The organism is Yersinia aldovae 670-83, assembly GCF_000834395.1.
Classification (GTDB): domain Bacteria; phylum Pseudomonadota; class Gammaproteobacteria; order Enterobacterales; family Enterobacteriaceae; genus Yersinia; species Yersinia aldovae.
Genome location: NZ_CP009781.1, coordinates 919,377 through 1,034,719 on the forward strand (window position 1 = coordinate 919,377; position 115,343 = coordinate 1,034,719).

Sequence of the window (115,343 nt, forward strand, 5' to 3'; positions counted from 1 at the left end):
GATTTTAGCCGTTAGGCAGGCAATGGATATCGTCTGATTTATCAGTAACCGGGGCCGTTATAGCGGGATTTTATGCGTGAGGTGCAATTAGATTAAAAAAAGACCCGAAGAACGGGCCTTTTCAATAGCAGGACGCCAACAGCAATGATTATACCTTGCGGAATACCAAAGAACCGTTAGTGCCGCCGAAACCGAAGGAGTTACACAAAGTGTATTCCATGCCTTTCGTCTGACGGGCTTCATGCGGAACAAAATCCAAATCACAACCTGCATCTGGGTTATCCAGATTAATGGTTGGTGGGATGGCTTGATCACGCAGAGCCAGCACAGTGAAGATCGACTCAACTGCACCTGCTGCACCTAACAAGTGCCCAGTCATGGATTTGGTGGAACTAACCATCACTTTGGTGTTTTCACCAAATACAGACTTAACGGCCTGCGTTTCAGCTTTATCGCCAGCAGGCGTTGACGTGCCGTGGGCATTGATATAACCGATTTGAGAGGTGCTCACACCCGCATCACGTAATGCATTCACCATTGCCAAAGCTGCGCCTGCACCATCTTCTGGTGGAGAGGTCATATGATAAGCATCGCTGCTCATACCAAAACCCACAACTTCTGCGTAGATTTTTGCACCACGTTTCTTCGCGTGTTCGTACTCTTCCAGTACCATCATGCCTGCACCATCACCCAGCACGAAACCATCACGGTCTTTATCCCACGGGCGACTTGCAGCCTCTGGCTTATCGTTGCGAGTAGATAATGCACGAGCGGCACCAAAACCACCGACACCCAATGGGGTACTGGCTTTTTCAGCGCCACCAGCCAGCATGACGTCAGCATCATTGTAAGCAATGATACGTGCTGCCTGACCGATGTTATGCACACCAGAAGTACAAGCCGTCGCGATAGAGATGCTTGGCCCACGCATACCGAACATAATGGTCAGATGGCCGGCAATCATGTTAACAATGGTTGAAGGCACAAAGAATGGGCTAATTTTACGCGGCCCACCATTCATCAGTGCGCTGTGGTTCTCTTCAATCAGACCCAACCCACCAATACCAGAACCAATCGCGGCACCGATACGAGGAGCATTGGCTTCAGTTATTTCAAGCCCTGAATCGTGCATGGCTTGTATGCCAGCAACAATACCGTACTGTATGAAAGCGTCCATCTTGCGTGCATCTTTACGCGAAATGTAATCTTCACAATTAAAATCTTTTACTACGCCAGCAAATCGCGTTGCATAGGCACTAGTATCAAAATGGTTGATCAGGCTGATGCCACTCTGCCCGGCAAGAACAGCTTTCCATGTGGATTCGACTGTATTACCGACAGGAGACAACATGCCCAGTCCCGTCACAACAACTCGACGCTTAGACACGGTTGTCCTCCAGGGAAGGAAAAATAACACTAGGACAAAAAAAACTTAGGCGGTCGAGTGACCGCCTAACTATCTAAACTTAAAGCATGTTCGCTTACTGCTGGTTAGCGTTGATAAAATCAATAGCTGCCTGAACAGTAGTGATTTTTTCTGCTTCTTCGTCTGGAATCTCAGTGTCAAACTCTTCTTCCAGAGCCATTACCAGCTCAACGGTGTCCAGAGAATCCGCGCCAAGATCTTCAACGAAAGAAGCGCTGTTCTTCACTTCGTCTTCTTTAACACCCAGTTGTTCAACGATGATTTTCTTAACGCGTTCTTCGATAGTGCTCATACTCTTAAATTTCCTATCAAAACTCGCTTTCGCGATGGTTTTCGTAGTGTATAAAATGTTGAAAAAGATGCAACTAAATCTCGGCTGGTCAAACCACGATTTTACGCTATTTTGCGGTTTTCACCTCAAATAATGCAAATACTTTCGTGATTTTTAAATCATATACATGCCGCCATTGACATGTAACGTTTCACCAGAAATATAGCTGGCCTCGTCAGAGGCTAAAAATGCAACAGCACTGGCGATTTCTTTAGCCTGCCCAAGCCGGTTAGCTGGTACTTGGGCTAAAATGCCTGCGCGATGTTCATCTGTCAACGCCGTCGTCATGTCCGTCTCAATAAAGCCAGGTGCCACAACGTTGACAGTAATGCCACGTGAAGCCACCTCACGCGCCAAAGACTTGCTAAAACCGATCAGACCCGCTTTAGCTGCCGCGTAGTTAACCTGCCCTGCATTGCCCATAGTCCCAACTACAGAACCGATGGTAATGATACGCCCAAACCGCTTTTTCATCATAGCGCGCATTACCGCTTTTGACAGACGGAATACGGAAGTCAGATCAGTGTCAATAATATCTTGCCACTCTTCGTCCTTCATACGCATCAGCAGGTTATCACGCGTAATACCTGCATTATTAACTAAAATGTCAACTTCGCCAAATTCCGCACGAATCGCTGTCAATACAGACGCGATTGACGCAGGGTCAACGACGTTCAACATATAGCCTTTGCCACTCTTACCCAGATAGGCACTAATGGCTTCTGCGCCCTTTTCACTGGTCGCGGTACCAATAACACGGGCACCACGTTCAGCCAATAATTCTGCAATCGCACGGCCAATACCGCGGCTCGCGCCGGTTACCAGCGCAATTTGTCCTTCGAAGCTCATGTTACCCTCTTTCTTCGTTTTCAAGCGCACTGGTCAGTGTAGCAACATCGTTTACCGGTGCTGCAACCAGAGTATCGACGATACGCTTGGTCAAACCCGTCAAGACCTTACCTGGCCCTACTTCTAGCAGCAGCTCAACACCTTCTGCTGCGATGAATTCAACACTTTCAGTCCAACGTACCGGGTTATAGAGCTGACGCACCAACGCGCTACGGATAGCCTCTGGTGAGACTTCAGCTTTCACATCCACATTGTTTACCACTGGGAAGACAGGTGCCTGGAATTCAATGTTTTCCAACGCTTCAGCCAGTCTATCCGCTGCAGGTTTCATCAACGCACAATGGGAGGGCACACTGACCGGCAATGGCAAGGCACGTTTGGCACCGGCGGCTTTACAAGCAGCACCTGCGCGTTCTACTGCCTCTTTGTTGCCCGCAATAACCACCTGACCTGGTGAGTTAAAGTTTACCGGCGAGACAACCTGACCTTGGGCTGATGCTTCACAGGCTTTAGCAATGGCATCGTTATCCAGACCAATAATCGCGTACATCGCACCAGTACCTTCAGGAACCGCTTCTTGCATCAGCTTGCCGCGCAATTCAACCAAGCTAACCGCCTGTTTGAAATCTAGCACACCAGCACACACCAGCGCTGAGTATTCACCCAAGCTATGGCCTGCCATCAGCGCAGGCGGTTTACCACCTTGGTGCTGCCAGACGCGCCAAATAGCCACGGAAGCCGTGAGCAGCGCCGGCTGCGTCTGCCAGGTTTTGTTCAGTTCTTCTGCCGGGCCTTGTTGGACCAACTGCCAAAGGTCATAACCCAGAACAGACGACGCTTCACTGAAGGTCGCTTCAACTATCGGAAATTGTGCGGCCAAATCAGCCAGCATACCCAGAGATTGAGATCCCTGACCTGGAAATACCATTGCAAATTTCGACATTTTGCTTTCCCGTTAAACAAAAAACTGCCTGTTAAATCAAAAACGAACCAGCGCGGAACCCCAGGTAAAGCCGCCGCCAAACGCTTCCAGCAGCACTAACTGCCCACGTTGTATGCGCCCATCTCGTACCGCTTCGTCCAGCGCCGCAGGGACAGATGCAGCAGAGGTGTTGCCATGACGATCGAGCGTGACCACCACTTTATCCATCCCCATGCCTAATTTTTTAGCCGTGGCGCTGATAATACGCAGGTTCGCCTGATGCGGTACTAACCAATCCAGCGCCGTGCGATCCAGATTATTGGCTTGTAATGTCTCATCCACAATGTGGGCAAGCTCAGTTACCGCAACTTTAAACACTTCATTACCCGCCATCGTGACATAAGCTGGCTGGTCTTGATGTTGGCGATCCTGATACGGCAGTGCGAGCAGCTCGCCGTACTTGCCATCGGCATGTAAGTGGGTCGAAAGAATGCCTGGCTGCTCTGATGCACCTAATACCACCGCACCGGCACCATCGCCAAATAATATGATAGTGCCACGATCCTCGGGGTTCAACGCCCGAGAGAGCATATCTGAACCAATCACCAGAGCGTGATTAACCGCACCGCTCTTGACGTACTGATCCGCAACACTCAGCGCATAGGTGAAACCGGCACATGCCGCCGCCAAATCAAACGAAGCGGCATCTTTGATGCCCAGCATCTGTTGAACCTGGCAGGCTGAACTTGGAAATGCATGGCTTGAAGACGTCGTTGCAATGATAATTAGCCCAATATCATTTTTATCAATACCGGCCATTTCCAGCGCGTTGTTTGCCGCCTGGAAAGCCATGCTTGCGACGGTTTCGTCCAGACCAGCGATACGCCGTTCACGAATACCGGTGCGGGTGACAATCCACTCGTCCGTCGTATCCACCATTTTTTCTAAATCAGCATTGCTGCGTACTTGTGCGGGCAGATAACTCCCCGTACCGAGAATCTTAGTATACATGGACGATCAGTCACTCTTGGGTAAAACCGCTTCAAGGCGCGCGGCAATTCTTTCAGGAACTTGCCGCTGCACCGCCTGTACCGCCTGTTCGATAGCAACTGCGAATGCACGTTGATTCGCCGCACCATGGCTCTTGATTACAATGCCCCGTAATCCTAACAGACATGCACCATTATACTGGTCGGGGTTCAAATGACCGAACCGCTTCGCCACGCGTTTTTGCAGCCAACGGCCGATGAGCTTAAGCCACCACGACTGTTTGCTGCCTTCGCCCGATGATTTGAGCAGTGACAAGAACACTCTTATCACACCTTCCATAGTCTTTAAGGTGACGTTACCCACGAAGCCGTCACAAACCATCACATCAGTCTTACCTGTGAGCAAATCATTGCCCTCCAGATAACCAATATAGTTGATAGCCGGTGTATTTTTTAATACTGCGGCGGCTTCGCGGATATTATCCAATCCCTTGGTTTCCTCTTCGCCAATATTCAGCAAAGCAACACGGGGATGCGCTATTCCAACAACTTCTTCTGCCATCACCGCCCCCATGACGGCGAATTGCACTAACATCGTGCTATCACACTCAACATTCGCGCCCAAATCCAGTACCACGGTTTTGCTACGTTGTTGATTGGGAATCACCGTCATTAACGCCGGGCGTTCTATCCCATCCAATGGCTTAATCAGCATCTTCGCCAACCCCATCAATGCTCCGGTATTCCCTGCACTCACACAAGCTGCCGCATCGCCGTTTTTGACAAGCTCCAATGCAATACGCATTGAGGTGCCACGACTGGCACGAATCGCTTGTGAGGGTTTAGCATCGCTGGCAATAACCTGCTCAGCGGGAATTATCTGTAACCTCTCCAGCAACAAAGGATCGGCATTAACAAGTAACGGAGTGAGGGTGTCGGGGTTCCCGACCAGCAGAAGTTTAAGCTGTGGATTAGAGGCCAGCGCCTGCAATGAAGCAGGCACTGTGACGTGGGGACCGAAATCCCCACCCATTGCATCTAACGCGAGGGTTAGACAAGTCAAGGTATCGCCTTGCTAAAGATTAGCAAGTACTACTCAGCCGATGACCTTGCGGCCGCGGTAGAAACCGTCGGCTGTGATGTGGTGACGCAGGTGAGTTTCACCGGAAGTTTTGTCCACAGACAGAGTGGCGGTGGTCAGTGCATCGTGTGAACGGCGCATGCCACGTTTGGAACGAGTGGGTTTGTTCTGTTGTACGGCCATTGACCTTACTCCTTAATTACTTTTCTTTAAACTGGCTAATACGGCAAATGGATTGGGTTTTTCCGCCTCTGGAGGCAGTTTACCAAATACCATGTCCGCCTCGGACACTTCACAGTGTTCAGAATCATGTACCGGAACGACAGGCAGTGAAAGAATAATTTCATCTTCAATCATTGCCAGCAGATCAACTTCGCCAAACTCGTCGACTTCGATCGGCTCGTACGCTTCCGGTAATGCCTCAGCCTGCTCATCGTTGACGACCGGGCTGAAACAATACGTTGTATGAACATGGTGTGCAAACGTGTTACCACAGCGCTGACACATCAATGTTACATCGACGTCCGCAAGACCTGTAATGACCGCCAGGCGCTGATTATCGATATTAAACGATAATGAGGCCACGACATCGCTGTCCACACTTACCACTGAGTCGGCTACTCGAGTAACCTGCTCAGGCGAATAGATACCTGCGTAGTCTAAACGTTTCTGAGCGGTACGAACCGCATCAATGGTCAGGGGTAATTTTACCTTTTGCATAGGGCGCGCATATTAACTTTGTAACGACATAGAGTCAAAGAAAAAGGCCTTTTTACCGCACCTTTCACCAATATTCGCTTCCGAAGCGGCAGACAGTTTAAAATGCCTGATAAAATTACGCTACGATTTATGGAAAATATTATGCCGCAATTAGTTTTAGCCTCAACATCATCATACCGCCGCGCATTGCTAGAAAAACTGCAATTACCTTTTATTACTGCCATACCGCAAACAGATGAAACTCCGATGCCAAACGAGGCTGCCGATATTCTGGTACAACGGCTCGCATGTTCAAAAGCCCGCTCATTGGCGGAGCGCTACCCGCAGCATCTTATTATCGGATCGGATCAGGTGTGTGTTATTGACGGAAAAATAACCGGCAAGCCGCACACCTATGAAAATGCAGTGAAACAATTGCAGCAAGCCAGTGGTCGGTGTGTCACTTTTTATACTGGTCTGGCGTTGCTGGATAGCACAAATAACCGTATTAATGGCATCTGCGAAACATTTGATGTTTATTTTCGTACCTTAACGGACGCAGAAATAGACGGTTATCTCACGCGTGAACAACCCTGGAACTGTGCCGGAAGTTTTAAAAGTGAGGGGTTAGGGATTACATTATTTGAACGACTGACCGGCCGAGATCCTAATACATTGGTTGGCTTGCCATTAATTGCCCTCACTCAGATGCTGATTGAACAAGGGGTAAACCCACTGCTGTAACAGATAAATAAAACAGGGTACGTTTAACGACACCCTGTTTTTTATCCGTTATTTCTACACTTTATTTTCTGCTGCTTTTTTGCGCAATATCAACAAGCAGTGACGCAATTGATTATCCAGTGGTGCTTCAATACGCATGGTTTCACCGCTATTAGGGTGTTCAAAACGTAATGCCGCGGCATGAAGAAATAGACGATGCAATCCCGTTCCCTGCAATTGTTGATCAAATTCGCGGTCACCATAACGATCATCAAAAGCAATCGGGTGACCTGCATGTAGCGCATGAACACGGATCTGGTGTGTACGGCCGGTTATCGGGCTGGCTTTGACCAACGTCGCGTGCTCAAAACGCTCTTCGACTTTAAAACGCGTTTCAGAAGGTTTGCCCTCGCTGCTGACCTTCACCACACGTTCACCACTTTGCATAATATTTTTCAACAACGGAGCCTGAACCGCTTTGCAGTGTGCCTGCCATTGGCCACGCACCAGTGCCAGATAATCTTTCTGCATGTTTTTCAAACGTAGCTGTTCGTGCAACGAACGCAGCGCAGAACGCTTCTTCGCCACCAACAACACACCTGAGGTATCTCGGTCAAGGCGGTGTACTAACTCAAGGAACCGGGCCTCAGGGCGCAGCGCACGCAACCCTTCAATGACACCAAAACTTAAACCACTGCCACCATGAACCGCCGTACCAGAAGGTTTATTCAGCACCAGCAGGTAATCATCTTCAAATAAAATGCAATCGGCCAACGCCGCGACTTTATCCAATTTAGGGGATAGCTGCACTTCTTCGCGTTCAGCAACACGAACGGGTGGCACTCGCACCACATCACCATCAACCAATTTATATTCTGGCTTAATGCGGCCTTTATTAACGCGGACCTCACCTTTGCGCACAATGCGATAAATCATACTCTTTGGCACACCTTTTAATTTAGTGAGCAAAAAGTTATCGATCCGCTGACCGGCTTCGTCGGCAGAAATGGTGATTAATTGTACTACTGGATTATTCGTTTTCATGGGGCGCGATTCTAAATACACCGAGGAATTAGCGCCACCCCTTTTTCTGTGCTTAACTGTCATTCTGACTATTAGAAGATATCGTTTGCGCGCTTTTATTGTTTAATAAGACAACGATAGCCGCCAACACTGTGAATACAGTAAAAGAATCTTTACGTAGACAGGTAAAGTCATCTTGCTATATCGGTGTCAGCAATGGAATAATGACCTTAATTCTGCGTTGATTCTCGTTAGGCCAAGAGACTTGTGGAATAATAAACTTTGTCTGATAACACAAAAACGCAGCAATGGCGTAAGACGTAATGTGAAATCAAACAATTAGCGGGCTGCGGGTTGCAGCTTGGCCGGCAAGTGGGATCAGATCTGTTGCCTTACATTCAGAAGCTGCCCTTTATATAAAAGCGCTGTTTTTCAGAAAGAAACACAGGCTTACCGAAATAATGCGCCCCTATGCAGGCGACAACCGTGAGGTTGACGGCTTTGCGAGAAGACTCGGGGTCATCGGTTTACCCGGCCATGAGGTTATTTTGCCCGCAGTTCTAACGCCAATGTAAAAATAACGAGTAAGTTAAAGATGAAAAGAATGTTGATTAACGCAACTCAGCAAGAAGAGTTGCGTGTTGCCCTTGTAGATGGACAGCGGCTGTATGACTTGGATATTGAAAGCCCAGGCCATGAACAGAAAAAAGCGAATATTTACAAAGGCAAAATCACCCGAATCGAACCCAGTCTGGAAGCCGCTTTTGTTGATTACGGTGCTGAACGACATGGTTTTCTCCCATTAAAAGAAATTTCTCGCGAATATTTCCCTAGTAACTATTCCTCTCATGGCCGCCCGAACATCAAAGATGTGCTGCGCGAAGGCCAGGAAGTTATTGTTCAGGTTGATAAAGAAGAACGTGGTAATAAAGGTGCCGCACTCACTACTTTCATCAGCCTGGCAGGCAGTTATTTGGTTCTGATGCCAAACAATCCTCGTGCCGGTGGTATTTCCCGCCGTATCGAAGGTGATGACCGTACAGAATTGAAAGAAGCCCTATCCTCCCTGCAATTGCCTGATGGCATGGGTTTGATTGTCCGTACTGCCGGGGTTGGCAAATCTGCCGACGCGCTGCAATGGGACTTATCATTCCGCCTAAAGCACTGGGATGCGATTAAAAAAGCCGCTGAAGGTCGCCCTGCGCCGTTCTTGATTCATCAGGAAAGTAACGTGATTGTCCGTGCTTTCCGTGATTATCTGCGTCCGGACATTGGCGAAATCCTGATTGATAACCCTAAAGTTCTTGATCTGGCTAAAGAGCACATTTCTGCTCTGGGCCGCCCGGATTTCAGCAGTAAAATCAAGCTTTACAGCGGTGAAATCCCACTGTTCAGCCACTACCAGATTGAGTCGCAAATTGAATCGGCTTTCCAGCGTGAAGTGCGCCTGCCTTCCGGCGGATCTATTGTTATCGACTCCACCGAAGCGCTAACCGCAATTGATATCAACTCCGCGCGTGCGACTCGTGGTGGTGATATCGAAGAAACCGCGTTCAATACCAACCTTGAAGCCGCCGATGAAATTGCTCGCCAGTTGCGTTTACGTGACCTCGGTGGCCTGATCGTCATCGACTTTATCGACATGACACCGGTGCGCCATCAGCGTGAAGTTGAAAACCGCCTGCGTGATGCCGTGCGTCAAGATCGCGCCCGTATCCAGATTGGCCGCATCTCGCGCTTCGGTTTGCTGGAAATGTCCCGTCAGCGTCTCAGCCCATCCCTGGGTGAGTCAAGCCATCATGTGTGCCCACGCTGTAGCGGTACTGGTACTGTCCGTGACAACGAATCACTGTCACTTTCTATTCTGCGTTTGATTGAAGAAGAAGCGCTGAAAGAAAATACCCATGAAGTTCACGCCATTGTGCCAGTACAGATTGCCTCGTATCTGCTGAACGAAAAGCGCGAATCCGTCAATGCTATCGAAAAACGTCAGGGTGGCGTGCGTGCGGTGATCGTGCCAAACGATCAGATGCAGACACCACACTATTCCGTCCTACGGGTGCGTAAAGGTGAGGAAGTTCCTTCCCTGAGCTACTTGTTGCCACAACTGCATGAAGCAGAAATGGCGCAGCCGCAGGAAGAAGCCGCCATTGAGCGCAAACGCCCAGAGCAACCAGCGCTGGCGACGTTCTCTCTGCCAACAGAAGTGCCACCAGAAGCTGCACCGGCTGTCGCCAGTGTTAACGCGACAGTTGCACCACAGCCTGCAACCACCGTCAACACAGACCAACCAGGCTTCTTTAGTCGCCTATTCAGTGGCCTGAAAGGTCTCTTCGCCACAGCGTCAACTGAAGCAGAAGTTAAACCAGTAGAAGTTGAGAAAACCGAAACCAGCGAAAATCGTCGTAACGATCGCCGCAATCCTCGCCGCCAAAACAATGGCCGCAAGGACAGGGGTGAGCGTACACCGCGTGAAGGCCGTGATAACAGCACTCGTGACAGTAACTCTCGTGACAGCAATAGCCGTGACAATAGTTCTCGCGATAGCAATTCTCGTGACAATAACAGCCGCGACACTGCGAACCGTGAGGGTCGTGAAGACCAGCGCCGCAATAAACGCCCTACTCAGCAGGCACCACAAGCGCAGAGTGATGTCGCAGAAGCGGATAACACTCCGCAAGAGCAACAACCGCAACGCCGTGGTGATCGTCAACGTCGCCGTCAAGATGATAAACGTCAGGCACCTGTCGAAGCGAAAGTTGAAGTCGCAGAGGTAAGTGTTGTTGAGGATGTACAACCTGAGCAAGAAGAGCGCCAGCAGGTTATGCAGCGCCGTCAACGTCGCCAATTGAATCAGAAAGTCCGAATTCAATCTGCGAATGACGAGTTGAATGTTCTGGAAAGTAAAGCGCCAGAAAGCAGCATCAGCGCACCGGTTGCTAATATCGCTTCACCTGTCGTACAAGAAGAGGTGAAATTACTGCCACAGGTCACTGCTCAGGCCGATGAAGAGAGTGCAAACGATCGTAATGCCAATAATGAGAATGGTATGCCGCGTCGTTCACGTCGTTCACCACGTCATCTGCGTGTTAGTGGTCAGCGCCGCCGCCGTTATCGTGACGAGCGTTATCCGACACAGTCGGCCATGCCGCTGGCCGGTGCTTTCGCCTCACCAGAAATGGCATCAGGCAAAGTGTGGGTGCGTTATCCGGTCGCTCAACCTATTGAACAACAAGTTTTCGTCGAAAACCCGGTTGAACAACCCGTTGAAGTGGCAGCAATAGAGGCTCCGGTCACTACCGTGGTTGTGGCAGAAGTGCCTGTCGTGGCCGCCGTTGTTGAGGCTGTAGCCCCGACACCGGCACCACAACACAAACCGGGTGGGTCATCATCTTCAGCGGCAGCCGTTCCAGGCCGTGCACCTGTTGCAGTAGTTGAACCGGTGGTTGAGGACGTGGTTGTTGTAGATACGATGGTTGCAGATACGATGGTTGCAGATACGATGGTTGAAGAAACGATTGTGGAAGAAACCGCCCCGGTTGCAGAAATCGCACCAGAAACGGTAGCTGCGGCTGAACCCGCGCCAATTATTGAAGAGCTGGCGGTTGAAGCTCCAGTCATGGCACAAACTATAGCGGAAAGCGTTGCAAAAACGGCGGTAGCAGCGACCATCGTTGAAGAGACTATCGCGTCAGAAGCCGTCGTTGAAGGCACGATTAGCGAAGAAACCATCACAGCAGAGCCTGTTGTGAGCATTGCTCCGGTTACTGTGGCGGTTCAGCACCCCGTGATGACTCAACCAGATGGTGCCGTATTCAAACACATTGCCTCGGCACCAATGACGAAAGCACCTGCACCTAACTACGCGCCACAAGCAACAACTCAAGGCAACTGGGAACGTCCAGCCTTTGATTTTGCTGGCAAAGGTTCTGCGGGTGGCCATGCTGCGGCAACGCAGGCAACGGCACCAGCAACAAAACCGCAGTCGGTCGAATAATAACGCCATAAATGGCTAAAACAAAACCCGCCATCAGGCGGGTTTTTTATTGTCACGAACTCACTGACAATCGTGTTCTATCAGGCTATCTGCTTTACTCTTTTGATCTCGAGACTTTCTAACTTGCCCTCAATCGCTTTCACAAACCGTTTAAAGTGTTCCGTATGATTATGTTTTTCCAATGCATCGTCAGACGCCCAACGCTCGAAAAAGACAAAAGAACCTTTCTGATCGCTTTCAGCGTGGAGATCATATTGCAGATTTCCTTTCTCCTCGCGGCTCGGCTCTATAACCTGATGAGCCGCTTGTTTCACATCATCAATACATTCGGATTTTGCCACTAAACTGGCGATGACACGGACTTCCATAGTTATTCTCCCATGCTATACATTTAATCTGCTTATACCCGCCGTCTTTCACGCTTTAGGTGTATTGGCGGCTCTCGTTACCTGGCCCATCATGAGATCTCAGCTCTTTGAGGCCACTGCAAATAGAGTCGTCACCCGACTCACTTACTGAGTCAGCGCCTCGGTTTATCCCCCCTGCGACCTTCCTGCATTTTGAAAGCTGTGGAGTATATGCAGCAAAACACTCGTCCACCCTATGGGGCAATCTTTCCTCTAACATCTCTATAAGATGCCTTTTTTGCATTGTTTTCAACTTAACGCCAACAATCAGATGCATCCAGGTCACTTTCCGCTTATCCTTTGACCCCGCCGAAACATTCCAGTTACAGTATAAAAACCCCCGATATCTCACCAAGACTGCGGAGCACGTTGAATGACTGCACAACCCCAAACCCTGAAAATTCGCCGCCCGGATGACTGGCACATTCATTTACGTGATGATGAGATGCTCAGTACCGTGCTGCCCTATACTTCTGAGGTTTTTGCCAGGGCGATTGTCATGCCTAACCTGGCCCCCCCAATAACCTCCGTGGCTGCGGCTATCGCTTATCGGGAACGTATTCTGGCAGCCGTGCCAGCCGGGCATAAATTCACTCCGCTGATGACGTGTTATCTGACCAATACCCTTGATACCAGAGAGCTAACCACAGGCTTTGAGCAAAGTGTATTTACTGCGGCAAAACTTTATCCCGCCAACGCGACCACCAATTCAAACCACGGTGTTTCCGATATCCCAGCAATTTATCCGCTGTTTGAACAAATGCAAAAAATAGGTATGCCACTGTTGATTCACGGTGAAGTCACAGACGCTGCCGTTGATATTTTCGACCGCGAAGCCCGTTTCATTGATCAAGTTTTGGAACCTCTGCGCCAAAAATTTCCGGAATTGAAAATTGTTTTTGAGCATATAACAACCAAAGATGCAGCAGACTATGTATTGGCAGGCAATCGTTTCCTTGGTGCAACCATCACTCCACAGCATTTGATGTTTAACCGCAATCATATGCTGGTTGGAGGTATTCGCCCTCACCTATTCTGTCTGCCTATACTGAAACGCAGTACTCATCAGGAAGCATTACGTCAGGCGGTTGCCAGTGGCTCTGACCGCTTTTTCCTCGGCACCGACTCTGCCCCTCATGTGAAGCTACGCAAAGAGTCATCTTGTGGCTGTGCTGGGGTCTTCAATGCCCCGGCAGCCCTGCCCGCGTATGCGACGGTGTTTGAAGAGTTAAATGCCTTACCGCATTTGGAAGCTTTCTGTTCCTTAAATGGCCCGCGTTTCTATGGTTTGCCGGTTAATGAAGACTTTGTTGAGTTGGTTCGAACACCTTTCCAACAGCCGGACGAGATCCTACTCGGCCATGAGTCCGTGATTCCATTCCTTGCCGGTCAGACCATTAACTGGTCAGTCAAAAGCTGATAGCCATAACCGGAGAGAATAATCATCTCTCCGGTTACTGATTTTCTATATCAGTCACTTGCAACCCGAACACTTACACTGTATAAATAACCAGTATAAACATTCGGAGGGGCAAATATGCGTGTTGAAGTCAGTATTGATAGAAAAAATCAGTTACCCGCAGGTGCAATTGAAGCGCTAACCGATGAATTGAGCAAACGACTAAATACCAAATTCCCCGACACCACCACTGCGGTACAAGTGCGTTATGCCGGGGCGAATAATCTTTCTGTTTTAGGCGGCGCTAAAACGGATAAAGATCTGATTTCTGAAATATTACAAGAAATATGGGAAAGCGCTGACGACTGGTTCGACGCGGAGTAACCCAATTAATGCTGTTTTTGCCGGGGAGTCGTTCCTCGGCTTTTTTATTCCAGCGCCAAATCTTTCCTCTTTTCCCCCGCATACTTTTTTATTAACCTCATTTCACTCCCCCGATGAATAAATCAACAGATAATAAATAATTTGTAAAGATTTCCTAATAATCTCCAAATTCATTGCGGGTTGCGTATACTAAAAAAGCTCACCTGCTCATGAGCCGCATTGATCCTCATTAGTCACTCCAGTCAGTAACTACTATAGAAGGGGTCTTTATGGACAGAAATGATGAAGTTATTCAGACTCACCCGCTTGTAGGCTGGGATATCAGCACGGTAGATGTATACGACGCGATGATGATACGTCTTCATTATCTGTCTTCTTTGGATCAGCCACCCGAGGATGCATTGGTCGATAGGACGCTTTGGCTGACGACCGATGTTGCACGCCAATTAATTAATATTTTAGAAGCAGGCATTGCTAAAATTGAGTCATCAGAATATCAAGACCTTGACCACCGTAAACATTAGTTCTTATTCACCAGTTAATATTTTCAATGTACCTATAAACAGGCACCAGTGAATTCTACTTGGTGCCTTTTTATTAACCGTTCCTCCAGTGAAAAGCGCAACATCTCTTTTTCTCTCCCCTTTCCCGTGCTATTACTGTCGTTTTAATTTTTATCGTTACTGCCACTCACTTTTATTTATAGCCACTGGCGATTGTTGCTACGATAAATACCGCAGCCAAGGCAGACGATACCCCGGAGTGTACAAATATGGATTATGATTTAATTGTTATCGGTAGCGGTTCAGTTGGCTCAGCTACGGGTTACTACGCCACACAAGCGGGTCTAAAAGTATTAATAATTGACAGTGCTATGCCACCACATCAGGCTGGCAGTCATCATGGCGACACACGAATCATTCGTCATGCGTATGGTGAAGGGGATAAATATGTTCCTTTAGTATTACGTGCTCAAATGTTGTGGGATCAGTTATCACTTCAGACAGGCGAAAAATTATTCCATGCCAGTGGAGTGGTTAATCTCGGTCCCGATGACTCAACATTTCTAAACAACGCCAGACAAAGTGCACAACAATATGATTTACCAGTAGAAATATTAACCGCCGCACAAATCCGCGAAAAGTGGCCGGTATTTACTGTGCCAGATAACTATATCGGCGTGTTTGAGCCTCAGGCTGGTTATCTGCGTTCAGAATTGGCGATCAAAACCCTGATCAATGCAGTCACTGAGGCGGGTTGTGGGATTCTATTCAATTGCCCGGTCACCGCTATCGAGCCATTCGATAAGGGTATTGATGTTGTGACCATCGATGGTACCTACAGTGCCCATAAAGTGGTTGTGACCGCCGGTACTTGGGTGAAAGAGTTAATTCCTGACTTGCCAATAACCCCGATCCGCAAGGTGTTTTCCTGGCATCAGGCTGATGGCCGCTACAGTGAAAATAACCATTTCCCGGCATTTACGATCGAAACACCAGATCATATCCACTACTACGGCTTCCCATCTCAGAATGATGAACTCAAACTCGGTAAACATAATGGTGGTCAGCCCATTGAATCCGCCGCACAACGTAAACCGTTTGGCAGTTATGCTGAGGACGGCACCGAAGTCTTTGGTTTCTTACGTAACTACTTACCGGGTGTCGGCGTTTGTTTGCACGGTGCTGCGTGCAGTTACGATATGAGCCCTGACGAAGATTTCATTATCGATACGCTGCCAGGCAATAACAATATTATGGTAGTAAGTGGTTTAAGTGGTCATGGATTTAAATTCGCGACTGCTCTGGGAGAAGTAGCATCACTATTCGCTCAGGATAAACCATCACCTATTGATATTTCGGCTTTTTCTCTAGCACGTTTTTCGAGTATAATCTATTAGGTTAGAGGTTTTTTGTGATAGGCTGTTGCCGATGACTGCAAATATTTATTCCTACGTCATCGGTTTATATTTTCTTCTTTTACCCATTTAATAAATAGCAGGATCTTACATTCGTTAAAGCCGTTACAATTCATCGTGATTCCCGAATTGACGTTCAAGGTAACAAGGGATTAACTTATCCTTGTTTGCGATCAGGTATGGTTGCTGTCAGACAAGGATGTAATTCCCATGAAAATATTAATTATTGATGAATGCTTTTATACCCGTGCAGGGGTAAATACATATTTAAATAGTTCGTCCAGCTTAACATTAATGGATGTGCCAACCGTTGAGCAGGCAACATTAGCGATTCAAAATTTTGTTCCTGACATAATAATTGTCAATCTAACAAATTATTGCCGATTTGGCGGGCATTGCCCAATATTAGCACAATTCATAAACAGTTGCGGTCAGGCTAGAGTTTATATTTATCTGGATGCATCATATCCTTTTAGCGAAATTCCTATTCCGTTAACAGGCTCAGTATCAATCTTAGCTAAAAGACACTTGCCTAAACTGTTACAGGGGTTACCCTGCGTATCCGATGAAACACAAAAATCGCATTCCTGCTGCCCGGCATCACTTTTCAGCCCACAAGAACATAAAGTGATGTGTTACTGGATGACAGAGATGCCTAATTACCGGATCGCTAGAAAGCTGAATATCAGCGATAGCACTGTTTATTCTCATAAACGACATATCACAGAAAAAATAAAAGTTAGAAACCGCTTGGAATTGTGTTTTATTTATAATGTTTTCAAGTATTTTTATTGAAATTAATATACCAAAATTAATTAAGATACCGTGAAATTTCTAACCGAAGATATTATCACCAAGTGATTTATATATTGGAACTGTGATCGAATTAATATAATAAATACAGATTTATTAAAAACTCGATTACATTCCTTACTTCAATTAATTAAATAATAAATTATAGTTTATTTAATTACACACCAAGTTTAGTATTTTTATCAAATTTATGAGCGCGTAAATTTAATCAGGCTGGCTCATTGTTTACAAAATTTAAATTACCTATAATGGGTGCTAATTTTAGCCACGAGCAGTAAGCATGTTAAATAAATTGTTCTCGATAGTTATTGATAATGTGCGTGAGCATCTGGTGTTCTATATCTGCTTACTGATGATTTTACTCGCGTTAGATGTTTATTTCTTTTTCTATCAAACGTTTTCTTAGTCATGTTCTACAGCTCCCCTTGCTAAACAGGGCCAGCAGGTAACTCGCCTGTGGCCAATAGCGAAGAAACCTCATATCAGTCGAGCGTTGCTTCATCGCTCTTTACGGGTTTCCCATCACTCAGTAAAACTGCAAATTTATGGCCCGCTGGCGTTAGCTCAAGAGCTATTTTAGCAATGATAGTCAAAGGCACTGAGAGTAGCATCCCGATTGGTCCCAATAGCCAGCCCCAGAAGATCAATGATAAGAATACGACTAGCGTCGAAAGCCCCAGCCCACGGCCCATCATGCGCGGATCAATAATATTGCCGCCAATCAGGTTGATTAGCACATAACCCCCGGTCACCGCAAAAGCATCGGCAAAACCATTAAATAGCAACGCTTGAATAATCGGCGGAACAGCCGCCAGCACGGAACCAATATTGGGAATATAATTCAGTACAAACGCTAATAACCCCCACAAAAAGGCAAATCTAACCCCCATTGCCGCCAGGAAAAGCCAGATAACAATCCCCGTCACAATACTGATCACAGTTTTGATCACCAGATAATGTGTTACGCCATTTAATGCGCGCTTGAGGATTGCATTCCCTTCTTCTGGATTATCAAACATCAATTGTACTTTATACGGCAGGCGCTCCACTTCAAATAACATAAAGACTACCGTCATCAGTAGCAAAAACGTATTAGCCATAGCGCCAGAAAGATGGCCAATTAATCGGGTAACAAAGTTCATCGCCATGCTGGGATCAACATGCTTCATAAGGTCATCTACCGAGAATTCGATATTAAAACGCATAGCAAACTCTTGTAGTTCGCGCATTTTTTCCAACATCATGCCACGATATTGCGGTACTGAACGGGCGAATTCATTGAGGGACGTACCTAAACGGCTAAATAATAGCGCCATCAGCAAAATAATGATGGTAACCAATAACACAATAGCCAATGTGCGGGGGATTTTGATCCGCTCTAGCAATTTTACTAATGGGTTCAGTACGATAGCCAGAAATATAGCCAGCAGGAACGGTACCACGATCGGCGAGGCGGCTTTTATCCCCGCCATGATAACCACCAGCATTGCCAGCATCGTGACTAACCGTAACCCTTGGCTACTTACCCCAGGTATTGTCATTATTAATCCTTGTATCGAAATCGCTACCGCACGGGCGGCATAAAAAAAGACGCTATCGAATAAAATAGCCGATAACGTCTTCTAAAGCCTAATTTAAATAACCATATGCCCTTATCACAGGGTGCCGTAGCTGTGTTAGCGGCTATCACTCACCCGAATCCTTAACGCGGCACCGACGGTCTTGGGTAATACCCCTCACTTGGCGCAGTTACTTCTTTTCTGGCACAGGAATATGCATGGTGGTTTGCAGCAGCCCTTTAGACTTATTAAAAATCTTAACTCCATTCTCACGCCCTGCCCGGCGGGAACGCTGCTCTTCCTGGGGCAATTTCAGCTCTTCCTGACAAATCTGGCTACAGCACCCTTCGAAGCTCGCTGCGCAAGACGGACACTGGATAAACAGCAAATGGCACCCATCATTTTTGCAATTGGTATGTGTATCACATGGCGTACCACACTGATGGCAGTGAGCAATCACATCATCCGAGATGCGCTCGCCCATCCGCTCATCAAAAACAAAGTTTTTACCGATAAACTTCAGTGGCAAACCCTGTTCTTTGGCTTTGCGGGCATACTCAATAATGCCGCCTTCAACGTGATAAACATTTTTAAAACCCTTGTGCAGCATGTATGCGCTGGCTTTTTCACAGCGAATACCACCGGTGCAATACATGACGATATTCTTCTCTTTGTCATGTTGCAGCATGTCCACCGCCATTGGTAGCTGCTCGCGGAAGGTATCAGAAGGGACTTCAATCGCGTTTTCAAAATGGCCCACTTCATATTCATAGTGGTTGCGCATATCAACAAATAATGTATCCGGGTCGTCAATCATCTGATTGACCTGATCCGCTTTGAGATAGTGCCCAACATTCGCGGGATCAAAGCTATCATCATCGATACCATCTGCGACAATGCGCTCACGCACCTTCATGCGCAGTACCCAAAATGACTTACCGTCGTCTTCGTGAGCCACATTCAAGCGTATCATTGCCAGCGCCGGATGCGCGGCAAACAGCGCGGTCTTGAACTCATCGTAACGATTGGCAGGCACGCTGATTTGCGCGTTGATACCCTCTTTTGCTACATAAACCCGGCCAAATACACCGAGTTTAACGAATTGACTATAGAGGCTATCGCGGAAGGTTTTGGCATCTTCCAGAGTGAAGTATTTATAAAAAGAAACTGTGGTGCGCGGTTCGGTTTCAGCCAACATGCGCGCTTTAAGTTCCTCATTAGAAATTCGGTTATGTAACACTGGCATGGTGTACTTTCCTGTCTTCGAAGAGGTTACTGATATAATATTTAATTATTGCTCAATGGGTTATGTAATTCCCCTGTGGAATAACCACCATAAATCATCGCGCAATAGAACTGATGTTTTGGCACGCAGACACCGCGCGGCGCACATAATACCTGAAACTGCCGCACGGCACATCTTTAGCGGTAATCCAGTTCAGTAAAAGCAGCAACGATAACCCCAGTCAATAAGACAACGCCAGCCGCAATCAGCCATGATCGGCTCTGCCAACCTGCACCCAAATAACCCATTATGCCACCGGCAGCCAATAACCCTGCGCTGAGTTTTGCAGCTCGCATCGCCCACACTCCGATAAGTATTGATGGTCTTAATCTATTAATTGCAAATATCATAACTCAGAAATAAAAAATCCCTCTTCAGCCGCCAGCGTTTTATGTAAGAAATTGATTGAGCGTTACCTAATCGTCTTCCGCCCGCGCCCGCGCGGTGGTTTCATTTATATAAGGCATTGATGCGATAAACAGTGGCAACTGGCATGGTTCTTTGAGTTTATGCGGGTGCAATCAGAACGGGAGAAAATGATCGCGCAACGGGCCAGGCAGGGATTTATCAATCGCGATATCGCTGATAAAGCCTGTACCTCAGTCAGAACCGTAGAAGTTCATCGGGCAAAAATGATGACAACGCTGTCGGTAAATAGTTTGGCTGAGCCAGGTTGTCTACTTAAATCCAATAAGACTATAAGAACAATACGGTATAATTAATATACAAACTTATGACTAATTTGCCTGAATTATAGGTATATAATCTTAAAAAAGGCTTTTTAGTGCGGTCCGTTTTTCCGTAAACCGTTAAAAATGCCACAATAGTCTACCTTAAAACGACAGATTAACCGGCTGATATCCATCTGATGACAACACAAATTAATGTGTTCACGGGTGAGCCATAACGTTGTCGCTCATAAAGCGAGCCATCCATAAGTAAATAGTTAACTGTCCTAATGAATTACAATGACGCTGAGAACAGATAATGCAAGTTCCTTCTTTTGATCGTTCACTACTGCACCCACGTTATTGGCTGACCTGGTTCGGCCTCGGTATCCTCTACCTGCTGGTGCTACTCCCTTACCCGGTTATCTATGTCATGGGCACTACCCTTGGCCGTTTTTCGATGCATTTTCTCAAACGACGCAAGCAGATCACTCAGCGGAATCTGGAATTATGTTTCCCTGATATGCCTAAGGCCGAGCGCGATGAACTGATCGTTAAGAATTTTGAGTCCGTTGGAATGGGGCTATTTGAAACCGGCATGGCGTGGTTCTGGCCGAATTGGCGTATTGAGCGCTGGTGCAGCGTCAGCGGGCTGGAACATATTCAACAGGCGCGTGACGAAGGCAAAGGAGTGTTGTTGATCGGTTTACACTTTCTTACGCTGGAGTTGGGCGCACGTATTTTTGGTATCTATAACCCAGGTATCGGCGTCTATCGCCCCCATGATAATAAGGCGATGGACTGGATGCAGACGTGGGGCCGGATGCGCTCCAATAAAGCTATGCTAGACCGTAAAGACCTGAAAGGAATGATCCGCAGCCTGAAACAGGGCGAAATCATCTGGTATGCGCCGGACCATGATTACGGCCCACGTAGCAGCGTATTTGTGCCGTTGTTCGCCGTCAACCAAGCCGCTACGACCACCGGGACTTATTTGCTGGTTCGTACCAGTAAACCGGCAATTATCCCATTTACCCCCCGCCGCTTGCCCGCAGGCAAAGGCTATCAATTGATTTTGCAGCCAGCCGTTGAAAACTTCCCACTGGATAATGAAGTGGAAGCGGCCGCCTTCATGAATAAAGTGATAGAAAAAGAGATAGCTCTCGCGACAGATCAATATATGTGGCTGCATCGGCGGTTTAAAACCCGACCAGAGGGTGCGCCTTCACTCTATGACTAATATGACTTATTCAGAAAAAGAATATCGCAAATGATAATGACGATTAGTTTCCATCAGTTTTATTGACACAGTACGTCAGATTTATCCGCTAGTTATGTAGGGTTTATCTGACAATACTGACAGTAATTAATCCTGGTTATTATCCGGTTACTTTTCTTTTTCTTGATAAGGACAGACACATGTTGGCAAGCCTAAATAACGGGTTCACGCGGTTAACTCATCATCCGGACAGCGGAAAATTATTATTACGCCTGACATTCGGTATTTTGATGTTGTTTCACGGTGTTGCAAAAATTCAGCACGGAACCCGTTGGATCGCTGAATCTTTGCAATCGCAAGGTATGCCAGGCTTTGTCGCTTATGGCGTCTATATTGGCGAAATTGTCACCCCTATCCTGATCATTTTGGGTTTATTCACCCGCCCTGCGGCTTTTATCTACGCAATTAATCTGCTGGTGGCCGTGCTAATGGTTGGTACTGCTAAATTCTTTACCCTGACCCAAGTCGGTGCCTGGAGTCTGGAGAATGAAGCCCTGTACATCCTCGGTGGTTTGGCCATTATGCTACTGGGCAGTGGCCGTTACTCCATTACCAAGAATGAAGCTTACCGTTAATCATTGATACCCAGTGAGCGATGTCATACTGAACCACTCCTTACTGAACGGGGTGGTTCTTTATCGAATTTTAATCGACCAATACTCTTTATAGCTGAAAAGAATAACTATATCCCTACAGTTCAAACCACCTTTCCACTTTAATAAAAACTAATATTCATATTGTTGATGTTAACCTGCCATAGGTTCATACTTACCACGCTAACTGTTTATACCCCTATGCTTTGCCGCCCTTTCAACGCCCCTATTGACGAATAAAGTGACGCAAAGCGGTCAACTTGCTTATTCGGTAATTTATGACGCCAAACCCAGCCCCCATTAACTGGAAAAGAAACCTATTTGTCGCCTGGCTTGGCTGTTTTCTAACCGGTGCCGCATTTAGTTTGATCATGCCTTTCCTGCCACTGTATGTCGAAGTGCTGGGGGTGAGCGGTCATCAGTCGCTCAATATGTGGTCCGGCTTGGTATTTAGTATTACCTTTCTGTTCTCTGCCATCGCTGCGCCCTTCTGGGGCAGTCTTGCTGACCGCAAAGGCAGAAAAATCATGCTGCTACGCTCTGCATTAGGGATGGGGATAGTCATGATATTGATGGGGTTGGCGCAAAATATCTGGCAATTTCTGGCGTTGCGCGCGCTGCTGGGGTTATTGGGTGGCTTTATCCCTAACGCCAATGCATTGATTGCTACCCAAGTACCACGCAATAAAAGTGGCTGGGCATTGGGTACGCTCTCTACCGGCGGGGTGAGTGGTGCGTTAATCGGGCCGCTGATTGGTGGCCTGTTAGCCGACAGTTATGGCTTACGACCGGTGTTCTTTATCACCGGCAGCGTGCTATTCGCTTGCTTTATCATGACCTGGTTTTATGTCAGAGAACAATTCGCTCCGGTGCTGAAGAAGGATATGCTCAATGGCCGACAGGTCTTTAACTCGCTGAAAAAACCTAAATTAATTCTCAGTCTGTTTGTTACTACCATGATTATCCAGATTGCGACTGGCTCCATTGCCCCTATCTTGACGTTATATGTGCGTGAACTGGCAGGTGATATTCAAAATCTGGCCTTTGTTAGCGGCATGATTGCCTCCGTGCCGGGGGTTGCTGCGTTGATGAGCGCGCCACGATTAGGCAAACTGGGTGACAGAATTGGCCCTGAACGAATTTTGATTGCTATGCTGGCCCTGTCTGTGCTGATTCTTATCCCAATGGCATTTGTCCAAACGCCATTGCAGCTCGGTATTCTGCGCTTCTTATTGGGCGCTACAGACGGCGCGCTGTTACCTGCGGTACAAACATTATTGATTTATAATTGCACCAATCAAGTTGCCGGCAGGATTTTTAGCTATAACCAGTCGTTTCGTGATATCGGTAACGTCAGTGGCCCACTATTAGGGGCGGCAGTTTCCGCCAGTTATGGCTTTCGCGCCGTATTTTGTGTCACTGCGGTAGTTGTACTCTTTAATGCACTATACTCATACAGGTGCTTACAACGTCAGCCGTTAAAAGCACGCTGTGATGCTGAACAGCAATAGAAGAGCGCTATAAAAAGCGGCTAAGTCACTTATATCACCCCAAAATGCTGTTTAGCGCATTTTTCGCATCCTACGTTTATCCCCTAAGCTAATTGATTCATTTAAATTATATAAAATAAACACAACATACTGATATATATGATTAAAAATAATCGATGAACGCGCCAACACATGATCGTTTTTTATGCTCTAAAGATTGCCAAGTTGGAAATATAAAGCTAAAAACTGCGATGTATGTCGACTTTTCATCTTAAAATACGATATAACCCCGATAGAAACGAAAAAATGACGTTATTATTGCGTTAAATTGTACTGTGCCGAGTATTAAACCTGATATACCTAAAATAGTGGGCGCTACATATGTTGACTGACACCCGCGATTTAGCCGGATGAAGGCTGCAAATAGCACGATGACTTCAGCACTTTAGGCTTACCACAGTGCTGGGCAGAACCCACACTCGACGATGATTTATTCGCCTGAATTTATGGCGATTCTATGGGAAGACTTTATGCAAACCTCTGTTAACACCCAAGGCGGCCGCACATTCTTTGGCCATCCTTATCCGCTTAGCGGCCTGTTTCTTTCCGAAATGTGGGAACGCTTTTCGTTCTACGGTATCCGCCCACTATTGATTCTGTTTATGGCGGCAACGGTCTTTGACGGCGGTATGGGGCTGCCACGCGAGCAAGCCTCAGCTATCGTGGGTATCTTTGCCGGGAGTATGTATCTGGCCGCGTTACCCGGCGGCTGGTTGGCGGATAACTGGCTTGGGCAACAACGAGCGGTCTGGTACGGCTCCATCCTGATTGCATTAGGCCATTTGTCGATTGCGCTATCCGCTTTCTTCGGTAATGACCTGTTCTTTATCGGTTTGGTATTTATCGTGCTCGGAACAGGTCTGTTCAAGACTTGCATCTCGGTCATGGTCGGTACGCTGTATAAGCCAGGCGATGCCCGCCGTGACGGTGGGTTCTCACTGTTCTATATGGGTATCAATATGGGTTCGTTTATTGCGCCACTGCTTTCTGGTTGGTTGCTACGTTCTCATGGCTGGCACTGGGGCTTTGGTATCGGTGGGATTGGTATGTTGGTCGCACTGCTTATCTTCCGTGGTTTTGCCATTCCAGCCATGAAACGCTACGACGCAGAAGTCGGGCTGGATTCAAGCTGGAATAAACCGACCAATCAGCGTCAGGGGGTTGGCAAGTGGGTTGCCGCGCTGATGGTGCTGGTAGCCGGTGTGATTACACTGATATCACAAGGCGTTATCCCAATTAACCCTGTGCTGATTGCCAGTTTGTTGGTCTATCTTATCGCGGCATCGGTCACACTCTATTTTGTCTATCTGTTCGCTTTCGCCAAAATGAGCCGTAAAGATCGCGCCCGCTTGTTAGTGTGCTTTATCCTGCTGGTTTCTGCCGCATTCTTCTGGTCAGCCTTTGAACAAAAACCAACCTCATTTAACCTGTTCGCTAACGACTATACCAACCGTATGTTTATGGGCTTTGAGATCCCAACCGTATGGTTCCAATCAATTAACGCCCTGTTTATCATCCTGTTGGCACCGGTATTTAGCTGGGCCTGGCCGGCATTGGCGAAGAAGAAAATTCAGCCAAGCAGCATCACTAAGTTCGTCATTGGTATTTTATGTGCTGCGGCAGGTTTTGCCGTGATGATGTACGCCGCACAACATGTCCTCAGCAGCGGTGGTGCGGGTGTTTCCCCCTTGTGGCTGGTGATGAGTATCCTGTTATTAACGCTGGGGGAACTGTGCCTTAGCCCTATCGGGCTGGCAACCATGACTTTACTGGCTCCAGATAGGATGCGTGGTCAGGTGATGGGGCTGTGGTTCTGCGCCAGTTCGCTGGGTAATTTGGCGGCGGGCCTGATTGGGGGGCATGTTAAAGCCGATCAACTTGATATGCTGCCAACGCTGTTCGCCCGTTGCTCTATTGCGCTGGTGATTTGTGCTGCCATCCTTATCTTGCTAATCGTGCCAATTCGTCGCTTAATGCAAAATACGCAAGGCACGCAAACCGCGTCATAAGTCGTTGCTCTATATTTATCTGTTATAAAGCCCGCTCCTGCGGCGGGCTTTATAATATAAAAAATGGATGGCAATTCATTTATAATCAATAAATTACAGAAAAATCGCGTTCAACTGGCGCACATCGCGACGACCCGAACAACGTGTCTCCCCTTGGTTCAGCTATTTATTGGTCTGAATCTTATAAATCCCATGATCGTTGCTGCAATACCACACGATAACCATCTGCATCTTCAAAGGTTTTACCACTCACATCCCAATAGGGATTATACGAAGCCACTAACTCGAAACCTGCCACCCGCATTTTCTGGCATTGACTCACCCAATGAGATTCATCAGGCAGATAAAATACCAATAAATTATCCAGTGTCGGTGCCCGCCCGACTTGAGTACCGCGATGATGGGTAAACTCCAGATGATAAGCATGGTGTGGATGCCCAATAATGGCACCATCGAATCCCTGATGATCAACAAAGTTACCTAACAGCGTAAATCCTAAGCCGTGGCAATACATATTGGTTATTAATGTAAGATTATCAGTGGGTCTCGCAATCCGCATCACCGAATGTTGTGGCGATACCGGCGTGATATCTGGCTCCGTAGACATAACAGTGGCTTCCTGAGCTTATTCATAAGGGCCGTGGCTGGCATCAATAGGCAGCATAAAGGTATCGACAATCATTGACAGAGGAACGTCAATTACGGTGATGTATTTCCATGCACCCTCGCGCATATCCCACTGAACGCCAGGATAATATTGATGTCCATGCCCCTGCCCTGGCACAGTGCGGCTGATAATGCTGCCACAACCTGACAACAGGATGATGACCGCAGTCAACAGGATGATACGAGCCAGGATACCAAGGGGGATAATCAATTTAAAAGTAAGGTTCACGCAATCAACTCTTATCGATCACAAACAGTCTAGGTTTATAAACAAAAAAACGGGCAATACACTATTGTATGCCCGTTTTTTACGCAGTATTACTGCTATTTTGCGCCAGGGAACGCCTTCATATTATGCGCCAATTGGCGGTAATATCCGTTCCAGACCCGATACTGCTCCGGCTGCTGCCAAACTTGCTGATGCAAGCGCGAGATCAACACCGGATCACTGAGGAGCGTTAGACGCTGCAATTTAGCCAGTTTTTCAGGCCCGGCGTCCAGAGCCTCAGCCACACGCTGTTCGCGAGCCTGTTCGATAATGGCACGGTTATGGTGACGGGCCGTTGCCATCGCGCTGACCAATGCATTATACGATGGATTCATCACCGCATGTAGGAAGCCATGACTCAGTGCTCGCTGATGGTTGAGCTGTAAATACTCTTCTGTGGCGAGTAATTCCCTTGGCGGATCATACTCTTCCGGGATCAGGAACAATTTAGCCCGTTTACTGGCCAACCCCAACGTGCGGCGGCTAGACAGAACTGACACCACCGGAGACAGGATAAGCGAGAAGACAATCGGTGATAACCACCACAGGAAGCGTAGATCCAGCCATGCGACCCCACCCGCCCACACCAGGCCGAGCAGCAGTTGCGGGCCGTGGCGTACCAACGCTTCACTCCACGGCGTTGCATCATCATCACGCTGTGGAGAATTCCACTGCACTGACCAACCGAGGAAAGCGCTGACCACAAATACTGTATGGAATAGCATCCGCACCGGTGCCAGCAACACTGAAAATAGCATTTCTGACAGCATAGACAGTAGCAATCGCAACGCCCCACCGTACTGTTTCGAACCTTTCGCCCAGATCAAAATGATACTGAGCAACTTAGGCAAGAACAGCAATACCAATGTGGTAGAGAACAGGCCAATCGCCAGCTCTGGCCGCCACTGTGGCCATACCGGGAACAGTTGTCGCGGTTGCAGGAAGTATTGCGGTTCCATCAGGGTATGAACCGCCTGTAATGCGGTACACAACACTAAAAACATAAACCACAACGGCGCAGACAAATAGGACATCACGCCAGTGAGGAACACCGCCCGATGAACCGGATGCATCCCTTTAACCAAAAACAGTCTGAAGTTCATCAGGTTGCCGTGACACCAGCGGCGATCGCGTTTTAACTCATCAAGTAAGTTAGGCGGCAACTCTTCATAACTGCCCGGCAGATCATAAGCAATCCACACCCCCCAACCGGCACGGCGCATCAATGCCGCTTCAACAAAGTCATGCGACAAAATAGCACCAGCGAACGAACCTTCCCCCGGCAAAGGTGCCAGCGCGCAGTGCTCGATAAAGGGCTTCACGCGGATAATGGCGTTATGCCCCCAATAATGGGACTCACCCAACTGCCAATAATGCAAACCAGCGGTAAATAACGGGCCATAGACTCGGGTGGCAAACTGCTGAATGCGGGCATACAGAGTATCCATGCCGGATGCTTTCGGTGCTGATTGGATTATCCCAGCATTCGGATTGGCCTCCATCAACCGCACCAAACCCGTCAGGCAGCCGCCACTCATCACGCTGTCGGCATCCAGAATTACCATATAGCTGTACTGGCTGCCCCAACGACGGCAAAAATCATCGATATTGCCACTTTTGCGTTTAACCCGACGGCGGCGGCGGCGATAGAAGATACGACCATGACCATCGACATCACGGCACAGCTCCAGCCAGGCTTTCTGCTCTGCCACGCAGATATCAGGGTCATAGCTGTCGCTCAATACATAGATGTCAAAGTGCTCAAGCTGACCGGTTGCAGCGACGGATTCATAAGTTGCGCGCAGACCGGCGAAGACCCGCTCTACATCTTCATTGCAGATCGGCATAATCAGTGCCGTCCGATGAGCCGGATTGAGTGCTTCGTCACCTTTAACCGTGGATGAAATGCTGTATTTATCTTTACCAATCAGTAATTGCAGGAACCCCATCAGCGCGGTCCAAAAACCGGCAGAAACCCAGCAAAACAGCACAGCAAACAGGATAAGGATGCCAGTTTGCAATAGATAAGGCAGCAGTTGTATTACCGATACCTGCCAGTTCTGCTGCCAAATCTCGAAAGGATCGATTAATGCCCAGCCCTGATAAGGCAGGATGGTTTTCATATAGCTGGTGGCAATTGTGGTTTGCAACACAATCAGTATCAGCAATATATAACGGCGCAATGAACCCACGCTGCGCCACTTTTTCTCGGCCAGCGCCTGCTCATGAGTCTGCGCCCGTGAGACAGGATTGCGACCCAGCATTGAATCCCAAAAACGCCCCACCGGATTGGTGCGCCAGGGTTGCGGTGCCATACAGGTGCGTTTAATCGGTGGCGTAGCATGAATAACCGCGCGCCCTTCATCATCCTGCGTGAGCAATTTGCCGCCCGCCAGTGCATCCGGCCAGGCCGCTTGCACGCGAGCCCTGACCGAAGACAGTGCGCTGTCTTTTTCAGTTGCCGTTGCCCCATCAGATACGCTTTGCGCCAATTGCTGATGCAAACGCGGCATAGCATCAGGTGTGCTATCGAGTAACACATCTTCAGGTAAGGCATCCTGTAACGCCCCTTGCTGCTGCACAGTCAGGGGCAAGTTCGCGATATAATCCAGAACAGGTGATTGAGTTGACTTATTCATTGGCAGGTAGCTGATAGCTCCAGGTTTCAGTCAGGGTTTTATCACCGTTAACCAGCGCAGCGCGCATCTCTATCGGTTTCTTCTCATCTTTGACTTTTAACCGCAGGGTTAAGCGCCAGCCTTTGGTCACCGGATTGTAACGCACACTGTTTTCGATCAACTCACCGTTGCCGTCAATACTGACCTGTGAAGCCAATGGTGCATTTTCATCAAGAGATTTCAGCACCGGCCCGACAAAATCAACCAGGAACGCGACACTGCCATCTGGCTGGCGAATCAGATTCGACTGTTTAACATCACCGGTTGAACGTAATGTCTGTTTAACGTAGGCCACATCGGCTGAATGTAATTTGTCCTCATCGCGAGTAAAATGCAGTCGGTAATTCAGATCGAGTGATTTTTTCGCATCAGGCAGTACATCCGGTGTCCAGAACGCCACGATATTATCGTTAGTTTCATCTGCGGTGGGGATCTCTACCAGCTCAACTTTGCCTTTCCCCCAATCACCGCGCGGTTCAACCCAAGCGCTTGGGCGCAGGTCATAGCGATCATCCAAATCCTCATATTGCGAGAACTCACGGCCCCGTTGCAGCAAACCAAAACCTTTCGGATTCTCGATGGTATAGGTGCTGACCGACAGGTGTTTTGGGTTATTCAGCGGTCGCCAGATCCACTCACCATTGCCAGCATGAATAGAAAGCCCATTGGAATCATGCAACGCCGGACGGTAGTTTAACACCTCAGACGGCTGGCTCGGGCCAAACAGGAACATACTGGTTAACGGTGCAATGCCCAGCTTCTCGACTTTGTCGCGCAGGAATACTTTGGCCTGCACATCAATTGTGGTATCACGCCCCGGATAGATAACGAACTTATAAGCGCCAGTGGCACGCGGGGAATCCAGCAATGCATAGATAACTAAATGTTTATCATTCGGTTTTGGCCGTTCAATCCAGAACTCACGAAAACGTGGGAACTCCTCGCCAGACGCCAAAGCAGTATCAATCGCCAACCCACGAGCAGAAAGGCCATAAACCTGGCCTTTACCAATCACGCGAAAATAGCTGGCACCGAGCATACTGACAATTTCGTCTTTTTTATCCGCTTTATTAATAGGGTAAAGCACTTTAAAACCAGCAAAACCCAAGTTTTTCACCGATTCCGCATCATGTTTAACCGAGCCAAAGTTGAAGTAGTCTGGGCTATAATTGATAGGCTTAACACTGGTGGCCGTGACTTCATTTATCTGCACCGGAGTGTCAAAGTACATGCCCTGATGATAAAACTCTAACTTGAATGGCGTATCCAGTTTAGTCCAATACGACTTGTCATGGTTAAACTGTATCTGTTGGTAATCGGCAAATTTCATATCGCGAAATTGCGAAGGAAGGTTACTTTTCGGTGCCTCAAAGCCTTTACCCGCCAATGCCTGCGCTTGTTTAGCCACATCATCCAACGAGAAAGCCAGTGCCTGAGAAGTAAACAATGATAGCAAGAGAGTAACACCCAGCCACCTGACGCTGTTAGCGCGTGACCCTGTTGACATTCTATTAACGTTTGACAAAATATTAACTCGCACATCTCCCCCTATTCGGGTGCTTAAATCATAACAGCCAAATTACTGGTTAAAGCCGTGGCTAAGTCACAAGCCTAGCTTGCCCGGCTAAAATACGCTATGGAAACTTATTAACCCTTATAGTAAGGTTTCTCGCCGTCATGATCCAATGAATAACGAATATCTTTAGCAAATAGCATTTACTATAAAAACAACTCCGTGGGTAGCACCGGGACATTATTCTAATAATGATAACAACTAGCGAATAAGTATGAAAAAAAACACTAACCAACGCGAGTACTTTTTAGACGCCATCCGTGCCTATTTGATGTTGCTCGGCATTCCTTTTCATCTTTCTCTTATATACTCCAGCAATCATTGGGCGGTAAACAGTAACCACCCTTCGCAGATATTTACTGTAGTAAATGATTTCATTCATGCCTTTCGGATGCAGGTCTTTTTTGTTATTTCCGGTTATTTTTCGTTCATGCTTTACCAGCGCTATGAGTGCCACCGCTGGCTTCAAGTCCGTTTGGAACGTGTGGTTATTCCATTACTGACCGCGATTCCACTTATTACTTTGCCGCAGTTTTTTCTTCTCAAGAGTTACACTAACAAATTGCAGGATTGGAATTCATTTACAATTTATCAAAAAATAAACATTGCTATTTGGGAAGGCGTTTCACACTTATGGTTTCTGTTAACACTCGCGTTACTGACCATAGCCTGTTTTCATCTGTTTAAAAAAATAAAGAATAACCAACATGTGATTCCAAGATTGGTAAAGGAAATGAATAATATAGGAAAAGTCTCACTGTTCTTATTTTTATTCGCGCTAGTTTATTCTGTTATTCGTCGAGTAATATATCTCCTTAACCCAGAAATACTCTTTAATAGTGTGTTCAATTTCTTTGTTATGGAAACGCTCTTTTATCTACCTTTCTTCCTACTTGGCGCTTATAGCTTTATCTATCCGCCGCTTAAGCAGGTATTTCTCACTTTTTCTCCTGGTGCATTGCTGGCCTCGTTAGCCCTATTTTGTGCCTATTACGTTAACCAACATACTAATACTACCGACTTCTTTGTTTTTGAGTTGGACCTTATCATTAAGGCTATGATGGGCGTTACCATGACTAACGTGGTCTATTCTCTGGGGCATCGGCTGCTAAATTATCCCTCCCCGCGCATCACATACCTGGTCAATGCATCACTGTTTATCTATTTAGTACACCATCCGCTAACGTTGATCTATGGTGCATTTATTACGCCACAAATTAATAACAACGGCCTTGGTTTCCTGCTCGGGATGCTGTTTGTTTGCCTGCTATCGTTTCTACTGTACGAAATTCATCGCCGCATTCCGCTGTTAAAATTCTTGTTTTCAGGGAAGCCACAATAGTAAACAACGCAATACAATTAAATATCAAACTAATAATATTATTGCCAATCGATGATAATCCCGGCGTACCGCTGGTGTGATAAAACGGCTACACTGTGAAACCATCATGTAGATGGCAGGATGGCTAATGCCTCACTGTGCACCCTACTTTCAGGGCAACTATCCTGTTGATTCATCATCAGGATTGGTTTCGCTTACAGTGATTACAAAGAGGAATTGTGATGAAAAAACAAGAAGCTACCGAGAAAACACCCACCACCGACACCGTACAAAATACAGAGTTCCCTGCTCTGTTAGCCTTGGTAAGCCGCCTAAGCGGAGCACTGGACAGTGCCATCAGTGGCAAAGATCGTAGTGTGTTAGTGAATGAACTCACACAATTTTCCATCGAGAATCTATCTGAACCGGAAAAAACGCTGACCACCGAAGCCTTAAAAAGGATCTTGGCAACCCTTAAGCGCGATTAGCATCACTTGCCAACGCTCACCCTTGATTCCCCGGCGGGCAATTAAAGGTGAGCGACCTATCACCTATCCCGCGACGATCCACACGATGTTTCCCAACGACAGTTAAATATACTGATTTAACACATTGAATTAGGTCATATATTCGCATCAGGCGCGCGAAATCCGTGTATAATAATTTAGCTACACAGCCAAAGTAATGTGAGTTTACAGGTAGGCAGCAAGCGAATGACGCTCAGCGACCGGTTTGAACAGCATTGATGCCAGCCCCAAAGTGAACCTCACTGAGGCTTATTAATCCCAATTAACTTACTCTGGTAAGTATGCGTAGCTACCCCCCTGCGGCTTCGAGTACGAAGGGGATTCCTTCGTCATCATTTATTGTCAGGAGATCGCCCGCCGTGGACGCCATCACTATTAATAGCCTCTTTTTGATCGGCGCGGTGCTGGTGGGAGCCAGTATTTTACTGAGTTCGCTTTCATCCCGGTTAGGCATTCCGATTCTGGTTATCTTTCTGGCCATAGGCATGTTGGCGGGTGGCGACGGGATCGGCGGAATTGCTTTTGATAACTACCCGGCGGCGTATCTGGTCAGTAATCTGGCGTTAGCCGTTATCCTGCTTGATGGCGGTATGCGCACCAGAGCTTCCTCCTTCCGTGTTGCCTTATGGCCTGCACTCTCTTTGGCCACCGTCGGCGTGGCGATTACCGCTGGTCTGACCGGCCTGGCTGCCGCGTGGTTATTCGATTTAGATATCATTCAGGGCTTGTTGATTGGTGCAATCATTGGTTCAACTGATGCCGCAGCCGTGTTCTCCTTATTAGGCGGCAAGGGACTTAACGAGCGGGTGAGCGCCACACTGGAGATAGAATCAGGCAGTAACGATCCAATGGCAGTTTTTTTGACCGTCACCCTGATTGCCATGATTTCAGCCGGGGAGAGCAGCCTGAGCTGGATGTTCCTGGTGCATCTTATACAGCAATTTGGCCTGGGGATTATCATCGGCCTGGCGGGTGGTGGTTTACTTATTCTATTAATCAATCGGATAGAACTGGCAAACGGCTTATATCCCTTGCTGGCCGTGAGTGGCGGGATTCTGGTTTTCTCACTGGCAACGGCCATGAACGGCAGTGGCATTCTGGCCGTTTATCTCTGCGGGCTGTTACTCGGTAACCGCCCTATCCGTAACCGATCCGGTATATTGCAGACTTTCGATGGGCTGGCATGGCTTAGTCAGATTGGTATGTTCTTGGTCTTGGGGTTATTGCTTAACCCAAGTGAGCTATTGCCGATCGCTATTCCAGCACTGATTCTCTCACTGTGGATGATTCTATTTGCCCGGCCACTGTCGGTATTTATCGGCTTACTGCCATTCCCAAGCTTCAACCTGCGTGAACGTATTTTTATCTCATGGGTTGGTTTACGTGGTGCGGTGCCGGTTATTCTGGCGGTATTCCCAATGATGGCTGGAATACCTAATTCACATCTATTCTTCAATGTCGCCTTTTTTGTCGTGTTGGTTTCACTGCTGTTGCAAGGCACCAGCCTGTCATTTGCCGCACGTAAAACAAAACTGGTGGTACCGCCAGCGTTGGCACCGGTTTCACGTATTGGTTTAGACATTGATATGAATAACCAATGGGAGCAATTTATTTACCAACTAAGCTGCGAAAAATGGTGTATCGGTGCCGCTCTCCGTGATTTAAAAATGCCGGAAGGGACGCGCATTGCAGCGCTGTTCCGTGGTAAAGATTTACTGCATCCCACTGGCAGCACCCGCCTCAAAGAAGGCGATATCTTGTGTGTTATCGGCCAGGAACACGACCTGCCTGCATTGGGGAAACTGTTTAGTCAGTCGCCAAATATTCAGTTGGATGAACGCTTCTTTGGTGATTTCATTCTTGATGCTGATGCAAAACTTCAGGATATTTCACAGATTTATGGTCTTAATCTGGAAGCGGGCATCGATAAGCAACAAACGCTGGGTCAGTTTGTCCTATATCTGTTTGGCGGCGAACCGGTGATCGGTGACCAGATCGAATGGGATGGCCTGACCTGGACCATTGCCGAAATGGAGTCCGAAAGGGTCAGCCGGGTTGGGGTGAAAATCGTTACCGATAAAGCCTAACGTCGCTGTGGTTATATTCAGTGGCGTTATCTCTACGCCTTATCCGGTTTAATTCGGTTAACCAACACGATCCCGATACAAACCAGTATCAGCGCAGCGGCATATTTCCATTCTAAAATGCTTTCATTCAGGAAAATAGCCGAAAGGATGGCACCGGAAACAGGAATTAAAAAGTTAAACGGTGCGACCATGCCCACGCGGTTATATTTAAGTAATACACTCCACAGAGCAAAAGCAACCGACGACAACAGCACCAGATAACCGAGTAATAGCAGTGCGCGCCAGCCAAACTCAGACAAGTTGCCACCAAATAGATACCCTCCGACCGTCAAAATAAAACCGCCAATGGCAAGCTGGTAACCTGTCATCACGGTGGTGTCCATCGTTTGTGAAATACGCTTACCATAAATACTGGCAGCCGATAAAATAAACGCTGCTAATACAACCGATCCCTCCCCTGACAGCGAAAAAGTAAAATTCATCAGGCCGGAACTGAAATTCACTGCCATGACGCCAGCAAAACCTAATATGCAACCAATCACTTTGTTTGATGTTAAACGGTCATTTTTATAAAGGTAATGAGCTAGCAGCACACTAAAAAATGTCCCGGTAGCATTCATGATCGAGCCTTTTACACCGGAGGTATAAGCAAGGCCAATATAGAAAAAGGCATATTGTAAGGTGGTTTGCGTCAGCCCCAGAATAGCTATCTGCTTAAACTGGCCCTTTCTTAGACGCCCGATCGCCTTGCCACTAACAACTGCAAAAAGCAGCAACGCAATTCCAGCCAATAAAAAACGATAACCCGCAAACACAATTTTGCTAGGAATATCATCCGCTGCAATATTAAACAGCACATAACCCGTTTTTATGGCGGGATAGGCACTCCCCCATAGCAGACAACAGAATGCGGCTGCGAGGAAAACGAATTTTTTATGGGTAAAAAGCAGAGTACTACGGTCCACTCTGACATCCTTTTCAAACTAAAATGAAATGATGTTTCGTTATAATCATTTCTTGCTGAAAAGTCCTGCTGAATGTCACTTTTTATCTAAAAACTATCTTACTTTCCTACCGTACCGCACATATTGAACATATGAACATATGAACAAAAAACATGCTCTGATATTTTCGGATAAATTATCAGGCAACAATACTCCAATGCTGGCATACGAGGATAATTCATATCGTCATTTCAGCTCGTTCAATGTTTGCACTAACTGACTGAAATCGTGTACGATGCTGGTTTACTTAAATAACTTTGGTTTTCATTATGTTAAAACTATTTAACGTAAACTTTAATAATATGCCCGACAGAAAATTAGATGAGATCTTCACACTTAGAAAAATAACTTTTAAGGATCGACTGGATTGGAAAGTGACATGTATTGATGGCAGAGAAAGCGATCAATATGATGATGAGAATACAAATTATATATTGGGAACAATAGAGGATACTATTGTTTGCAGCGTTCGCTTTATTGAAATGAAATATCCAACCATGATCACCGGGCCTTTCGCCCCTTACTTTTCTGACCTTGACTTACCTGTAGAAGGATTTATCGAATCCAGCCGTTTCTTTGTTGAAAAAGCATTAGCAAGAGATATAGTAGGCAATAATAGTTCTCTTAGCACAATTCTGTTTTTAGCTATGGTTAACTATGCCAGAAGCCGTGGATACAAAGGAATATTGACTGTTGTCAGTAGAGGTATGTATATCTTACTGAAACGATCTGGCTGGAATATCACCGTACTAAACCAGGGCGAATCAGAAAAAAATGAAGTTATTTATCTATTAAATTTAGGTATTGATATCGATAGCCAACAGCAGTTAATAAATAAGATTCGCAGAGTGCATCACGTTGATCCTGAGCTACTTGAAACATGGCCGATCATCGTGCCTGATTTCATCAAGTAGGTTTGATAAGTTGTAACTCGATGCCAAGCCTTATCGCATGCTTGGCATTTAGAACACCCAACTTCCTGACCACATTACCAATATGGAATTTAACTGTACTTCTCTTTATTCCCAATATTATAGAAATCTCTGAGTAAGTTTTACCTACGCTGGCCCAGTATAAAATCTCATTTTCCCGAGGGGAAAATATCTCTCTCGCATTCTCTTTTTTATGCAACTCATTGTTTTCATTTATTTTTTTATTATACAAGCCTAACATTTTGTCATGTGTCAGGATGAGCAACATTTGTATTTTTTCTTTATTAACTTCAATGCTTTCATCAAAATAAATACTGTCATCACTGCCATTGGAAATATTCAGTGTCGCCATATTATTATTGTTATCATGTAGAACAAACGTATAGCCATTAATAATATTGTACTCTCTGGCCAGATTGAACACGGCAGAGTCAGTTGACTTTCTGTCTATCACCGAGTTGTCATCCCATGCAAAGGGCGCGACTTTATCCTTTGCTGTCAGAATGACCGGATCAATAAGATGATAACTGTTCTTTTTGTATTTCTTTACCCAATCCAATGGATAATTTGAGATAATTGCTGGATGTAAAGGTGTTTTCTTATTTATCACCAAATAAGAATAACGAAGATCGCCGTAAGACTTTATTCTGCGTTGAATATAGTTATTTATGTCTTCATTAATGCTTTCATTATCAAAATAATCAATTATCATAACAAGCCAAATCTACTCTATACAGACGTCCCACAGTACAATTTTATCGCGTTATTTTCAATAGAAATCAGCGTGAAAAATAGTCTGCCCCTCGATCTGATATTCAGCGTTGATTTACAGATTAAAAATAAAAGCACCTAGACTAAAGTATAGCTCAACACACTAGACCTAAGGCTAGCTATTATTATTACCCCATGTTTATTAAAATATTTTTGCTTTAGAAAATAAATATTGAATATAATAGAACTAATATCTTAGCTTACTATTGCTAAGAAAGTTAGTCTGAAAAGAATAAATCTTCGCCATCACCAGGGGACTTTTTAGTCCACAGTTAGTCGTTTTACCCCGCCATCTGGATGCCTTCACATTCAGATGGTCGTAACGTTCACTTCCCACAATTTTTCCTCACCGCCATTCATTCCAACCCCAACAAGTGCTAGCTCTCAGCTTCTTACACCCGATGCTAACTCGGCTCAAAATTCGCCTATCACGTAAAAAAATGATTCCTACCCGTATAAACATTAAACTTATTAATGTATATTTGATAAACTTGACTTAAGTCATACTGCTTAACCAAATTTATCGTATGATAATTAAACGGTTATAATGTTTCCCTGGTGTTGGCCGAATTGGCATCCCTTACCAAATGAGATTGGTAAGGGTTTTTTTTGCCTGTGATTTACGATTTTCTGCCAATCTACAGCTCTGGCGCATCTGCATCACCCGCGTCTGCTCACCCATACAACACCAGCCGTACCAACAGCGAAAGTACCCCCCCCCCGCTCCCAATAAGATTCCGCAGGTCAGCAAGCGCCTCGCGAGCGCTACCCAATGGCCGTTGTAGCGCGCGATACAGCGACCATTTCGCCCTTCAGGTAACGGTAAAACCAAGGTAAAGCAGATGAGGATGGAAAATCAGTGTGAGAACCTGCAACATCAGATTCAAATCACTCACTTGCGCCAAGACTGGAAATAATCGTACCAAGGGGGGAGAATAAATAGACTTATTATCAGCACCCCCCCCTCCCATCCCCCCCTCCCATCACACCCTCCCATCACACCCTCCCATCACACCGATTACGCACACAAAAAACGCGGTGGAAGTGGCGACGAAAAATTATCAGCGACAACGTCGGAAGCCAATATGACAATGGCAAATACCGCCATTTAAATCATATTCAGTCGTAGCTCACACGACTCATAATGTAAAAAAGAGTAAACAGGCATACATCACGGCCTGTTGCCTTTAGGCTAAGGGGCTTTAGGCTAAGGGGCTTTAGTGATATCGGGCCATCGCTGTCATGGGCGAGTGACTCATGTTTTAAAGGAGCTTGTCGTGCAACAACAAATAAGCCAATGGTTGGCAACGTTAGGTCTTGAGTTCAGCGATGTGGTGTCACTGATGCTGGTCATTGGTTTGATTCTATTGATATCTGTCGTTATTCACCTGGTGCTGCACCGAGTGGTGGTAACTCCCCTCCAGAATCGTGGCCAGCAATCACAACGCATTTGGCAGCAAGCCATCACCCAACATAAGCTATTTCAACGTGTGGCGCTACTGCTGCAAGGGATAATCATCAACCTTCAAGCCGTGCTGTGGTTGCAAAACGGCAGCCAGACGCAGGCCGTTATCGCGACTGCGGCGCAAGTGTGGATTATGGCCTTCGCGCTACTGGCTCTGTTCTCATTACTTGATACGCTGCTGACGCTACTGCGCCAAAGCCCTATCACTCAGCAATTACCGTTACGCGGCATATTCCAGGGGCTGAAGTTAGTAGCTGCGATATTTGTCGGTATCATGATTGTTTCATTATTAATGGGGAGATCCCCGCTCTTGCTGCTCAGCGGCTTAGGGGCAATGACTGCGGTACTGATGTTGGTCTTTAAAGACCCTATTCTGGGGCTGGTCGCAGGGATTCAGCTTTCGGCTAACAATATGCTAAAAATAGGCGACTGGCTGGAGATGCCAAAATATGGCGCTGACGGCGCGGTAACCGATATTGGCCTGACGACAGTAAAAGTGCGAAATTGGGACAACACCATCACCACCATTCCAACTTATGCTCTGATTTCAGACTCTTTCAAAAACTGGCGCTCAATGTCTGAATCCGGCGGCCGGCGCATTAAACGCAGCATCAATATCGATATTACCAGCGTGCATTTCTTATCAGAACAAGAACAACAACGCCTGCACCGCAACCCGCTACTATCGCGTTACCTCAGCGCAAAAACTCAGGAACTAAAACACTATAATCAGCAGATTGACATTGACCTAAACTCGCCCCTCAATGGCCGCCGCCTGACCAATGTCGGCACCTTACGCGCCTATCTGGTCGCTTATTTGCAGGCTCATCCGGGGATTCATCAGAATATGACGCTAATGGTGCGCCAGTTGGCTCCAACACCAGAAGGCTTGCCACTAGAAATTTATGTTTTCACTAATACCACTGCATGGCTGGAATATGAAAACATTCAGGCGGATATCTTTGACCATATTTTTGCGGTAACAAGCGAATTTGATCTGCGTATCCACCAGACACCCAGTGGCAATGATATGCGTAACATGCTTGTCAGAACTGAACCAGCCTGATGAAATCATTTCACGGTCAATAAAAGGCATGAGGAGCACGGCTCCTTCTCAGCGTTAATATTCGCGTCTGGCTTCAGTCGCGAATATACTCATGCTAGCCCCCATTACGGTCATTAGCTGTCAGTATTTTTTCTTTCATCACTAATTGATTTTATTTCTTTAGCAAGTGATATCGATAAAACTGTTCGAATTAGAACGATTGAACCTAAAATGATCAAGTCTTCATAGGTAGGCTCTATAATCGTTTTTAATATATCTGCCGGTATCAGGATTTCTAGCGACAATAAGATATAACCACCAAGCTCAACTCGGATATCTTGCAGTCGTGACTTTCTGGATGAAAACTCATTCTTAACAAATGAAAATATACATTTAACCACGCCGAATAATAAAACAAGGACACTAATAACATTCAGTGCAATAGCCGAGTAGGTAATAAAAAAAGCAATAGTCATGTTTATACATATCTTATATTGAGTATCATATATATATTATATCACAAATTTACTAACGTTAAAGGGGCCAGTCAGTGTTCGATTAAAGTGTGAGGTAATCCATACTTAAGGGCATCTACGATTTGAAAAAGCCTACTTACCTCAGGCATGAAATTTTCGACCTATCTTGATAATCACGTTATTGCCTGAGCAGATTACATGTCACCATACCTCGGCTCATTACCATCAGTATCTCGTTAATTTACTTATGAAATACAACAGCAATACGCGTGGATAAAATAAAGTAAGATATCCATACTAACACCCCCATCATTACGGTATTTAAAGCACGTATATTATTACCATTCAGAGGGATATTAAATAATATGGTTGAAAGTATCATCATACTGGCTATGGCACAAAATTAACCGTGTAATAATAAGTCATTACTTTTCTGTAATTTAACTTCTCCTAAAAAATGCCAGCACAGCAATGGATAACATAATATATCAAAGTTCACGTAATCAGCGTTACCCCGAAAGCAGGCAGGTATATCATATTATTATCAATCCGGCGGGTGACTATCTTTAATTTCTTACGTCCTCTACCTCAATAAATTGAATATTATAAACCAGAGAATAAAAGGTAAAACAGGCTGCTATGAAAACCAGTGTTACTGCTATCTATTCCATATTCAGATAAATTATTGCCAACCGGTGGTGATGGCATTTGTTGTTCCACCTTGAATCAAGGCAAAGGCATCTCGAGAAAAATACAAACAAAAAACCCCAGTCTTTTCATGAGACCAGGGTTTGATATGGCGGAGGAGGAGAGATTCGAACTCTCGAACGGTTTCCCGTCGACGGTTTTCAAGACCGTTGCCTTCAGCCACTCGGCCACCCCTCCGCAACGAGCGGAACTATAAACACAGCCTTGCCGCTTGTAAAGCATGTTTGCGTTTAATCGGCCAAAAAGCCACCATCTGATTATCGAGTGATGCATTTATCATCACTCCGATACACTCAAGCTATAGGTTTTACCACGGGAATACAGACTTCTTTGGGGTAGAGGCAAATGTTTGCTAAATTAGCCACCGTTTCATTGACTGAATCATTGAGGTTGTATGTTGGAGTTTGAAGGTCGGGCGATTGAGACCGACGCGCAAGGTTATTTAAAAAACAGTGCAGACTGGAGTGAAGCTCTGGTTCCGTTACTGGCAGAGCAAGAAGGCATCATTCTCACCGAACCACACTGGGAAGTGGTGCGTTTCGTGCGCGCATTTTATCTGGAATTCAATACCTCTCCTGCAATCAGGATGCTGGTAAAAGCCATGTCACAGAAATATGGCGAAGAAAAAGGTAATAGCCGCTATCTCTATCGTTTATTCCCACAAGGCCCGGCTAAGCAAGCGACCAAAATTGCAGGATTACCTAAACCGGTTAAATGTATTTAGCCCGTGACACGCTAAACCGGATTAATAGCGAATCTTGAATTTATCAAACTCAGTGGGCGGATAAGGCTCGGTCAACACGCGATCAACTCTTGCCCCCCGTGGCCCCCCTTGTTTAAACCACGCGATTAATTCACCAACCGCTTGCAGCTCACCACAAGCGACAACTTCCACACTGCCATCGTCACAATTTCTGGCATAGCCCGTAACGCCCAGTTCTTGAGCCTGCCGCTGAGTGTTATAACGAAATCCTACGCCTTGGACCACACCGTAAACATACGCACAAGTGCATACTTTTGGCATATTGAGACCTCAATCAACGTGATAATTTGCATTTTCCGGTACATACTCCGACAATACCGCTCTTTTTTACCTAGCTGGCAGCCACCTTATTATGACAGTACGCCTGATTCTTGCTAAAGGACGTGAAAAATCCTTACTTCGTCGCCATCCGTGGATTTTCTCTGGTGCAGTTGAACGTCTTGAAGGCGATGCACTTTCCGGTGAAACCATTGATATCCTTGATAGCCAAGGGAAATGGCTGGCTCGTGCCGCCTATTCGCCTGAATCACAAATTCAAGCGCGCGTCTGGACGTTCCAACAAGATGAAATGATTGATCGCGACTTTTTTATTCGCCGTCTACAACAGGCACAACGTTGGCGCGACTGGCTGGCAAAACGGGATGGTCTGAATGGCTATCGCCTGATAGCCGGTGAATCCGACAGCCTGCCAGGTATCACCATTGACCGCTTCCAGAACTTCCTGGTATTGCAGCTACTGTCTGCTGGCGCTGAGTATCAGCGAGAAACACTGGTCAGCGCGTTGCAACATTGCTACCCAGAATGTTCGATTTACGATCGTTCAGATGTCTCTGTTCGCAAAAAAGAAGGCTTGCCGCTCACTCAAGGGACGGTTTGCGGTGAAATGCCGCCTGCGCTGCTACCTATCAGCGAAAATGGTATGCAAATACTGGTTGATATTCAGCAGGGTCATAAAACAGGCTTTTATTTAGACCAACGCGACAGCCGACTAGCCGCACGTAATTATGCTGAAGGCCGCCGCGTACTGAACTGCTTCTCTTATACCGGAGCCTTTGCCGTTGCCGCTCTGATGGGGAATTGTCAACAGGTTATCAGTGTTGACACATCACAATCCGCATTGGATATTGCGAAGAAAAACATTGAGTTAAATCAGTTAGACCTGAGTAAAGCGGAGTTTGTTCGTGATGATGTGTTCCAATTGCTGCGCAGCTACCGCGCACAAGGGGAAATGTTTGACATGATAATTATGGACCCGCCGAAATTTGTTGAGAACAAAAGCCAATTGGCCAGTGCCTGCCGTGGCTATAAAGATATCAACATGTTAGCTATTCAACTTCTGCGTCCGGGCGGTATTCTGCTCAGTTTCTCTTGTTCTGGTTTGATGCCAACAGATTTATTCCAGAAAATTTTAGCCGATGCCGCATTAGATGCAGGCCATGATATACAATTCATAGAACAGTTCCGTCAGGCAGCGGATCACCCCGTTATCGCGACATATCCAGAAGGATTGTATCTTAAAGGGTTTGCATGTCGGATAATGTGACTTGAAATGCCCTACTCTGCCCTCATATAGAAGTCAGAGTAATGTTCCTCGGGAGGTTATCATGATCGCTAGCAAATTTGGTATAGGGCAGCAGGTCCGACACCGCCTGCACGGTTATCTGGGTGTGGTGATTGATATCGATCCTGAATATTCTCTTGAGCCACCGGAGCCAGATGAAGTCGCGAATAACGAAACGCTGCGTTTATCACCTTGGTATCATGTGGTTATTGAGGATGATGAAGGGCAGCCGATACACACTTATCTGGCGGAAGCGCAGTTAACCTATGAAGATATAGATGCTCATCCGGAACAACCTTCATTAGACGAACTGGCAGCATCCATTCGCCATCAGTTGCAAGCGCCACGTTTGCGTAATTGAGTGTTGATATCATACGTAATAACCCGGCTCTGAATCATAGCCGGGTTTTTTATCATCAGTATGATATGGCTTCGCGGGATATCACCCCTTTTCTAATCCCAAACGCGGTAGCTCAATCTTCGGGCAACGATCCATCACCACTTTCAACCCCGCCTCTGCCGCTAGCGTTGCCGCCAACTCATTAATCACCCCAATTTGTAACCAGAGAACGTTAGCACCGATGGCAATCGCATCTTGCGCAACGCCATACGCTGCGTCTGCATTGCGAAATACATCAACCATATCGATCGGATGGGGAATATCGGTTAATTCAGCATAACCTTGCTGGCCCAGCAATGATTTCCCAGCTAATTTAGGGCTGACAGGAGTGACCTGATATCCCTGCCAGAGCAGGTAAGCCATCACACCGTAGCTCGGGCGCGATGGATTATCACTGGCCCCCACTAATGCAATGGTTTTTACTTGTTGGAGAATGTCAGCGATGTCTTTATCGTGCATTTTTGAGTTCCTCTGATGCGCTAAATGAAGAGTCCGACCTGTTTTCCGACGTCTCTACCAATCTGAGTCAATCGATAAAGTGTACATCATGTAAAATAATGAAGATAAATACTGCCTAATTGACTTGGTTTAATAGTTATAGACATTATTACTGTTAGATTACTTTTTTGTCTTTAAAATTCATCAGGTAAAGCTGATAGATTTAGACCTAACATTTCAAAATGTAAATAAATGTGGGCGAAAGTAAGTGCTTTGGCACATAATCTGCTGTGTCTGATATCGATTGTGAGTATCACCTTCAGGAGTAACGCATGAAATTTGGTCTGGTGGTTGCGGGGATTCTGGCCGTTTGCTGTAGTACTTCAGCCATAGCGACAACCTTGAAACTTGCGCCTGAAATTGACTTGTTAGTCGTCGATGGCAAAAACATGTCCGGTTCCCTATTAAAAGGTGCCGACAGTCTGGAGCTAAACAGTGGTCAACACCAGATTTTGTTCAAAGTTGCAAAACCACTGCCAACCGAACCGACGGTGCTTTATACCTCCCCGCCCTTAGTCGTGGTATTCAATACCCGCAATGTACGCTCCGTTGCCATAAAGTTACCGGTTATTGATACCGAGCGAGAGGGGCATAAATTCTCAAAAAATCCGGTATATCAGCTTATTGGCGACAATGGCCGCGCACTTGCTGTACGTCATGATATTTTACAGCAGGAAAATCTTAACAAAGCCCCGACACTCGAAATGGCGATGGCAACCTATAACGTAGGGCAATACACCGCCTCAGTGCCCGCTTTTGCCACTATTCCACCGTCACCGGTGAGTGCTGTCCCTGGCACCACGATTGCCGTTGCGGGCACCAACACCTCACCAAAATCAATGACACTACAAGGTGAAAATATCGCAGAGCAGATGCTGCAATATTGGTTCCTGCAAGCCGATCCCGAGACACAACAACGTTTCCTGCTGTGGACTAAAAAAAAACCATCACGTAATCAGGAACCGCAGCACACCCCATAAACCCCAAGGTACAGGAAGTGACAAACCGTTGAACTATGATGTGGGTATCGTTCCTAATCATCAGGTTATGCAAACTCTCTCGCATTTTTTTGCGTTACCGCTATGCACAAAATCCGCATTTCAGTAATCTGTCCGCAGACCTTACGCGCTCACTGAAGGATATGTTAATGGAATTCACCACCCGCACTATTGCGGCACGCAAGCGTATTGCCCTTGTTTCCCACGATCACTGCAAAAAATCACTCCTTGAATGGGTGATGGAAAATAAAGATCTATTATCACGGCATGAGCTTTATGCCACTGGCACGACCGGCAATCTGGTACAAAAAGCGACGAGTATTGGCGTGCATTGTTTGCTCAGCGGCCCGATGGGAGGGGATCAAGAGGTGGGCGCACTGATATCCGAGAAAAAGATCGATATGCTGATTTTTTTCTGGGATCCACTCAATGCAGTCCCGCATGACCCAGATGTTAAAGCCTTGCTGCGACTGGCAACGGTATGGAATATTCCGGTTGCCACCAACCGTTCTACCGCAGACTTCTTGATTGGCTCCGCCCTATTTAGCGGAGAAGTGACCATTGCTATTCCTGACTATGAGCGCTACTTGCAAGAGAGATTGAAATAGGCCACTTGCCGGTGGTCGCCACCACCGGTTTTATCATCAGCAACAACCCGTTAAGTGATTACTGCTAGGGTTTACGCTGAACTGGAACGCCCAACTCACTGAGTTGCTCAACAAAACACGATGGCCGCCTGGTGTCTTGCAGTAACCACACCTGATGCCGGGCACGGGTAATGGCAACATAAAGTAAACGTCGCTCTTCGGCATCAGGGAAATCTTCTGGGGCAGGTAGCAGCACCTCCTCCAATACGGATTCGCGCGCTACAGCCGGGAATCCATCACTCCCTTCATGTAACCCGGCAATAATCACATAATCTGCCTGCTGCCCTTTACTGGCATGAATAGTCATAAAATCAATGGCTAATTTCGGCCAACGTGTTGCTGCTTTTTGCAGGATTTCTGGCCGTAAGTGATGATAACGCGCCAATATCAGGATACGTTCGTCATCTTTAACAAAACCACTCAGCTTATCCAGCAACGCTTCAAGCTGTTCATGCGGCAAGACAACCACTGACTTTTTACTGCCTTTGCTCAGGCTGTTAAGCGGTTTTTTCAGTTGATAGGGGTTTTGCTGAATAAACCGGTTGGCAATATCACCAATTCTGTCATTAAAGCGATAAGTGGTATCTAAGGCACATTCGGCACTCTCACCAAAGTTCTCACTAAAAGAGGTGGTTAGCGAAAGCTCTGCGCCGCTGAAACGGTAAATCGCTTGCCAATCATCGCCCACGACAAACAGGCTCGTTTGTTTGTTTTGCTTGCGCAATGCCGCAAGTAACATTGCGCGCTGTGGCGAGATATCCTGAAACTCATCCACTAAAATATGCTTCCACGGGCTGACAAAACGCCCTTTTTCCAACAGGTTAACCGCTTGATGTATCAGCCCGGAGAAATCAACCGCACCCTCTTCTTTAAGCGCGGCCTTCCATGCTTTTAATAGCGGTGCCATCAGCCGGATACGTTTCTGGAACAGGTCACGCACTTCATCATCAGCCTGTTCAATCATTTCTGCCTGGCTCCCCCCGTGCATCCGCATCAGCCCAAGCCAGCGCTCCAATCGCCCTGCCAATCTGGCCGCCAGGCGCTTATCCTGCCAGAAATTGCCCTCGTCTATCTCCCACTCCAACTCATCGGTGAGCCATTCACGCCAGCCCTTGGCTTGTGCTTTCTTCTCGCTACATTGCTGCTGCCAATGTGTAATCAGCAGCGACCTTCTGGCCTGACTATCAGACTCCAGTTTGCTTATCACCGGTGTTTTGCGGCTACCTTGCTGAATTATCTGCAATGCTAATGCATGGAAAGTTTTGGCTTGAATATCATCAACGGCCAAACGTTGCTTAATGCGGCTATTCATTTCATCCGCCGCCTGGCGGCCAAAGGCCAATAATAAGATTTGTTCAGGGAGAGCCTCATTACGGCGTAGCAACCAACCTGCTCGGGCCACCAGCACAGATGTCTTACCGCTCCCGGCACCTGCCAGCACCAATACCGAATCTTCACCGTTCACCACCGCCCGACGCTGCGATTCATTAAGTGGTGATGTTTCTACCTGCTGGAAGAAGTCCTGATACTCCACCAGCACACGATCAGCCCACAACTGATTACGCCGCTCAACGCTTCGGTTGCCTTGCTGCAACCAGCTCAAGCACTGTTCGTAATCCGCCCGACAAGATTCAAATTCCGTTAGCCGCTGCGCCGGCAACGGTAATGCCCCGAACGCCTCTCGGATAGCCGCTTGCAATTGGCCCAGCTCACTGCGTTTAAACCATTTATCTTGTTGCTCAATCCGCTTAATTGATTCCACTTGTTTATGCAAAACTGCCGCACAAACCTGGCTCATCTCCTCACTCCATTGCTGCCAAATCCCCACCAAATGCTGATAGAAACGCAGAGTCTCCTGCCATTCAGTGCCATGCAAGCGCACGACCTGCTGCTCAGGCAGTTCAAACTCTAACTCGCCCCAGACGATACCGCGTTTACATTGAATATTGACCAGTTGGTTAAAGGGGATCAGATATTGATGTTTATCACCACAGACCTCGATCCCCGCATTGAGCAAGCGAACCCGGTTATAGGGATGCTGAGCCAGATGTTTGCCAAAGGATGTCGCTTTAAGTTCCATATCTGCGTCATAACTCGTATTAAGTGAATTGAAATAACATAAGAGAGTGTAAATAAAATAATTGAGTTTAAACAACAGGTATCCGATAGTTGACCAAGGAAACTAACCCACGTTATTCGTGTAAAATGGTTAACCTTGGTTATCACTCATCCGCACTGCGGTTTTTTTATTCAGCGAGGCAGATTAATCACTATGCGTACTGTACTGAATATTCTTAATTTTGTTTTAGGTGGTTTCTTCACAACACTGGGCTGGTTAGTCGCCACAGTGATCAGCGTCATTCTGATTTTCACCTTACCATTAACCCGCTCTTGCTGGGAAATTACCAAACTATCATTTCTCCCTTATGGTAATGAGGCGATCCATGTCAATGAATTATACCCCGAAAAAAGTAATGCTCTGCTGACAACCGGCGGCTCTTTGCTCAATATCGTCTGGTTTATTCTGTTTGGTTGGTGGCTGTGTTTATCTCATATCGCCACAGGGATTGTGCAATGTCTAACTATCATCGGAATTCCGGTTGGTATTGCCAATTTTAAAATCGCAGCCATCGCCTTATGGCCGGTGGGTCGCCGTGTTGTTTCTGTAGAAATGGCACAACAAGCGAGAGTGGCTAACGCCAAACGCCAGTATCAGCAACGCTGAATTTTCAGTTTTAGAGGTTTTTGTGCTCACTTTCGTCACTGGTTTACGCCGTTATGTCTACAATAGCAGCCTGCTTTATCATGTCCGTATTTTTATTGCATTGGTGGGAGTAACGGCGGTTCCGTGGTGGATTGAACAACCAAAACTGACGATCCCCTTAACGCTGGGGGTCGTCGCTGCGGCGCTGACTGATCTCGATGACCGGCTAGCTGGGCGGTTGCGTAACTTATTTATTACGTTAATTTGCTTTTTTATCGCTTCCGCGTCCATCGAGTTGTTATTTCCTTATCCGTGGTTTTTTGCTGTTGGTCTGACCTGTTCCACCTGCGTTTTCATTCTGCTGGGGGCATTGGGGCAACGCTATGCAACCATCGCTTTCGGTGCATTGCTCATCGCCATCTACACCATGTTGGGAACCTCGATGTACCACATCTGGTACCAACAACCGTTATTACTGATACTGGGCGCGGTCTGGTATAACGTGCTGACGCTGTGCGGACATCTTATTTTTCCTATCCGCCCGTTGCAGGATAATCTGGCGCGCTGTTATCAGCAGTTGGCGCATTATCTGGAAGCCAAAGCCAACCTATTCGACCCTGATATTGAATCGGGTGTCGATCAACCTCTGATTAATGTCGCAATGGCTAATAGCACCTTAGTGACGACATTAAACCAGGCCAAAGCGTCCCTTGTGACCCGGTTAAAAGGCGATCGCGGCCAACGCGAAACCCGGCGAACGCTGCACTACTATTTTGTCGCACAAGACATTCATGAACGAGCCAGTTCATCGCATGTGCAATATCAGGTGTTGCGCGAGAAATTCCGCTACAGTGACGTGCTATTCCGCTTCCAGCGTTTATTGAGTATGCAGGCCAGAGCCTGTATACAACTTTCGCAGTCAATCCTGATGCGGCAGAAATATCAGCATGACCCGCACTTCGAACGCGTATTTACATTCTTAGATGCGGCACTGGCAAGAACATTGGTGCAAAATGAAAATAGCCCGCAGGTCAAAGCACTCTCTCACTTACTAAAAAACTTACGTGCAATTGATGCCCAGCTAGCGGGGATCGAATCAGAGCAAGTATTGGCTAAGGGGCCACAACCCGAAAGTCGCCTGTCCGATGACCACATCACCGGCTGGAGTGATATCAAGCTGCGCATCAGCCGCCATCTGACACCACAATCGGCTCTATTTCGTCATGCGGTACGGATGTCGGTAGTCCTGTGTGTAGGATATGCATTTATTCAATTTACCGGGATGCGGCATGGTTACTGGATTCTGCTAACCAGCCTTTTTGTCTGCCAACCGAACTATAACGCAACACGCCGCCGCCTTGCGCTGCGCATCATTGGCACCTTGGCAGGAATATTGGCTGGCCTGCCGATTCTTTATTTTGTCCCTTCGATTGAAGGACAATTACTCCTGATAGTCATTACCGGTGTTTTGTTCTTTGCTTTCCGCAATGTCCAGTATGCCCACGCCACCATGTTTATTACCCTGCTGGTCTTATTATGTTTTAACCTGCTGGGAGAAGGGTTTGAGGTCGCCGCACCACGCGTATTCGATACCTTATTGGGCTGTGCCATAGCCTGGGTCGCTGTCAGCTTTATTTGGCCGGATTGGAAGTTTCGCCAACTGCCGGCCGTGGTACATAAAACATTTAACGCCAACTGCCGTTATCTCGATGCCATCCTGGTGCAATACTATCAAGGCAAGGATAATAGCCTGCCTTATCGTGTCGCACGCCGGGATGCACATAATTGCGATGCAGAGCTGGCTTCAGTTATTTCAAATATGTCAGCAGAACCCAAAAATGATAAAGAAACTCAGGAGGCGGCATTCCGCTTACTGTGTCTAAATCACACTATGTTGAGCTATATCTCTGCTCTGGGAGCTCATCGCGAAAAACTGACCAATTCCATCACACTAAATTTACTCAATGATGCCATTTGTTATGTCGAAGGAACTCTTGAACAACAGCAGCCTGACCGTGAAAATATGTCTCACGTATTATCACGCTTATCCACCCGGCTGCAGCAGTGCAATCCAGAACCGGAAAGCAAAGACCAACTGGTTTTACAACAAATAGGCTTATTGCTTGAACTATTACCGGAACTCAGCGAGTTGAATAAACAGATTAGTCAGGCAGACTAAATATTCTCTGTCCCGTTAGGATATTTCGTATTTTTAGTCTTTAGCTGGCCGAAAATGCTGTTCAAACCATTCGGTCAGCTCACTGCGAATCATTACCGGTAGTGCTGCGTAGTGGTAACCGCTAATCGCCCCAGCCAACGCTAACAAGACATTAATGCCAAGAGAATGCCTCAGCGCACGCAACTTCAGATAACAACGTTTAGCACCTTCAAGCCTTAATTCGGCCGCATTCTTAATCCCCACTTTCCACAATAGCCGCTCAAGGCTGGCACTGAGGTTCGGTAAATCTTTCAGCCGAACGACTGGGCCTTTCTTACTTAAAAGTTCAGCCTTGGCCCCTTGATAAGCCTGCCTGACAAAGCTGTTTAAAGTCAGCTCGTCACCCCACAATGCTGGATCAACCCAGTAGTAACGCAGCAGCACCGGCACCCCGCGTTTAGCATAGACGAAGTTAATCATCCCTCTGGCGCGAAACAGGCTTTCTACCTCATTATTAGCGCGTAAATACATTTCTCCCTCAGAAATTACCGCAAACATAACGCCGTTAACCAACAGACCATAGCCGCCAAATTGTGAGCGTGCGGTTATCTGACCTAAAAAATCAAAACGAATCTTCGCCTGAGTGATCCTTTTTTCTGAATTATTCTTCATGACTATTCCTTTAGTAAAAATCTGATCCAACATCCCTATCGACTAACCATAAGTGTAAGAGGAACAACTAATTAAAAAATACGCAATATAGAATTCTGAGCCAAACACAAAATGGATTTACACCTATTTTCATCACAATTATGCGAAGCGTCTTGTAAAAATTTAGTTGATCTTCACCTAAACAGTGACTACTGTATATACATACAGCACACCGCAAGCGAGGTTCACAATGCGTACTCAATCACTAAAACCTTATCATGCTAATCATCAGTCTCTTATTACCAGCCACTCACCGGAAAGAGTCGATGCACCGGCGGACAGCGGTCTTATCAGTGAACTTGTATACAGCGAGAACCAACCAGCGGTGGCCCAATTACTGCTCCCTTTACTGCAACAACTGGGTAAACAATCCCGCTGGCTTTTATGGCTGACGCCCCATAAGAAATTATGTCGTCGGTGGCTACAGCAATCAGGTTTGCCTATAAATAAAGTCGTACAGCTAAGCCAAATCAATCCATTGTCGACCGTTGAGGCGATGGAAAAAGCATTACTGACAGGAAATTATAGTGTGGTGTTAGGGTGGCTGCCTGAGCTATCAGAAGATGACCGCATTAGGTTACGTTTAGCTGCAAAATTAGGCAACGCTTACGGCTTTATTATGCATCCGTTAGATGACACAAAACTGCACCAAGGACAGTGCGCAACGTTAAAAATTCATTCTTCTTTGTATCATTAAGTAAATTTAGGATTTATCCCATGAAAAATTACAATATTTAGGGCTTAGTCCTGCTAAATCCCCATAAAGCGAGTCGGAATGCGGCTTCCGATGAAAAACAAGGTACAGAAAACCACCATTTTTACCGCTAAATCGTTAAACATTATGTATAATTCTGCTTTTTTTTCAGGCGGTTTATCACATCACACTTGTAACTTTCGCGCCACGTTGTAGACTTTACATCGCCAAGGTTGCTCTAAAATGCCAAATTATACTGGCAGCGTGATTAACGGGAGCGTTAAAACCTTGACGAAGAATTTTAACCAAGGGCTTAGCTATTAAAAGCTCATTGCCTATTTGGATGATAACGAGGCGTAAAATGAAAAAGACAGCTATCGCATTAGCAGTGGCACTGGCAGGTTTCGCTACAGTAGCGCAAGCCGCACCGAAAGATAACACCTGGTACACCGGTGGTAAACTGGGTTGGTCCCAGTACCAAAATTCTGGTTCCATCATTAACAATGATGGCCCAACTCATAAAGACCAATTGGGTGCTGGTGCGTTCTTGGGTTACCAAGCAAACCAATATCTGGGCTTTGAGATGGGATACGACTGGCTTGGCCGTATGCCTTACAAAGGCGACACCAACAATGGCGCTTTCAAAGCTCAAGGCGTTCAACTGGCAGCTAAACTGAGCTACCCAGTTGCACAAGACTTGGACGTATACACTCGTCTGGGTGGTATGGTTTGGCGTGCTGATGCTGACGGTTCTATCGGTGGCGTACGTAATAGCAACCACGACACCGGTGTTTCTCCACTGGTAGCGTTGGGTGCTGAATACGCATGGACTAAAAACTGGGCAACCCGTATGGAATACCAGTGGATTAACAACATCGGTGACCGTGCTACCGTTGGTGCTCGTCCAGACAACGGTATGTTGAGTGTAGGTGTTTCTTACCGTTTCGGTCAGGAAGATGCAGTAGCACCAATTGCGCCAGCTCCAGCTCCAGCGCCAGTAGTTGACACTAAGCGTTTCACACTGAAATCTGACGTGTTGTTCGCTTTCAACAAGTCAAACCTGAAACCAGAAGGCCAGCAAGCTCTGGACCAACTGTACTCTCAGTTGAGCTCTATCGATCCTAAAGACGGTTCTGTAGTTGTTCTGGGCTTTGCTGACCGCATCGGTCAACCAGCACCTAACTTAGCTCTGTCTCAGCGTCGTGCTGACAGCGTGCGTGATTACCTGGTTTCTAAAGGTATCCCTGCTGACAAAATCACCGCTCGCGGTGAAGGCCAAGCAAACCCAGTTACTGGTAACACCTGTGACAACGTGAAACCACGTGCTGCTCTGATCGAGTGCCTGGCACCAGATCGTCGCGTAGAGATCGAAGTTAAAGGCTACAAAGAAGTTGTAACTCAGCCACAGGCTTAAGTTTACTCCTTTCATAAAAAACCCCGCATTGCGGGGTTTTTTTTATCCTGCATTCCTGAACTAATTAAGGTGGTTGCAGGGTTCTTTTATCACACAAGGTTTGCTGGATTTATACAGTTTGGGTAGCCCACACCGGCTAGCTTTCTTAACCAAGAATATCCTTCAAATCCTGCTTTAGCGATGACATCTGGCTGGCATACTTCTCTTTGCGTTCAGCATCTTCAATTAGCTGAACAACAGTATCTGATAACGTATTGCCACGGCGGCGGGCTAATGCAGCCAGACGCTGCCATACCAAAAATTCCAGATCGATGGACTTTTTACGGGTATGTTGATGTTCCGCATTAAAATGCCGCTTACGCCGGGCACGGATAGTCTGCTTCATCCGCGTGGTCAGATTGACATTCATATGTACATCAATCCACTCCAGCACCTTAACGGGTTCATTTTCCAGTTTAATCAGTTGCTCTACTGCATCTGTGGCTGCGCTATTTTCAATATGGCGGGTAATAGCCTCACCTTCTCGGTGTTTTTTTACCAAATATGCCCATTTCCAACCGCTTTCCAGATTTTCCAGTTGTTGATATTTCATCGCGAGCTCTTCAGTGACCGTGTAACTTTAGTAAGCATAACAGCTTTACCCAAAATTTCCCCCTGCTAAAAGACCATGATTAGTTTATTTTTCGTACAGAATACTGTTGATATCTTACTCCTTACGCCCAACTGCCACTCTACGTATATGCAGCCTGCGTTATTCTTGTATAATCGCTCTTTCCCTTTTTGACGATTGCATCTATCACTTTGACCAATAACCGACTTGAATGGCAGTCCCTGCTGCCGAACACAACGCCTTATGAAGCGTTATTTGCTACTGCCTCCCAGTTGGAGCCTATCTCCTTTGCTGCAATTCAGCCCCGGTTAGAGAATGGCATGACACTGTTTTGTCATCCACAATCCAAACCGCGCTTTATGCTGATCAAAGCACAAGAAAGCACTGACTATCTGGCATTAATCGCACAAGCCGTTAAAGAGCTGCAACCCGAAGCCGCTGGCTTGTTTGGTGGCGACTATCAAGTGCAAGACCACCTTGTCACCTGGCAACCCGCACAACACGGTGACGAGCGCTTTGCTGCGCGTTCACGTTGCCTCTACCAAGAGTGGGTTGAACCGGAGCAACTGTTTGGTTGCATGAGATGGTATAAAGATCAAATAACACTGCAACCTGGCCTGGTTCATCAAGCTAATGGTGGCGTGTTGATCTTATCCATTCGCGCCTTACAGGCTCAGCCACTGATGTGGTTGCGTTTGAAACAAATGATCGTTCAACAGCGCTTTGACTGGTTATCCCCTGATGAAACCCGCCCATTGCCCGTTCATATTCCATCGATGCCACTAGACCTGCGTCTGATATTGGTGGGTGACCGCCTGGGACTGGGTGATTTCCATGACATGGAACCAGAGCTTGGCGAACTGGCCATATATGGTGAGTTTGAAGTTGAACTGCCTCTGGTTGATATTGATGGTATGACGCTATGGTGTAGCTACATCAACACCCTGCTACACCAAAAGCAGTTGCCTCCGCTATCCGCAGACGCATGGCCGGTTCTGTTACGTCAGGCGGTGCGCTACAGCGGCGATCAAGGTAGCCTGCCATTATGCCCACAGTGGTTGACTCATCAACTGGCAGAAGCCGCACTGTATGCTGAAGAAGATACCCTTACTGCAAATGCGTTGGAATCGGCACTAAACGCCCGTGATTGGCGACAAAGCTATCTTGCTGAACGAATGCAAGATGAGATTGAACTGGGGCAGATCCTGGTTGAAACCGAAGGGCAGGTTGTTGGGCAGATTAATGGCCTGTCCGTTCTGGAATACCCTGGCCACCCTCATGCTTTTGGTGAGCCTGCGCGTATTAGCTGCGTGGTTCATCTGGGTGACGGTGAATTTGTTGACGTTGAGCGCAAAGCCGAACTGGGTGGCAATATTCATGCTAAAGGCATGATGATTATGCAGGCATTCTTGATTTCAGAATTAGAACTTGATCAACCACTGCCCTTCTCCGCTTCCATTGTTTTCGAGCAGTCCTATGGTGAAGTCGATGGCGATAGCGCATCATTGGCTGAACTTTGCGCATTGGTCAGTGCGCTTTCTCACCAACCCATCAACCAGCAAATTGCCGTGACGGGATCTGTCGACCAATTTGGCAATGTGCAGCCGATTGGCGGTGTGAATGAAAAGATTGAAGGTTTCTTCGAAGCTTGCCAACGCCGTGGGTTAACCGGAAGCCAGGGGGTGATACTGCCTACCACGAATGTCCGCCATCTGTGTTTGAATCAGGCAGTAGTTGAGGCGGTACAACAGGGGCAATTCCATCTGTGGGCCGTTTATAGCGTGACTGAAGCGTTACCCTTACTAACCGGCATGGTGTACGCAGATGAGCAGCAACCGAGCTTATTGGGTATAATTCAGGAGCGTATCGCACAGATAAATCCGCAGGACAGACGCCGCTGGCCATGGCCATTACGCTGGCTTAACTGGTTCAACCAGGGCTGATCGGACTTGCTCAGCGTACAGCTGTACGCTATTCTGCGCACTTCACTAAAATAAGGCTTACTGAGAACATGGTAGATAAACGCGAATCCTATACAAAAGAAGACCTTGAAGCATCTGGCCGTGGCGAATTATTTGGCGCTGGTGGGCCACCATTGCCAGCAGGCAATATGTTAATGATGGACCGTGTCATCAAAATGACGCAAGACGGTGGCAACTATGGCAAAGGTTATGTGGAAGCGGAACTGGATATTAATCCAGACCTATGGTTCTTCGGTTGCCACTTCATTGGTGACCCAGTAATGCCTGGCTGTCTGGGCCTTGATGCTATGTGGCAGTTGGTTGGTTTCTATCTTGGCTGGCTGGGTGGTGAAGGCAAAGGCCGCGCGCTCGGTGTTGGCGAAGTTAAATTTACCGGTCAAGTTCTTCCAGATGCCCAAAAAGTGACATACCGTATTCATTTTAAACGCGTTATTATGCGTAAATTGATCATGGGTGTGGCTGATGGTGAAGTCTTGGTCGACGGCAAAGTGATTTATACCGCCACCGACTTAAAAGTGGGCCTGTTTAAAGACACTGCGGCTTTCTAATATCTTACCTCTTGTTGGGGGTACGTTTTATGGCCCCCAGCGTGATTATTCGAGTGCTTTGTGGTGCTTTTTTAAATAACAGTAACTGCAATATGCACCGTGCGGTAATTAAGGGAATGGATATAGTTTCCCCTTTCGGCTGTGGTATCAAGGCAGCCAACAGCGCGGCCATGACAAGTACCAAGAGTAAAAATGAAAACCTCCGCAATATGCGCATAAAGCGGAGGTGATCCCTTAGTCTGACAGAGAGCCGCTTAAGCGGTCACAGCCCTGTCCTCCATGGCTTGTCGCCAACCTCCTAACCAATGTGATCTAGCGTCTAATGCTTGATAGGGACAAATTTCCCTTGAACGCCCTGAAATACCTGCTTGATATCCGCGTGACAACGCCCTTTCAAGGCGATCTCGTTTCTGTCTCTTCATGCCTCGTTTCCCTCATCTTTCGGTCTGGTGGAAAGAAAACAGTGACCACTTTATGCACAGTCACAGTTAAGTGATAGACCTTAAGAAACAGAAAAGCAATGCGCAAAATTCACGCCAATGTCACATTTGTGAGCTATGCCCGCAGAATTCGCTAAGTGATTGATTTGAGAGAACCGAATGCAAGCTACTGATATTAAATGAAAATCCTCGTCCACGGTGGTTTTTCATCACCACGAAAGAGGATTAAGAAGGAATACCGATACTGACAGACCTCAACGACTCGCGCGCAATCGGTGAGGACAGGAAGAAGAGTTAAGCGCCAGCCCCTGATGGCGTGGGTCGAGCCATCAGGGGCAATAACCTCAAAGATTACTTAACGTTTTGTAGCTGGGCTGCAATCATTTTGGCTTCCTGTTGCCAGCCTTCTGCCAATGTGCGGATCAGCGCGTCATAGCCATCTTCACTTTGTTTAAGCTCGAGATCGAATGGCTGTTTTATCAGTTGCCCTTGATGTTTCAGTATCCAGACGCCACGAATAATCGCCCGCCCGTCATAGCGGCCGTGGAACCCGGTTATCGTGACATTCAGAACATCCTGATCGCTATCGAGTGGCTGTGAAGAGACCAACCAGCCCGGCAGCGCATTGCTCAGATTGGTCACTAATGTTTGCTGCAACTGTTGATCCAACGGGCTGGCCCAAAGGTTATTACTGGCAATCACATACTGCACATCATTAGTTTGATATACCACGCCAGCCGCCGCCAGATAGTCGGCTACGCTGACATGCTCTACCCACAGTTGCTTCGATGCCACACTGCTACTGGCAGTCGCGGGTGCGCTCAAGGCCGGTAGCTGATAGTACGTTTTGCTGACATCACTGCTGCAAGCACTGAGTAACAGCACTGCGATAATTGCCATCCATTTCATCATTTTTTGGCCTTCTTAGGCTGAGGGTCCTGACTTCCTGCCGCTTCAAATACCAGCGCGTTGCTCTTTTCATTTAACGTACGCAATACCGGTTGTAATTCACGCAACACCTGATCTAAGCGCTGCATATCACCCACCATTTTATTGTAAGCCGGTGAACCGGGTTGGAAACCTTTCATGCTGCGATTCAGCTCATTCAAGGTCTTTTGCAGGTCTTTTGGCATATCCTGCATCGCCGGGCTGGAAGTGATAGCGGTCAGCGCTTCCAGGGTTTTCTGCGTTTCGCGCATGGTTCTCTGGCTTTCAGCCAGCGTTTTGGTGACTTCAGTAACCATTGGGTCCAGCGGCAGATTATTAATTTTATCCAGCGTCTGCATCACTTTTTGCTGAATCTGTGCCAAACCACCGCTGGCGGTTGGCAACAATGGATAGCCCGCGACTTCCAGTGGCCCTTTCCACGGTTTTGCATCTGGGTAAAAATCCAGATCGACAAACAGTGCGCCGGTCAGTAGGTTACCTGATTTTAGTGATGCACGCAGACCACGCTCTTTGGCAGTTTTCAGCATTTGGGCGAAGTTGGCATCCGGCCCCAAATCATTCTGGAACCGACCCGGCTCAATACGAATAAGCACTGGGATACGGAAGTCATTATCAACCCGCTGTTTCATGCCCTCAGCAAAGAATGGCACATCCGCTACAGTACCAACACGAATACCACGGAATTCGACTGGCGCACCCGATTGCAGGCCACGCACTGAATCAGAGAAGAACAGTAAGAAATCTTCATGTTCGGTATACAGTGAATTTTGGATGCTACTGCGGTTATCAAACAGTTTGAACTCGGCCTTAGGCTCGGTAATTTGCTTGCCGGGGTCCAAACCATCGGGAACATCAAAGCTGACGCCGCCACTGAATAAGGTCGCCAAAGATGCCATCTCCACACGCATCCCTTGTGAGGAGAGATCAACCGCCACGCCACTGTCTTTCCAGAAGCGAACATTGGTAGTGACCAGGCTGTCATAAGGCGCGCCAATGAATAGCTGATAACGCATCATGCGTGATTTGGCATCAAACGTGCTGCTTTCCACCGAACCGACACGATAACCACGAAATAGCACCGGATCAGCGGCATTTAGTTGACCGGCCTGATTGCTGTCGAGAATAATACGGATACCTTTAGCATCAGGAGATGCCAGTGGCGGTGAATCCAGCAACTTAAATTCGTCTAATGTCTTTCCTTTACTGCCGGGTTGCAGTTCAATATAAGCACCCGATAGCAGTGTCCCAAGGCCTGATACACCTTCACGGCCAATCTGCGGCTTAACCACCCAGAACACGGTATCGCCGTGCAATAGTGTATTCATACCCGATTTTAGACGCGCCTGAATGATGACGTGATTGAGGTCTTTACTTAATGTGACCTGCTCAACCACACCGACATCCACACTGCGGCTCTTAATTTTGGTCTTACCCGCTTCAATACCTTCAGCGTTCAGTGTGGTTAAAACCACCTGCGGTCCCTGATGGCTGAAATGATAAAACAGTACCCACGCGCCAATCAGTGCAGTGACAATCGGGATAATCCACACTGGGGACCAACGTTTGATTTTTTCAATTTCCGCCACATTCTGGCTGGGATTATTGTCCGTCACCTTGCGGCTCCTTTTGGGTTGTTTCACTTAGTTGATCCCAGGTTAAACGGGGATCAAAGGTTAATGCGGCAAACATAGTCAGGATTACCACCATCGCAAACAACAGTGCACCAATCGCCGGATAGATACTCATCAATTGCCCGATACGGACTAATGACGAAAGCACTGCGATAACAAAGACATCGATCATTGACCAGCGGCCAACAAACTCCACCACCTCATAGATAAAATGCATACGTTCAGTATCGGTGTTGCCTTTGCCTTTAGCATCCCAACATAGCCAGCCGATCGCCAACATTTTTAACGAAGGTACCATGATACTGGCGATAAAAATCACCATTGCCACCGGATAGGAGCCTTCACTCCATAAGAAAATAACCCCAGCCATAATGGTTGAACCCATTTGGTTGCCCAAACTTTCGGTAATCATAATCGGCAACAGATTAGCCGGAATATAGAGCAGAATAGAGGTAATCAACAGCGCCATTGTCCACTGTATGCTATTGCGACGACGAACATAGCCTTGAGTATGGCAGCGCGGACACTCAAGCTGTGATTGCGGCAAAATGGCGGTACAACACGCACAGGAGCGCAACCCTTGGCGCAAACCTGTGCGGCCAGCAATCAACGGCTGCGTCAGCTTGGGTGCAGGGGCAATGTCCTGCCACATCCAATGGCGATCCACACATTGGAAAGCACGCACCTGCAACAAGCAGAAGATACAATAGGGAATAAAACTGCTGCCAATGCCGATTTCGCCATAGGCCATTAATTTGACAAAACTGACCAGCACACCGGCGAGGAAAATCTCAACCATGCACCAGGTTTTGAATTGAAATAGCACTTTCGCCATCATAGTTTTCAAGCGCAATGGCAGACGTACCCGCAGGCAGAGCAAAATAATCGCGATCATGCAAAATGCTGGAATCAACTGAACCAGCACCATAAACAGTGTCGCCATGCTGGCATAGTTATCTGCCAACATCACACGCGGTATTTGGATTAGCGTAATTTCGCTGGTGATCCCCGCCACGCGCATGTTGACGAAGGGAAACATATTAGCCAGCACCAACATGAATAAGGCACTGAGTGCATAGCCCACAGGCCGTTTACGTGGCTCGTCCCACCGAGCAGTTAGTGTGGTTTTACAACGCGGACAGACCGCTTTAGTGCGATAAGGCAGGGAGGGTAAGACCACTGACATGTCACACTGCCGGCACAGGATGACGTTCCCTGATGGCCCTGAATGCTCGCCGTGTTCAGGCTCAATAACAGAATACAATATCTATGTCCTTACGGCTGGCCTGTATCCCCTTATCTTTCAAATTGCAAGTGTGTTGGCTACGCTCAATAACCCGAATCACTTACATGTATAAGCGCATCGGGATGATGAGCCTCATCAGAGGCTCATCCTTCGGGCCAGCGCAAGCACTGTTCAAAATGGTTTACAACCCATTTGTCTGTTACTTGCCACCTTCCTGCACATTGAAATCTATTGGGTATAGTTAAGTACCATATTGTAATGATACTAATATAACAATATGGATATTATCGTATAGCTCTTCATTTAACAGAACGGTGGAAATGCATTTTTAGCTGTTTTTCTGAGCTTCCAGCTCTTCCCAACGGCCAAATGCCACTTCTAATGCCTGTTCAGCATCCGCTAATGCTTTCAACACCTGTTGGGTCTCTTCATGCGGGCGGGAGAAGAAATCTGCGTGACCGACTTGTGCCTGTAACCCACTGATTTCATTTTCCAATTTTTCTAGCTGTTGTGGTAACTGATCCAGCTCACGTTGTAAATTATAGCTCAACTTGCCAGTGCGTTTAGCCACCGGCATATTACTCTTAACCGGTGCTACCGCTTTGGTTTCTTCAACTTTCGCCGCAACCTGGCGGATAGGCTTTGCCTCAGCACGTTGCTGATGTGCGTCATAATAGCCGCCCACAAAGCTGTTAATCTGGCCATTCCCTTCAAAGATCCAGCATTCGGTCACTGAGTTATCAACGAATTGACGGTCATGGCTTACCAGCAGCACGGTACCCTGATAGCTATCCACCATCTCTTCGAGCAACTCCAGCGTTTCTACATCCAGATCGTTGGTCGGTTCATCGAGGATCAACAAGTTGCTTGGCTTAAGGAACAGTTTGGCCAACAGCAAGCGGTTACGCTCACCACCAGACAACGCTTTCACCGGGGTCATCGCGCGTTTCGGGTGGAACAAGAAGTCTTGCAAATAACCCAATACGTGGCGTGAACGGCCATTGACCATCACTTCCTGCTTGCCTTCTGCCAGGTTATCCATAACGGTGCGTTCTGGGTCTAATTCGGCACGATGTTGGTCGAAATAGGCCACTTCCAGCTTGGTACCGCAATGCACTTTACCGCTGTCCGCATTAAGCTGACCGAGCATCAGTTTCAGCAAGGTGGTTTTACCGCAGCCGTTTGGCCCCACCAGCGCTATTTTGTCACCGCGCTGTACCTGAGCGGTGAAATCTTTTACCAGCACTTTGCCATCAATCTGATAGTTAACATTCTCCAGCTCAAAGACGATTTTGCCTGAACGCACAGTCTCTTCGACTTGCATCTTGGCCGTACCCATCACGTCGCGGCGCTCAGAACGCTCCATCCGCAATGCTTTCAAGGCACGAACACGGCCTTCGTTACGGGTACGTCGTGCTTTGATACCCTGACGTATCCACACTTCTTCTTGCGCCAGTTTGCGATCAAATTCAGCATTTTGCAGCTCTTCGACCCGCAGCGCTTCTTCTTTGCTGGCAAGATACAGTTCGTAATTACCCGGCCATGATACCAATTTGCCACGATCCAGATCGACAATGCGCGTTGCCATTGCACGGATAAAGGAGCGGTCATGGGAGATAAACACAATGCTGCCCTGGAATTCTTTTAAGAAGCCCTCCAGCCAGTTGATGGTTTCAATGTCTAAATGGTTGGTCGGTTCATCCAGCAGCAATACTTTTGGTGAGCTAACCAGTGCGCGACCTAATGCCGCTTTACGCAACCAGCCGCCCGACAACGAAGAAAGCTCAGCATCCGCGCTCAGCCCCAACTGTTTCAGCACTTCCTGAATCCGGCTGTCTAATTGCCACAAACCTTGATGATCCAGGATCTCCTGCAATGCTGCCAGACGGTTAAGGTTCTTCTCGCTCGGGTCCAACTCAACCTGATGCAAGGTTGCGTGGTAGGCTTTCAGATGTTCGGCCTGTTCCTGTACCCCTTCGGCGACAAAATCAAATACTGTACCCGCCACATTGCGCGGTGGATCTTGTTGCAGACGCGCCACAATCAAATCCTGCTCATAAATGATGCGACCATCATCCAACAGCACTTCTTTGCTCAGAATTTTCAGTAAGGTGGATTTGCCCGCGCCATTGCGCCCCACCAGACAAACGCGCTCGTTTGCCTCAATATGCAATTCAGTATTATCTAATAAAGGTGCATCGCTGAACGACAACCAGGCACCGGACATGCTAATTAACGACATAGTTTCTACTTTTCCTCGTGGCGGTGAGTCACCAGCCAGCAGTTGTGGATTTGACGATTACGGGCAAAGTCTTCTGATTGTGTCTGAGCTGTTATCTCTTGCGCTTCCAGCCCCAACGCCTTTATTCCGTCCAAATCCATCTGGAAACCGCGCTTATTGTTTGAGAACATGATTGTTCCCTTACGGCGCAGTAACCGTTTAAGTTCTTTCATCAGCACTAAATGATCGCGCTGAACATCAAAGGTGGTCTCCATGCGCTTGGAGTTAGAGAATGTCGGTGGATCAATGAAGATCACATCAAATTGCTCATCGGTATTACTGAGCCAGGAGAGGCAATCGGCTTGAATCAAGCGGTGCTGCTGGCCAGTTAAGCCATTCGCCCGTAAATTCTTCTCGGCCCACTCCAGATAGGTGCGCGACATATCAACCGTCGTGGTACTGCGCGCGCCACCCAACCCCGCATGAACGCTTGCTGTACCGGTATAAGCGAATAAGTTAAGGAAGTCTTTACCCTGACTCATCTTGCCCAGCATCTGGCGGGCAATACGGTGGTCAAGGAACAGACCGGTATCGAGATAATCGGTCAGGTTAACCCATAGCTTGGCGTTATATTCACTCACCAGCAGGAACTCACCTTTCTGCGCCAGTTTCTCGTATTGGTTTTTGCCTTTCTGCCGTTCGCGGGTTTTCAATACCAACTGATTGGACGGTAAATTCAACACCGCCAAGGTAGCATTAATCACATCAAACAAGCGCTGGCGTGCTTTTTGCGCATCGATCGTTTTAGGCGGCGCATATTCCTGCACCACCACTTTGCTGCCGTAACGATCGACAGCAACGTTATAATCGGGTAAATCAGCATCATACAAACGGTAGCATTCGATACCCTGTTGCTTGGCCCATTTATCCAGTTTTTTCACATTCTTGCGTAGACGGTTAGCGTAATCCTCCGCCACCTGAACACCCGCAGCGCCTTGTGGATTTGCCGCTAATTGGTAGTTTTTCTGCACACAGTCAAGTGGGCCATTTTTCGCTTTGAATTCACGATCAGCACGTAATTGCAGGCAGCTCAACAGTTCAGGAGAAGCACTGAACAGCGATAAACGCCAGCCGCCAAATGCAGACTTCATGATACGGCCCAACATGTTATGTAACGCAATCAGTGCTGGTTCACTTTCCAACCGCTCGCCATAAGGCGGGTTACTGATAACCGTCCCCACCGGCCCTTCAGGTAATGGATTCACCAACTTGCTGACATCGTTCGCGTTAAAGGTAATCAGTTCTGATACCCCTGCGCGGCGGGCGTTGGCGCGCGCCATTTCAATCACTCGCCGGTCAATATCTGAACCGAAGAAGCGGGAGGTGGTTTCCTGCAAACCATTGCGGGCACGGACTTGCGCTTCGGTGGTCAGTTCACGCCATAGCGCTTCGTTAAAAGCGCTCCAGGCGGTAAAGCCCCAATGCGGCCGATGCAGACCCGGTGCGCGATCAGACGCTATCATGGCAGCTTCAATTAGCAAGGTACCCGAGCCACACATCGGATCGACCATCGGCGCGCCTGACTGCCAACCAGAACGCTGAATAATCGCGGCCGCCAGATTCTCTTTCAACGGGGCCTGACCGGTCAGGTCACGGTAACCGCGCTGATGCAAACCTTCACCGCTGAGATCCAGCGCAACACTGGCCATATCCCGTTGCAGAAATACATTCACCCGGATATCTGGTTGCTGCTTGGCAACTGTCGGGCGCTGATCGAGCTTACGAGTAAAGCTATCGACAATGGCATCTTTTACTTTCAATGCGCCGTACTGACTATTGCGGATCTCGTCATTTACGCCGCTAAAGTGTACGGCAAAGGTTTTATCCAAGCCAAAAATCGACGGCCAATCGATCGCCTGCACCCCAAGGTACAAGTCCAAATCACTGTAAACTTTAAATTCATTAAGCGGTAACAGGATGCGCGAAGCCAGGCGGCTCCACAGCAGGCTTTGGTACATGAGTCGATCGTCGCCCTGAAAATGTACCCCACCCTGTACTATTTTACAGTCGTGAGCGCCCAGCGCTTCAAGCTCGCTTTTTAACAGTTCTTCCAGTCCACGCGCCGTGCTGGCAAACAGAGAGTTCATATCGCACTATCACCAAAAAGAAATTTGTTGCGCATTATAGCTAATCCCAGCGGCTTGTCATAAAGTTGCTCCTTCTTATTTAATACTCGCACGGAGGCAATGGTGATTACCCTCTCCCGACTTTACGTTCATCCAGTGAAATCCATGCGCGGTTTGCAGCTTTCTCATGCTCAAGTCAGCAGCAGTGGGTTAGCCTTTGACCGCGTATTTATGATTACCGAACTGGATGGCACTTTTATTACTGCGCGGCAAAATCCCAAGATGGTGATGTTCACCCCAGCCTTGATGGCCGACGGTTTATATCTCACCGCCCCCGATGGCGAAAGTGCCAGTATCCGCTTTAATGATTTTTTAGCCAATGCAGAACCAACCGAGGTCTGGGGGAATCATTTTACCGCGCTCATTGCCCCTGCTGCTATTAACAACTGGCTCAGTGGCTATTTTCAGCGTGAAGTGCAATTGCGCTGGCTGGGGCCTGAATTAACCCGCCGGGTAAAACCCATGCCAGAAATTCCTCTGTCATTTGCGGATGGTTTCCCTTATCTGTTGATTAACGAAGCCTCATTTAAAGAATTGCAACAACGCTGCCCCGGCAGTATTAAACTGGAACAGTTTCGTCCTAATTTGGTGGTCACCGGTGCCAGTGCGTTTGCAGAAGATGGTTGGCAGGTTATCCGAGTGGGTGATATTACCTTTGATTTGGTCAAACCATGCAGCCGCTGTGTATTAACCACCGTCAGCGTTGAGCGTGGCCGCAAGCATCCAACCGGCGAACCTTTGCAAACGTTACAGACATTCCGAACTGCGGAAAACGGGGATATCGATTTTGGTCAAAATATGGTGGCCAGAAACAGCGGTATTATTCGAGTCGGTGATGAAGTAGAAATATTGTCAACTAAACCACCACGGCCATACAGTGCCGGTGTGGTCACTGAAACCCTCGCAGTACCACAAGAACAATCCAAAACCGTATCTATTGAATATAATGGCATCCGCTTTAATGGCAATAATCAGCAGGTTTTGCTCGAACAATTGGAACAGCAAAATATTCGCATACCATATTCATGCCGCGCCGGGATATGTGGTAGTTGCAGAATTACATTGCTCAATGGTGAGGTGGCACCGTTAAAGAAAAATGCCGTTGGCGCTGATGGAACCATTCTTTGTTGTAGCTGTATTCCTAAAGGGGATATTACGCTCAGTGGTAAATGAACGAATAGATTGCCACCGATATATTACCCAATAGAGTTCAAGATGCAGGAGGATGGTAACTAAGAGAGATAAGTCGGTTAGGAATTGATATGAACGCGACTGTCAGCAGCCTCACAGAGGCGCTGTGGATGGCCGGGGAATAAGAGCAGCTAACACACCTTTAGTTTGAACGATGAGGGTATTATACCGCCCGGTCATAGGCCGGCGTGGTGTAAACTTCTTCGATAATATGCGGCAATAAACGGTCATTCATTATCTTTATCGCATCACCTAATACCATCTGACGCCCAGCTAATACCACTTGCGATTGTGCTAATAAACACAAACTTGCACAGTCACCTGACTCAACCACTAACAAACGCACATCTTCACCGCTATCCAATACGTTTACTAACGCCAGCTCGCCATTTTTTGGTATCAGCGTTCTAGGTTGTTGTGCAAAATACCAACTTTTGGGCATCAAAGGTTTCAGAAAACGAAATGCAACCAGTGCATTTAATACTAATTCTGAACGCTGTTCATGGCTGAGCTTAATTTGGCGACATTGATCTTCAAAATCAAAATAAAGAGCAGCATCATCAACACAAAACGCAGATTCATCGAAAGCATCGGGTGTCAGCATTTTAGACGGGAAGCGCGAGCGAAATATCATACCATTAGCTAAATCCAGCATAAGCCGGTCATGATCGGTATCAAAATACCAACGCCATTTATCGTCTGGTTTAATTCGCATATGTTTTCCTTCTCGCCAAACTGCTAACATCATTGGCTCAATAACTGAGCTTTCCCCCCATCGAGTGGGATTAAATTCATATAAGGCTTTCGCTGTATATTTATTCTATCGGAGTAAAATATAGACGAGCCGGAGGAATAAATAAACCCCACGGCAGGTAATGAGGATAAATAATTAGATATGAGTAACGATATTCTTAATCAAACCAGGCCCACGGAAGATAAATCCGGAATAAATCTGAATCAAGCTAGCACCCGCAACCATTTTTTCTCTGGCAGCAATAACAGAGTCAATTCCGCCGACACCGATAATAGGCAAACGCCCTTGTAGCTCTTGCGATAAACGACGAATAACTTCAGTGCTGCGTAATTGAACTGGGCGGCCACTTAAACCACCGGCTTGTTCACAGTAATTTAAACCCTGTATCAGAGAACGATCTAAAGTTGTATTTGTAGCAATAACACCGTCAATATTATGACGAACTAAACTATCAGCTATTTCGATCAATTCCTCTTCAGTAAGATCTGGCGCGATCTTTACCGCCACTGGAACATACTTATGGTGCCGTTGATGTAGTTCAGTTTGTTTATTTTTAATTGCGGCTAATAAATCATCCAATGCCTCACCGTACTGTAAAGAGCGTAATCCTGGTGTATTGGGTGAAGATATATTAATCGCGATATATCCGGCATAAGGATATATTTTATCCATACAAATCAAGTAATCGTCTTTACCTTGTTCTACCGGTGTATCTTTATTCTTACCGATATTAATACCTAAAATACCGCCAAAATGGGATTTTTTGACATTTTCGATTAAGTTATCAACACCGTGATTATTGAACCCCATACGGTTGATCAAACCTTCTGCTTCAACGATCCTGAACAATCTCGGCTTATCATTTCCTGACTGAGGCCGCGGTGTCACGGTTCCTACTTCGATAAAACCAAATCCCATTGCCCCCAACGCATCAATACACTCGCCATCTTTATCCAGACCTGCAGCTAATCCCACTGGATTTTTAAATGACAACCCCATGCAATTAACCGTTTTAGTTGGCACAGACTGGCGAACCAAAAACTCAAGAGGAGTGCCGGTAACACGTTTTAACTGACGAAAAGTAAACTCATGGGCGCGTTCCGGATCAAGCTGAAATAGTGCTTTTTTGACGAGAGGATAGAACATGTGATCTCCTGACCGGCGTTCAAGTATGGATAGACGCGGGAATGGTAAATTCATCTATCAGGAAAGTAAACGATTGCTAAGTAAAGCCACGCAAAGAATCATCCAATTAACCATATTGATAACAAAGTGTTGATAAATTGCAGGCAAGAATAGATGAAAGTCATACAGAGGGCATCTCTGCCCTCTCAGTTGTGATGATAAGGTTAGCCGTCGACGCTATTGGCTGATTGCACCACTATGCTGCCAATGCTTTGGTTATCTTCTCGTACAAATCACCGGATAAGTTATCCAGCGTTTTCAATTGCTCAAGTGCGTTACGCATCAGCGCCTGACGTGCTTTATCATAGCGTTTTAAGCGAACCAACGGCTCAATCAACCGAGCCGCCACTTGCGGATTACGGGTATTTAGATCACTGAGAATTTCTACCAGGAATTGATAACCGCTGCCATCGCTGGCATGGAATGCCGCCGGATTACCGGATGCAAAACTGCCAATCAACGAACGGGTACGATTCGGGTTGCTCAGGCTGAACGCCGGGTGTTTTAGCAAAGCACGTACTTGTGTCAACACATCGGCCGCCGGGCTGGTTGCTTGCAGAGCAAACCATTTATCCATCACCAACCCATCATGGTTCCAGCGCACATCAAAGGCTACCAGTAACTCATCCCGGCAAGGTAGCTGTGCGCCAACCGCGGCTGCCAATGCCGCCAACGAGTCCGTCATATTATCAGCCTGATGATATTGCGAGGAAACCAGTTTATTGGCAAATTCCTCATCGCCAAAAGCCAGATAATTCAAGCACGTATTACGTAATGCACGCTTGGCAATATCAGCATGTTCGATGCGGTAAACCGGCGTCATATTTGCAACATACACGGCTAATAGCTCGTCAGACAATTCATGCGCCAGGCAGCGAGTGATCGCTTCATGTACAGCGCTGATAGCTTGTGGATCAATAGTAGTAAACAACTCAGCTATTTCATTTTCAGACGGCAGAGTCAGGATTTGTGCTGCTAATGCTGGGTCAATGCTCTCATCGAGTAATATTGCGCGGAAAGCATCTGCCACATGGGCAGGTAGACTCAATGGCTGTTTCTGCTGATATTTAGCAACATTCAATTTGATGTAGATTGCCAGCAAGCTTTGCGCCGCATCCCAGCGAGAGAATTCATTGCGCGCATGTTGCATCAGGAACGTAAGTTGCTGATCACTGTAGCTATAATCCAGTTTTACCGGAGCGGAGAACTCACGCAATAAAGAAGGGATCGGTGTATGTTCAACATTATCGAAAGTAAACGTTTGTTCAGCTTCCGTGACATTCAATACATGATGAACCGGCAAGCCATTTTTTTGCAGCGGGATGACATTACCTTGGCTGTCATACAGTTCAATATCTAACGGAATGTGCAATGGCAGTTTTTCGGGCTGATCTGCTGTTGGCAACGTTTTCTGACTAATATGTAAATGATATTGCTGTTTCTCTGCATCATAATCATCACGCACGGTCAATATTGGTGTACCTGACTGGCTGTACCAACGGCGGAATAAAGAGAGATCGACGTTAGATGCATCTTCCATCGCCCGAACAAAATCATCGCAGGTGGCCGCACTGCCATCATGACGCTCAAAATAGAGCTGCATACCGGCCTGGAACTGCTGCTCACCTAATAAAGTATGCATCATGCGAATAACTTCTGACCCCTTCTCATACACCGTTAAGGTATAAAAGTTATTCATCTCGATGACTTTATCTGGGCGAATCGCGTGAGCCATCGGGCTGGCATCCTCTGCAAACTGTGCCGCACGCATCACCCGCACATTCTCAATTCGATTAACCGGACGTGAGCCTAAGTCAGAACTGAACTCTTGATCACGAAATACCGTCAGCCCCTCTTTAAGGCTAAGTTGGAACCAATCACGGCAGGTAACCCGGTTGCCGGTCCAGTTATGAAAATATTCATGACCAATAACGGCTTCGATATTCAGATAATCTTTATCGGTAGCTGTTTCTGCCTTGGCTAAAACATATTTTGAGTTGAAAACATTCAACCCTTTATTTTCCATCGCGCCCATATTGAAGAAATCAACCGCGACAATCATATAAATGTCGAGGTCATATTCCAGGTCAAAGCGGGTTTCATCCCATTTCATGGAATTTTTCAGCGAGGTCATTGCCCAATCGGCGCGATCAAGATTACCGCGGTCAACAAACAGTTCCAGCGCGACTTCACGCCCTGAGCGGGTAATGAATTTATCGCGCAAAACATCAAAATCGCCAGCAACCAAGGCAAACAGGTAACAAGGTTTCGGGAATGGATCTTCCCATTTCACCCAGTGCCGGCCATCGTCCAGTTCCCCCTGCCCAACACGGTTACCGTTGGAAAGCAGATAAGGATAGCGCGTCTTATTGGCAACGATACGAGTAGTAAAGCGAGCAAGCACGTCAGGACGATCTAGATAATAAGTAATGTGACGGAAACCTTCAGCTTCACACTGAGTACACAGTGCCTCACCTGACAGATATAGCCCTTCCAGCGCACTGTTGGTCGCAGGGTGAATGTCATTGACAATTGTCAGTGTGAAATTTGCCGGTAATTGTTCAATAACCAGCGTGTTGTCTTGTTGGTGATAATGTTGCCATGCCTGCCCATCAACGCTAACACTGATTAATGTCAGATCTTCACCATTAAGAACCAATGGTGTGACGTCCGTTGCCTGACGTTTTATTTTACTGACCGCCGTGACCGTCGTTTTTTGCGCATCCAGTGCGAAGTCCAGACTGATATCGGTAATGGTGTAATCCGGCGATTTATAATCGTGACGGTATTTGACTTGCGGCTGTTGTGTCATAAGAACCCTTTTGACGTCATCAGTGAATATGATTATCAGGTCTGTATTAATCGTCATTAAAGGCCGGTATTACGGCGACCAGAGCATTGCTGCAAACCTATTGGCCCCAGACTCAGATAGGTTTTCAATGTATCACAATTGTAAAAAAAACCTAGATGAGAACCTGTGCTAATACGGCAAATAAAGCATTGGCTACTTTTTTTTCGAGCCGCTTCGCACCTCGGTTGTTTTATTGCATTTCATCCAAGGGAGAAACCTTTGGTTGATGTATAAAGGAGACTAAATTCAGTAGATGCTCAACGCTGTTTGAAATATGAGCACGGCAGTTGCTGAGACCCTATCCAGAGAAGTAACCCTATATATTACAATGCTATTTCTCCGTGATTATCCAAATAGCTAAAAAACTGACCTTAATTGGATTGATCGTTTAACAAAATACCTTTTTCACCACTAATGGCACGTTTAATCCTAGACCTGTGATTAGAGTTTATGGTGTGATGAGGCTTCAATAACAGGACAATACCGGTATACTTCTGCCACTTTAGATTATACCCAAAGTCCTTGGCGTTGCAGGTAGGCCGCCGTGAACCAATTTGAACCGCATTGATGTTGGCCCGCAAGTGAGCCTATTCAAGTAAAGACAACAGGTAAGTGATTCGGGCAAGTGAATGCAGCTAACCCCTTGCGACTTCAAGTACAAAGAGTATATGCCGACTGTGAAAAGTGATCCTACGAGGATGCTGTATAGCGCCATGACCCAAAACGCCTCACCGATTTTGACTTCATTGCTAGATACCGATGCATATAAACTTCATATGCAACAAGCAGTGTTTCATCGTTATCGCCATATTACCGTTGCCGCTGAGTTCCGCTGCCGCGGTGATGAGCTATTGGGCGAGTATGCCGATGAAATCCGCCACCAGATAACATTGATGAGCCAATTGGCATTGACCGATGATGAGTTTCTTTACCTCTCAGGCTTACCTTTCTTCCAGCAAGACTATCTCAATTGGTTACGAGCCTTTCGTTTTAATCCCGAGCAAGTCACTGTATCTGATAATGGCGGTGAATTAGATATTCGTATTACTGGGCTATGGTGCGAAACAATCCTGTGGGAAGTGCCACTATTAGCGGTAATCAGTGAAATCGTCCATCGTCGCCGTTCTGCACATATCACGGCTGATCAGGCTGTTTCACAGCTGCGTAGCAAGCTTCAGCAATTTAAAGCGCTCAGTGCTGATATTGACATAACTCACTTCAAGTTAATGGATTTTGGTACGCGTCGTCGCTTCTCACGCGAAATACAACATGCCATTGTCAGTCACTTAAAAGATGAATTTCCCTACCTGGTGGGCACCAGTAATTATGATTTAGCACGGAAGTTGTCTTTAGATCCCGTGGGGACTCAAGCTCATGAATGGTTCCAGGCACACCAGCAAATTAGCCCAGTATTGGCCAACAGCCAACGAGTCGCCTTACAAGTCTGGTTAGATGAATATCCAAACCAACTTGGCGTCGCGTTGACGGACTGTATTACTATGGATGCATTCCTACGCGATTTTGATAAAACATTCGCTGAGCGCTATCAGGGATTACGCCATGACTCGGGTGATCCAGTTGAATGGGGTGAAAAGGCTATCGCCCATTATGAAAAACTGGGCATTGACCCAATGAGTAAGACATTAGTGTTCTCAGATAATCTGGATCTGGAAAAGGCGTTATCGCTCTATCGCCACTTCTATCAACGCATCAAGCTGGCATTTGGTATTGGTACACGCCTGACCTGTGATATCCCTGGGGTTAAGCCATTAAACATCGTCATCAAACTGGTTGAATGTAATGGTAAACCGGTAGCTAAACTGTCAGATAGCCCAGGTAAAACAATTTGTCATGACCCGGCTTTTGTTGATGAATTACGCGAAGCATTCGCTCTGCCGTTGGTTAAGAAAGCCAGCTAGCACGTTATTGCCGGGCGGCAGGTGCTTGCCCGGCCCCTCTCGAATTTGAACTTTTTTCCGCGCTTTACTCTTCTATATTCCACTATTCAATCATTTCTCTGTTTGTGTCGTATATTTTTATGGAAATGTTGCACTGAACCGGTGATTTCTACTTGTGTCCTGCACCGCCACAAGTAACATAGCAATATCCCCATTTTGTTGGGCTGTTAACTATTACTATTAAAGAGAGAAATCTATGAGCGTAGTGCCTGTAGTCGACGTACTGCAAGGCCGTGCTGCGGTTGACAGTGAAGTCACCGTGCGCGGTTGGGTGCGTACCCGGAGAGATTCTAAAGCGGGTATCTCCTTCGTTGCCGTTTATGACGGTTCCTGCTTTGACCCGTTACAGGCCGTCGTGAATAATAGTTTGCCGAATTATCAGGATGAAGTTCTGCACCTGACTACCGGCTGTTCCGTTGAAGTGACTGGCACCGTGGTTGCTTCACCGGGGGAAGGCCAGAGTTTTGAGATTCAGGCAACCGCCATCAAGGTTGTTGGCTGGGTTGATGATCCGGATACTTACCCGATGGCTGCGAAGCGCCACAGTATTGAGTATTTACGCGAAGTTGCTCACTTGCGCCCGCGCACCAACCTGATTGGTGCCGTAGCCCGTGTGCGCCATACTCTGGCACAGGCCATTCACCGTTTCTTTGATGAGAATGGCTATTTCTGGGTTTCCACCCCGCTTATCACCGCTTCGGATACTGAAGGCGCGGGTGAAATGTTCCGTGTCTCAACATTGGACCTGGAAAACCTGCCGCGTACTGATACCGGTGCGGTCGATTTCAGTGAAGATTTCTTCGGTAAAGAAGCGTTCCTCACTGTGTCCGGCCAGTTGAATGGTGAAACCTACGCCAGTGCGTTATCTAAAGTTTACACTTTCGGCCCAACTTTTCGTGCCGAAAACTCCAATACCAGCCGTCATTTGGCAGAGTTCTGGATGGTAGAACCTGAAGTTGCGTTTGCTTCATTGGATGATGTTGCTGCCCTGGCTGAGAAAATGCTGAAATACGTTTTCCAGGCGGTATTGAACGAACGTGCTGATGACATGAAGTTCTTTGCTGAACGCGTCGATAAAGATGCCGTTGATCGTCTGCAACGTTTTGTGACCTCTGACTTTGCGCAGGTTGATTACACGGATGCCATTGAGATCTTGCAGGCATCAGGCCAGAAATTTGAGAATGACGTTTCCTGGGGCATTGATTTGTCTTCTGAGCATGAGCGTTATCTGGCTGAGAAACACTTCAAAGCGCCGGTAGTGGTTAAAAACTATCCAAAAGATATCAAAGCATTCTATATGCGTATGAATGAAGATGGCAAAACCGTTGCTGCAATGGATGTCTTGGCTCCAGGGATTGGCGAAATCATTGGTGGTTCACAACGTGAAGAACGTTTAGACGTATTGGATGCACGTCTGGCCGAAATGGGCCTCAATAAAGAAGATTATTGGTGGTATCGTGATCTGCGTCGTTACGGCACCGTGCCACATTCAGGTTTTGGCCTCGGATTTGAGCGTTTAATCTCCTATGTAACAGGGGTTCAAAACGTTCGCGATGTGATCCCATTCCCGCGTACACCGAGAAATGCCAGTTTCTAAGTTAGTCATTTAGATAAAAATTGTATATTTGTATAAATAAAAGCCAGCTAAGCTGGCTTTTGTCATTTTTTAAAGTTAGATCTGAGTCACAAAGTTCCGTAATATTTACATTTAGTAACACATAGTATCTCACTGAAACATATTCAGGTAATTGGTAGCATTTTCGGTGTGGATTATCAGGTCTGCGAATGGAACACTGCGTTCAGACACAGACGACACCAAACTCTCAACAATAGTTCCAAAAAAATTATTGGCGGCAGTGGCAGGTGTCCGAATAACACCAATGAGGGTAATAATAATGATGAAGCGCAATATTCTTGCAGTAGTAATACCAGCATTGTTAGTTGCTGGCGCAGCTAATGCAGCAGAAATCTATAACAAAGACGGCAACAAACTTGACCTGTACGGTAAAGTTGACGCGCGTCACCAGTTCTCTGACAACGCGGGTCAAGACGGCGACGAAACTTATGTTCGTTTCGGCTTCAAAGGTGAAACCCAAATTACTAGCCAACTGACCGGTTACGGCCAGTGGGAATACAACGTTCAGGCTAACAACGCTGAATCTCAAGGCGACAAAGGCAACAAAACTCGTCTGGGCTTCGCTGGTCTGAAATTTGATCAGTTCGGTTCATTGGACTACGGCCGTAACTACGGCGTAATCTATGACGTTAACGCATGGACCGACATGCTGCCAGTGTTCGGTGGCGACTCTCTGTCTAACTCCGATAACTTCATGACTGGCCGTTCTACTGGCTTGGCTACTTATCGTAACACCAACTTCTTCGGTCTGGTTGATGGCCTGAACTTTGCCCTGCAATATCAAGGCAAAAACGACGATGGTCGTACCGATTACAACCCAGTAACTCAAACTGGCACTGCAAACCTGAAAGATCAGAATGGCGACGGTTTCGGTATCTCTTCTACTTATGATATCGGTTACGGCGTGAACTTCGGTGCTGGTTTCTCTTCTTCTAACCGTACTGATGCGCAGAAAGCATTATCTACTGCTAATGGCGACAAAGCTCAGGCATGGAACGTTGGTGCTAAATACGACGCTAACAACGTATACCTGGCTGTAATGTATGCTGAAGCACTGAACACTACGCCATACGGCGACGTTTCTAACACCATCGCTAATAAAACGCAAAACATTGAAATCACTGCGCAATACCAGTTCGATTTCGGTCTGCGTCCATCCCTGGGCTACGTCCAGTCTAAAGGTAAGGACCTGAACGGCACTGGTACTACAACCGCTAACGGCGAAGATCATGATCTGTTGAAATATGTGTCTGTAGGTTCTTACTACGCATTCAACAAAAACATGACCGCTTATGTTGATTACAAAATCAACTTGCTGGACGAAGATACCTTCACTCGTGCTAACAGTCTGAACACAGACGACGTTGTTGGCTTGGGCTTGGTATACCAGTTCTAAGTCAAACTTAATCAGGCGGTTTATCTGCTGACATAAGTTTAAAAAAGGCAGGGCTTCGGCTCTGTCTTTTTGTTTTTATCCCTGGCTAAAAAGTGGATATTACCCTGCTTATTGGCCTATTTTGCCGATTTTTCACCCTGAATCTCCTCGCCTCACAACATTCATTTCTTTTTGTCGCAAACGGTTGGCAAAGACCGCAACTGGCGCTACCCTGATGGTTCTGTTTGCTTAACGCTAAGCCATGGAAGCCTCTGACATGTTTGAAAAAATCACTGCTGCACCTGCGGACCCGATTCTGGGCCTGACCGATATTTTCCGCGCGGATGACCGCCTTAATAAAATCAATCTGGGGATCGGCGTCTACAAAGACGAAACCGGTAAAACGCCAGTGCTGACCAGCGTGAAGAAAGCTGAACAGTATTTACTGGAAAATGAAGCCACCAAAAACTATCTGGGTATTGATGGCCTGCCGGATTTCGCCCGTTGTACACAAGATCTGTTGTTTGGTGCCAACAGCGCGATTATCGCCAATAAGCGTGCGCGTACCGCTCAAACACCGGGTGGCACAGGTGGATTACGTATCGCAGCTGACTTTATCGCTCATCAAACCAGCGCCAAACGTGTCTGGGTCAGTAACCCAAGTTGGCCAAACCATAAAAACATCTTCGCCGCTGCCGGTCTGGAAGTGGTCGAATATGATTATTATGATGCTACGAGCCATGCACTGGACTTCGATGGCCTACTCGATAGTCTGTCAGCGGCCCAATCCGGCGATGTAGTGCTGTTCCACGGCTGCTGCCACAACCCAACAGGTATCGACCCAACAGAAGCGCAGTGGAGCCAACTGGCTGAACTGTCAGTGGCTAAAGGTTGGTTGCCATTATTTGATTTTGCGTATCAGGGCTTTGCTAAAGGTCTGGAAGAAGATGCTCAGGGCTTGCGCATTTTCACGGCCAAACATCAGGAGCTGATCGTTTGTAGCTCTTACTCGAAAAATTTTGGTCTATATAATGAGCGCGTTGGCGCTTGCACCATTGTTGCCGCGAACAGTGACGTTGCCGATATCGCCTTCAGTCAGGTAAAAGCCGTTATCCGCGCTAACTACTCCAACCCGCCGGCCCACGGTGCTTCAGTGGTGGCGACCATTTTGGGCGATACCACACTGCGCGCCATCTGGGAACAAGAACTGACCGATATGCGCCAGCGCATTCAACGTATGCGTCAACTGTTTGTTAATACATTGCAGGAAAAAGGCGCGAAACAAGATTTCAGCTTTATCATTAACCAGAATGGTATGTTCTCGTTCAGTGGCTTGACCAAAGAACAAGTGCTACGCCTGCGTAATGAGTTTGCGGTGTATGCGGTAAACTCTGGTCGGGTTAACGTTGCAGGTATGACACCAGATAACATGGCACCTTTGTGTGAAGCTATCGTTGCTGTACTTGGTGATTAAGTCGCCGTGAACCATTGTAAAAGGGTGCCTCATTGGGGCACCCTTTTATTTTAGTGGTGATTTGAAATGACGACTGAAACAGATTTAGTGAAACATATGTTTGGCAAATTCACTCATTGGCATAGGCCGCCCATACATATAACCTTGCAGATAGTCCACGTTATGGGCTTGCAAATAACGCATTTGGGTTTCGTTCTCAACGCCTTCGGCGATGGTTTGCAAACCTAATCGGGTTGCCAAATCAACCACATTTCCCACAATATGACTCGATAACGCGTCTGAACCAATCATTCCCACAAAACTCTGGTCAATCTTTATAAAATCAACCTTAAATTTCTGCAAATATGTCAGGCTTGAATGGCCAGTACCAAAATCATCAATAGCAATAAAGACACCTAACGCCTGAAGCTCAGCAAATAATCGATCCGTAGTTTCATCGGCAACGATCAATTTCCGCTCGGTCAATTCCAATGTAATAGTAATCTTATTACCACCAAAAGCCTGGATAAAATCACGGCAATCATCCACCAGACTTAAATCACGGCAATGATTGGCACTGATATTAAAACCAAAGTGAAAGCCTTCGGGCAACTGATGAACGTAAGGTGCAAAAGTCGCGCTCACTTGCTGCATGATAGACTTGGTCATCGGTACAATGAGTTCACTATCCTCCGCCATCGGGATAAATTTATTCGGTTGAATTAAACCATGCCCAGGATGTTGCCAGCGCATTAGCACTTCACAACCAATCCAGCACTGTTCTTTACCTGTCACGATCGGTTGCATATAAGGAATGAATTCATGGTTCTCTAGTGCCAGTTTTAATACCTGTGTGGGTGAAGCTGCGCGACCGACTAACCAAAATACCAATCCGGCTGAACCAATACTCATTAATATGAAGAAGATAAGGCTGCCGCGGGTGTATTGCCATGCGTAAGCCAGATATTGTTGATTAGAAAGTGCGGTGCTTAATGAATATGCAAACTTTCCTGATGTCAGTAATAAAGGTTCACTCCCTTTTGGCGGTTGACCATAGTGGACATCACCAGCCGCATCCATCCATTTATTACCTACTATCAAGCGTAACTGGATATCACCGCTTAACAAATTAAGGATACTACGCAGATAATAACCATCAACAGCCACCAGTACGCTATAGCCCCCACGCTGATGCCGATACACCATTAACGCGCGGTCTGGCGTGACGTCATTACCTGACATTAATGCTAGTTGCCCATCAACAAATGTATTTAGATTTAATGGTGTGGCGAGTGGCCCATAAATTGAAGAACAATAAATGATGGTATTCTTAGCTAAAGAGACAGACCGAACATCGGGAATGAGGACAACTTGATCGCGCAAATTCTGAACAACTTGTAAGCAGGGTTTTCCTAACCCCGTTTCAACCTGAATAGCCGCGTGCTGTAAGTTGTTAAATATCTGATCGAAGCGCTCCCGCCCCTGCAATAATTTGGCTTCAGCATCTTTGTGCATATTGGCTTTTGTTTGCGCATAAATAACAACCGCACCCAACAACAGAAATAATGATAATACCATGCAAGAAAAACCTAGCCGGGACAGGAAATTATTAAGTCTGAAACGACGAAATGGCATAGTGGATTCCATTGAAAGGCGCTCGCGGTAAATCACGAACTCAAAACGGCAATGAACATATTATGCCGGGTAAATAAAAAACGCTGCTATGTGTCAGGTCACGTCTTATATGTCTATTAGGTTTATCCCAGTTTAAATCTCATCCCTGATCAAATATAACGCAAAAAGGCACCTGTGGGTGCCTTTTTACTCTTGATATTATCGGGTTACCATTACCAAATAGCAGGCTCTTCTCGTATAAACGGATTGGTCTGACGTTCGTGGCCTATCGTAGACATCGGGCCATGACCAGGAATGAACGTCATATCATCGCCAAGCGGCAATAATTTAGTCCGAATGGAGGTAATCAACTGTTGATGGTCGCCTCGCGGGAAATCACTGCGCCCGACCCCCCCATTAAAGATAACATCTCCGACCAGTGCCAAACGGCCTTTTTGGTCAATAAAAACAATGTGTCCAGGTGTATGTCCAGGGCAATGCAAAACAGATAATTCAATATCACCGACGATGATTTTATCACCCTCTTCCAGCCAACGCGTCGGGATGAATGCATCACACTCAGTTAACCCAAACATTTGGCTTTGAGCCGGAAGTCCTTCTAACCAAAAAGTATCTTCTTTTTCAGGGCCATAAATGGGTATCTGAAAATGAGCCGCTAACTCAGCGGCAGCACCGACATGATCTAAATGGCCATGTGTCAGTAAAATTTGGCTAACGGTAACCCCCTGACGTGCAACTTCAGCGATGATCTTGGCAGCTTCACCACCGGGATCGACCAATGCTGCCTGCCCTGTTGCCTCACACCAGATCAGTGTGCAGTTCTGGCTGAAGGCCGTCACTGGAATAATTTGATATTTCATAAAGCTCCAACCCCAACGCAACTCATTCAAAGCATTGGCATAGAATATGCGAGTTACCAGGTGCGTGTTGGCCCGGTATCAATGTGTACAAAATTACTGCGAGGATAATACCCTACACCGCCTGCACGCATTTTTAATGCCGCCTTGCGGATGTTACTCAATTGGATGCCTTCAATATGGAAATCCATCGCCCGCCCTTGGGTATGGAAACTGTGTTTGGCAACACCACGGCCACGTTCACGCAATTCATTATTGGTATCTAATGAACGGTAACCTGAAATAAGCTGCACCGGTTTAGTTGTTCCAAGAAGCCCTTGTAAACGGTATAACTGGTCAAACAGGCGGGGATCGATACTTTTTACTTTATTGGCCCGATAATCGCGGAAAAGGTGGTTTAAGCGGGAAAGCTCTTCTTTGTTATAGCCACGACCATCAAAAAACTCAGCTTTTATAGACTCACCTGTATTGAGGTTATTCAGGGTCAAGATACGTGGGCGAGGTGTTGAAAGGGTAGCGAAAGCTTGCCCTGGCAGCAGCGACATCCCCAGCGCCACCCCACCTAACGTTAGCCATTTACGGCGATAATTATCAATTTTATCCATGATCTCTGTTAATACCCGGCAAGTAATGTCAAAAATATGCACTCAACCCTTCTTACTTGAAGCCACAGTGGTGTTAGCCGTCTGACCCGAATCACTTAGCGTCGTGCGCTTATCGGGATTAATGCGCCTCTTTGAGGTGCGTCCGGCGGGCTAACATAAATACGGTTTAAACTCGGCTCTGACCGATTTATCAACCGATTGTTGCCTGACTGCAACTCCAATGACTGGGGGTTTATATGTGCCGCCCCGAACCATAACCGCCTGCGGAAAATCAGTCAACCCGCATTCACCGTGAGTTTAGTTGAGGTTATGGCGCACCCATAAATGAGCACGCTGAAGACAACCAGATACTGAGACCATTAGTTATTGAGTTTTACTGCATTTATTGCAGTAAAAGCTCGGCCTGATGTGAGATTTGTGCACCCGATCTCACCGTCTTATCATAATTGTAAATATCTGTTCTAAACTGCGGTTTGCCGTCTTCAGCCACCCATGCGGTCAGGTAATACAATTGCACCGGAATACGCTGACGGATGTTAACGTAGGTGGTATCACCCTGTTTTAGCGTTGACGAAACCCGCGCATCATTCCAGCCAGCGTCCTGTAATAGCATATTGGCCAAATCTGACGCCTTGTTGACCCGCACACAGCCTGAACTGAGGGCGCGAATATCCTTCTGGAACAAGCCATGATTCGGAGTGTCATGCAAATAGATGGCATCAGAGCTTGGCATATTGAACTTGAACCGCCCTAATGAATTGCTGGAACCTGGTGCCTGACGCAGGCGATAAGGGAAGTTGTTCGGTGAAATCATGCTCCAGTCAATCATTGAAGGATCAACCACTTGGGCATCATTACTCCAGCCGGATAACACAGTATAGCCATGTCGCTGAAAATAACCTGAGTCATAGCGTGCTTTCGGCACAATATCCTGACGCACCAGGGAGGTCGGCACGTTCCACGGCGGGTTAACCACCACATTATTCAACGCACTGCTCATCAGCGGTGTTTTGCGGCTTGGGCGGCCAACAATCACTCGAGATGAAAGCACCTGTGTGCCATTTTTATAATAATTGAGCGAATAGTTTGGAATATTAACCATAATGCCGTTATCAACATGCCCGGGCAGAATGCGCAACCGCTGAATATTCAGCGCTAATAATGTTGCCCGAGTTTGTGGCGAGACATTCAGCCACTCACGGGTGCGTACACCAATAACGCCATCATCGGTTAGCCCTTGCCATTGCTGGAAGCGTTTAACAGCCGCCACCAACTCTGGGGTATAGACGTTATCGGTAATAGGCGTGGTAGTGATCAGAGGCGCGGTGGACGGTGAGACAATACCTTTGGTCACAGGCACATCCGTAACCGGTGCCGCAGACGGGCTAACCACCAGGCTGTGTGCCTGAGCACGACTTTTTTCTTCATCAACCGACAAGTCATCGTTAACCGCAGCGACCGCAGGATTATCAACCGGGATAACCTCCGGCGCTTTTACCGGTGTTGCTACTACGGGTTGTAACATACCGTTTCGGCCCAGAATTTCACGCAGCGCAGGAATATCATCACTTAACTGGCCAGGACGTAGGCTTGGCCCATTAGACATCAGTGGCCACGGCCGACGGTCGGCCAGTAGTGGTTTCAATGCCAGATGCATTTTTTCGTATTGCGGATGCTGAGGAGCCAACGACGCCAGATAAGCGGCAGTAGAACCTTCACGTACAGCTTGCTGCCAGCGATTTAAAATCGTCACTGGTGGCATGGCCATTTTGTAAGGCACATTACTGTATAACCAGATGCTACCGTTGGCACCGACACCCGAGACAAACTGCAAATAACCCAGCATGGCATCAGATAAAATGACATCGCGTGCCATACCGGTGATTTCAGGGTCACTCAGCCATTTAACCCATTGCATAAATTGCGGTTGGATACCGGAAAGCGCAACTTCGGCTAACTGTTGCTGAAAATGCTGTACCGCCACATGATCTTGCCACATTGGTTGCATCGCGTTCGCGCCATACAGTAATGCCAGCTCAGAAGAGTAGAATGGCGCGATATTTTTCGGCAAAACAGCCAGCAATTGTGAACGGCTCTGCGCCACAGACAAAGTGGCCCCCTGCATTGGCAGCGCTGATGATGAATCTACAGGCATGACTGGCGTAGTCGCGGAGGCGGTAAATACCGATATCATGCTACAAATTAATGTGCAGTACAGCGCTAGATTCGTTTTTCTGATCGACATGCTATGCCCCCGGTATGCTTATCTAAAAAATACGTCATAGTATGTCGTTATCCTTCTTCCATGAAGTTGCAGCGCTATTGGCTGCACCTAATTGATTGCCCAAATCACTGATCTATCCGAATCACTGATTTGAGCAACGTGGGCGATTCTCAATGATTTTATAATTATACGAATAGAAATGGCCTTTGATGATTAAACCTAAAAATTTAACCTTACGCGCTACGCTAACAGATTTCTGGTGGTTATAAAATATAACCCTCAGGGGTGACATAAATAAAAATGGCCGCGGTAAGCGACCATTTAGTGGGATTAATTATTATTACGTTGTAGCTGGCTAATAATTAACCGCCGGGTTGTAACTCAGCAGGTATCGGTGGCAACGTCGGTATTTCATTTGCAAAGCCACGCAAGCCGACCACATGCACATGCTCATGATTTTGGAAGACTTTTCGCACCAGCTTATAGGTTGTTCCTTTTTCCGGGCTGATATTTTCTGGTGCGGCGATAATTAATTGCATTTCTAGCCGTTCACACAGTTCGAATAATGTCGCGATGGATTTCGCATCCAGCCGCGCTGCCTCATCAAGGAACAACAAACGGCACGGCGAAATATCTTTGCCACGCAAGCGCCGCGACTCTTCCTCCCAACTTTGTACCACCATAACCAGAATTGACATACCAGTACCAATGGCCTCACCGGTGGACAACGCCCCGCTCTCTGCCCGCAACCAACCGTCTGAACCGCGATAAACTTCCACTTCCAGTTCCAGATAGTTACGATAATCGAGCAATTCTTCACCGATAGTCTGCGGCAGGCGTTGCCCCATATCCATTTGTGGATTGAGGCGTTGGTACAGTTTTGCCAGTGCTTCAGAGAAGGTCAGGCGGTTGCTGTTGAACAAGTCCTGATGCTGCTCTTGCTGTTCAGATAGCACGTCAAGCAAGGTGGCATGAGCTTCGCGCACATTAACGTTCAATCGCACACTTTTCACCTGGCCGAATGATACCGCTTGTAAGCCCTGATTCAGCATTCGGATACGGTTCTGCTCACGCTGAATGGTTTTACGAATGATATTCGACACACTTTTAGAACTGATTGCCAGTTTCTGCTCACGGGCAGTCAGTTCTTCTGTCAGGCGGCCCAGTTCAATCTCCATCTGTTCAATGGCTTCAACCGGGTCATCCGTGCGGATAATATCTTGACGGATACGCTCACGCAGGTGCTGGTAAACCGCAATATAGAACTGAATCTTACGTTCAGGGCGCTTTGGATCTTCAGACAAACGCAATATATCGCGCAGATGCTCGTTATCAGCCACCGCCAAACGCAGTGCCCCCAGCGCCTTATCCGACATAGAGCGCAGTTCGTCGCCATCCATATAAGCCAGCTCACGGCGGTGTAAACGGCGCTCAACGCCATTGTCTTTCACCATGCGCATCACCGCGCACCAACCCGCTTTGGCATTGACTACTTGCTCGCGAATCTGGTGATAATCACGTTCCAGTTTGCGCAATTTCTTCTGAAGATTGTCCATTTCCGCTTCACAGAACGTCAGCTGTTTTTCCAACTGATTGCGGCGAGAACGGTTAGTGCTCAATGCGGAATGCAGCTCATCACGTTTGGCTCTGGCACGGGCTTCTGCATCTGCATCGGCCTGAACACCGATATCCACCAACTCCTGACTCAGCTCTTTTAGCATGTCGCGCTTGGCGTCATAAGAGCTTTTCAGCGAAGCCAATACCTGACTGTACTGAGTAAACTGGGTTTGGTATTGGCGCAACTGTTCACGGGCGCGGGTACGCTCGGCTTCCGCCTGTTCCAGCCGCTGACGCAGTTTGTCGTTCAGATCTGCGTTTTCATTTAACATGCCAGCGGAATCGGTATAGCTGAAATGCGCGCGGCGCTGCACCACTTCTGTCAGTGCAAAGGCTTGCTGCTTGGCCTGACGCTGGCTGTTTTGTGCCTGTACATAATTTGCCTGCAACTGTTCGTGTTGTTGCGGGTCACTTTGCAAGACAGCCAACAAGGGTTCAAGTTTAGCCAGGGACGCACCGTGTTTCTGAATATGACGCGCGGCTTCTTGCGCTTCTGTCAGTTCTTCTGTGATCTCTTCAACACGATCGGTCAACGTATCGTCAAGTAACAACGAAATCAGTGGAATCAATCGGTTAAGAGCCGAAATACCCTCTTTGGCTTGTTCGAACTGCTGATGCTGCTGCTGGTTTTTTTCTTCATGCGTATTCAGGCCGCGCTCAATCTCACCACGGCGAGTATTCAGCAACCGAATCTCAGCTTCAGGGTCGGCGTCAAATGCCACCGCCAGATGAGAACCAATAAAGCGGCTGAATGCTTGATGTGTGCGCTGCGTTTTTTGCACATCAAATGATAAAGTCGCATAACGTTCAGCCAGACTATCGCGCTCTTGATAGAGCGACTCCAGCCGCTTGTCACGCGCGGCACGGCCAAACAGTGGCACTTCTGGATAGCGGGAATAGCGCCATTGACGATCGGCGATTTTTACCACAACCGCTTTTTCATGTTCTTCGACGGCAAACACGCTGTCATCAAATGACTGCGGATCCCCCTCGATGAGATAGAGGTCTTCCGGACAATCATCCAACCCTTGCAGTTGGTCACGCACCAATGATAAGTCCGGCACCACAATCCCGTGACGCGACGGGCCATACAGTGCGGAGAAGTATGGCGCGTCATCAATGGTAACATCGTCATAAATCTCGGAGAGCAGCACGCCACCAAAACGTTCGGCCAACGCAATCATGCGCGCATCTTCAGCACCGCTTGGCTGGCTCAACCGTTCTATTTGTGCATCAATGGTGCGCTTGGTTGCCGCCACTTCATCACGCTCGACCGTGGTTTCGCGCTCACGCTCCAGCAACTGCTGCATGTGCTCCGTCACCTGGCGGCTGTCTTCCAGCGCTTCACCGCTTTGCTCACTCAGTTGGCTCAGGGCATCTTGTGCCGCCAACCACACTGGGGCGCGGGCGGTGAGTTCCTGAATTTTGAGCTTAATTTGCTCCAGTTCCTGACGCATTTCCATGCGCCGCTCACCGGCATCATTGACACTGAGCGAGAGTTCTTCAACCGTTGATTCCAACTCACGCTGTAGCTCTTCTAACTCTTCAGGTTGATACGCTTGCCCCTGACGCTTGCAGAACTCCTGCAACAGACGCTCCGCGTCTTGTTGAGCACGCAAACGCTGTTCCAGCTCGGACAAACGCATACGTAAGGGTTGCACCCGCTCTGCCAGATGTTGCTGCGATGGCCAGTCACGCAATAGTTCACGCGCCGCTTGCCAAGCCTCACTGCGGCTAACCTGACCGGCAATATCCACCACCAGCTGATATGCTTGCTCAAATTGGCTGTGAGCGGCATCAGCAACACTCAACTTTTGCTCTAGCTGCAACAATGATTCCGTGGCTTCCTGCTCTTTGGCCTGGAAGGTTTCCAACCATTCATCCGCGTTATCTGCGGTTAACTCTGGCAGTTGGCACAAGGCGCGCGCACGTTCCAGCGCCTGTAACGCTTGTTGGTATTGAATTGCGCGGGTTTGCTGCACGTCAAGCGCTTGCTGGTAATCGGCTAACTGACTTTTTAGCTCATCCACTTCCAACTCAGCGGCTTCAGCACGGGCTTGGTTATCGGCCTGCTGATCACTTGCCTCTGCAACGACTTCGTTTTGCTCTTCCAGCCGGTACGTCAGCTCTTCCAGATCACCCTGATAACGCTCGATTTTTTCCTGCTGGCGCATCGCGGTTTGCACCAGATTCAGGTGGTCACTGGCCGCCTGATAATCAGTTTCCAGATCCGATTCCGCCCCACTTTGCTCTGCCAGTTCGCGGGACATTTCCACATGGCGGTATTGCTCGGTCACTAGCTGTTTACGGCTGGTCAGCAAGTCGCGGCGCAATACCAGCGCGCCATCAAGATGAATGCGCCGCTCATTGGCATGGCGCATATAGTCAGCAGCAACATAGGAAGTTGCCTCTGAAATCAAATGTTTAAACAAGTCACGGTCAGACTGCGTAACACGGATAGCCTCAAGCGTCATGCGGTTCTCGCGCAATGCCGCTTCCATATCTTGGAAGGCTTTACGTACACCACTGTTTTCTGGCAGAAGATAATCGCGCAGAGATCGGGTAATAGCGCTGGAAATACCACCATACAGTGACGCTTCAATCAGGCGATAGAATTTACTGCGGTCAGCGGAAGAACGTAAGCGCTTTGGAATGACACCCAAGTCAAACATCAAGGAGTGATAGTCGGTGATGGAGTTAAATTGCTTAAACTGCACCCCTTCCATCGCTTCGACGCGCTCTTTCAGCTCTTGTAAGGAGAGCACCCGCGCCTGACGCTCACCCACCACTTCGGTGAGGATCTGCGTCGGCTGGATAGCGGTTGGCAAGCCCTGAATGGTGAACGGCTTAATATCAACTTTGCGATCACGCCCTGCCACTTGTTGCAGACGCACACCCACCACTACCCGCTGGTGGCGGGAGTTGACCACATCGAGGGTGGAATAACACACCCCAGCGCGCAATTTACCGTGTAGCCCTTTATCGCGGGAACCACTGGTGGCCCCGGCTTCAGTGGTGTTACGAAAGTGCAGCAAGGTCAAATCAGGGATCAATGCTGTGACGAAAGCCGCCATAGTGGTGGATTTACCGGCACCGTTGCCGCCGGATAAGGTGGTTACCAACTCATCAAGATCAAATGTGCGGGCAAAGAAACCATTCCAGTTAACCAAGGTCAGCGAGCGAAATTTACCGCGTTCAATCATTCCTGTTCATCCTCTGCACTGTCCGCTGCATTCCCCATCGTGACATCGGTTTCATCACTTTCATCATGGAGTGACAGACTGTTTTCCACCGCCATAGCTTCGCCATCACGGATCATGCGTAATTGAGCTTCCCGTGGGTCGTCACCGCTGCGCACATCTGCGCCAAAGCGGAATACCGCCTCGGTAATACGAAACTTGCTGCTGTCATTGCCCATAAAGTAAACCATGCCTAAACGACGCAGCCGGTTGAGTGACGTTCGCACTTTTTCCTGCAACTTCTGCTTATCCAGATCTGAACCGGTTGAGCGCTGGTTAACAAACTTCAGCAATTTGCTCTCATCGGCCAGACTCAGCAGCTCTTCATACAGTTCGTGCTGCGCAAAAATACCTTCGTGCGCCAGACGTTCCGGGCTGAGATAGAGATAACAAAGAATTTTGCCCACCATCATATCCAACTCAGATAACACTGAGCGCGGAATAAGCGTGGTAGAACGTGGACGCAGATAGAAGAACCCTTCCGGAGCACGGATCAACTCCACGTTATAGCGGGTATAGAACTCTTCCAACTGCTCCTGAAAATCCATCAAGAAGGCGTGATTATCCAGCTCATCAATGCCGATATGGCGACCGGCACGCAGTTGGCTGTCCAGTGCCGGAAACAATGAGTTGGCCAATGCCTGAGCCAGTTTAACTGGCATTACTACTTCAATATTTGTTGATGACATGTGCCTGCACCTTGGCTCCGTAATCATTGATTGCGAGCCATTCGGCTGGCAACCCTGAGAAATCGGCTTCGGCCACACCAAGGCGAACCGCCTGGTCGACCAGGATACGAGCCACGTCAAAATGACGAGCACGCGGATATTGCGCGAGGTAATCGCGCATCACTTCCCCCAGATTAAGCGGCAGTTTTTGCTGTTGATATACCAACAATGCCTGTTCAATCATGGCGGCTAACTGCTCACGAATCTCGTTAAACTCTTCAAATTCAAGATCCGGTGGCAGTTCGCCCGTAACTTCTTCACTGCGCAGTGCCAACTCTTCATCGCGCATATCCAGCAAGCGATCCGCATTGGCGTGAGTGAGGGTCCACGGGTTATCAAAATAATTTTGCACCGATTGGCGCAGGCGTTGGGCGAAGACGCGGTTTTTATCCATATCAATTGCAGTACGGATAAATTTATGTACATGGCGGTCATAGCCAATCCACAGGTCAATCGCTTGCTGGCCCCAACTGATAATGCGGTCAAGTTTGCTTTGTAAATCAAACACCAGCTTATCCACCAGATCCAGCCCGGCATTACCGATGGTCGCTTCTTGAATTCGCAATAAATTCGCCTGAAGTTTATCACCTGCGGCTTCCAGCGTATCTTGCAATTCGCGCAGTGTACCGGAGGTTTCTGACAGCAGCATTTCGCAACTGGCAATAGCGGCACGCCAGTCCTGATTTAGCAATGCAGCGATATCTTCTTTGACACTGTGTTGTTGTTCATCCATCAGGCGCTGGGTCATATCGATGCTGTCGAATATTTCAGCAACTGAATACTTTAGCGGGGCAAAGACATTGCGGTGCCAGTGGAACTCATCGCCGCCCTCTTCTGCCGCTTCTGCCGCGCGTTGCAGCTCTTGTGCCACAATCGATAACTGCATGGATAGACGCAGGGTTGAGAATTCGCGCTGGCGGATATAGTAATCAGTGATACCAATCCCCAATGGGGTTAAACGGTAAATAGCATTACCATCGGCCATTTCACTGGTAAAGCGGTTCAGTAAACGCTGGCGCACCATATCATTGATGGCATTATTGGCACGCACGGCCACGGTTTCGTGGGTTTGCTCAAAACCTTTGCAGACGTGACGAAATGCATCAACCAACTCTCCTTCGCTCATTTCGCCGTCCAGCCGCTCACCGTTTAAAGTAGCAATGGCCAAAAGGAAGGCCAGACGATCCGTTGGCAGAGTAATCGAAAAATCATTCTTTCGCGCCCAGGCGACCAGTTCGGGTACTGTCTGGGAAAATTCACTCATAATGGGTCCTTCAGATTCGGCTTAAACGCCATCACATGCACGTAGCGCCCCAAGCTGATAAAGGGCTCCTGCCGGCAATAGCGCTGTTCCAACGCCAATAATTCAGCAAACTCATCAATTTGTTGCTGTTTATTTTTCATGTAATCGTGAAACACCCGTACTCCCGTCTTACCGCTAATGGATAAACCCATTTGCTCAAGCCAACCATATACTGTCGGTGGGTCTAAAGGGTACTGCGGTGACAGTGAGCGTTGCCGACGCCTTTTCATGCCCGGAAGCGCTAACTGAAAATTACCTAACACTGCGTTGCGCATCACTAGCCCATTGGCATTGAAAAACATCAATGACAGCGCGCCACCAGGATTTAACGCATCAAAAAGTATTTGCAGAACCTGTTGAGGCTCTGCAATCCATTCTAAAACCGCATGGAACAATATCAGATCAACCGGCTGTTCTAAATGTTGAGTGATGTCTTGAGCCGCACTTTGTATAAATTGCATGTTGTGGCTCACACCTTTTTCCAACGCAGCGGCTTGGGCACGCTGGATCATCTCAGCCGACAGATCACATAATAGAACCTGATGGCCTAATGCCGCCAATTGACACGCCATATACCCCTCGCCGCCACCGGCATCTAAAATGCGCAACGGACGCGGCGGCAACCGCGCTAATAACTCGGTGATATCTTGCCAAACGACCGCCTGACGAATCATCCCCTTGGTCGTACCGTAGATATTGCGGGAAAACTTCTCAGCAATGTCATCAAAATTGCGATCCTGCATGAACAACTGCTCCGCGATTGTATCTATAACTATGGATTTATCGGCCCTGATAGAAACTTGCAAATCAATAGTCACAGTAAAAAGAACCTCTACCAACCTGCTATTTTGGCACAGCCTGACTTAGAATAAATCTTCTTGACCGATAATCGTCGTTAAATGCCGTTTTTTCAGCCAAAAGGTACCTGTTTTTATGCTTTTTACCTTAAAAAAGTTTGTTGGTGGTTTATTAATGCCGCTGCCTTTGCTGCTTATCATCATGGGGCTGGCACTCGTCTTATTGTGGTTTACCCGCTGGCAGAAGAGTGGCAAAACGCTTTTTGCATTGAGTTGGCTGACATTATTGCTTATAAGCCTGCAACCTGTCGCTGATCGCTTACTATTGCCACTGGAAAAACACTATGCCACTTATCAGGGAAATGACCCGGTAGATTACATTGTTGTGCTTGGTGGCGGCTACACGTTTAATCCGAATTGGGCACCCAGTGCTAATTTATTCGCAAATAGCCTGCCCAGAGTCACCGAAGGCATCAGGTTATATCGCGCCCATCCCAATGCGAAAATGGTCTTTACGGGCAGTGCGGGGCCAAACAGCCAAAGTAGCGCGAAAACAGCCGCCCTGGTTGCAGAAAGTCTGGGAGTTCCGGCTGCGGATATTATTGCATTGGAACAACCTAAAGATACTGTGGAAGAAGCGGCGGCAGTGGCAACCTTGGTGGGTGATAAACCTTTTTTGCTGGTAACATCAGCCAGTCATCTGCCTCGTGCAATAAAGTTTTTTACCGCCAAGGGGTTACATCCTATTCCCGCCCCAGCCAATCAGTTAGCTATTACCACCCCATTACATCACTGGGAGCGCACTATTCCGGCCGCAACCTATTTAGGCCATACCGAGCGCGCCTGGTATGAGACATTGGGGCTACTGTGGCAAAAGTTAACAGGCAACAAAAATGATGAATAATTTTGTCATAACCCCATATCCAGTAGATTTCGAGATGCAAGAAAGCGGCAAGGAATATCATCCCGATGAACTTACACTGGTAAGTGATTCGGGTGACAAATCTGTCAGGAACTGATTTGAACGCTGCTTGCAGTGGCCTCTAAGAGGTGAGGCCCAAGGATGGGCCGAGTAACGAGCGTAGCCAATACACCTGTAACTTGAAAGATGAAGGATATTAGTCTAACCAAGGGAGAAGCTGCCGCGCAGCATTATCGAATGAAGCGCGATCCAAACTACCGGTGTGAATAAAGCGAGCGACCAGTTCCCACAAGCTATAGAGCCATCGACGAGCAACAAAGGATTCAGATACCGGCGCTTTATTGAGATAACGATAGAATAACTGGCTGGACATGCCCTCTTCGCTGAGGCGGAACAAATCATACTCCCGTGGTGCCCACAACATCGGGCCGGGATTCAGCATCGCCAATAATTGATCACTGCGGGCATCTTTTAACATACTACGGAGTGTCAAATTACCATGAACCAGCACCGAACTGTCGTCAAAACCGGCGAAAAGCGGGTCTAATGCCGCCTTCGCACGATAAAGCACCGCACGGTCTTCCAGTGTCATGACTGGCGAGTTCATATTTGACAAAGTGGCCCACAACACTTCAACCCGTTGCTGATACCAACTGAACCAATCATTCTCTTGTGTACTGTCAACATTACCGACACAACCATGACTATCAATGCGGTGCCATGCCAACACGCCTTCAACTATCTGATCCATCAATGCATCCCAGCGATCCCCCGTCCGAGTGGGTGCCTCCACCGAAACACCACGCAGGCGTTCCATTAGCAGAATTTCTTTATATGGTGCTTGATGTGTCATCACCAAACCATATACCGTCGGCAAGCGAATATCGCCCTCGCGCGCCAACATCGACAGCTTATACGCCTCTTGTTGCGCAATCCCCTGGCAGACATAACTTTTCGCCAACAACGGAATAGCCTGCCCCTGCGGGTTATACATCGCATACAGGTGGGCATAGGGTTGCTCGCTGATACGTTCGAGACGAGCCACCGATTCCCCTAACACGACACTTAACTCAGCTTTCAGCTGCTCCATAAGGCTCTGTCCGGTTGCTTAACAAAAGTGATTCATCATAATGGGATGGCAGGCTGGAGATTTCCACAATGTAGATCAAATAATATTCATAATAATAATCAAACAATCATCAAGAACTGAATGATAAAGCCGATCACGAAAACAGGGGCTGGGCTGTAAAAATGACAACGCCAGATCCCGGCAGGATCTGGCGTATCACGCTTAGCCATCAGATGTTGCTACTTTTTGAGCATAATGGCCCGAACTCGGTCTAAATCTTCTTGAGTATCAACGCCAACTGCGGGTACGGCTTTCGCCACAGCAACGTGAATCTTTTCACCGTACCACAACACACGCAGTTGCTCTAACAGCTCGATTTGCTCAAGTTTACTTGGTGCCCAATTAACATAACGGCGAATAAACCCTGCACGGTAGGCATAAATACCAATATGTCGTAGGAAGCAATCGCCAATAACCTCTTTTGACTGAGCGAAGCGCTCTCTTTCCCACGGAATTGCCGCGCGAGAGAAATAGAGGGCAAAACCCTGCGCGTCAATCACCACCTTAACGGCATTAGGGTTAAACGCCTCTTCGCTGCTTGCAATCGGCACCGCCAACGTAGCCATACCGGCACTGACAGCGGCCAGATTATCAGCCACTTGGCGAATGATAACCGGTGGCACCAACGGCTCATCACCTTGCACATTGACAATAATGTCATCATCGGAAAAACCGTAGCGTTCGATGACTTCTGCCAATCGCTCAGTGCCGGACTGATGATCGGCGCGCGTCAGGCACACTTCACCACCAGCCTCTTCAACCGCTTTCACCACATCTGGATGGTCAGTTGCCACAATAACCCGAGAAGCGCCTGACTCCTGCGCTCGTTTCATCACATGCACTACCATCGGCTTACCGGCAATATCAGCCAGCGGTTTACCTGGCAGACGGGTTGAAGCATAACGGGCGGGAATTATAGCAATGAAACTCATGCGTGTTTCTCATCAATAGACAGTGGGCGAGCCTCATTCTCCAACAATACCGGAATACCATCACGCACCGGGTAAGCCAGATTGTCAGCTTTACACACCAACTCAAGATTTTCTTTGTTGAAATACAATTTGCCGTTGCAGACCGGGCAGGCAACGATTTCGAGTAAACGGTGGTCCATACATCCTCCAGAATGGAGTTTAGCCAGCAGGAAAGTGGTCGAGGATACCATATCCGCTGATGCAGGTTAACTGTGGCGACATCGCCATTCATATCAACTGCCAATAACAAACAGTAATGTTGATGGGCATCCATATAAGTAAATAAACTTATTTATTAGAAGTGAAATCGTAGGTTTTGTTATTGAAATGTTGAATAGCGAGGAGTAGAATTTTGTGACTGACATCACACTAATCAAACTATTGAGTAAAAATGAAAGTATTCCATAAAATTATTGCGCTGTTCGCTAACTTCAACAACTAAGCCGCAAAAATACAAATAGCAGCACCTGCGCAATCGCCCGGCGGCAACGAATTTGTCGAACAGAGGCAAAAAACTAACGGCTACCCTTGGGTAGCCGTTTCTTTATAAGCGATTATCTTACCACTTACTTAAAAAGCGATCACATCTGCTGCTGACGGCCCATGAATGCTACGATATGTAGAAAATTCAACGTCCTGCCCTTCACTCAGTGATTTATTTTTGGTGTTAGCAATGGCTGTCTTGCTGACATACACATCCAAACTACCATCATGTGGCGAAATGAAACCGTAACCTTCTGACTGGTTGAACCATTTCACGCGACCCATTTTTAACGTCATAATAAATTTCCTTTTACTGGGCATCCTAACAACTCATTTTTATTTATTGTTTAGATGCAGTTGCCCATCCTAAAGTTTTCTGATTAAACCTCTATGAGCTTGATTGTATGAAAAAACCCGCATAAGTGCGGGCTTTATAATTTTTGATATCCGAATAGATGATTAACCCTAAGGCACCATTACTTTTCTGGATAATCTAAACATTATTTCTCTTAAATTACAGAGCAACAACGTTTGCGGCAGCCGGCCCGCGCGGGCTGTCCTGGATGGTGTATTCAACACGCTGGCCTTCAGCTAACGTTTTGAAACCATCGGTTGCGATTGCGGAGAAGTGAACAAACACATCTTTACCGCCATCAGCCTGCTCAATAAAACCAAAACCTTTGCTTTCGTTGAACCATTTAACTTGACCCATCTTCTTAGACATAAACTTTACCTACAACTTACAAATAATATTAAATCTGCCATAAGGCACTCAAGCTATTAGAAATAGCGGGGCTGCATCAGAACATTACTTATGGGAGTTACTATCGGAGATTCTAGGAGGTTCGTCTTTGAAGCGGCATCAAAAAGATAACGTCTTGGGAGGAACTGCTTTGCATTACTCTCGTACACTCTTACACATAAATAGGTCTGTATTACAGGCCGGCGGCTATTAACTCATAAAAAAACGCACCACGCAACTATTTTATTCGGCGGAATACCTCAATGTGCAGCATCAATGAGATGTCACGCATAAAAAACCAATATTCTCCACTGCTTACCTTCTTAATTGCCAATATCAATCTAGACTAAAAACTGAATAAGCATGAAGGAGCTATCCGATGATCACCCACCAACCATTTGTTCATCCTGATGAAATACGAACTAACTTCTCTAAAGCCATGTCGGATATGTATCGGGCCGAAGTCCCCCTCTATGGCACCTTGTTACAGTTGGTTGACGCTATAAACACGCAAGCGATACAACAATCACCGCAGCTCAATCATCATTTGCAGCAAACGGGGGAAATTGACCGCCTGAGCATGGAGCGACACGGGGCCATTCGGGTTGGAACTGCAGCGGAGCTTGCAACTCTGCGCCGTTTGTTTGCGGTGATGGGCATGTTTCCGGTTGGTTACTATGACCTGGCTCCCGCCGGAGTACCGGTTCATTCCACCGCATTCAGAGCAGTGCATGAAGCCTCACTTCAAACCAGCCCATTTAGAATTTTTACCTCTCTACTACGGCTGGAACTGATTGAGCAATTGCAATTGCGCCAACTGGCCGCCGATATCTTGGCCAAAAGAACGATTTTCACCCCACAGGCCATTGAGTTAATTGTGCAACATGAAACCACAGGTGGTCTGACCCATCATGAAGCGGATGATTTCATCACCCAGTCACTGGAAACATTTCGTTGGCACAATCAGGCAACAGTCAGTGCATCGGTTTACCAACAGCTACACGATCAACACCGTTTAATTGCTGATGTAGTGGCTTTCAAAGGCCCCCACATCAATCACTTAACGCCAAGAACTTTAGATATTGATGCCGCGCAAGTAGCCATGCCGAAACATGACATTTCCCCTAAAGCAGTGATCGAGGGGCCACCACCACGCCGCTGTCCGATATTATTACGGCAAACCAGTTTTAAGGCATTGGAAGAAAAAGTGGCATTTATTTCAGATAATGGGCAAATAATTCAGGGGCATCACACTGCACGTTTCGGCGAAATAGAGCAGCGGGGAGCCGCATTGACCGCGAAAGGTCGCGATTTGTATGACCGCTTGCTACAGGCGTCTCAAGATCAATTGCAGGTTCCTGCGAATGAGAAAAATGCGGCGCACTATATGGAAATCCTCAGCCAGACGTTTAGCCAGTTCCCCGATGATTACTCTGTAATGCGTTCAGAGCAACTCGCCTTTTTCCGCTACTTTCCCACCAAGAAAGGTTTGAGCGCAGAGACTGAATTAATGCAAGAAATGACGTTAGACGAACTGATTTGTAGTGGATTTATCCAATTTGAACCGTTGGTTTATGAGGATTTCTTGCCGGTCAGTGCTGCCGGGATTTTTCAGTCAAATTTAGGCGATAAAGGACAGAGCCATTTTAGCGGGCAATCGAGTAAACAGGCGTTTCAACGAGATCTTGGCGTGATGGTCATTGATGAATTACAGCTTTATGCTGAAACGCAACAGCGCTCACTGATAACCACTGCCGCAGCCCTTAAGTTAGCGCCATTGAGTCTATAGAGCCGTGTTATCTGGCGGGTGTTGGAGCTAATGCTTTAATTTTTAATAACAATTGCTCAGCCTGAACGCACGGTAACTGCGCATCTACCGGCAAATACCACCAGTTAGGTTGAGCAAAAGTCCGACACTTAACAGCATCTTTTTCTGTCATCAACAAAACTTGCGCGTCGGATGCCAGTGGGCGGAGTTGCGCCAATGAGTAATCTTGATGATCCGCAAAAGCGTACTCACTTTCAGGTTCAATCCCCAACATATCCAGCGTGGCAAAAAAGCGCGGAGGATGACCGATTCCAGCCATTGCAACCACTTGTTGCAATTGTTGTACAGGCAATCGTTCACCACTTAGCAGATTCACTGCATCACGGGCCACCAATTGCATGGGGATTTCGCCTGTAGCCGCAATGCCACCATTGGTTATCACCGCATCGACTGAGCGCAATCGCCCCGCTCGTTCGCGCATCGGCCCGGCAGGTAGCCACCAGCCATTGCCAAAACGCCGAACCCCATCGATGACGACCAACTCAAAATCGCGCGCTAATGCATAATGCTGTAAGCCGTCATCGGTGATGATGAAATCCACTTCATTAGATTCCAATAATGCCTTGATAGCGTCAGAACGTTTAGGTGATACCGCAACTGGGGCTTTAGTCCGTTGAAAGATCAGAACGGGTTCGTCACCGGCCTGTGTTGTTGATGTCTCACAGGTAAGCAGCAATGGATAAACATCCGACTTCCCGCCATAGCCGCGCGACACCACACCAACTCGATAGCCTCGCTGTTGCAGTTGTTCTACCAACCAAACCGCGACTGGCGTTTTGCCATTACCGCCAGCGGTAAGGTTGCCCACAACAATCACCGGGACGGGAGAACGCCATGTGGTACGTAACCCCAAGCGATAACTGGCCCGGATAAACCAAGTAACTGCGCCGTACAGCCACGAAAAAGGTAGCAATAGCAAATACAGCCGCGATTGACCGGACCAGATACGCTCAATCATTGGCCAAACTGCATACGATTAAGTTGAGCATAAGCGCCATGCTGTGCCAGTAACTCAGCATGAACTCCTCGTTCTACGATACGCCCATCTTCAATAACCAAGATTTCATCTGCTTTTTCGATGGTCGATAAACGATGAGCAATAACCACAGATGTACGGTTCTTCTGCAACTCATCTAGTGCCGCCTGAATTGCCCGTTCAGATTCAGTATCCAGCGCTGAAGTGGCTTCATCCAGAATCAGGATTGGGCAATCTCGCAATAATGCGCGTGCGATGGCAATACGCTGACGTTGCCCACCGGATAGCATCACTCCGTTTTCACCGATAACCGTATCCAGACCATTCTCCATTTTATTGATAAAGTCCATGGCATACGCCATTCGTGCCGCTTCTTCAATTTCGGCACGGCTATACTGCTCATCACGAGCGTAAGCGATATTATTTGCAACTGTATCATTGAACAGATGAACATTTTGCGACACCAAGGCCACTTGATTACGCAGAGCGCCTAAGCGGTAATCACGCAGATCATGACCATCCATTAAGATACTGCCTTCACTAACATCATAAAAACGGGTCAGCAGATTAGCGATAGTCGATTTGCCTGAACCTGAGCGCCCCACTAAAGCCACAGTTTTACCCGCCTCGATATGCATATTGATGTCATTCAGTGCTGGGGTATCCTTGCCAGGATAATAGAAGGTAACATGGCGGAATTCTATTTCACCTTTAGCGCGCTCGACTTCCAATTTGCCTTCATCTTTTTCCTGCTCCATATCCAGTATGGCAAACAGCGTTTGACAGGCGGCCATACCGCGCTGGAACTGCGCATTCACATTGGTTAAGGACTTCAACGGGCGCATTAATGCAATCATGGCTGAGAACACAACGGTGATTGTGCCAGCAGTCAGCGTTTCCATTACACTTGGAAAGCTTGCAGCATAAAGTACAAATGCCAGAGCAAAAGAGGCGATCAACTGGATGATGGGGTCTGAAATAGAAGAAGCAGAAACCAGCTTCATCCCCTGCTGACGCATACGATTACTTACGGTATCAAAGCGCTCGGTTTCAACTTTCTGGCCGCCGAAGATCAAGACTTCTTTATGGCCTTTCAGCATTTGCTCCGCACTGGTAGTAACTTCGCCCATAGTACTTTGCATATTTTTGCTGATATTGCGAAAACGTTTCGAAACCAAACGGATTGAAACAGAAACGATCGGCGCAATGACGATTAAAATCAGCGACAATTGCCAGCTGTAATAAAACATCATGATGAACAGGCCAATGATGGAGGCCCCTTCCCGCACTACGGTCACCAATGCGCTAGAAGATGATGCAGCTACCTGCTCAGAGTCATAGGTAATACGTGATAACAGAGTACCGGTCGATTGCTGATCAAAAAAGGATACGGGCATTCCCATCATATGGCTGAATAAGCGACGACGGATGTACATCACCACTTTGCCTGAGACCCATGAAATGCAGTAACTCGAGATAAACCCGGTTATTCCCCGAACTATCATCAACCCGATAACAGCCAGGGGCATCCATTTTAAAATAGAGCTATTAGCTTTACCAAAACCATCGTCTAACAAAGGCTTAAGTAACGACAGCATAAAGGTGTCACTGGCAGCATTAAGGATTAATGCTATCGCTGCAACAACAAGACCTGTCTTATAAGGAGAGATCATTGGCCATAGGCGACGAAACGTCTGCCAAGTGGATAGATCTTTATCATTCATCATGCAAATACCAGCACCAGAAGAAATAGCGGCCCATTCTACTCATTATGGCCTCCAACGCCAAATTGCTGGTGGTACCAACGAGGCATTAATTGTTCTCTATACCCATTAACTTGCCAACTATCGTTGTAAAAATAAACAGTGAGTTGACCTGACACTGATGTATCACGCCAAATGATGCTATTTTTCTCGTAACGTGCAATCACTTTTTTAGCCGGTAAATGCCATTGGTTATAGCGTGCAGCAGAAGATAGTGCCAATTCTGGCTTTACTCTGCGCAAAAAGAGTGGCGTTGAAGAGGTGTTACTGCCGTGATGGGGAACTTGCAAGACGGTAGAAGCTAGCTTTGCGCGCGAATATTTCACTAATTGTCGCTCCCCATGGGCCTCAAGATCACCAGTCAATAACAGGCTGTACTTTCCATCATTAATACTAATGACACATGAGTCATCATTTTTAGCGTTAACCACCTGATTTTTAGGCCATAGAACCTCGAAATTCAGACCTTGCCACTGCCACTCATCTCCTTTTTGACACGATAAGCCATTAACTTCTAATGCAAAAGGAGCTCGGACAGTTGCCCGAGGGAAAGCCAGCTGAAGATCTGTCAACCCCCCGGTGTGATCCCGATGGTCATGGCTGAGAATTATCTGCTCCACAGTAATACCACGCCAATACAGATAAGGCAGGATAACACTGGCCGCCATACTGCCAGAGTCCCAGCTATTACCTGTATCATAGATAATCGCCTTCCCCCCGCGCTCAATCACCACTGCCAGGCCATGCCCGATATCGAGCATATCAACACGCCAATGATAATCATCACGCCGCTGACTCAATAGCACCATATTGATACAAAGCACCATTACACCAAGCGGATAATTGCGCCACCACTGAAAACGCCAAATCAGTATTGCCAGCCAGCCACTATAGCTGAGAGCAACTGATGCCGCCCCTGTTGGCACCCAGCCGATGTTCAAATAATTGAGCGGAAATAGTGTGGCGGTTAATGATAAATCTGCCATATGCCAGAATATGCCAGCAACAGCAGGCAACAAGGTAAAGGCCAGAGCCAATAATACACAAGGCACAGTAAGCAGTGAGACGATTGGCACCGCCCACAGATTGGCCGGAATAGACAATAGACTGACACCATGAAACAAACCTATCTGGAGTGGCAGCAACAGTAACATCATGCCTGATTGCAAATGAAACCAACGCACAACAACGCCATTCCAGCCCTGCGTAAAACGGGGTGCAACCGGTACCCAATGAAACCAGCATATCAGGCTAAATACCGCCAGACTGGAGAGCCAAAAACTGTCTGAAAGCACGGCCAGAGGATCGCTAATTAAAATTAACGCCAATGCCCATAACCACACTTGCCTGGCGCTGCACGAAATACCAAACAGACGCAGCAGCAACCACAGTGTTAAAGCAATAGAAGCCCTAATTGCAGGAGGGTTGGCCCCCGCCAGCCAGACATAGGTCATGGCAAGCAGCCATCCGACTAATATTGGAAACCGTGGCCCGATCAAGCTAACCGGCAAGAATAGTTGAATGAACCGAGCCAATATGCCACCAAATAGGGCGGCCAGTGCTATATGTAAACCTGATATCGCCATCAAATGGGCAGTACCGGTATAACGTAAGTTTTCCCAGACAGGCTTGGACAATTGCCTTTTTTCGCCAAACGCCAGAGCTAGCATAATCTTCCGTTGAGCGTATCCTTGTAGTTGCTGTTCGACAATGCTAATCACACGTTGCCGGGCATTACAATTTGCATCCAGTAACTCTCCCTTAATGATTCGCCCTTGCAGCGGATTGTGATTTGCAATCGCCCAGCGTTGGCTGTCAAAACCCCCTTCATTCAGTAAACTGTGAACCGCACGCATTTTCACGCTAATAGCCCATTGTTGCCCGGCGCACCCCTCGTCAAGAAACGGGGGCCGCCCAACGCTAACCGTTAGCGGAGGGAACACTCTCTTACCATTGGCATACTGAATATCTAGCAGCACTTTAGGACTCTTATTCCACGCCAGAGATGCGTTTTTTATTGTCGCGACTATCTGCTGTTCTCCTTGAGTTAATACCTCTACATGCGTCAGTACGCGATGACCATGCCAACAGCCCCAGAGAAAGCTAATGATGACGAGTGTTAACCATTGGCAGTACATATTGCCGCTTAGCCATAAAAAGGCCCCTATCAGCAGCAGAGAACCAATAATGGCTATCCCTGGTAGTCGGTGGAGAAAGATTAGCGGTAATAGACCTATGACAATAGCCGAAGCGACACGATCAATTGATAAAGCGATAGGCATCCATCCATTTCATTGCGACCAGATTGCGTCATTGCTATCCGTTTACCTCATCGGAATGAACTGATTTTCGATAATAATGGCGTAGGCTGCCAGAGTGATAAGCCAGAGTTCAGAGAGGGATCGATAACTGTTTGAGGTTATTGCAGCGACAACAGCATAAGTGCGAGATGTATCGAAGATAGGAAATAGCTTATTAATGAGAAAAGATATAGGAAGAAAAGATAAGCAATGAATAACTAAGGAAATATGGAAAAGACTGAGCGCATTCGCTGTAGGGCTTTGGTCTGTAGGTAACTCATTTCACCGTGTGGTTTTATACAAAAGAAAAACGGTGCCATGAAAGGCACCGTTTCGTATCAGCGTTTATACTCTTGATGTTCAACACTACCGCAGTATTAACTACAGCACTAATGACATTAGGTATAAGTAATAACGCGGTAAGTTGTGAACAACTTAACCGTAGATATTAGCGCGGTCACGCAATTCTTTACCTGGCTTAAAGTGTGGAACGTACTTACCTTCCAACTCAACTTTATCGCCAGTTTTTGGATTACGGCCAACACGCGGAGCACGGTAGTGAAGAGAAAAACTGCCAAATCCGCGGATCTCAATGCGCTCACCTTCAGCCAGTGTTCCAGCCATATGTTCAAGCATTTCTTTCACTGCATCCTCAACGACCTTCGCCGGTACGTGAGATTGCTGGCCAGCAAGTCTTTCAATAAGTTCAGACTTGGTCATATTACCTCCAAGCTTTGCAGCTAAACTACCGTATAGGGGCGGAAAAACCGCCCCCCGTTATTACTCGCCTTTTGCAGCTTTGAACGCTTCTGCCATTGCGCTAGAGAAGTTGCCTTCTTCTGGCTTGGTGTTAACTGTAGCAATAGCATCTTTCTCATCAGCTTCGTCTTTAGCACGAACAGACAGGCTGATTACGCGGTTTTTGCGGTCAACGCCAGTATATTTGGCTTCAACTTCATCACCGACGTTCAGAACCAGCGTCGCATCTTCAACGCGGTCGCGAGTTGCTTCGGAAGCACGCAGATAACCTTCTACGCCGCCTGCCAATTCAACTGTAGCACCTTTAGCGTCAACTGCAGTTACTTTACCAGTAACAATAGCACCTTTCTTGTTAACAGACAGGTAGTTATTGAACGGGTCTTCTGCTAATTGTTTCACGCCTAAGGAGATGCGCTCACGTTCTGCGTCAACTTGCAGGACCACAGCTGCGATTTCGTCGCCTTTCTTGTAATCACGAACTGCTTCTTCGCCTGCAACGTTCCAGGAGATGTCAGACAGGTGAACCAGGCCGTCGATACCGCCGTCCAGGCCGATGAAGATACCGAAGTCAGTGATAGACTTGATTTTACCTTCAACGCGGTCGTTTTTGTTGTGGGTTTCTGCAAACAGCTGCCAAGGGTTAGACTTACACTGTTTCAGGCCCAGAGAAATACGACGACGTTCTTCATCGATGTCCAGAACCATAACTTCCACTACGTCGCCAACGTTAACAACTTTAGACGGGTGAATGTTTTTGTTGGTCCAATCCATTTCTGAAACGTGTACCAAACCTTCAACGCCTTCTTCGATTTCTACGAAGCAGCCGTAATCAGTCAGGTTAGTTACACGACCAGTCAGCCTGGTGCTTTCTGGGTAACGTTTAGCGATAGCAACCCATGGATCTTCGCCCAGCTGTTTCAAGCCAAGGGATACACGAGTACGTTCGCGGTCGAATTTCAGCACTTTAACAGTGATTTCGTCGCCCACATTGACGATTTCGCTTGGGTGTTTAACACGTTTCCAAGCCATGTCAGTAATGTGCAGCAAGCCATCAACGCCACCCAGATCAACGAATGCACCGTAGTCAGTCAGGTTCTTAACGATACCCTTAACTTCCATGCCTTCTTGCAGGTTTTCCAGCAATTGATCACGTTCTGCGCTGTTCTCGGATTCGATAACTGCACGACGAGAAACAACCACGTTGTTGCGTTTCTGATCCAGCTTGATGACTTTGAACTCAAGCTCTTTGCCTTCCAGATGCAGAGTATCGCGAACTGGACGCACATCAACCAGTGAACCAGGCAGGAACGCACGGATGCCGTTCAGTTCGACTGTAAAGCCGCCCTTCACTTTGCCGTTGATCACACCAGTAACGGTTGCAGCTTCTTCGTAAGCCTTTTCCAGCATCAGCCATGCTTCGTGACGCTTCGCTTTCTCACGGGACAGCAGAGTTTCACCGAAGCCGTCTTCAACAGCGTCCAGTGCAACGTCAACTTCGTCGCCGACTTGAATTTCCAGTTCACCTTGCGCGTTCTTGAACTGTTCTGCTGGAATTGCTGACTCAGATTTCAGACCGGCGTCAACCAGTACGATATCTTTATCGATAGAAACAACAACACCACGGACGATAGAGCCCGGACGTGTTTCAATTGTTTTCAGGGATTCGTCAAAGAGTTGAGCAAAAGATTCTGTCATGTTTATAATCTTCAGGATTCTTAAGTTTAACGTCCATCTAGCATCCCGCCGGATGGGGTTGTTTCACATGCCTCGCCACACATCCTTGCAGCAAGGTTAAAGTGCTCATCAAAAATAATTTTATTTAAAAAATAAATCGTTGAGAGCTCAGAACTGACCGCATTGTCGTTATTTTTTCAACGGCAACGCTAAAATTCGTTGGGCATAAGCCAGCGCCTGTTCGATCACCTGCTCGATGGACATACTGGTTGAATCCAGTACCAACGCATCCGCCGCAGGGACTAAAGGTGCAATAGACCGATTACGATCGCGTGAGTCACGCTCCTGTATCTCGGCCAAAAGACGTTCAAAGTTAACATTAAACCCCTTTTCCTGCAACTGTAGCATACGTCGATGTGCGCGTTCTTGCGAACTTGCATCAAGAAATATTTTTACCGGCGCATCAGGAAAGACCACCGTGCCCATATCCCGGCCGTCGGCAATCAGGCCCGGCGCTTCACGAAACGCGCGCTGACGGCGTAGTAATGCTTCACGAACCCGCGGAAAGGCCGCCGCTTGAGACGCCGTATTTCCGACAGTTTCGGTGCGGATCTCATTACTGACGTCCTCACCTTCCAAAATCACTTTTAACTGCCCATTCTGTGAAACAAAACGAACATCGAGATGTGCGGCAAGTGGAGCCAATGCCTCTTCGGAGCTGATATCAACCTGATGATGCAGTGCCGCCAGAGCCAAAACCCGGTAAATCGCACCCGAATCCAGCAAGCGCCAGTCCAGCGATTCAGCCAGTGCTTTGCAAAGCGTCCCTTTACCTGCACCACTTGGTCCATCAACGGTTATCACCGGGGCTATCGCCGTCATTTCTCTCTCCTTTCGGTAGGCAAAACCTCTTGTCTACCCAGCAGGGCAAACACAGGTGCAGTATTATACGCTGCATCGATACGAACTGTTACCCTGCGCTGGTTCAGTTGCTGAAAATAAAACCATAAGCCGTGGCTGGAGTGTAGAAGAGATGGGAAAGATAGACAGGAAATATATTTATTCTGTATGAATTCGTGAAAGGCGATAATTAAAACTGTCGCTAAAAGTATAAGCCGGGTACCTACTGGCACCCGGTTGAAGCCGATATCAGGCGTTGTGACTCAAGCGCGCCAACTGTTCGAAATAATCCGGAAAAGTCTTAGCCGTACATTTAGGGTCAAGAATAGTCACCGGGGTATCTGAAAGTGCCACCAGCGAGAAGCACATCGCCATCCGGTGGTCATTATAAGTACCAATTTCGGCGGCAATTAATTGAGCAGGCGGCACCACGCGGATGTAATCATTACCTTCTTCCACTTCCGCACCGACTTTTCTTAGCTCCGTTGCCATCGCGGATAAACGGTCGGTTTCCTTCACTCGCCAGTTATAGATATTACGAATAACAGTCGGGCCATTGGCAAACAGTGCGGTGGTGGCAATGGTCATTGCGGCATCAGGGATGTGGTTCATATCCATATCGATACCCTGTAATTCACCACGGCTGCACTCGATATAATCATCACCCCAACTGATTTTAGCGCCCATTTTCTCCAGCACATCAGCAAATTTGGTATCGCCCTGCACGCTTTTTTTACCGATACCGGTCACGCGCACGGTGCCACCTTTGATAGCAGCGGCGGCGAGGAAATAAGAGGCAGAAGAGGCATCACCTTCAACCAGATAGGTGCCCGGTGAGCGATAAGTCTGCCCGCCTTTAATATGGAAAACCTGATAGTTTTCATGTACAACATCCACGCCGAAAGTTTTCATCAGATGCAACGTAATGTCGATATAAGGTTTAGACACCAACTCCCCTTGGATCTGAATTTCAGTATCTTGTTCAGCTAAGGGAGCGGTCATCAATAGTGCCGTGAGGAATTGACTGGACACACTGCCGTCTACGGTGAGTTTACCGCCACGGAAACCACCCCGTAAGCGCAACGGCGGGTAGTTTTCTTGCTCCAGATAATCAATCTGTGCTCCGCCCTGGCGCAATGCATCAACCAAATGACCAATTGGCCGCTCTTTCATGCGTGGCTCGCCGGTTAACACAATGTCATTGTTTCCCAGACACAGCGCCGCAGCCAACGGGCGCATGGCCGTTCCCGCATTACCCAAGAACAGCTCTAATGGCTGCTCTGCAATCAACTTGCCGCCTAACCCATCGACGTCACAGCGGGTACGATCAGCAGACAGGCGATATTTCACCCCCAATGCCTGTAGAGCATTGAGCATATGGCGGATGTCATCACTGTCTAACAAGTTATTCAGCTGGGTCGTCCCTTCAGCCAGTGCTGCCAGAAGAAGTGCACGGTTAGAAACACTTTTAGAGCCGGGTAAATTAACGGTGCCATTAATCAGTGCGATGGGGTGTAAAGTCAGGGATTCCAGCATGGGAAAAGTACTCTCCAGTCTTTTATGAACAACAGCCCCGCACAGGACGGGGCTGTTGTTATTCCAAATAAATAGATTTAAATCATGGTGATAAATAAAACTGAGCAGACAAACCGCTGGTCAGAGCAATCAACCATGTCGGCGTTCGAAGTCAGCCATAAATTCGGTTAATGCTTTTACGCCTTCAATTGGCATGGCGTTATAGATAGAGGCACGCATACCCCCGGCAACACGGTGGCCTTTTAAGGCTTGTAGCCCCTGGGCTTCGGCTTCACTCAAGAACAGTTTATCCAATGAAGGATCACGCATTTGGAACGGCACATTCATCCAAGAGCGGTTAGTGCCAGCCACCTGATTGCGATAGAAACCGGTCTTGTCGATAGCGCCATACAGTAATTCAGCTTTCGCCTGATTACGCTTCTCCATTTCGCCTAAACCACCCTGTTCTTTCAGCCACTTAAATACCAAACCGGACAGATACCAGGCGAAAGTCGGCGGCGTGTTGAACATCGAGTCGTTTTCTGCCAGAACCTTATAATCAAGGATGGATGGCAGCTCAGTGCGCGCTTTACCCAGCAAATCTTCGCGCACGATAACCACTGTCAGACCGGCCGGGCCGATATTCTTCTGGGCACCTGCATAAATGACACCATAGCGGTTAACATCAATCGGGCGAGAGAGAATAGATGAGGAGTAATCAGCCACCACAGTTTTGTCACCCAAGCTCGGCTCTTCGTTGATAGCCAGCCCGTCAATGGTTTCATTTGGGCAGTAATGCACATAAGCGGCATTATCACTCAGTTTCCATTGCTTCATCGGCGCAATGCCTTTGAGACCGTTATCATTGGTCGTCACATCAATAACATGCGGCGTGCAGTATTTCTGAGCTTCTTTGACCGCACTGTGCGCCCAATAGCCGCCATCAATATAATCCGCACAGTTGCTGTCACCGAGTAGATTCAATGGCACTGCGGCAAACTGCGCGCGCGCGCCACCGTGGCAAAATAACACTTTATAATTGGCTGGGATCTTCATTAGTTCGCGTAGATCTTTTTCAGCTTCTTCAGCAACCTGCATAAATTCTTTACTGCGATGGCTGATTTCCATCACCGATGTACCCAGACCACGCCAGTTACGTAATTCCTGTTCCGCACGACGTAATACTTCAACCGGTAACATTGCCGGACCTGCGCTAAAATTATAAACCTGTGTCATTTCCCCTCACCACGCTCAACTGAGATTGCCATCGTTATCCTTACTCGGTTTTATCATTCGAACCCGCCTGCTGCAATGGTTATTCGCCCACAACGGGGAAACTCGCCACCAGCGCGGTAGCAGCCTGTGCGTCATCCTGGCATTAATTTGAAATTAATCACTAAAAGTATCGAAATCATCACCCTGCGACACGATAGATAACTCATTTTGCCCGTTAGGGGTGCAATGCCTCAACCCCGTGGTGGTGACTACAGCGCGGGCAGGTTTTCGTGGCGCAGCAGTCTAACTGCCACAACCAGGTTACACTGGCAATCCGAGTTTAACTTGTTATTTACCAAAGAAAAACACACTGTTATAGCCCCGTTTACTTCCCGATAAGGCGGGTTTATTTCAGATTACCGGTAATAACTAGATACGGAGACCGAAGCCTCCGTCAAAGATTGGCTCTATCAATACGCGTGGAACAATTTTTGAATTTCTTGTGGTTTTTGCGTTTGGGTTAATGCCAATTGCAGCAGTACCCGGGCTTTTTGTGGATTCAGTGAGCCTGATGCAACAAAGCCATATTTGGTATCATCAACTTCAGCATCTTCGGTGGTAGAACCGGTCGGTACGCGGGATGAACGCACGACTGCAACGCCATTGTGTGCCGCCGTTGCCAGTGTATCGAATACGGTTTTATAAAGATTACCGTTACCCACGCCAGCGCTGACAATCCCTTTATAGCCATCCTCAATCAATGCCTTAGCCGGTAAGTCAGAGGCGTTGGCATAGTTATAAATGATACCGACTTTGGGTAACTCATTCAGCTTGCTGATATCAAAGGCGGGCTGTCTTGGTGCCGGTTGGTGTAAATAATTCACTTTGCCATCATAGATATAACCCAACGGCCCAGTGTTAGGTGACTGGAATGTTTGCACTGAGGTGGTGTTAGTCTTCATCACATCACGGCCGGTTAACACGGTGTCATTCATCGCCACCAGTACACCACGTTTGGCAGAATCAGCGTCACTGGCAACCACCACTGCATTATAGAGATTCAGCGGACCATCGGCACCTAACGCCGTTGCCGGGCGCATCGCCCCAACTATTACTACAGGTTTATCGCAGTTAACAGTTAAATCGAGGAAATAAGCGGTTTCTTCCAACGTATCAGTCCCATGCGTGATCACGAATCCGTCTGTTTTGGCACAATCAGCATTAATTTTTTTCGCCAATTTCAGCCAGACCTCATCATTCATATCCTGAGAACCAATGTTTACTACTTGTTCGCCCCGAATGTTGGCGATACTTTTCATTTCTGGTACCGCATTTACCAGAGCATCCACCCCCAGCTTACCCGCCGTGTAATTGGACTTGGTGGCTGAATCGCCGCCACCCGCAATCGTTCCCCCGGTCGCCAATAAAGTGATATTGGGTAACGCAAAGGCCGAACCGCTGATCCCTGCTAAGATTCCGGCTAAAACAGTTAGCTTTATAGATTTCATATTATTACTCCATTATTTATAAGCTAGTGAATTATCCGGAATATCCATACTAAAACTGTGACATTTGCTATGCTTTCGGAATACATGGAGCTATTAACCAAAACCCCGTATGATTGCGCGTTTTTAGTACCGCCAAAAAGTGAAGAAAATGACGCAAACCTTTATTCCCGGCAAAGACGCCGCGCTGGAAGATTCCATCTCCCGCTTTCAGCAAAAACTGAGTGACCTCGGTTTTAATATTGAAGAAGCCTCCTGGCTGAACCCGGTTCCTCACGTTTGGTCGGTACATATCCGCGATCGTGATTGCCCGCTGTGCTTTACCAACGGTAAAGGTGCCAGTAGGAAAGCGGCACTGGCCTCAGCACTGGGTGAATATTTCGAGCGCTTATCAACTAACTATTTCTTTGCGGATTTCTACTTGGGCAAAGCGATTGCCGAGGGCGATTTCGTACACTATCCGAACGAGAAATGGTTCCCGCTTCCAGAAGATAATCTGCTACCGGAAGGCATTCTGGATGAGCGTTTGCTGGCATTTTACGATCCGGAGAACGAGCTGGTTGCCAGTGATCTGGTGGATTTACAATCAGGGAATGCTGAGCGCGGTATTTGCTCGCTGCCATTCACCCGACAGTCAGATTTAGAAACCGTCTATATTCCAATGAATATTATCGGCAACCTGTATGTTTCAAACGGCATGTCTGCGGGGAATACCGCCAATGAAGCCCGCGTGCAAGCGTTGTCTGAAGTGTTTGAACGTAATGTAAAAAACCGCATTATCGCGGAATCTATCAGCTTGCCGGAGATCCCGTCCGCGGTGTTAAACCGCTATCCGGGTGTGGTAGAAGCCATTGCCAAACTGGAAGAGGAAGGTTTCCCGATCCTCTCTTACGATGCCTCTTTAGGTGGCAAATATCCGGTGATTTGTGTGGTGCTGTTTAACCCGTCAAATGGAACGTGTTTCGCTTCATTCGGTGCGCACCCTGACTTCGGTGTTGCCCTTGAGCGTACCGTGACTGAGCTACTGCAAGGGCGCAGCCTCAAAGATTTGGATGTGTTTACCGCACCGACCTTTGATGACGAAGAAGTGGCAGAACACACCAATCTGGAAACTCACTTTATCGATTCAAGCGGCCTGATCAGTTGGGATATGTTTAAAGATGATGCCGACTATCCCTTCGTGGATTGGAGCTTTAAAGGCACCACGGAAGAAGAGTTCGCCACCTTAATGGCTATCTTCACGCAAGAAGATGCCGAAGTGTATATCGCCGATTATGAGCATTTAAGTGTCTATGCCTGCCGAATTCTGGTGCCGGGTATGTCAGATATCTACCCTGCCGAAGACTTATTAATGGCAAACAACACCATGGGCGCGCATCTGCGTGATACCTTGCTGGCCCTGCCAGACAGTGGCTTTAAACCAGAGCACTATCTGGAACTCATTCAGACCTTGGATGATGAAGGGTTAGATGATTTCGCGCGTGTTCGTGAGCTGCTGGGCATTGCCTCCGGTAAAGATAATGGCTGGTACACATTGCGGGTTGGCGAGCTGAAATCGATGCTGGCACTGGCGGGCGGCGATCTCGAGCAAGCCTTGATTTGGGTTGAATGGACGCAAGATTTCAACTCATCGGTCTTCACTGCAAAACAGGCGAACTACTACCGTTGCCTGCAAACCTTGTTGCTATTGACGCAAGAGCCAGATCGTGACCCGACGCAATATTACACAGCCTTTGTGAAGATGTATGGTCAGGAGGCAGTAGATACTGCATCGGCAGCCATTGCTGGCGAAGAGCGCTTCAATGGCCTGTTCAGTGTCGACGCTGACCTGAAAGCATTACCGGCTCATCAGGCGCTGTTAGGGGCTTATGAGAAGTTACAAACCGCCAAACGCCGTTATTGGGCAAAAAGCGAGTAACTCCTCGGCCCTATAGATTTCAGTTAATTATCTATCGGAGCTGACAAAGTCAATTGAAGGGGAATCGTGCCGTTGGGGTCGTAGCGACGTAAGTCGCCGGAGCGCCCCTAGGTGCGGTAAACCCTTCACTCACTGAACTATCAGCACTTTGCCATTAACCTCAAGCGGCATTTAGCCGCTTTTTTATCGCAATATTTTTCGTCTATTAATTTTTGCAGTTATTCCTGATAAAAATAAATACCATCGACTCAAGCCAACCATTGTTTTTATCATAAAAACACGTTATTTCCTGACGCCGCTTGAGGCAAAAAACAGCACCTTTAAACAAACATTATTTGCCCCGCAGATTAAACAGACATAGAGGTAAATAAATAGTTAATTTTTAATGACAGCCGCAAATAAAAATAGCTACAAATGCTGCTTTTAATTAACGTACTCAACGGCTTTCGAACAGACCAATCAAAAAAATTTGTAAATCTTAAAATATTTTTTTATGATAAAAATCAAAAAGATAACCTTATTAAGCACACATTCTGTAGTGTTTTAACTCGAACTAAACTCTCGCAATATGATCCACATCAATTTTCACGCTATACTGCTTTGCTAGTATCTCGCTGTGCTTTATTAACCCTTAAGAGAGAGTTAGTGTGAAAGCTGACAACCCCTTCGATGCATTATTACCTGCGGCAATGGCTAAAGTAGCCGAAGATGCCGGTGTCTATAAAGCCACCAAGCATCCGCTAAAAACCTTTTATTTAGCGATTACTGCTGGTGTGTTTATTTCAATTGCGTTTGTTTTTTATATTACAGCGACTACCGGTACTGCTGGCGTACCTTTCGGTTTTGCCAAGTTGGTCGGTGGTATTTGTTTCTCCCTGGGGCTAATGTTAGTGGTGGTATGTGGTGGTGACTTGTTCACTTCAACGGTGCTCACTACTGTCGCGAAAGCCAGTGGCCGTATTACCTGGCGTCAACTGGGATGTAACTGGGCTAATGTCTATATTGGCAACTTGTGTGGAGCGCTGTTCTTCGTCGCACTTATCTGGTTTGCCGGCCAATATACGGTCGCAAATGGTCAATGGGGTTTGAATGTTCTGCAAACCGCAGACCATAAATTGCACCATACTTTTGTTGAAGCGGTCTGTTTAGGTATTTTGGCGAACCTGATGGTCTGCCTGGCGGTATGGATGAGTTACTCCGGCCGTACCATAATGGACAAAATGTTCGCGATGATTTTACCGGTAGGGATGTTTGTCGCCAGCGGCTTTGAACACAGCATTGCAAATATGTTTATGATTCCGATGGGTATTGTTATTAAAAACTTCGCGACACCCGAGTTTTGGCAATCCATAGGAGCAGCACCTGAGCAGTTTGCTCACTTAACCGTAAGTAACTTTATTATTGATAATCTGATCCCGGTCACTATCGGCAACATCATCGGTGGTGGGTTATTGGTAGGGTTGACTTATTGGGTAATTTATCTGCGCGGTGACCAGCAACATTAATACGTGGCCGCTACGTCTGGTTTTCGAAGATATTCACATTAAAAGGTAGATGCATTATGACCGAACTTAATGAAAAATTGGCTACAGCATGGGAAGGCTTTACCAAAGGTGACTGGCAGAACGAAGTCAATGTTCGTGACTTTATTCAGAAAAACTACACCCCTTATGAAGGCGATGAGTCCTTCCTTGCCGGCCCTACCGAAGCGACCAACAAGCTGTGGGCAAAGGTTATGGAAGGCATCAAACTGGAAAACCGCACCCATGCGCCAGTTGATTTCGATACCGACGTAGTAGCAACTATCACCTCTCATGATGCTGGCTATATTAATCAATCTCTGGAAACCATCGTCGGTTTGCAGACTGAAGCCCCATTGAAACGTGCGCTGATCCCCTTCGGCGGCATCAAAATGGTAGAAGGTTCTTGCAAAGTTTACGGTCGTGAACTTGACCCGCAACTGAAAAAAGTCTTCACCGATTACCGTAAAACACATAACCAAGGTGTGTTTGACGTCTATACCAAAGACATCCTGAACTGCCGTAAATCAGGTGTACTGACCGGTTTGCCAGATGCCTATGGCCGTGGCCGTATCATCGGTGACTATCGTCGTGTAGCCGTTTACGGTATCGACTACCTGATGAAAGACAAATTAGCTCAGTTCAACTCTTTGCAAAATGATCTGGAAAACGGTAAAGACCTGGAAATGACTATCCAGTTGCGCGAAGAAATTGCTGAACAGCATCGTGCTCTGGGTCAGATTAAAGAAATGGCCGCTAAATACGGTTGCGATATCTCAGGCCCGGCAACTAACGCACAAGAAGCAGTACAGTGGACTTACTTCGGCTACCTGGCTGCGGTGAAATCCCAAAACGGTGCAGCAATGTCCTTTGGTCGTGTTTCTAGCTTCCTTGACGTGTACATCGAACGCGACATGAAAGCCGGTAAACTGACAGAAGAACAGGCGCAAGAGTTGATCGACCATTTGGTCATGAAACTGCGTATGGTTCGCTTCCTGCGTACCCCTGAGTATGATGAGTTGTTCTCTGGCGACCCAATCTGGGCAACCGAGTCACTGGCCGGTATGGGCGTTGATGGCCGTACTCTGGTGACCAAAACCAGCTTCCGCTTCCTGAACACCCTGTACACTATGGGGCCGTCTCCAGAGCCGAACATGACCATCTTGTGGTCTGAAAAGCTGCCACTGAACTTTAAAAAGTATGCCGCTAAAGTCTCTATCGATACTTCATCTGTACAGTATGAAAATGATGACCTGATGCGCCCTGACTTCAACAACGATGACTATGCCATCGCATGTTGTGTTAGCCCGATGATTGTCGGTAAACAAATGCAGTTCTTCGGTGCCCGTGCCAACCTGGCGAAAACCATGTTGTATGCAATCAACGGCGGCGTTGACGAAAAAATGAAGATCCAGGTTGGCCCGAAAGAAGCGCCAATGATGGATGAAGTGCTGGACTATGACAAAGTCATGGAACGCATGGATCACTTTATGGATTGGCTGGCTAAACAATACGTTACAGCACTGAACATCATCCACTACATGCACGACAAATACAGCTATGAAGCTGCATTGATGGCACTGCATGACCGTGATGTTTACCGGACTATGGCGTGTGGTATTGCAGGTCTGTCTGTTGCTGCTGACTCCCTGTCTGCTATCAAATATGCCAAAGTGAGCACTATTCGCGACGAAGATGGCCTGGCGGTTGACTTCAATATCGAAGGTGAATATCCGCAATTTGGTAACAACGATTCACGCGTTGATGACATCGCCTGTGACCTGGTTGAGCGCTTTATGAAGAAAATTCAGAAGCTGCGTACTTACCGTGGTGCGGTTGCAACTCAATCCGTACTGACCATCACCTCTAACGTGGTTTATGGTAAGAAAACCGGTAACACCCCAGATGGTCGCCGTGCTGGTGCGCCATTCGGTCCAGGTGCTAACCCAATGCACGGTCGTGACCAGAAAGGTGCAGTTGCCTCTCTGACATCTGTTGCTAAACTGCCGTTTGCTTATGCGAAAGATGGT

At 47.3% G+C, this 115,343-nt stretch carries 96 protein-coding genes and 1 tRNA gene (1 of these 97 only partly in view); 39 read left to right on the forward strand and 58 right to left on the reverse strand.

Annotated elements, in window-relative coordinates; genetic code table 11:
- Positions 1 to 148: 148 nt before the first annotated feature.
- From fabF to yceD, 8 genes are all read right to left on the reverse strand, one after another.
- Positions 149 to 1,387 (reverse strand): beta-ketoacyl-ACP synthase II, encoded by a 1,239-nt coding sequence (fabF, locus tag AT01_RS04355; protein ID WP_071841486.1) that lies wholly within the window; start codon positions 1,385 to 1,387, stop codon positions 149 to 151.
- Positions 1,388 to 1,481: 94 nt separating this feature from the next.
- A complete protein-coding gene (gene acpP, locus AT01_RS04360; RefSeq protein WP_002220787.1) occupies positions 1,482 to 1,718 on the reverse strand; it encodes an acyl carrier protein in 237 nt (78 codons plus the stop codon).
- 153 nt (positions 1,719 to 1,871) lie between these two features.
- Positions 1,872 to 2,606 (reverse strand): 3-oxoacyl-ACP reductase FabG, encoded by a 735-nt coding sequence (fabG, locus tag AT01_RS04365; RefSeq protein ID WP_004701537.1) that lies wholly within the window; start codon positions 2,604 to 2,606, stop codon positions 1,872 to 1,874.
- 1 nt (position 2,607) lies between these two features.
- Positions 2,608 to 3,549, reverse strand: a complete 942-nt coding sequence (gene fabD / locus AT01_RS04370; protein ID WP_042546227.1) for an ACP S-malonyltransferase — start codon at positions 3,547 to 3,549, stop codon at positions 2,608 to 2,610.
- Positions 3,550 to 3,585: 36 nt separating this feature from the next.
- Complete coding sequence (locus AT01_RS04375; protein WP_042546228.1) at positions 3,586 to 4,539, reverse strand: beta-ketoacyl-ACP synthase III; 954 nt, start codon at positions 4,537 to 4,539, stop codon at positions 3,586 to 3,588.
- Between the two features lie 6 nt (positions 4,540 to 4,545).
- Entirely contained in the window at positions 4,546 to 5,580 is a 1,035-nt protein-coding gene (gene plsX, locus AT01_RS04380; RefSeq protein WP_071841487.1) for a phosphate acyltransferase PlsX, read from the reverse strand.
- Between the two features lie 33 nt (positions 5,581 to 5,613).
- The gene (gene rpmF / locus AT01_RS04385; protein ID WP_002210931.1) at positions 5,614 to 5,781 is read right to left on the reverse strand and encodes a 50S ribosomal protein L32; all 168 of its coding nucleotides are present in this window, start codon (positions 5,779 to 5,781) and stop codon (positions 5,614 to 5,616) included.
- 12 nt (positions 5,782 to 5,793) lie between these two features.
- Positions 5,794 to 6,318 carry a 23S rRNA accumulation protein YceD gene (gene yceD, locus AT01_RS04390; protein WP_004701529.1) on the reverse strand — a complete coding sequence of 175 codons (525 nt, stop codon included), beginning with the start codon at positions 6,316 to 6,318 and terminating at the stop codon, positions 5,794 to 5,796.
- A 141-nt stretch (positions 6,319 to 6,459) separates the two neighbouring features.
- Here yceD and AT01_RS04395 point away from each other — a divergent pair, with 141 nt between their 5' ends.
- Entirely contained in the window at positions 6,460 to 7,041 is a 582-nt protein-coding gene (locus tag AT01_RS04395; protein ID WP_042548492.1) for a Maf family protein, read from the forward strand.
- A gap of 54 nt (positions 7,042 to 7,095) precedes the next feature.
- Here AT01_RS04395 and rluC read toward each other — a convergent pair whose 3' ends face one another.
- The gene (rluC, locus tag AT01_RS04400) at positions 7,096 to 8,064 is read right to left on the reverse strand and encodes a 23S rRNA pseudouridine(955/2504/2580) synthase RluC (RefSeq protein WP_004701525.1); all 969 of its coding nucleotides are present in this window, start codon (positions 8,062 to 8,064) and stop codon (positions 7,096 to 7,098) included.
- Positions 8,065 to 8,638: 574 nt separating this feature from the next.
- Here rluC and rne point away from each other — a divergent pair.
- Positions 8,639 to 12,040 (forward strand): ribonuclease E, encoded by a 3,402-nt coding sequence (gene rne / locus AT01_RS04405; protein WP_042546230.1) that lies wholly within the window; start codon positions 8,639 to 8,641, stop codon positions 12,038 to 12,040.
- Positions 12,041 to 12,120: 80 nt separating this feature from the next.
- Here the strand turns inward: rne and AT01_RS04410 are convergent, their stop codons facing one another.
- On the reverse strand, positions 12,121 to 12,408 hold the full coding sequence (locus tag AT01_RS04410) for a putative quinol monooxygenase (RefSeq protein ID WP_004700165.1): 288 nt from the start codon (positions 12,406 to 12,408) through the stop codon (positions 12,121 to 12,123).
- Positions 12,409 to 12,820: 412 nt separating this feature from the next.
- Between AT01_RS04410 and pyrC the strand changes: the two genes are divergently transcribed.
- The 6 genes from pyrC to AT01_RS21570 all read left to right on the forward strand — a co-directional run bounded on the left by pyrC (position 12,821) and on the right by AT01_RS21570 (position 17,367).
- Positions 12,821 to 13,867, forward strand: coding sequence for a dihydroorotase (gene pyrC / locus AT01_RS04420; protein WP_042546232.1), 1,047 nt, complete (start codon positions 12,821 to 12,823; stop codon positions 13,865 to 13,867).
- Between the two features lie 117 nt (positions 13,868 to 13,984).
- Complete coding sequence (dinI, locus tag AT01_RS04425) at positions 13,985 to 14,230, forward strand: DNA damage-inducible protein I (protein ID WP_004700161.1); 246 nt, start codon at positions 13,985 to 13,987, stop codon at positions 14,228 to 14,230.
- 269 nt (positions 14,231 to 14,499) lie between these two features.
- Positions 14,500 to 14,754, forward strand: a complete 255-nt coding sequence (gene bssS, locus AT01_RS04430) for a biofilm formation regulator BssS (protein WP_042546233.1) — start codon at positions 14,500 to 14,502, stop codon at positions 14,752 to 14,754.
- A gap of 248 nt (positions 14,755 to 15,002) precedes the next feature.
- Entirely contained in the window at positions 15,003 to 16,130 is a 1,128-nt protein-coding gene (solA, locus tag AT01_RS04435; protein ID WP_004700157.1) for an N-methyl-L-tryptophan oxidase, read from the forward strand.
- Between the two features lie 228 nt (positions 16,131 to 16,358).
- Positions 16,359 to 16,943 carry a response regulator transcription factor gene (locus AT01_RS04440; RefSeq protein WP_004700155.1) on the forward strand — a complete coding sequence of 195 codons (585 nt, stop codon included), beginning with the start codon at positions 16,359 to 16,361 and terminating at the stop codon, positions 16,941 to 16,943.
- 298 nt (positions 16,944 to 17,241) lie between these two features.
- The gene (locus AT01_RS21570) at positions 17,242 to 17,367 is read left to right on the forward strand and encodes a DUF2770 family protein (RefSeq protein WP_004700153.1); all 126 of its coding nucleotides are present in this window, start codon (positions 17,242 to 17,244) and stop codon (positions 17,365 to 17,367) included.
- 76 nt (positions 17,368 to 17,443) lie between these two features.
- On the opposite strand, the gene AT01_RS04450 is transcribed toward AT01_RS21570, so the two are convergent.
- From AT01_RS04450 to AT01_RS22025, 3 genes are all read right to left on the reverse strand, one after another.
- Positions 17,444 to 18,502, reverse strand: a complete 1,059-nt coding sequence (locus AT01_RS04450; RefSeq protein WP_042546234.1) for an AI-2E family transporter — start codon at positions 18,500 to 18,502, stop codon at positions 17,444 to 17,446.
- Between the two features lie 208 nt (positions 18,503 to 18,710).
- Complete coding sequence (gene trhO, locus AT01_RS04455; protein ID WP_042546235.1) at positions 18,711 to 19,766, reverse strand: oxygen-dependent tRNA uridine(34) hydroxylase TrhO; 1,056 nt, start codon at positions 19,764 to 19,766, stop codon at positions 18,711 to 18,713.
- Positions 19,767 to 19,942: 176 nt separating this feature from the next.
- Entirely contained in the window at positions 19,943 to 20,101 is a 159-nt protein-coding gene (locus AT01_RS22025) for a hypothetical protein (RefSeq protein ID WP_042546236.1), read from the reverse strand.
- 240 nt (positions 20,102 to 20,341) lie between these two features.
- On the opposite strand from AT01_RS22025, the gene AT01_RS20560 reads away from it, so the two are divergent.
- The 5 genes from AT01_RS20560 to AT01_RS04480 all read left to right on the forward strand — a co-directional run bounded on the left by AT01_RS20560 (position 20,342) and on the right by AT01_RS04480 (position 25,904).
- Positions 20,342 to 20,527, forward strand: coding sequence for a LuxR C-terminal-related transcriptional regulator (locus AT01_RS20560; RefSeq protein WP_235427289.1), 186 nt, complete (start codon positions 20,342 to 20,344; stop codon positions 20,525 to 20,527).
- A gap of 265 nt (positions 20,528 to 20,792) precedes the next feature.
- On the forward strand, positions 20,793 to 21,713 hold the full coding sequence (locus AT01_RS04465; RefSeq protein ID WP_082039538.1) for a Kdo(2)-lipid IV(A) acyltransferase: 921 nt from the start codon (positions 20,793 to 20,795) through the stop codon (positions 21,711 to 21,713).
- A gap of 179 nt (positions 21,714 to 21,892) precedes the next feature.
- A complete protein-coding gene (locus AT01_RS04470) occupies positions 21,893 to 22,327 on the forward strand; it encodes a DoxX family protein (RefSeq protein WP_042546238.1) in 435 nt (144 codons plus the stop codon).
- A gap of 296 nt (positions 22,328 to 22,623) precedes the next feature.
- Positions 22,624 to 23,856 carry a multidrug efflux MFS transporter MdtG gene (mdtG, locus tag AT01_RS04475; RefSeq protein ID WP_042546239.1) on the forward strand — a complete coding sequence of 411 codons (1,233 nt, stop codon included), beginning with the start codon at positions 22,624 to 22,626 and terminating at the stop codon, positions 23,854 to 23,856.
- A 509-nt stretch (positions 23,857 to 24,365) separates the two neighbouring features.
- Positions 24,366 to 25,904, forward strand: coding sequence for a peptide MFS transporter (locus tag AT01_RS04480; RefSeq protein ID WP_042548493.1), 1,539 nt, complete (start codon positions 24,366 to 24,368; stop codon positions 25,902 to 25,904).
- A 181-nt stretch (positions 25,905 to 26,085) separates the two neighbouring features.
- Here the strand turns inward: AT01_RS04480 and AT01_RS04485 are convergent, their stop codons facing one another.
- The 4 genes from AT01_RS04485 to AT01_RS04500 all read right to left on the reverse strand — a co-directional run bounded on the left by AT01_RS04485 (position 26,086) and on the right by AT01_RS04500 (position 31,023).
- Complete coding sequence (locus AT01_RS04485) at positions 26,086 to 26,511, reverse strand: VOC family protein (RefSeq protein WP_042546240.1); 426 nt, start codon at positions 26,509 to 26,511, stop codon at positions 26,086 to 26,088.
- An 18-nt stretch (positions 26,512 to 26,529) separates the two neighbouring features.
- Positions 26,530 to 26,775, reverse strand: a complete 246-nt coding sequence (locus tag AT01_RS04490) for a YceK/YidQ family lipoprotein (protein ID WP_391592604.1) — start codon at positions 26,773 to 26,775, stop codon at positions 26,530 to 26,532.
- A gap of 119 nt (positions 26,776 to 26,894) precedes the next feature.
- Positions 26,895 to 29,477, reverse strand: a complete 2,583-nt coding sequence (gene mdoH / locus AT01_RS04495; RefSeq protein WP_042546241.1) for a glucans biosynthesis glucosyltransferase MdoH — start codon at positions 29,475 to 29,477, stop codon at positions 26,895 to 26,897.
- Complete coding sequence (locus AT01_RS04500; protein ID WP_042546242.1) at positions 29,470 to 31,023, reverse strand: glucan biosynthesis protein G; 1,554 nt, start codon at positions 31,021 to 31,023, stop codon at positions 29,470 to 29,472. Before AT01_RS04500 ends, mdoH begins: the two co-directional genes overlap by 8 nt.
- Positions 31,024 to 31,303: 280 nt before the next feature.
- On the opposite strand from AT01_RS04500, the gene mdoC reads away from it, so the two are divergent.
- From mdoC to AT01_RS04515, 3 genes are all read left to right on the forward strand, one after another.
- Complete coding sequence (gene mdoC, locus AT01_RS04505) at positions 31,304 to 32,431, forward strand: glucans biosynthesis protein MdoC (RefSeq protein ID WP_042546243.1); 1,128 nt, start codon at positions 31,304 to 31,306, stop codon at positions 32,429 to 32,431.
- A 221-nt stretch (positions 32,432 to 32,652) separates the two neighbouring features.
- A complete protein-coding gene (locus AT01_RS04510; protein WP_042546244.1) occupies positions 32,653 to 32,898 on the forward strand; it encodes a hypothetical protein in 246 nt (81 codons plus the stop codon).
- Between the two features lie 398 nt (positions 32,899 to 33,296).
- A complete protein-coding gene (locus tag AT01_RS04515) occupies positions 33,297 to 35,024 on the forward strand; it encodes a potassium/proton antiporter (protein WP_042546245.1) in 1,728 nt (575 codons plus the stop codon).
- Positions 35,025 to 35,056: 32 nt separating this feature from the next.
- On the opposite strand, the gene AT01_RS04520 is transcribed toward AT01_RS04515, so the two are convergent.
- Entirely contained in the window at positions 35,057 to 35,989 is a 933-nt protein-coding gene (locus AT01_RS04520) for a DMT family transporter (RefSeq protein WP_042546246.1), read from the reverse strand.
- Positions 35,990 to 36,297: 308 nt separating this feature from the next.
- Here AT01_RS04520 and AT01_RS04525 point away from each other — a divergent pair, with 308 nt between their 5' ends.
- Complete coding sequence (locus AT01_RS04525) at positions 36,298 to 36,942, forward strand: acyl-homoserine-lactone synthase (protein ID WP_042546247.1); 645 nt, start codon at positions 36,298 to 36,300, stop codon at positions 36,940 to 36,942.
- On the opposite strand, the gene AT01_RS04530 is transcribed toward AT01_RS04525, so the two are convergent.
- Positions 36,935 to 37,672 carry a helix-turn-helix transcriptional regulator gene (locus AT01_RS04530; RefSeq protein WP_042546248.1) on the reverse strand — a complete coding sequence of 246 codons (738 nt, stop codon included), beginning with the start codon at positions 37,670 to 37,672 and terminating at the stop codon, positions 36,935 to 36,937. The genes AT01_RS04525 and AT01_RS04530 overlap by 8 nt on opposite strands.
- A 1,336-nt stretch (positions 37,673 to 39,008) precedes the next feature.
- Between AT01_RS04530 and AT01_RS04535 the strand changes: the two genes are divergently transcribed.
- Complete coding sequence (locus AT01_RS04535; protein WP_004700110.1) at positions 39,009 to 40,262, forward strand: mechanosensitive ion channel family protein; 1,254 nt, start codon at positions 39,009 to 39,011, stop codon at positions 40,260 to 40,262.
- 113 nt (positions 40,263 to 40,375) lie between these two features.
- Here AT01_RS04535 and AT01_RS04540 read toward each other — a convergent pair whose 3' ends face one another.
- The 3 genes from AT01_RS04540 to AT01_RS04545 form a co-directional block, all read right to left on the reverse strand.
- Positions 40,376 to 40,717 carry a DUF1622 domain-containing protein gene (locus AT01_RS04540; protein WP_042546249.1) on the reverse strand — a complete coding sequence of 114 codons (342 nt, stop codon included), beginning with the start codon at positions 40,715 to 40,717 and terminating at the stop codon, positions 40,376 to 40,378.
- A gap of 241 nt (positions 40,718 to 40,958) precedes the next feature.
- Entirely contained in the window at positions 40,959 to 41,102 is a 144-nt protein-coding gene (locus AT01_RS22555) for a DUF2569 family protein (RefSeq protein ID WP_144404908.1), read from the reverse strand.
- Between the two features lie 412 nt (positions 41,103 to 41,514).
- A tRNA-Ser gene (locus AT01_RS04545) sits at positions 41,515 to 41,602 on the reverse strand.
- 217 nt (positions 41,603 to 41,819) lie between these two features.
- On the opposite strand from AT01_RS04545, the gene tusE reads away from it, so the two are divergent.
- Positions 41,820 to 42,149: a sulfurtransferase TusE gene (gene tusE, locus AT01_RS04550; protein ID WP_042546250.1), complete on the forward strand. Its 330-nt coding sequence runs from the start codon at positions 41,820 to 41,822 to the stop codon at positions 42,147 to 42,149.
- A gap of 21 nt (positions 42,150 to 42,170) precedes the next feature.
- Here the strand turns inward: tusE and yccX are convergent, their stop codons facing one another.
- On the reverse strand, positions 42,171 to 42,449 hold the full coding sequence (gene yccX / locus AT01_RS04555; protein WP_042546251.1) for an acylphosphatase: 279 nt from the start codon (positions 42,447 to 42,449) through the stop codon (positions 42,171 to 42,173).
- A gap of 91 nt (positions 42,450 to 42,540) precedes the next feature.
- Between yccX and rlmI the strand changes: the two genes are divergently transcribed.
- Both rlmI and hspQ read left to right on the forward strand, forming a co-directional pair.
- Positions 42,541 to 43,731: a 23S rRNA (cytosine(1962)-C(5))-methyltransferase RlmI gene (gene rlmI / locus AT01_RS04560; RefSeq protein ID WP_042546252.1), complete on the forward strand. Its 1,191-nt coding sequence runs from the start codon at positions 42,541 to 42,543 to the stop codon at positions 43,729 to 43,731.
- Between the two features lie 61 nt (positions 43,732 to 43,792).
- The gene (hspQ, locus tag AT01_RS04565; RefSeq protein WP_004700100.1) at positions 43,793 to 44,110 is read left to right on the forward strand and encodes a heat shock protein HspQ; all 318 of its coding nucleotides are present in this window, start codon (positions 43,793 to 43,795) and stop codon (positions 44,108 to 44,110) included.
- Between the two features lie 81 nt (positions 44,111 to 44,191).
- Here the strand turns inward: hspQ and AT01_RS04570 are convergent, their stop codons facing one another.
- Positions 44,192 to 44,608 carry a CoA-binding protein gene (locus tag AT01_RS04570; RefSeq protein WP_042546253.1) on the reverse strand — a complete coding sequence of 139 codons (417 nt, stop codon included), beginning with the start codon at positions 44,606 to 44,608 and terminating at the stop codon, positions 44,192 to 44,194.
- A 311-nt stretch (positions 44,609 to 44,919) separates the two neighbouring features.
- Here AT01_RS04570 and AT01_RS04575 point away from each other — a divergent pair, with 311 nt between their 5' ends.
- Positions 44,920 to 45,627, forward strand: a complete 708-nt coding sequence (locus AT01_RS04575) for a DUF2057 family protein (RefSeq protein ID WP_042546254.1) — start codon at positions 44,920 to 44,922, stop codon at positions 45,625 to 45,627.
- 167 nt (positions 45,628 to 45,794) lie between these two features.
- Positions 45,795 to 46,253: a methylglyoxal synthase gene (locus AT01_RS04580; RefSeq protein WP_042546255.1), complete on the forward strand. Its 459-nt coding sequence runs from the start codon at positions 45,795 to 45,797 to the stop codon at positions 46,251 to 46,253.
- A 64-nt stretch (positions 46,254 to 46,317) separates the two neighbouring features.
- On the opposite strand, the gene helD is transcribed toward AT01_RS04580, so the two are convergent.
- The gene (helD, locus tag AT01_RS04585; protein WP_042546256.1) at positions 46,318 to 48,372 is read right to left on the reverse strand and encodes a DNA helicase IV; all 2,055 of its coding nucleotides are present in this window, start codon (positions 48,370 to 48,372) and stop codon (positions 46,318 to 46,320) included.
- Between the two features lie 192 nt (positions 48,373 to 48,564).
- Here helD and AT01_RS04590 point away from each other — a divergent pair, with 192 nt between their 5' ends.
- Together AT01_RS04590 and yccS are read left to right on the forward strand one after the other, a co-directional pair.
- Positions 48,565 to 49,017, forward strand: coding sequence for a YccF domain-containing protein (locus AT01_RS04590; protein ID WP_042546257.1), 453 nt, complete (start codon positions 48,565 to 48,567; stop codon positions 49,015 to 49,017).
- A gap of 22 nt (positions 49,018 to 49,039) precedes the next feature.
- Complete coding sequence (yccS, locus tag AT01_RS04595; RefSeq protein WP_042546258.1) at positions 49,040 to 51,175, forward strand: YccS family putative transporter; 2,136 nt, start codon at positions 49,040 to 49,042, stop codon at positions 51,173 to 51,175.
- Positions 51,176 to 51,208: 33 nt separating this feature from the next.
- Here the strand turns inward: yccS and AT01_RS04600 are convergent, their stop codons facing one another.
- The gene (locus tag AT01_RS04600; protein ID WP_042546259.1) at positions 51,209 to 51,826 is read right to left on the reverse strand and encodes a TfoX/Sxy family DNA transformation protein; all 618 of its coding nucleotides are present in this window, start codon (positions 51,824 to 51,826) and stop codon (positions 51,209 to 51,211) included.
- A gap of 229 nt (positions 51,827 to 52,055) precedes the next feature.
- Here AT01_RS04600 and sulA point away from each other — a divergent pair, with 229 nt between their 5' ends.
- Entirely contained in the window at positions 52,056 to 52,562 is a 507-nt protein-coding gene (gene sulA / locus AT01_RS04605; RefSeq protein ID WP_004700083.1) for an SOS-induced cell division inhibitor SulA, read from the forward strand.
- Positions 52,563 to 52,920: 358 nt separating this feature from the next.
- Positions 52,921 to 53,973 carry a porin OmpA gene (gene ompA / locus AT01_RS04610; RefSeq protein WP_042546260.1) on the forward strand — a complete coding sequence of 351 codons (1,053 nt, stop codon included), beginning with the start codon at positions 52,921 to 52,923 and terminating at the stop codon, positions 53,971 to 53,973.
- A gap of 145 nt (positions 53,974 to 54,118) precedes the next feature.
- Here ompA and matP read toward each other — a convergent pair whose 3' ends face one another.
- A complete protein-coding gene (gene matP, locus AT01_RS04615) occupies positions 54,119 to 54,565 on the reverse strand; it encodes a macrodomain Ter protein MatP (protein WP_042546261.1) in 447 nt (148 codons plus the stop codon).
- Positions 54,566 to 54,774: 209 nt separating this feature from the next.
- Here matP and AT01_RS04620 point away from each other — a divergent pair, with 209 nt between their 5' ends.
- Complete coding sequence (locus AT01_RS04620) at positions 54,775 to 56,526, forward strand: AAA family ATPase (RefSeq protein WP_042548495.1); 1,752 nt, start codon at positions 54,775 to 54,777, stop codon at positions 56,524 to 56,526.
- Between the two features lie 68 nt (positions 56,527 to 56,594).
- Positions 56,595 to 57,113, forward strand: coding sequence for a bifunctional 3-hydroxydecanoyl-ACP dehydratase/trans-2-decenoyl-ACP isomerase (gene fabA / locus AT01_RS04625; RefSeq protein WP_004700074.1), 519 nt, complete (start codon positions 56,595 to 56,597; stop codon positions 57,111 to 57,113).
- 254 nt (positions 57,114 to 57,367) lie between these two features.
- Here the strand turns inward: fabA and rmf are convergent, their stop codons facing one another.
- From rmf to rlmKL, 6 genes are all read right to left on the reverse strand, one after another.
- Complete coding sequence (rmf, locus tag AT01_RS20565) at positions 57,368 to 57,535, reverse strand: ribosome modulation factor (protein WP_005170911.1); 168 nt, start codon at positions 57,533 to 57,535, stop codon at positions 57,368 to 57,370.
- Between the two features lie 369 nt (positions 57,536 to 57,904).
- Positions 57,905 to 58,465, reverse strand: a complete 561-nt coding sequence (gene pqiC / locus AT01_RS04630; RefSeq protein WP_042546262.1) for a membrane integrity-associated transporter subunit PqiC — start codon at positions 58,463 to 58,465, stop codon at positions 57,905 to 57,907.
- Positions 58,462 to 60,114 (reverse strand): intermembrane transport protein PqiB, encoded by a 1,653-nt coding sequence (pqiB, locus tag AT01_RS04635; RefSeq protein WP_042546263.1) that lies wholly within the window; start codon positions 60,112 to 60,114, stop codon positions 58,462 to 58,464. The genes pqiC and pqiB overlap by 4 nt, the downstream gene beginning before the upstream one ends.
- On the reverse strand, positions 60,101 to 61,396 hold the full coding sequence (gene pqiA / locus AT01_RS04640; RefSeq protein ID WP_071841489.1) for a membrane integrity-associated transporter subunit PqiA: 1,296 nt from the start codon (positions 61,394 to 61,396) through the stop codon (positions 60,101 to 60,103). Before pqiA ends, pqiB begins: the two co-directional genes overlap by 14 nt.
- Positions 61,397 to 61,706: 310 nt before the next feature.
- Positions 61,707 to 63,620 carry an ABC transporter ATP-binding protein gene (locus AT01_RS04645; RefSeq protein ID WP_042546265.1) on the reverse strand — a complete coding sequence of 638 codons (1,914 nt, stop codon included), beginning with the start codon at positions 63,618 to 63,620 and terminating at the stop codon, positions 61,707 to 61,709.
- 5 nt (positions 63,621 to 63,625) lie between these two features.
- Entirely contained in the window at positions 63,626 to 65,746 is a 2,121-nt protein-coding gene (rlmKL, locus tag AT01_RS04650) for a bifunctional 23S rRNA (guanine(2069)-N(7))-methyltransferase RlmK/23S rRNA (guanine(2445)-N(2))-methyltransferase RlmL (RefSeq protein WP_042546266.1), read from the reverse strand.
- A gap of 99 nt (positions 65,747 to 65,845) precedes the next feature.
- On the opposite strand from rlmKL, the gene AT01_RS04655 reads away from it, so the two are divergent.
- Positions 65,846 to 66,958, forward strand: a complete 1,113-nt coding sequence (locus AT01_RS04655) for a YcbX family protein (protein ID WP_082039542.1) — start codon at positions 65,846 to 65,848, stop codon at positions 66,956 to 66,958.
- 181 nt (positions 66,959 to 67,139) lie between these two features.
- Here the strand turns inward: AT01_RS04655 and AT01_RS04660 are convergent, their stop codons facing one another.
- The 3 genes from AT01_RS04660 to pepN form a co-directional block, all read right to left on the reverse strand.
- Entirely contained in the window at positions 67,140 to 67,691 is a 552-nt protein-coding gene (locus tag AT01_RS04660; RefSeq protein ID WP_042546267.1) for a cell division protein ZapC, read from the reverse strand.
- Positions 67,692 to 67,865: 174 nt separating this feature from the next.
- Positions 67,866 to 68,876 (reverse strand): quinone-dependent dihydroorotate dehydrogenase, encoded by a 1,011-nt coding sequence (gene pyrD, locus AT01_RS04665; protein WP_042546268.1) that lies wholly within the window; start codon positions 68,874 to 68,876, stop codon positions 67,866 to 67,868.
- A 235-nt stretch (positions 68,877 to 69,111) separates the two neighbouring features.
- The gene (gene pepN, locus AT01_RS04670) at positions 69,112 to 71,727 is read right to left on the reverse strand and encodes an aminopeptidase N (protein WP_042546269.1); all 2,616 of its coding nucleotides are present in this window, start codon (positions 71,725 to 71,727) and stop codon (positions 69,112 to 69,114) included.
- Positions 71,728 to 72,479: 752 nt separating this feature from the next.
- On the opposite strand from pepN, the gene pncB reads away from it, so the two are divergent.
- The 4 genes from pncB (at position 72,480) to AT01_RS04690 (ending at position 78,209) form a co-directional block, all read left to right on the forward strand.
- Positions 72,480 to 73,685 carry a nicotinate phosphoribosyltransferase gene (pncB, locus tag AT01_RS04675; RefSeq protein ID WP_042546270.1) on the forward strand — a complete coding sequence of 402 codons (1,206 nt, stop codon included), beginning with the start codon at positions 72,480 to 72,482 and terminating at the stop codon, positions 73,683 to 73,685.
- A gap of 235 nt (positions 73,686 to 73,920) precedes the next feature.
- Positions 73,921 to 75,321, forward strand: a complete 1,401-nt coding sequence (gene asnS, locus AT01_RS04680) for an asparagine--tRNA ligase (RefSeq protein WP_004700054.1) — start codon at positions 73,921 to 73,923, stop codon at positions 75,319 to 75,321.
- A gap of 301 nt (positions 75,322 to 75,622) precedes the next feature.
- Entirely contained in the window at positions 75,623 to 76,756 is a 1,134-nt protein-coding gene (gene ompF / locus AT01_RS04685; protein WP_162484240.1) for a porin OmpF, read from the forward strand.
- Positions 76,757 to 77,012: 256 nt separating this feature from the next.
- Positions 77,013 to 78,209: an amino acid aminotransferase gene (locus tag AT01_RS04690; RefSeq protein WP_042546272.1), complete on the forward strand. Its 1,197-nt coding sequence runs from the start codon at positions 77,013 to 77,015 to the stop codon at positions 78,207 to 78,209.
- A gap of 84 nt (positions 78,210 to 78,293) precedes the next feature.
- On the opposite strand, the gene AT01_RS04695 is transcribed toward AT01_RS04690, so the two are convergent.
- From AT01_RS04695 to cmoM, 8 genes are all read right to left on the reverse strand, one after another.
- Positions 78,294 to 79,823, reverse strand: coding sequence for an EAL domain-containing protein (locus AT01_RS04695; protein WP_042546273.1), 1,530 nt, complete (start codon positions 79,821 to 79,823; stop codon positions 78,294 to 78,296).
- A 212-nt stretch (positions 79,824 to 80,035) separates the two neighbouring features.
- Positions 80,036 to 80,683, reverse strand: coding sequence for an MBL fold metallo-hydrolase (locus AT01_RS04700; protein WP_042546274.1), 648 nt, complete (start codon positions 80,681 to 80,683; stop codon positions 80,036 to 80,038).
- A 53-nt stretch (positions 80,684 to 80,736) separates the two neighbouring features.
- A complete protein-coding gene (locus AT01_RS04705; RefSeq protein ID WP_042548497.1) occupies positions 80,737 to 81,285 on the reverse strand; it encodes a YcbK family protein in 549 nt (182 codons plus the stop codon).
- 382 nt (positions 81,286 to 81,667) lie between these two features.
- Positions 81,668 to 83,530 (reverse strand): L,D-transpeptidase, encoded by a 1,863-nt coding sequence (gene ldtD / locus AT01_RS04710; protein WP_042546275.1) that lies wholly within the window; start codon positions 83,528 to 83,530, stop codon positions 81,668 to 81,670.
- Between the two features lie 341 nt (positions 83,531 to 83,871).
- Positions 83,872 to 88,329 carry a chromosome partition protein MukB gene (gene mukB, locus AT01_RS04715; protein WP_042546276.1) on the reverse strand — a complete coding sequence of 1,486 codons (4,458 nt, stop codon included), beginning with the start codon at positions 88,327 to 88,329 and terminating at the stop codon, positions 83,872 to 83,874.
- Entirely contained in the window at positions 88,326 to 89,054 is a 729-nt protein-coding gene (mukE, locus tag AT01_RS04720; RefSeq protein WP_042546277.1) for a chromosome partition protein MukE, read from the reverse strand. Before mukE ends, mukB begins: the two co-directional genes overlap by 4 nt.
- On the reverse strand, positions 89,035 to 90,357 hold the full coding sequence (gene mukF, locus AT01_RS04725) for a chromosome partition protein MukF (protein ID WP_042546278.1): 1,323 nt from the start codon (positions 90,355 to 90,357) through the stop codon (positions 89,035 to 89,037). The genes mukE and mukF overlap by 20 nt, the downstream gene beginning before the upstream one ends.
- Positions 90,354 to 91,139, reverse strand: coding sequence for a tRNA uridine 5-oxyacetic acid(34) methyltransferase CmoM (cmoM, locus tag AT01_RS04730; RefSeq protein ID WP_042546279.1), 786 nt, complete (start codon positions 91,137 to 91,139; stop codon positions 90,354 to 90,356). The genes mukF and cmoM overlap by 4 nt, the downstream gene beginning before the upstream one ends.
- Before the next feature lie 190 nt (positions 91,140 to 91,329).
- Here cmoM and elyC point away from each other — a divergent pair, with 190 nt between their 5' ends.
- Positions 91,330 to 92,097, forward strand: a complete 768-nt coding sequence (gene elyC / locus AT01_RS04735; protein WP_042546280.1) for an envelope biogenesis factor ElyC — start codon at positions 91,330 to 91,332, stop codon at positions 92,095 to 92,097.
- A gap of 214 nt (positions 92,098 to 92,311) precedes the next feature.
- On the opposite strand, the gene AT01_RS04740 is transcribed toward elyC, so the two are convergent.
- The 5 genes from AT01_RS04740 to cspE all read right to left on the reverse strand — a co-directional run bounded on the left by AT01_RS04740 (position 92,312) and on the right by cspE (position 95,422).
- Positions 92,312 to 93,205 (reverse strand): YcbJ family phosphotransferase, encoded by an 894-nt coding sequence (locus AT01_RS04740; protein WP_042546281.1) that lies wholly within the window; start codon positions 93,203 to 93,205, stop codon positions 92,312 to 92,314.
- Positions 93,206 to 93,423: 218 nt separating this feature from the next.
- Positions 93,424 to 94,176 (reverse strand): 3-deoxy-manno-octulosonate cytidylyltransferase, encoded by a 753-nt coding sequence (kdsB, locus tag AT01_RS04745; RefSeq protein WP_042546282.1) that lies wholly within the window; start codon positions 94,174 to 94,176, stop codon positions 93,424 to 93,426.
- Entirely contained in the window at positions 94,173 to 94,355 is a 183-nt protein-coding gene (locus AT01_RS04750; protein ID WP_004700032.1) for a Trm112 family protein, read from the reverse strand. Before AT01_RS04750 ends, kdsB begins: the two co-directional genes overlap by 4 nt.
- A 430-nt stretch (positions 94,356 to 94,785) precedes the next feature.
- A complete protein-coding gene (locus AT01_RS04755; RefSeq protein WP_005159937.1) occupies positions 94,786 to 94,995 on the reverse strand; it encodes a cold-shock protein in 210 nt (69 codons plus the stop codon).
- Positions 94,996 to 95,212: 217 nt separating this feature from the next.
- Positions 95,213 to 95,422 carry a transcription antiterminator/RNA stability regulator CspE gene (gene cspE, locus AT01_RS04760; protein ID WP_042546283.1) on the reverse strand — a complete coding sequence of 70 codons (210 nt, stop codon included), beginning with the start codon at positions 95,420 to 95,422 and terminating at the stop codon, positions 95,213 to 95,215.
- Positions 95,423 to 95,822: 400 nt separating this feature from the next.
- Here cspE and hglS point away from each other — a divergent pair, with 400 nt between their 5' ends.
- On the forward strand, positions 95,823 to 97,229 hold the full coding sequence (gene hglS, locus AT01_RS04765; protein WP_042548498.1) for a 2-oxoadipate dioxygenase/decarboxylase HglS: 1,407 nt from the start codon (positions 95,823 to 95,825) through the stop codon (positions 97,227 to 97,229).
- Between the two features lie 7 nt (positions 97,230 to 97,236).
- On the opposite strand, the gene lpxK is transcribed toward hglS, so the two are convergent.
- From lpxK to ansB, 9 genes are all read right to left on the reverse strand, one after another.
- Positions 97,237 to 98,226 carry a tetraacyldisaccharide 4'-kinase gene (gene lpxK / locus AT01_RS04770; RefSeq protein WP_042546284.1) on the reverse strand — a complete coding sequence of 330 codons (990 nt, stop codon included), beginning with the start codon at positions 98,224 to 98,226 and terminating at the stop codon, positions 97,237 to 97,239.
- Entirely contained in the window at positions 98,223 to 99,971 is a 1,749-nt protein-coding gene (gene msbA, locus AT01_RS04775) for a lipid A ABC transporter ATP-binding protein/permease MsbA (RefSeq protein ID WP_004700021.1), read from the reverse strand. The genes lpxK and msbA overlap by 4 nt, the downstream gene beginning before the upstream one ends.
- Positions 99,972 to 100,006: 35 nt before the next feature.
- Entirely contained in the window at positions 100,007 to 102,289 is a 2,283-nt protein-coding gene (locus tag AT01_RS04780) for a ComEC family protein (protein ID WP_042546285.1), read from the reverse strand.
- A 453-nt stretch (positions 102,290 to 102,742) separates the two neighbouring features.
- Positions 102,743 to 103,027, reverse strand: coding sequence for an integration host factor subunit beta (gene ihfB / locus AT01_RS04785; RefSeq protein WP_002211322.1), 285 nt, complete (start codon positions 103,025 to 103,027; stop codon positions 102,743 to 102,745).
- Positions 103,028 to 103,087: 60 nt separating this feature from the next.
- On the reverse strand, positions 103,088 to 104,761 hold the full coding sequence (rpsA, locus tag AT01_RS04790; protein WP_042546286.1) for a 30S ribosomal protein S1: 1,674 nt from the start codon (positions 104,759 to 104,761) through the stop codon (positions 103,088 to 103,090).
- Between the two features lie 168 nt (positions 104,762 to 104,929).
- On the reverse strand, positions 104,930 to 105,622 hold the full coding sequence (gene cmk / locus AT01_RS04795) for a (d)CMP kinase (protein WP_004700013.1): 693 nt from the start codon (positions 105,620 to 105,622) through the stop codon (positions 104,930 to 104,932).
- A gap of 267 nt (positions 105,623 to 105,889) precedes the next feature.
- Positions 105,890 to 107,176: a 3-phosphoshikimate 1-carboxyvinyltransferase gene (gene aroA, locus AT01_RS04800; protein WP_042546287.1), complete on the reverse strand. Its 1,287-nt coding sequence runs from the start codon at positions 107,174 to 107,176 to the stop codon at positions 105,890 to 105,892.
- A 129-nt stretch (positions 107,177 to 107,305) separates the two neighbouring features.
- On the reverse strand, positions 107,306 to 108,391 hold the full coding sequence (gene serC / locus AT01_RS04805; RefSeq protein ID WP_042546288.1) for a 3-phosphoserine/phosphohydroxythreonine transaminase: 1,086 nt from the start codon (positions 108,389 to 108,391) through the stop codon (positions 107,306 to 107,308).
- Positions 108,392 to 108,840: 449 nt separating this feature from the next.
- On the reverse strand, positions 108,841 to 109,878 hold the full coding sequence (gene ansB / locus AT01_RS04810) for an L-asparaginase 2 (protein WP_042546289.1): 1,038 nt from the start codon (positions 109,876 to 109,878) through the stop codon (positions 108,841 to 108,843).
- A gap of 148 nt (positions 109,879 to 110,026) precedes the next feature.
- Here ansB and ycaO point away from each other — a divergent pair, with 148 nt between their 5' ends.
- The 3 genes from ycaO to pflB all read left to right on the forward strand — a co-directional run.
- On the forward strand, positions 110,027 to 111,793 hold the full coding sequence (ycaO, locus tag AT01_RS04815; RefSeq protein ID WP_042546290.1) for a 30S ribosomal protein S12 methylthiotransferase accessory factor YcaO: 1,767 nt from the start codon (positions 110,027 to 110,029) through the stop codon (positions 111,791 to 111,793).
- Positions 111,794 to 112,440: 647 nt separating this feature from the next.
- A complete protein-coding gene (focA, locus tag AT01_RS04820) occupies positions 112,441 to 113,298 on the forward strand; it encodes a formate transporter FocA (RefSeq protein WP_004700001.1) in 858 nt (285 codons plus the stop codon).
- 56 nt (positions 113,299 to 113,354) lie between these two features.
- A protein-coding gene (gene pflB, locus AT01_RS04825) for a formate C-acetyltransferase (protein WP_042546291.1) crosses the window boundary here: on the forward strand, positions 113,355 to 115,343 show its 5' portion. Its footprint extends 294 nt past the window's final position; the window shows 1,989 of its 2,283 coding nt (coding positions 1-1,989); it begins with the start codon at positions 113,355 to 113,357; its stop codon lies off the right edge, out of view.

What these genes read in the sequence shown, in the direction of transcription:
- elyC (WP_042546280.1), top strand. Translation starts at nt 91,330, where the DNA reads ATGCTTTTTACCTTAAAAAAGTTTGTTGGTGGTTTATTAATGCCGCTG.
- AT01_RS04375 (WP_042546228.1), bottom strand. Translation starts at nt 4,539, where the DNA reads ATGTATACTAAGATTCTCGGTACGGGGAGTTATCTGCCCGCACAAGTA.
- mdoH (WP_042546241.1), bottom strand. Translation starts at nt 29,477, where the DNA reads ATGAATAAGTCAACTCAATCACCTGTTCTGGATTATATCGCGAACTTG.
- AT01_RS04500 (WP_042546242.1), bottom strand. Translation starts at nt 31,023, where the DNA reads ATGTCAACAGGGTCACGCGCTAACAGCGTCAGGTGGCTGGGTGTTACT.
- AT01_RS04525 (WP_042546247.1), top strand. Translation starts at nt 36,298, where the DNA reads ATGTTAAAACTATTTAACGTAAACTTTAATAATATGCCCGACAGAAAA.
- aroA (WP_042546287.1), bottom strand. Translation starts at nt 107,176, where the DNA reads ATGCTGGAATCCCTGACTTTACACCCCATCGCACTGATTAATGGCACC.
- ycaO (WP_042546290.1), top strand. Translation starts at nt 110,027, where the DNA reads ATGACGCAAACCTTTATTCCCGGCAAAGACGCCGCGCTGGAAGATTCC.
- AT01_RS04695 (WP_042546273.1), bottom strand. Translation starts at nt 79,823, where the DNA reads ATGCCATTTCGTCGTTTCAGACTTAATAATTTCCTGTCCCGGCTAGGT.
- mdtG (WP_042546239.1), top strand. Translation starts at nt 22,624, where the DNA reads ATGACGCCAAACCCAGCCCCCATTAACTGGAAAAGAAACCTATTTGTC.
- AT01_RS04690 (WP_042546272.1), top strand. Translation starts at nt 77,013, where the DNA reads ATGTTTGAAAAAATCACTGCTGCACCTGCGGACCCGATTCTGGGCCTG.
- pyrC (WP_042546232.1), top strand. Translation starts at nt 12,821, where the DNA reads ATGACTGCACAACCCCAAACCCTGAAAATTCGCCGCCCGGATGACTGG.
- solA (WP_004700157.1), top strand. Translation starts at nt 15,003, where the DNA reads ATGGATTATGATTTAATTGTTATCGGTAGCGGTTCAGTTGGCTCAGCT.
- fabD (WP_042546227.1), bottom strand. Translation starts at nt 3,549, where the DNA reads ATGTCGAAATTTGCAATGGTATTTCCAGGTCAGGGATCTCAATCTCTG.
- rpsA (WP_042546286.1), bottom strand. Translation starts at nt 104,761, where the DNA reads ATGACAGAATCTTTTGCTCAACTCTTTGACGAATCCCTGAAAACAATT.
- kdsB (WP_042546282.1), bottom strand. Translation starts at nt 94,176, where the DNA reads ATGAGTTTCATTGCTATAATTCCCGCCCGTTATGCTTCAACCCGTCTG.
- AT01_RS04485 (WP_042546240.1), bottom strand. Translation starts at nt 26,511, where the DNA reads ATGTCTACGGAGCCAGATATCACGCCGGTATCGCCACAACATTCGGTG.
- AT01_RS04570 (WP_042546253.1), bottom strand. Translation starts at nt 44,608, where the DNA reads ATGCACGATAAAGACATCGCTGACATTCTCCAACAAGTAAAAACCATT.
- AT01_RS04540 (WP_042546249.1), bottom strand. Translation starts at nt 40,717, where the DNA reads ATGACTATTGCTTTTTTTATTACCTACTCGGCTATTGCACTGAATGTT.
- AT01_RS04450 (WP_042546234.1), bottom strand. Translation starts at nt 18,502, where the DNA reads ATGACAATACCTGGGGTAAGTAGCCAAGGGTTACGGTTAGTCACGATG.
- AT01_RS04750 (WP_004700032.1), bottom strand. Translation starts at nt 94,355, where the DNA reads ATGGACCACCGTTTACTCGAAATCGTTGCCTGCCCGGTCTGCAACGGC.
- AT01_RS20560 (WP_235427289.1), top strand. Translation starts at nt 20,342, where the DNA reads ATGATCGCGCAACGGGCCAGGCAGGGATTTATCAATCGCGATATCGCT.
- rlmKL (WP_042546266.1), bottom strand. Translation starts at nt 65,746, where the DNA reads ATGAACTCTCTGTTTGCCAGCACGGCGCGTGGACTGGAAGAACTGTTA.
- rne (WP_042546230.1), top strand. Translation starts at nt 8,639, where the DNA reads ATGAAAAGAATGTTGATTAACGCAACTCAGCAAGAAGAGTTGCGTGTT.
- hspQ (WP_004700100.1), top strand. Translation starts at nt 43,793, where the DNA reads ATGATCGCTAGCAAATTTGGTATAGGGCAGCAGGTCCGACACCGCCTG.
- trhO (WP_042546235.1), bottom strand. Translation starts at nt 19,766, where the DNA reads ATGCCAGTGTTACATAACCGAATTTCTAATGAGGAACTTAAAGCGCGC.
- mdoC (WP_042546243.1), top strand. Translation starts at nt 31,304, where the DNA reads ATGAAAAAAAACACTAACCAACGCGAGTACTTTTTAGACGCCATCCGT.
- AT01_RS04470 (WP_042546238.1), top strand. Translation starts at nt 21,893, where the DNA reads ATGTTGGCAAGCCTAAATAACGGGTTCACGCGGTTAACTCATCATCCG.
- bssS (WP_042546233.1), top strand. Translation starts at nt 14,500, where the DNA reads ATGGACAGAAATGATGAAGTTATTCAGACTCACCCGCTTGTAGGCTGG.
- pyrD (WP_042546268.1), bottom strand. Translation starts at nt 68,876, where the DNA reads ATGTTCTATCCTCTCGTCAAAAAAGCACTATTTCAGCTTGATCCGGAA.
- ompA (WP_042546260.1), top strand. Translation starts at nt 52,921, where the DNA reads ATGAAAAAGACAGCTATCGCATTAGCAGTGGCACTGGCAGGTTTCGCT.
- asnS (WP_004700054.1), top strand. Translation starts at nt 73,921, where the DNA reads ATGAGCGTAGTGCCTGTAGTCGACGTACTGCAAGGCCGTGCTGCGGTT.
- AT01_RS22025 (WP_042546236.1), bottom strand. Translation starts at nt 20,101, where the DNA reads ATGCGAGCTGCAAAACTCAGCGCAGGGTTATTGGCTGCCGGTGGCATA.
- AT01_RS21570 (WP_004700153.1), top strand. Translation starts at nt 17,242, where the DNA reads ATGTTAAATAAATTGTTCTCGATAGTTATTGATAATGTGCGTGAGCAT.
- pncB (WP_042546270.1), top strand. Translation starts at nt 72,480, where the DNA reads ATGACCCAAAACGCCTCACCGATTTTGACTTCATTGCTAGATACCGAT.
- dinI (WP_004700161.1), top strand. Translation starts at nt 13,985, where the DNA reads ATGCGTGTTGAAGTCAGTATTGATAGAAAAAATCAGTTACCCGCAGGT.
- pepN (WP_042546269.1), bottom strand. Translation starts at nt 71,727, where the DNA reads ATGACACAACAGCCGCAAGTCAAATACCGTCACGATTATAAATCGCCG.
- pqiC (WP_042546262.1), bottom strand. Translation starts at nt 58,465, where the DNA reads ATGATGAAATGGATGGCAATTATCGCAGTGCTGTTACTCAGTGCTTGC.
- mukE (WP_042546277.1), bottom strand. Translation starts at nt 89,054, where the DNA reads ATGTCATCAACAAATATTGAAGTAGTAATGCCAGTTAAACTGGCTCAG.
- cspE (WP_042546283.1), bottom strand. Translation starts at nt 95,422, where the DNA reads ATGTCTAAGAAGATGGGTCAAGTTAAATGGTTCAACGAAAGCAAAGGT.
- helD (WP_042546256.1), bottom strand. Translation starts at nt 48,372, where the DNA reads ATGGAACTTAAAGCGACATCCTTTGGCAAACATCTGGCTCAGCATCCC.
- sulA (WP_004700083.1), top strand. Translation starts at nt 52,056, where the DNA reads ATGCGTACTCAATCACTAAAACCTTATCATGCTAATCATCAGTCTCTT.
- AT01_RS04780 (WP_042546285.1), bottom strand. Translation starts at nt 102,289, where the DNA reads ATGCCTATCGCTTTATCAATTGATCGTGTCGCTTCGGCTATTGTCATA.
- serC (WP_042546288.1), bottom strand. Translation starts at nt 108,391, where the DNA reads ATGACACAGGTTTATAATTTTAGCGCAGGTCCGGCAATGTTACCGGTT.
- AT01_RS04755 (WP_005159937.1), bottom strand. Translation starts at nt 94,995, where the DNA reads ATGACGTTAAAAATGGGTCGCGTGAAATGGTTCAACCAGTCAGAAGGT.
- yceD (WP_004701529.1), bottom strand. Translation starts at nt 6,318, where the DNA reads ATGCAAAAGGTAAAATTACCCCTGACCATTGATGCGGTTCGTACCGCT.
- tusE (WP_042546250.1), top strand. Translation starts at nt 41,820, where the DNA reads ATGTTGGAGTTTGAAGGTCGGGCGATTGAGACCGACGCGCAAGGTTAT.
- cmoM (WP_042546279.1), bottom strand. Translation starts at nt 91,139, where the DNA reads ATGCAGGATCGCAATTTTGATGACATTGCTGAGAAGTTTTCCCGCAAT.
- mukF (WP_042546278.1), bottom strand. Translation starts at nt 90,357, where the DNA reads ATGAGTGAATTTTCCCAGACAGTACCCGAACTGGTCGCCTGGGCGCGA.
- AT01_RS04440 (WP_004700155.1), top strand. Translation starts at nt 16,359, where the DNA reads ATGAAAATATTAATTATTGATGAATGCTTTTATACCCGTGCAGGGGTA.
- AT01_RS04705 (WP_042548497.1), bottom strand. Translation starts at nt 81,285, where the DNA reads ATGGATAAAATTGATAATTATCGCCGTAAATGGCTAACGTTAGGTGGG.
- AT01_RS04395 (WP_042548492.1), top strand. Translation starts at nt 6,460, where the DNA reads ATGCCGCAATTAGTTTTAGCCTCAACATCATCATACCGCCGCGCATTG.
- yccX (WP_042546251.1), bottom strand. Translation starts at nt 42,449, where the DNA reads ATGCCAAAAGTATGCACTTGTGCGTATGTTTACGGTGTGGTCCAAGGC.
- AT01_RS04655 (WP_082039542.1), top strand. Translation starts at nt 65,846, where the DNA reads ATGGTGATTACCCTCTCCCGACTTTACGTTCATCCAGTGAAATCCATG.
- msbA (WP_004700021.1), bottom strand. Translation starts at nt 99,971, where the DNA reads ATGATGAATGATAAAGATCTATCCACTTGGCAGACGTTTCGTCGCCTA.
- AT01_RS04530 (WP_042546248.1), bottom strand. Translation starts at nt 37,672, where the DNA reads ATGATAATTGATTATTTTGATAATGAAAGCATTAATGAAGACATAAAT.
- AT01_RS04580 (WP_042546255.1), top strand. Translation starts at nt 45,795, where the DNA reads ATGGAATTCACCACCCGCACTATTGCGGCACGCAAGCGTATTGCCCTT.
- matP (WP_042546261.1), bottom strand. Translation starts at nt 54,565, where the DNA reads ATGAAATATCAACAACTGGAAAATCTGGAAAGCGGTTGGAAATGGGCA.
- fabA (WP_004700074.1), top strand. Translation starts at nt 56,595, where the DNA reads ATGGTAGATAAACGCGAATCCTATACAAAAGAAGACCTTGAAGCATCT.
- AT01_RS04465 (WP_082039538.1), top strand. Translation starts at nt 20,793, where the DNA reads ATGCAAGTTCCTTCTTTTGATCGTTCACTACTGCACCCACGTTATTGG.
- AT01_RS04510 (WP_042546244.1), top strand. Translation starts at nt 32,653, where the DNA reads ATGAAAAAACAAGAAGCTACCGAGAAAACACCCACCACCGACACCGTA.
- AT01_RS04740 (WP_042546281.1), bottom strand. Translation starts at nt 93,205, where the DNA reads ATGGAGCAGCTGAAAGCTGAGTTAAGTGTCGTGTTAGGGGAATCGGTG.
- ompF (WP_162484240.1), top strand. Translation starts at nt 75,623, where the DNA reads ATGAAGCGCAATATTCTTGCAGTAGTAATACCAGCATTGTTAGTTGCT.
- cmk (WP_004700013.1), bottom strand. Translation starts at nt 105,622, where the DNA reads ATGACGGCGATAGCCCCGGTGATAACCGTTGATGGACCAAGTGGTGCA.
- mukB (WP_042546276.1), bottom strand. Translation starts at nt 88,329, where the DNA reads ATGATTGAACGCGGTAAATTTCGCTCGCTGACCTTGGTTAACTGGAAT.
- AT01_RS04600 (WP_042546259.1), bottom strand. Translation starts at nt 51,826, where the DNA reads ATGAAGAATAATTCAGAAAAAAGGATCACTCAGGCGAAGATTCGTTTT.
- AT01_RS04660 (WP_042546267.1), bottom strand. Translation starts at nt 67,691, where the DNA reads ATGCGAATTAAACCAGACGATAAATGGCGTTGGTATTTTGATACCGAT.
- acpP (WP_002220787.1), bottom strand. Translation starts at nt 1,718, where the DNA reads ATGAGCACTATCGAAGAACGCGTTAAGAAAATCATCGTTGAACAACTG.
- fabG (WP_004701537.1), bottom strand. Translation starts at nt 2,606, where the DNA reads ATGAGCTTCGAAGGACAAATTGCGCTGGTAACCGGCGCGAGCCGCGGT.
- rluC (WP_004701525.1), bottom strand. Translation starts at nt 8,064, where the DNA reads ATGAAAACGAATAATCCAGTAGTACAATTAATCACCATTTCTGCCGAC.
- ldtD (WP_042546275.1), bottom strand. Translation starts at nt 83,530, where the DNA reads ATGTCGATCAGAAAAACGAATCTAGCGCTGTACTGCACATTAATTTGT.
- AT01_RS04645 (WP_042546265.1), bottom strand. Translation starts at nt 63,620, where the DNA reads ATGTCGTTAATTAGCATGTCCGGTGCCTGGTTGTCGTTCAGCGATGCA.
- AT01_RS04590 (WP_042546257.1), top strand. Translation starts at nt 48,565, where the DNA reads ATGCGTACTGTACTGAATATTCTTAATTTTGTTTTAGGTGGTTTCTTC.
- ansB (WP_042546289.1), bottom strand. Translation starts at nt 109,878, where the DNA reads ATGAAATCTATAAAGCTAACTGTTTTAGCCGGAATCTTAGCAGGGATC.
- rlmI (WP_042546252.1), top strand. Translation starts at nt 42,541, where the DNA reads ATGACAGTACGCCTGATTCTTGCTAAAGGACGTGAAAAATCCTTACTT.
- AT01_RS04410 (WP_004700165.1), bottom strand. Translation starts at nt 12,408, where the DNA reads ATGGAAGTCCGTGTCATCGCCAGTTTAGTGGCAAAATCCGAATGTATT.
- AT01_RS04480 (WP_042548493.1), top strand. Translation starts at nt 24,366, where the DNA reads ATGCAAACCTCTGTTAACACCCAAGGCGGCCGCACATTCTTTGGCCAT.
- rmf (WP_005170911.1), bottom strand. Translation starts at nt 57,535, where the DNA reads ATGAAGAGACAGAAACGAGATCGCCTTGAAAGGGCGTTGTCACGCGGA.
- AT01_RS04700 (WP_042546274.1), bottom strand. Translation starts at nt 80,683, where the DNA reads ATGAAATATCAAATTATTCCAGTGACGGCCTTCAGCCAGAACTGCACA.
- rpmF (WP_002210931.1), bottom strand. Translation starts at nt 5,781, where the DNA reads ATGGCCGTACAACAGAACAAACCCACTCGTTCCAAACGTGGCATGCGC.
- lpxK (WP_042546284.1), bottom strand. Translation starts at nt 98,226, where the DNA reads ATGATTGAGCGTATCTGGTCCGGTCAATCGCGGCTGTATTTGCTATTG.
- AT01_RS22555 (WP_144404908.1), bottom strand. Translation starts at nt 41,102, where the DNA reads ATGATGATACTTTCAACCATATTATTTAATATCCCTCTGAATGGTAAT.
- AT01_RS04575 (WP_042546254.1), top strand. Translation starts at nt 44,920, where the DNA reads ATGAAATTTGGTCTGGTGGTTGCGGGGATTCTGGCCGTTTGCTGTAGT.
- ihfB (WP_002211322.1), bottom strand. Translation starts at nt 103,027, where the DNA reads ATGACCAAGTCTGAACTTATTGAAAGACTTGCTGGCCAGCAATCTCAC.